Raw genomic sequence first — 115343 nt, 5'->3', positions numbered from 1 at the left:
GATGCCCAGCACAGTTTTCGTCGCCTGTTAAAGGCCATGAGCGAGCCGGGCGTGATTGTCGCCCTGCATCAGCTCAAACGCGGCTGGCAGCCGCTGAATATCGCCACCACCAGCGTGCTGCTGACGCTGGCCGATAACGACACGCCGGTGTGGCTTGCCGCGCCATTGAGCAACGATATCGTCAGCCAGAGCCTGCGTTTTCATACCAACGCGCCGCTGGTCAGCCAGCCGGAACAGGCGACCTTCGCGGTAACGGATGAGGCGATTTCCAGCGAACAGCTTAACGCCCTTTCCACCGGCACCGCCGTTGCGCCGGAAGCGGGCGCAACGCTGATTTTACAGGTCGCCAGCCTGAGCGGCGGGCGCATGCTGCGTCTCACCGGCGCGGGTATTGCCGAAGAACGAATGATCGCCCCGCAGCTGCCGGAGTGCATTCTGCACGAACTCACCGAGCGCCCGCACCCGTTCCCGCTCGGCATCGACCTGATCCTGACCTGCGGCGAGCGCCTGCTGGCTGTTCCGCGAACCACTCATGTGGAGGTGTGCTGATGTACGTTGCCGTGAAAGGGGGCGAGAAGGCGATCGACGCCGCCCACGCCCTGCAAGAGAGCCGACGCCGGGGCGATACCGATTTGCCTGAACTGAGCGTCGCCCAGATTGAACAGCAGCTTAACCTCGCAGTAGATCGCGTGATGACCGAAGGCGGCATTGCCGACCGCGAACTGGCGGCGCTGGCGCTGAAACAGGCCAGCGGCGATAACGTCGAAGCAATTTTCCTGCTGCGCGCCTACCGCACCACGCTGGCGAAGCTCGCGGTAAGCGAGCCGCTCGACACCACGGAGATGCGCCTCGAACGGCGTATTTCGGCGGTTTATAAAGACATTCCCGGCGGCCAGCTGCTTGGCCCAACCTACGACTACACCCATCGCCTGCTCGATTTCACCCTGCTGGCAAACGGCGAAGCGCCGACGCTGACCACCGCCGACAGCGAACAACAGCCGTCGCCGCACGTTTTCAGCCTGCTGGCGCGTCAGGGGCTGGCGAAGTTTGAAGAGGATAGCGGCGCACAGCCGGATGACATCACCCGCACGCCACCGGTTTACCCCTGCTCACGTTCTTCCCGCCTGCAACAGCTCATGCGCGGCGACGAAGGCTATTTGCTGGCGCTGGCCTACTCCACCCAACGCGGTTACGGGCGCAATCACCCGTTCGCGGGTGAAATCCGCAGTGGTTACATCGACGTGTCGATTGTGCCGGAAGAGCTGGGATTTGCGGTGAACGTCGGCGAACTGCTGATGACTGAGTGTGAAATGGTCAACGGTTTTATCGACCCACCGGATGAATCTCCGCACTTCACGCGCGGCTACGGGCTGGTGTTCGGCATGAGCGAGCGCAAAGCGATGGCGATGGCGCTGGTCGACCGCGCTCTGCAAGCCCCGGAGTACGGCGAGCACGCGACAGGCCCGGCGCAGGATGAAGAGTTCGTGCTGGCACATGCCGACAACGTCGAAGCCGCAGGCTTTGTCTCGCACCTCAAACTCCCGCACTACGTCGATTTCCAGGCCGAACTGGAGCTACTCAAACGTCTGCAACAGGAGCAGAACCATGGCTAATCTGAGCGGCTACAACTTTGCCTACCTCGACGAGCAGACCAAACGCATGATCCGCCGCGCCATCTTAAAAGCGGTGGCAATCCCCGGTTATCAGGTGCCGTTTGGCGGGCGCGAGATGCCAATGCCGTACGGCTGGGGAACCGGCGGCATACAGCTCACCGCCAGCGTGATTGGCGAAAGCGACGTGTTGAAGGTGATTGACCAGGGCGCGGATGACACCACCAACGCCGTGTCGATCCGCAACTTCTTTAAGCGCGTGACCGGGGTGAATACCACCGAACGCACGGATGATGCGACGGTTATCCAGACGCGTCACCGCATCCCCGAAACGCCGCTGACCGAAGATCAGATAATTATCTTCCAGGTGCCGATCCCCGAACCGCTGCGCTTTATCGAGCCGCGCGAAACGGAAACCCGCACCATGCACGCGCTGGAGGAGTACGGCGTGATGCAGGTGAAGCTGTATGAAGATATCGCCCGCTTCGGTCATATCGCCACCACCTACGCCTATCCGGTGAAGGTAAACGGGCGCTACGTAATGGACCCGTCGCCGATCCCGAAATTTGATAACCCGAAAATGGACATGATGCCCGCCCTGCAACTGTTCGGCGCAGGGCGCGAAAAGCGCATCTATGCGGTGCCGCCGTTTACCCGCGTGGAAAGTCTCGATTTCGACGATCACCCGTTCACCGTTCAGCAGTGGGATGAGCCATGCGCCATCTGCGGAACGACCCACAGCTATCTTGATGAAGTGGTGCTGGATGACGCCGGAAACCGCATGTTTGTCTGCTCCGATACCGATTATTGCCGCCAACAGAGCGAGGCAAAAAGCCAATGAATCAACCGTTACTTTCGGTCAATAACCTGACCCACCTTTACGCGCCGGGCAAAGGTTTTAGCGATGTCTCTTTTGATTTATGGCCGGGAGAAGTGCTGGGCATTGTCGGGGAATCCGGCTCCGGGAAGACCACGCTGCTGAAATCAATCTCCGCGCGTCTGACGCCGCAACTGGGGGAGATTCACTATGAAAACCGTTCCCTCTATGGCATGAGCGAGGCCGACCGCCGTCGCCTGCTGCGCACCGAATGGGGCGTAGTGCATCAGCATCCGCTCGACGGCCTGCGCCGCCAGGTGTCGGCAGGCGGCAATATCGGCGAGCGGCTGATGGCAACCGGGGCGCGTCATTACGGCGACATTCGCGCTACCGCGCAGAAGTGGCTGGAAGAGGTGGAAATTCCCGCCAACCGGATCGACGACCTGCCGACCACCTTTTCCGGCGGTATGCAGCAGCGTTTGCAGATTGCCCGCAACCTGGTGACGCATCCGAAGCTGGTGTTTATGGACGAGCCAACCGGTGGGCTGGATGTGTCGGTGCAGGCGCGCCTGCTCGATCTGCTGCGCGGCCTGGTGGTGGAGCTGAACCTGGCGGTGGTGATTGTCACCCACGATTTAGGCGTCGCCCGCCTGCTGGCGGACCGTTTGCTGGTGATGAAGCAGGGGCAAGTGGTGGAGAGTGGGTTAACCGACCGCGTGCTCGACGACCCGCATCATCCGTATACACAGCTGCTGGTGTCATCGGTTTTGCAGAATTGAGCCGGTGCCGGATGCGGCGTAAACGCCTTATCCGGCCTACAAATGCGCTCCCCGTAGGTCGGATAAGACGCGTCAGCGTCGCATCCGACACCCGAACCACGAGGCGAAAAATGATTAACGTACAAAACGTCAGTAAAACCTTCATCCTGCACCAGCAAAACGGCGTGCGCCTGCCCGTCCTCAACCGCGCCTCGCTCATCGTCAACGCGGGCGAATGCGTGGTGCTCCACGGCCATTCCGGCAGCGGAAAATCAACCCTGCTACGCTCGCTGTACGCCAACTATCTGCCCGACGAAGGGCAAATCCAGATCAAACACGGCGACGAATGGGTCGATCTGGTCACCGCGCCAGCGCGCAAAGTGGTGGAGATCCGCAAAACCACCGTCGGCTGGGTGAGCCAGTTTCTGCGCGTCATCCCGCGTATTTCAGCACTGGAAGTGGTGATGCAGCCGCTGCTCGATACCGGCGTACCGCGTGAAGCCTGCGCCGCTAAAGCCGCGCGTCTGCTCACCCGCCTGAACGTGCCGGAACGCCTGTGGCACCTGGCGCCATCGACCTTCTCCGGCGGCGAACAGCAGCGCGTCAACATCGCCCGCGGCTTTATCGTCGACTACCCCATTCTGCTGCTCGACGAACCTACCGCCTCGCTGGACGCTAAAAACAGCGCCGCCGTAGTGGAACTGATCCGCGAAGCAAAAGCCCGTGGCGCGGCCATCGTCGGCATTTTCCATGACGAAGCCGTACGCAATGACGTCGCCGACCGCCTGCACCCAATGGGAGCCTCTGCATGATTATCAATAACGTCAAACTGGTGCTGGAAAACGAAGTGGTAAACGGTTCGCTGGAGATGCAGGACGGCGAAATCCGCGCCTTTGCCGAAAGCCAGAGCCGCCTACCGGAGGCGATGGACGGCGAAGGCGGCTGGCTGCTGCCGGGGCTGATTGAGCTGCATACCGATAATCTGGATAAATTCTTCACCCCGCGCCCGAAAGTTGACTGGCCTGCCCACTCGGCGATGAGCAGCCACGACGCGCTGATGGTGGCGAGCGGCATCACCACCGTACTGGACGCCGTGGCAATTGGCGACGTGCGCGACGGCGGCGATCGGCTGGAGAATCTGGAGAAGATGATCAACGCCATCGAAGAGACGCAGAAACGCGGCGTCAACCGCGCCGAGCACCGTCTGCATCTGCGCTGCGAACTGCCGCATCACACCACGCTGCCGCTGTTTGAAAAACTGGTGCAGCGCGAGCCGGTGACGCTGGTGTCGCTGATGGACCACTCACCGGGCCAGCGCCAGTTCGCCAACCGCGAGAAGTATCGCGAATATTATCAGGGCAAATACTCGCTCACCGACGCGCAGATGCAGCAGTATGAAGAGGAACAGCTGGCGCTTGCTGCACGCTGGTCGCAGCCAAATCGCGAATCCATCGCCGCAATGTGCCGCGCGCGACACATTGCGCTCGCCAGCCACGATGACGCCACCCACGCCCATGTTGCCGAATCCCACCAGCTTGGCAGCGTGATCGCCGAATTTCCCACTACGTTCGAAGCGGCGGAAGCCTCGCGCAAGCATGGCATGAACGTGCTGATGGGCGCGCCGAATATTGTGCGCGGCGGTTCGCACTCCGGCAACGTGGCGGCCAGTGAACTGGCGCAGCTTGGCCTGCTGGATATCCTCTCTTCCGACTACTACCCCGCCAGCCTGCTGGATGCGGCGTTCCGCGTCGCCGATGACGAGAGCAACCGCTTTACGCTGCCGCAGGCGGTGAAGCTGGTGACTAAAAATCCAGCGCAGGCGCTTAATCTCCAGGATCGCGGGGTGATTGGCGAGGGCAAACGCGCCGACCTGGTGCTGGCGCATCGCAAGGGCAACCACATTCATATCGACCACGTCTGGCGTCAGGGTAAAAGGGTGTTCTGATGACGGGAAAACTGATTTGGTTAATGGGGCCGTCCGGCTCCGGGAAAGATAGCCTGCTGGCGGAACTCCGCCTGCGGGAACAAACTCAGTTACTGGTGGCGCATCGCTACATCACGCGCGACGCCAGCGCTGGAAGCGAAAACCATATCGCCCTGAGCGAGCAGGAGTTTTTTACCCGCGCGGGGCAAAACCTACTGGCCTTAAGCTGGCACGCTAACGGTCTGTATTATGGCGTCGGCGTCGAGATCGACCTCTGGCTGCACGCCGGATTCGACGTGCTGGTCAACGGCTCACGCGCCCATCTGCCGCAGGCGCGGGCGCGCTATGCATCGGCGCTGCTGCCCATCTGCTTACAGGTGTCGCCGGAGATCCTGCGCCAGCGCCTGGAAAACCGTGGTCGTGAAAACGCCAGTGAAATTAACGCCCGGCTGGCGCGCGCTGCCCGCTATACTCCACAGGATTGCCATACGCTCAATAATGACGGCAGCCTGCGCCAGTCGGTCGACACGCTGCTGACGCTGATTCATCAGAAGGAGAAACACCATGCCTGCTTGTGAGCTTCGCCCGGCCACGCAGTACGACACCGACGCGGTTTACGCGCTGATTTGTGAGCTAAAACAGGCGGAGTTTGACCATCACGCGTTTCGCGTGGGCTTTAACGCCAACCTGCGTGACCCAAACATGCGCTACCATCTGGCGCTGCTGGATGGCGAAGTTGTTGGCATGATCGGCCTGCATTTGCAGTTTCATCTGCATCATGTCAACTGGATCGGCGAAATTCAGGAGCTGGTGGTGATGCCGCAGGCGCGCGGTCTGAACGTCGGCAGTAAGTTACTGGCGTGGGCAGAAGAAGAAGCCCGCCAGGCCGGGGCCGAAATGACCGAGCTTTCCACCAACGTGAAGCGCCACGACGCGCACCGTTTCTATCTGCGCGAAGGCTACGAGCAGAGCCATTTCCGCTTCACCAAGGCGCTGTAACATGAGCCTGACCCTCACGCTCACGGGCACCGGCGGCGCACAGGGCGTTCCGGCATGGGGCTGCGAGTGCGCGGCCTGCGCACGAGCGCGACGCTCGCCGCAGTATCGCCGCCAGCCGTGCAGCGGCGTAGTGAAGTTTAACGAGGCTGTCACCCTGATCGACGCCGGGCTGCACGATCTCACCGATCGCTGGTCGCCAGGATCGTTCCAGCAGTTTTTGCTGACGCATTATCATATGGATCACGTTCAGGGACTGTTTCCGCTGCGCTGGGGCGTGGGCGATTCGATCCCGGTCTACGGCCCGCCGGATGAACAGGGCTGCGACGATCTGTTTAAACATCCGGGCCTGCTTGATTTCAGCCACACGGTGGAACCGTTTGTGGTGTTCGATTTGCAGGGGTTGCAGGTGACACCGCTGCCGCTAAACCACTCAAAACTGACCTTCGGTTATCTGCTGGAAACGGCACACAGCCGGGTGGCGTGGCTGTCTGACACCGCAGGCCTGCCGGAAAAAACGCTGAAATTTTTACACAATAATCAGCTACAGGTAATGGTGATTGATTGCAGCCACCCGCCGCGCGAGGATGCACCGCGTAATCACTGTGATTTAAATACCGTGCTTGCGCTGAATCAGGTTATCCGCTCGCCACGGGTGATTCTGACCCATATCAGCCACCAGTTTGATGCGTGGCTGATGGAGAACGCGCTGCCGTCAGGGTTTGAGGCGGGGTTTGATGGGATGGAGATTGGGGTGGCGTGATGGGGGAGAATGTGCGCGCTGATGCCCTCATCCCGGCCCTCTCCCACAGGGAGAGGGAGAAAATCACCCCGTGCACCATCGGTCCCCTCGCCCCTTTGGGGAGAGGGTTAGGGTGAGGGGCGATGCCAGCACCCGAGCCTACCTCACCGCCCATACTCATCTTCCATTCTCCGCTCTTCATCCTCCAGTTGCCGACGCTCCTGATCAAGCTGACGTTGGCGATCGTCCAGCTGCCTGCGGCGATCTTCAAACTGGCGGCGGCGGTCGTCATATTGTCTGCGCCGATCGTCGCTCACTTCACGCTGCCAGCCGTCGTCGCGCGAATCTTCATAATCTCGCCCACGGTCAGGGTTATAAGCATCGTTAATCGCCTGCTGAATATTGCCAATGGTGTCGTCGATAATATCGGCCTGGGCCGGTACGGTGGTCAGCGTGAGCAGGGTGAAAAAAAAGAGCGTGGAGTGGCGTTTCATAAACTCGGCCTCGCAACAAAGTTAATACAAGGTAGGCAAAGGTGCCTGTTACGAGTAGAGGAGGATTCTCAATTCTCTTGCCCCAGCGCCTGCGCCAACTGCGCACGGGTAAAGGGTTTGCGCAACAGCGCCACGTCTGGCAGCGCGGGGTTATGGCTGGGGCGTAAATCCTGACCGCTGATGAGTAGCAGCGTCAGGTGCGGGTAAAGTTTGCGGGCCGCATTGACCACTTCTGCGCCGCTCATGCCGCCGGGGAGCATTAAATCGCTGATAAAAATATCGATTTCTGCTGATGCCGCCAGCAGATCCAGCGCCTGTTCGCCGCTGCTTGCTTCCAGCGTCAAATAGCCCAGCAGGTGCAACTGTTCGCAGATGGTCTGGCGCACCGCGGCTTCATCTTCCAGCACTAACACCAGTTTATCGCCGCTGACAGAAGCCTGTTCTACTGCCGCTGGCGATAGGTTTTTCGCCGCCGTCAGCGCGCGGGGAAGCTGTAATCTGACCGTTGTCCCCTGCCCCGGCGCGCTTTCAATTTCAACGCGCCCACCGGACTGGCGCACAAAACCATAGACCATCGACAAACCCAGCCCGCTGCCGCTGCCCGTCTGTTTGGTGGTAAAGAATGGCTCAAATACCTGGCTTTTCACCGCCTGCGACATACCGCTGCCATGATCGATGACCTCCAGTGCCACCATGTCCTGACGCTGCCCACTGCTGCGAGTAACGCGCTGATTCCAGGTACGAATTTTGATGATTCCCGTCTGCCCTTCCATCGCGTCACGGGCGTTCATCACCAGGTTGATGATGGCATTTTCCAGTTGGCTGACGTCAATCCACGCGGGCCACGCCGGAGACTGCGCTTCAATCTCCAGCGCCAGCGTTGCCGGTAAGGAGTGGCGCATTAATTCGCTTAACTCTTCCAGCAATGTTTTCAGTTCAACGGCTTGCGGATGTAAGGACTGCTTGCGGGAAAACGCCAGCAGTCGTTGTGTCAGTAGCGCCCCACGTTCGGCAGCTTGCAGCGCCCGCTGTATTCGCGGCGCGTCTGGCGAGTCCGGATTCACCAGCTCCAGGCTGCCAATAATCACCGCCAGCAGATTATTAAAATCATGGGCCAGCCCGCCCGTCAGTTGCCCGACCGCTTTCAGTTTCTGGCTGTGTAATAGCGCCTCTTCCAACCCCTGCCGCTCAGTTTGGGCAATCTCCATCTGCGTGGTCTTCTCTTTTAGCAGCCGTGAGGTTCGTTCGAGTGACTCGGTATTGCGGGCAAAAACGTTAAAGGCGCGCGCCAGTTCACCCAACTCATCACGCCGCTGTAACGCCGGAAAAGTGACGTCCGCTTCGCCGTACGCCAGGCGGCTCATGGCGCGGGAAATCGCCGTCAGGTTAGTGCCGAGGTTGCGATAGATATACCAGCCGGCAAACGCGGTGATCACCACCGCTAACAGGGCGAAAATCATGATCACCCTCTCGCCGGAGCGCAAATCCTGGTAACTTTGCGCCACGCGCTGACCGGAGAGCGTCGCCACCTGTTCGGCGTAACGGTTGATGTCGCCATTGAGGATCGCCACCAGCGCTTTGATGTGAAACATATACCAGCTGATTGCCAGATCGCTTTGCTCCAGAGCGGCAGAAAGCGGCGCGAGTTTACGCATTTCATCATTGAAATCATTGAGTAACGTATTAACCAATGGCATATCGCTGTGGGTCGGCAACGCAGACATTACCCCGACCAGTTGATGAATAATCGCCTGCGGCGCGGGGGTGGCAATAGCGGCAACAATCAGTCGGTTCATCTCGTTAAGCAAAATATCATCTTGCGCGTGAGTGACTTTTTGCAGATGCCGCAGATAACTTAAGTTTTGATACAGCGAACTTAACAGCGCGTTGCGCTCCAGATGCCGCCTTTGCCCGCGCTCCAGCATACCGCCGACGCTGGTTTGCAGTTCGTTGCTACGCGTGATGATTCGCGTCACCAGCCCGGCTTCCTGCTGCGCTAAAGGCGCGTTCGCCAGTTGTGCAAGCGAGCTTTTTAATGCCCGCTGTGTCTCCTGCAACCGCTCGGCTTCGCCTTTATATTCCAGCGCTCCCACCACCTGCGACAATCGCACCGCCGCCGTTGCCACGTTTGCCGTGTCGCGCGCCAGATTCAGGCTGCCGGTCATATCATCCACCGTTTGCTGCTGCACCAGCTCCTGCATCTGGCTGGCATGACGAAAGCCCATTACCGCCACGCCGCTGACCATCAACGTCACCGCCACCACCAGCAAATTCAAAAGCAGCAATCGCCCGCGCGCGCTGGCAAAAAAATGACGTCCGGGGTGCGCCATATCACGCTCCGTGAAGAAAAATCGCAATATGACAAATATGAACGGCTTCTGACATTTTGCATTTACTTTCCTGTGATGGAGTGCTGATATCGACAACCTCGCAGGAGTCCACCATGAACAGCACGCCAGTTCTGGAGATGCGCAATATTGCCAAAGCCTTCGGCAAATTTTATGCACTCAAAGGGGTGGATTTGACGGTCTACCCTGGCGAGATCCATGCCCTGATGGGGGAAAACGGCGCGGGAAAAAGCACGCTGATGAAGGTGCTGGCGGGGGCGTATACCGCCACCAGCGGCGAGATCCTCATAGACGGCAAGCCCTTTCACATTCGCACGCCAAAAGATGCCTTAAGCGCCGGTATTACGCTGATTTATCAGGAGATGCAGCTGGCACCGAATCTGTCGGTGGCAGAAAATATTTTTCTCGGCAGCGAGCTTTCCCACGGCGGGCTGGTGCAGCGTAAAGAGATGCTAGTGCAGGCGCAAAAAGTGATCGACCGCCTCGGCGCGCAGTTTAACGCCAGCGATAAGGTCATGACGCTGACCATTGCCGAGCAACAGCAGGTCGAAATCGCCCGCGCACTACATCGCAACAGCCGCATTCTGGTGATGGACGAACCCACCGCTGCCCTCTCCTCCCGTGAAACTCACCGTCTGTTTGAACTGATTATGCGGCTGCGCGATGAAGGGATGGCGATTATCTACATCAGCCACCGTATGGCGGAAGTGTATGAGCTTTCCGATCGCGTCAGCGTGCTGCGCGACGGGCAATACGTTGGCAGCCTGACCCGCGATAACCTCAATGCCGGGGAGCTGGTGCGGATGATGGTCGGCAGGCCACTGAGCGATCTGTTCAATAAAGAGCGCGATATCCCGCTCGGTAAAGCCCGCCTGAATGTTCACCACCTGACCGACGGCGGCAAAGTCCAGCCGAGTAGCCTGCTGGTGCGTTCCGGCGAAATTGTTGGCCTCGCCGGACTGGTGGGTGCCGGACGTTCCGAACTGGCGCAGTTGATCTTCGGCGTGCGGAAAGCGACAGGCGGAATGATTGAAGTCGATGGTGAACCGGTGGTGATCCACTCCCCGCGCGAAGCCATCGATCTTGGCATTGGTTTTCTCACCGAAAACCGCAAAGAACAAGGCTTATTCCTTGAAATGGCAGCAGCCGAAAACATCACCATGGCAACCCTGGAGCGCGATGCCCGCTGGGGAATGCTCAATCGCAAAAAAGCGCAAACCATTTCCGATGACGCCATTAAGTTGCTCAACATTCGCGTGCCTCACGCCCAGGTACGCGCGGGCGGGCTTTCCGGCGGCAATCAGCAAAAACTGTTGATCTCCCGCTGGGTGGCGATTGGCCCGCGCATTTTACTGCTCGATGAACCCACCCGCGGCGTGGACGTTGGCGCCAAAAGCGAGATCTACCGGATCATGAACGAGATGGCGCGCAAGGGCGTGGCGATCCTGATGATCTCCAGCGAACTGCCGGAGATAGTGGGAATGAGCGATCGCGTCTATGTGATGCGCGAAGGCAGCATTGCCGGTGAGTTAAACGGCAAAAACATCACCCAGGAAAACATTATGACCTTAGCGACTGGCGTCAACGACGCCCATTCCCAGGCGGTAACCTCATGACGACCTCTGCAAAAACCTCTGCCAAAAAAATGCTGATGAGCGATCTGATGCAAACGGTCGGCATCTTGCCCATTTTGATTCTGATCGTGGCGGTATTTGGCTTTATCGCGCCAAACTTTTTTACCGAAAGCAACCTGCTGAATATTACCCGCCAGGCATCGATCAACATTGTTCTGGCGGCGGGGATGACCTTCATCATTTTGACCGGCGGGATCGATCTTTCCGTGGGTTCGATCCTCGGCACCACAGCGGTGGCGGCGATGGTCGTCTCCCTTAGCCCTGAGTTCGCCATGCTGTCGATCCCGGCAGCGCTGATGCTCGGCCTGCTGCTGGGGCTGTTCAACGGCGCGCTGGTGGCCTTTGCCGGATTGCCACCGTTTATCGTCACGCTTGGCACCTATACGGCGCTGCGCGGGGCGGCGTATCTGCTGGCGGACGGCACCACGGTTATCAACTCCAACATTAATTTCGAGTGGATAGGCAATAACTATCTCGGGCCGGTCCCGTGGCTGGTGGTGATTGCCCTCGCAGTGATTGTGCTGTGCTGGTTTATTCTGCGCCGCACCACGCTTGGCGTTCATATCTACGCCGTCGGCGGCAATATGCAGGCGGCGCGTCTTACCGGCATTAAGGTCTGGCTGGTGCTGCTGTTTGTTTATGGTATGAGCGGCCTGCTTTCTGGGCTTGGCGGGATTATGAGCGCCTCACGGCTGTACAGCGCCAACGGCAACTTAGGCATGGGTTACGAACTGGATGCCATTGCAGCGGTGATCCTCGGCGGCACCAGTTTTGTCGGCGGCATCGGCACCATCACCGGCACGCTGGTCGGCGCGCTAATTATCGCCACGCTCAACAATGGCATGACCTTAATGGGCGTCTCTTACTTCTGGCAACTGGTGATCAAAGGGGCGGTGATCATCATTGCGGTGCTGATCGACAAATACCGTACCCGACACCATCAAAGTGCATAAACACATGAGGAATACAGCATGAGATTGAAGCCCTTAGTGACCGCGCTCTATGCAGGCGCGCTGCTGACCGCAGCACCGTTCGCCCAGGCGAAAGAACTGAAATCGATAGGCGTAACGGTGGGCGATCTGGCGAACCCGTTCTTCGTGCAGATCACCAAAGGCGCGGAGCTGGAAGCACGCAAACTGGCAGGCGATAACGTCAAAGTGACGCTGGTTTCCAGCGGCTACGATCTGGGTCAGCAGGTGTCGCAGATAGACAACTTTATCGCCGCTAACGTCGATATGATTATCCTCAACGCTGCCGATTCAAAAGGGATCGGCCCAGCGGTGAAACGGGCGAAAGATGCCGGGATCGTAGTCGTCGCGGTTGACGTAGCGGCAGAAGGTGCTGATGCCACCATCACCTCCGATAACACCCAGGCGGGCGAAATGGCCTGTAAATACATCACCGATCGCCTGAAAGGCAAAGGCAATGTGGTGATCATCAACGGCCCGCCGGTATCCGCCGTGCAAAACCGCGTCGAAGGATGCCAGACTGAATTTAAACGCCATCCTGACATCAAAGTGCTCTCTGACAACCAGAACGCGAAAGGCAGTCGTGAAGGCGGGCTGGAGGTAATGACGGGACTGCTGGCGGCAAATCCGAAGATCGACGGCGTATTTGCGATTAACGATCCCACCGCAATCGGTGCCGATCTGGCAGCAAAACAGGCGCAACGTAACGAGTTCTTTATTGTTGGTGTGGACGGAAGCCCGGACGCCGAAGAGGCGCTCAAGCGTGAGAACTCGTTGTTTGTCGCTACTCCGGCGCAAGATCCCCAGGTGATGGCAGCGAAAGCGGTGGAAATTGGCTACGACATTTTGCAGGGCAAACCTGCGCCGAAAGAGCCGGTGCTGATCCCGGTGACGATGATCGATAAAAACAACGTCGGCAATTACAAAGGCTGGACGGTGAAATAAGTCCACACGCCGGGCGGCGCAGCTGCCCGGTCACCGCTAAGGAGAACGCTTTCGATGAAACGCTCCGCTATAAACGACATTCTCGGCCATACACGGCAATTCTTTTCGCAACATGACGTACATCTGCCGCCCTTTGCCAGTTTCTCGCCTGCTCAATGGCAGCAGCTCGACACCGCCGCGTGGGAGGAGGTTTTTGATCTTAAACTCGGCTGGGATGTTACCGCTTTTGGTCGCAACAACTTTGCAGCACACGGGCTGACGCTGTTTACCCTACGTAACGGCTCAGCAAAAGGAATGCCGTATGTGAAATGTTACGCCGAGAAGATCATGCATGTGCGCGATGCGCAGGTCACGCCAATGCATTTTCACTGGCGTAAGCGTGAGGACATTATCAATCGCGGCGGCGGTAATTTAATTGTTGAACTGTGGAATGCCGATAGTAACGAGCAAACGGCTGATAGTGACATTACGGTGGTGATCGACGGCTGCCGCCAGAAACATACTGCAGGCACTCAGTTGCGCCTGTCTCCCGGCGAAAGTATCTGCCTGCCGCCCGGCCTGTATCACAGCTTTTGGGCGGAAACCGGCTTTGGCGATGTTCTGGTTGGCGAAGTCTCTTCTGTCAATGACGACGACCACGATAACCACTTTTTACAGCCACTGGACCGCTACAACCTGATTGACGAAGACGAACCTGCACAGTTGGTATTGTGTAACGAATACCGCCAGTTCCGCTGAATAAGGATAACGTTATGCCATTGATTTCTCTCGCTGAAGGGCTGGCACATGCCCGCGAACATCACTATTCGTTAGGTGCGTTTAATGTGCTGGACTCGCACTTTTTACGCGCCTTGTTTGCTGCTGCCAGACAAGAACGTTCGCCCTTTATTATCAACATTGCCGAAGTACATTTTAAATATATCTCGCTGGATTCCCTGGTCGAGACAGTGAAATTTGAAGCGGCGCGTCATGCCATTCCGGTGGTGTTAAATCTCGATCACGGACTGCATTTTGAATCGGTGGTGCAAGCGTTGCGGCTGGGATTCAGCTCGGTAATGTTTGATGGCTCCACGCTGGGGTATGAAGAAAATGTCCGCCAGACGCGGGAAGTGGTGAAAATGTGCCATGCCGTTGGCGTATCGGTAGAAGCTGAACTGGGCGCGGTGGGTGGCGACGAAGGCGGTGCACTCTATGGCCATGCCGATGAATCCCTGTTTACCGATCCGCAACTGGCGCGTGATTTTGTCGACCGTACCGGCATTGACGCGTTGGCCGTGGCGATTGGCAATGCACACGGCAAATATCGCGGCGAACCGAAACTCGATTTCCCGCGCCTCGACGCTATCCGCCAGCAGGCTGCTATCCCGCTGGTATTACACGGCGGCTCAGGGATTAGCGATGCCGATTTCCGCCGCGCCATCGAACTGGGTATCCACAAAATCAATTTCTACACTGGCATGTCGCAAGCGGCGCTGGCTGCCGTTGAGGCCCGAATGGCGTACCGTCAGCCGATGTATGACGAGTTTGCCGAGTTACTGCTGGCAGTGGAAGCCGCCATCAGCGATACGGTTGCACAACAGATGCGTATTTTTGGCAGTGCGGGGCAGGCATGATGGAGCGTAAAGGAATTATCGCCGCAGGCAATATGTTGGTTGACCACGTCCATCAGATTATCCAGTGGCCAGAGCGCGGCTGGCTGGCGGAGATCACCCACAGCGAACGCTCCACCGGCGGTGCGCCGCTTAACGTCCTGCTGACGCTGGCGAAAATGCGCACCGGGCTGCCGTTACAGGCGGTTGGGCTAATCGGTCAGGACAGCGACGGCGATTACATCATGGCGATGCTTGAGCAATATCACGTCAATCGTCAGCATGTGCAGCGCACTACCTTTGCCCCGACGTCGATGTCGCAGGTGATGACAGACCCAAGCGGGCAGCGGACGTTTTTCCATTCGCCGGGTGCAAACAGACTTTTGGATCTTCCGGCGTTCGATCAGCTCGATAACACCATGAAGATTTTCCATCTCGGCTATTTACTGTTGCTCGACAGCCTGGATATGCCGGACGATGTTTACGGCACCCGTAGCGCACGCCTGCTGGCGCAAATGCGTGATACTGGCTTTGAAACCTCACTCGACCTGGTCTCCCGTAAGGGCGATCCGCGTTATCAGCCGCTGGTGCTGTCCGCGTTGCGCCATCTGGATTATCTGGTAATTAACGAACTGGAGGCCGGGGAGTTTAGCGGGCTGGAAATTCGGTTACCCAACGGCGAACCGCATATCGCGCATATTGCTGCCGCCGCGCGTGAACTGTTAGATGCGGGCGTGCGCCAGCGGGTGGTGATCCACTGCCCGGAAGGGGCGTGGGGAGAGACCCCAGAACAGGGCGGCGTGTGGATCCCTTCGCAAAAGTTAGAACAACGGGAAATTATCGGCAGCGTCGGCGCGGGCGATGCATTTTGTGCCGGATTTTTATATGGCTGCCATGAACGCTGGACGCTTACCGAGAGCATCAAACTGGCACACGCCTGCGCGCGGGCAAGCCTGTTATGCGCCAATGCCATCGACGGGGCGAAAACGCTGGAAGAGCTGCAAACAGAAATGTCGGATTAATGCACGTCGGCAGCGAAGACATACCCCAGACCGCGCAGAGTTTTAATCAACATCGGCTGATGCGGGTTGAGTTCGATTTTGCGTCGTAAGCGCATGATTAATACGTCGATGGTGCGATCAAACACCTCCACGCTGTCGCTGTGGGTGAACGCCAGCAACTGCTCGCGGCTCAATACCCGACGCGCGTTTTGCGCCAGAGCCAGTAACAAGCCATATTCGCCCTGAGTTAACTCGACATGTTGCTGAAGCGGATTGTGCAACTGGCAGCGCATGGTATCGAGATACCAGCCATTGAATGACAGCCCGGCGCTTTTCTCGTCATTAACCGCCAGCGCACCAACCCGTCGCAACACCGCTTTCAGTCGTGCGACCACCACCCGCGGGGTGAACGGTTTGCAGATGTAATCATCCGCGCCCATTTCCAGCCCGACCACCACATCAGACTCACTGCCCATGCCGGTCAACATCACCACCGGCAATGTCGGACGCAGTTTCTGGATTTGCTGCAATACCCTCAGGCCGTTGGTATCGGGTAGCATCATATCCAGCACCACCAGCGCAATGTCAGGATCGCCCTCAATACGCAATATGGCCTCCTGTCCGGTATGGCAGACTGAAACCGTAAAGACATGTTCACTTAACACGTCCTGCAACAGTGCGCAGATAGCCGTGTCATCATCCACCACCAGCACGACGGGTTTCATGGTTACACTCCGCATCATTCATCTGATTAATCATTGTGCGTACTTCTTGTCGAAGTGAAAGCTGAAAGTAATATAAATAATAAAAATATAAGTCAGGTCACATTATTGATGATAGTAATAAATATGCCGTACTTTTCCCTCTTCAGCACAAATGCCTAATAAAATGGATCGTTCCGCTCACACTTCCACTTATTAAAGTCGCAATTTCCCAATTATGATAACGCCAGCTTTAAATGACGTATTTTGCATGGATTACATATTTACGACATAAATGATAAATGGAGATTTATATGAATAACTCTCGGTTATTCCGTTTGAGCAGGATTGTTATTGCGTTAACCGCCGTCAGCGGCATGATGGTAAATACCGCTAACGCGAAAGAGGAAGCGAAAGCCGCCACTCAATATACCCAACAGGTTAATCAGAATTACGCCAAATCATTACCGTTTAGCGATCGTCAGGATTTTGACGATGCCCAGCGTGGATTTATCGCCCCGCTGCTGGATGAAGGTATTCTGCGTGATGCGAACGGTAAAGTTTACTACCGCGCAGACGATTACAAATTTGATATTAATGCCGCTGCGCCGGAAACCGTAAACCCCAGCCTGTGGCGTCAGTCGCAGATCAACGGCATATCTGGCCTGTTCAAAGTCACCGATAAAATGTATCAGGTGCGCGGCCAGGATATCTCTAACATTACGTTCGTTGAGGGCGAGAAAGGCATTATTGTCATCGACCCGCTGGTGACGCCGCCTGCCGCAAAAGCCGCACTTGACCTTTACTTCCAGCATCGTCCGCAAAAACCGATTGTTGCCGTTATTTACACTCACAGCCACACTGACCACTATGGTGGCGTGAAAGGTATTATCTCTGAAGCCGATGTTAAATCCGGCAAAGTTCAGGTGATTGCCCCTGCTGGCTTTATGGACGAAGCCATCAGCGAAAACGTGCTGGCGGGTAACATCATGAGCCGCCGTGCGCTCTACTCTTACGGTCTGTTACTGCCGCACAACGCGCAAGGCAACGTGGGTAATGGCCTTGGCGTGACGCTGGCAACCGGCGACCCGAGCATTATTGCGCCAACCAAAACTATCGTCAGAACTGGCGAGAAGATGATTATCGACGGCCTGGAGTTTGACTTCCTGATGACCCCAGGCAGCGAAGCCCCAGCCGAAATGCACTTCTATATTCCGGCCCTGAAAGCCCTGTGTACCGCCGAGAACGCCACGCATACCCTGCACAACTTCTACACTCTGCGCGGCGCGAAAACCCGCGATACCAGCAAGTGGACAGAGTACCTGAACGAAACGCTGGATATGTGGGGTAACGACGCGGAAGTACTGTTTATGCCGCACACCTGGCCGGTCTGGGGCAATAAGCATATCAATGATTATATTGGTAAATATCGCGATACCATCAAGTATATTCACGATCAAACCCTGCATCTGGCGAACCAGGGCTACACCATGAATGAAATCGGCGACATGATTAAGCTGCCGCCTGCGCTTGCCAATAACTGGGCCAGCCGCGGTTATTACGGTTCTGTCAGCCACAACGCCCGCGCGGTGTATAACTTCTATCTTGGCTATTACGACGGTAACCCGGCTAACCTGCATCCGTATGGTCAGGTAGAGATGGGCAAACGTTACGTGAAAGCGCTGGGCGGTTCTGCCCGTGTCATCAACCTGGCGCAAGAAGCGAACAAGCAAGGTGATTACCGCTGGTCGGCAGAACTGCTGAAACAGGTGATTGCCGCCAACCCGGGTGACCAGGTCGCGAAGAATCTGCAAGCGAATAACTTTGAACAGCTGGGCTATCAGGCCGAGTCCGCCACATGGCGCGGTTTCTACCTGACCGGCGCGAAAGAGCTGCGCGAAGGGGTGCATAAGTTCAGCCACGGCACCACCGGTTCCCCGGACACCATTCGCGGAATGTCGGTCGAAATGCTGTTCGACTTTATGTCCGTTCGCCTCGATAGCGAAAAAGCCGCGGGTAAAAATATCAGCCTGAACTTCAATATGAGCAACGGCGATAACCTCAACCTGACGCTGAACGATAGCGTGCTTAACTACCGTAAAACGCTGCAATCCCAAGCTGACGCCTCTTTCTACATCAGTCGTGAAGATCTGCACGCCGTGCTGACCGGACAAGCCAAAATGGCGGATCTGGTAAAAGCGAAGAAAGCCAAAATTATTGGCAATGGTGCGAAACTGGAAGAAATTATTGCCTGTCTGGATAATTTCGATTTGTGGGTAAATATCGTAACCCCAAATTAATGCCACTCACTTTTGGGGGCGCTTAAGCCCCCAAAAGCATTTACTTTAAAAATATATGCAGCCAATTAATAAATAAAACATATAAGTTATGAATGCGGTGGCTGAATAAAGCTATTTTTATTCATCAAGAAAATAGCCATACTGACGCCTTCAATGGATAGTGATATTCACTACAGATATTGTTCGCAGCAGACAGGATGTATTTAATATGCCAACAGTTCTCTCTCGCATGGCGATGCAACTCAAAAAAACAGCCTGGATAATTCCCGTCTTCATGGTTTCGGGATGTTCATTATCTCCGGCAATCCCGGTGATCGGCGCTTATTATCCCAGCTGGTTTTTCTGCGCCATTGCCAGCCTTATATTGACGCTCATCACGAGGCGAGTTATTCAGCGGGCAAATATCAAGCTGGCATTTGTCGGAATTATTTATACCGCCCTTTTTGCTCTCTACGCCATGCTGTTCTGGCTGGCATTTTTCTAATCTATTTGAGACGCGCTCATGGAAAGTATGCCGAAAAAAGCTCCTCGCAGTAAATTCCCTGCTCTGTTAGTGGTTGCGTTGGCGCTGGTTGCCCTTGTTTTCGTTATCTGGCGCGTAGACAGTGCGCCATCAACTAATGACGCTTACGCGTCAGCAGATACCATTGATGTGGTGCCGGAAGTCAGCGGTCGCATTGTAGAACTGGCGGTCACCGACAACCAAGCGGTGAAGCAGGGCGATTTGCTGTTCCGCATTGACCCGCGCCCGTACGAAGCCAATCTGGCGAAAGCCGAAGCCTCCCTCGCGGCACTGGATAAGCAAATTATGCTCACCCAGCGTAGCGTTGACGCGCAACAGTTTGGTGCCGACTCGGTTAACGCCACGGTAGAAAAAGCCCGTGCCGCCGCTAAACAGGCCACAGATACATTACGCCGCACCGAGCCATTACTGAAAGAAGGTTTTGTCTCAGCGGAAGACGTTGACCGTGCGAGGACCGCGCAGCGCGCTGCAGAAGCGGATCTTAATGCCGTATTGTTACAGGCGCAGTCAGCCGCCAGCGCCGTCAGCGGCGTCGATGCGCTGGTGGCGCAACGTGCGGCGGTCGAAGCGGATATTGCCCTGACCAAACTGCATCTGGAAATGGCGACCGTTCGCGCACCGTTTGATGGCCGGGTCATTTCCCTCAAAACCTCCGTCGGGCAATTTGCTTCTGCCATGCGCCCTATTTTTACCCTAATCGACACTCGTCACTGGTACGTGATCGCCAACTTCCGCGAAACCGATCTGAAAAATATTCGCTCAGGTACACCCGCAACGATTCGCCTGATGAGTGACAGCGGCAAAACTTTCGAGGGTAAAGTGGATTCGATTGGCTACGGCGTGCTACCGGATGACGGCGGCCTGGTGCTGGGCGGCCTGCCAAAAGTGTCTCGCTCTATTAACTGGGTCCGCGTTGCCCAGCGTTTTCCGGTCAAAATCATGGTCGATAAACCTGACCCGGAAATGTTCCGCATCGGCGCTTCGGCAGTCGCTAATCTTGAGCCGCAATAATGAGCGCGCTCAACTCCCTGCCATTACCGGTGGTCAGGCTGCTGGCGTTCTTTCATGAAGAGTTAAGCGAGCGGCGACCAGGTCGCGTGCCGCAGACCGTGCAACTCTGGGTAGGCTGCCTGCTGGTGATTCTGATCTCGATGACTTTTGAGATCCCTTTTGTGGCGTTATCGCTGGCAGTGCTGTTTTACGGTATTCAGTCGAACGCGTTTTACACCAAATTTGTCGCGATCTTGTTTGTGGTTGCCACGGTGCTGGAGATCGGCAGCCTGTTTTTGATCTACAAATGGTCATACGGCGAACCGTTGATCCGCTTGATCATCGCCGGACCGATCCTGATGGGCTGCATGTTTTTGATGCGCACCCATCGCTTGGGGCTGGTCTTTTTCGCCGTCGCCATTGTCGCTATTTACGGGCAAACCTTCCCCGCCATGCTCGACTATCCGGAAGTGGTCGTGCGCTTAACGCTGTGGTGTATCGTTGTTGGCCTCTATCCAACCTTGCTGATGACGTTAATCGGCGTGCTGTGGTTTCCCAGTCGTGCCATTTCGCAAATGCATCAGGTGCTTAATGATCGGCTTGATGATGCCATTAGCCACCTGACGGACAGCCTCGCACCGCTACCCGAAACGCGGATTGAAAGAGAGGCGCTGGCGCTGCAAAAACTCAATGTCTTTTGCCTCGCGGACGATGCCAACTGGCGAACCCAGAGTGCATGGTGGCAAAGCTGCGTGGCAACGGTAACCTACATTTACTCGACGCTGAATCGCTACGATCCCACCTCTTTTGCTGATTCTCAGGCAATTATTGAATTCCGACAAAAATTAGCTTCAGAAATCAACAAGCTGCAGCATGCCATTACCGAAGGTCAGTGCTGGCAAAGCGACTGGCGGATCAGTGAAAGTGAAGCGATGGCGGCACGGGAATGTAACCTGGAGAATATCTGCCAGACACTGTTACAGCTTGGTCAGATAGACCCGAATACGCCGCCAACGCCCGCAGCCAAACCGCCATCAATGGCCGCCGATGCTTTTACCAATCCAGACTATATGCGCTACGCGGTAAAAACGCTGCTCGCCTGTTTGATCTGTTACACCTTCTACAGCGGCGTGGACTGGGAAGGCATTCACACCTGTATGCTGACCTGCGTGATCGTCGCTAATCCGAATGTCGGTTCATCGTACCAGAAGATGGTGCTGCGTTTTGGCGGGGCCTTTTGCGGCGCGATTCTGGCGCTGTTATTCACGCTACTGGTCATGCCCTGGCTGGACAATATTGTCGAATTGCTGTTTGTGCTGGCACCGATTTTCCTGTTGGGCGCATGGATTGCCACCAGCTCTGAACGCTCTTCTTATATCGGCACACAGATGGTGGTTACCTTCGCGCTCGCCACGCTCGAAAACGTTTTTGGCCCGGTGTACGACCTGGTGGAAATTCGCGATCGCGCCCTGGGTATCATCATTGGTACCGTGGTGTCCGCGGTGATTTACACCTTTGTCTGGCCTGAAAGTGAAGCGCGCACGCTGCCGCAAAAACTGGCTGTCGCGCTGGGTATGTTAAGTAAAGTAATGCGGATCCCACGCCAGCAGGAAGTCACGGCTCTGCGCACTTATCTGCAAATTCGTATAGGTCTGCATGCGGCGTTTAATGCCTGTGAAGAGATGTGCCAACGCGTGGCGCTGGAGCGTCAACTGGACAGCGAAGAACGCGCCTTACTGATTGAACGTTCGCAAACGGTTATTCGTCAGGGCCGCGATCTTCTTCACGCCTGGGATGCCACCTGGAACTCGGCGCAGGCGCTGGATAACGCACTACAGCCGGACAGAGCAGGTCAGTTTGCCGACGCTCTGGAAAAATACGCTGCCGGTCTGGCAACCGCACTCAGCCGTTCTCCTCAAATAACGCTTGAAGAGACACCCGCCTCGCAGGCCATCCTGCCCACCTTATTAAAACAGGAGCAACACGTCTGCCAGCTTTTCGCCCGCTTGCCAGACTGGACAGCCCCGGCATTAACGCCCGCCACGGAACAGGCACAAGGAGCCACACAATGATCAATCGTCAACTTTCACGTCTGCTGTTGTGCAGCATTCTCGGCAGCACGACGCTGATTTCCGGCTGTGCCCTGGTACGCAAGGATTCTGCGCCTCATCAACAGCTCAAACCGGAACAAATCAAACTGGCCGATGATATTCATCTTGCCAGCTCCGGCTGGCCGCAGGCGCAGTGGTGGAAACAACTCAATGACCCGCAGCTGGATGCGCTGATCCAACGGACGCTAAGTGGTTCACACACCCTCGCCGAAGCGAAACTGCGGGAAGAAAAAGCGCAGTCCCAGGCCGATTTGTTAGATGCCGGTTCACAATTACAGGTCGCAGCGTTAGGGATGCTCAACCGCCAACGCGTCTCGGCGAACGGCTTTTTAAGCCCTTATGCGATGGATGCGCCAGCACTGGGTATGGACGGGCCGTACTATACGGAAGCCACAGTAGGTTTGTTTGCCGGACTGGATCTTGATTTGTGGGGTGTGCATCGCTCAGCGGTTGCCGCCGCCATTGGCGCGCATAATGCCGCGCTGGCAGAAACCGCAGCAGTAGAGCTATCGCTGACCACGGGCGTAGCGCAGCTTTATTACAGTATGCAGGCCAGCTATCAGATGCTCGATCTGTTAGAACAAACTCGCGATGTGATTGATTACGCGGTGAAAGCGCACCAGAGTAAAGTGGCGCAAGGTCTGGAAGCGCAAGTGCCTTTCCACGGCGCGCGGGCACAGATTCTGGCGGTCGATAAACAAATTGCTGCCGTCAAAGGGCAAATCACCGAAACGCGAGAATCTCTGCGTGCATTGATTGGCGCGGGAGCCAGCGATATGCCGGAGATCAAACCTGTAGCATTACCACGAGTTCAGACCGGCATTCCGGCGACACTCTCTTATGAGTTGCTCGCCAGACGCCCGGATCTGCAAGCCATGCGCTGGTATGTTCAGGCGTCATTAGATCAGGTGGATTCCGCGCGGGCGTTGTTCTACCCGAGCTTTGATATCAAAGCGTTTTTCGGCCTTGATGCCATCCACCTGGATACCTTATTCAAAAAAACCAGTCGCCAGTTCAACTTTATCCCGGGTCTGAAATTGCCGCTGTTTGACGGTGGACGGTTGAATGCCAATCTCGAAGGCACGCGCGCCACCAGCAACATGATGATTGAACGTTACAACCAGTCAGTACTGAACGCGGTGCGTGACGTTGCCGTCAACGGCACGCGTCTGCAAACGCTCAACGACGAGCGAGAAATGCAGGCTGAACGCGTGGAAGCCACGCGCTTCACCCAGCGCGCTGCCGAGGCCGCCTATCAGCGCGGCTTAACCAGCCGCTTACAGGCCACTGAAGCCCGGTTGCCAGTACTTGCCGAAGAGATGTCATTACTGATGCTGGACAGCCGCCGGGTGATCCAAAGCATTCAGTTGATGAAATCGCTGGGCGGCGGGTATCAGGCGGCTCCCGTCGTCGAGAAAAAATAAAATGTCTGCCGCGTGATGGCTGTCACGCGGTATTTCGTTTCGTCACGTCAAAACTGACGACAGCCTGTTTTTCGTCAGAGTTTTGAATAAATAGTGCCCGTAATATCAGGGAATGACCCCAAATAAAATGTGGCATAAAAGATGCATACTGTAGTCGAGAGCGCGTATGCGTGATTTGATTAACTGGAGCGAGACCGATGAAAAAAGTCGTCACGGTTTGCCCCTATTGCGCATCAGGTTGCAAAATCAACCTGGTCGTCGATAACGGCAAAATCGTCCGGGCGGAGGCAGCGCAGGGGAAAACCAACCAGGGTACCCTGTGTCTGAAGGGTTATTATGGCTGGGATTTCATTAACGATACCCAGATCCTGACCCCGCGCCTGAAAACCCCCATGATCCGTCGCCAGCGTGGCGGCAAACTCGAACCTGTTTCCTGGGATGAGGCACTGAATTACGTTGCCGAGCGCCTGAGCGCCATCAAAGAGAAGTACGGTCCGGATGCCATCCAGACGACCGGCTCCTCGCGTGGTACGGGTAACGAAACCAACTATGTAATGCAAAAATTTGCGCGCGCCGTTATTGGTACCAATAACGTTGACTGCTGCGCTCGTGTCTGACACGGCCCATCGGTTGCAGGTCTGCACCAATCGGTCGGTAATGGCGCAATGAGCAATGCTATTAACGAAATTGATAATACCGATTTAGTGTTCGTTTTCGGGTACAACCCGGCGGATTCCCACCCAATCGTGGCGAATCACGTAATTAACGCTAAACGTAACGGGGCGAAAATTATCGTCTGCGATCCGCGCAAAATTGAAACCGCGCGCATTGCTGACATGCACATTGCACTGAAAAACGGCTCGAACATCGCGCTGTTGAATGCGATGGGCCATGTCATTATTGAAGAAAATCTGTACGACAAAGCGTTCGTCGCTTCACGTACAGAAGGCTTTGAAGAGTATCGTAAAATCGTTGAAGGCTACACGCCGGAGTCGGTTGAAGATATCACCGGCGTCAGCGCCAGTGAGATTCGTCAGGCGGCACGGATGTATGCCCAGGCGAAAAGCGCCGCCATCCTGTGGGGCATGGGTGTAACCCAGTTCTACCAGGGCGTGGAAACCGTGCGTTCTCTGACCAGCCTCGCGATGCTGACCGGTAACCTCGGTAAGCCGCATGCGGGTGTAAACCCGGTTCGTGGTCAGAACAACGTGCAGGGTGCCTGCGATATGGGCGCGCTGCCGGATACGTATCCGGGATACCAGTACGTGAAAGATCCGGCTAACCGCGAGAAATTCGCCAAAGCCTGGGGTGTGGAAAGCCTGCCAGCGCATACCGGCTATCGCATCAGCGAGCTGCCGCACCGCGCAGCGCATGGCGAAGTGCGTGCCGCGTACATTATGGGCGAAGATCCGCTGCAAACTGACGCGGAGCTGTCGGCAGTACGTAAAGCCTTTGAAGATCTGGAACTGGTTATCGTTCAGGACATCTTTATGACCAAAACCGCGTCGGCGGCGGATGTTATTTTACCGTCAACGTCGTGGGGCGAGCATGAAGGCGTGTTTACTGCGGCTGACCGTGGCTTCCAGCGTTTCTTCAAAGCAGTTGAACCGAAATGGGATCTGAAAACGGACTGGCAAATCATCAGTGAAATCGCCACCCGTATGGGTTATCCGATGCACTACAACAACACCCAGGAGATCTGGGATGAGTTGCGTCATCTGTGCCCGGATTTCTACGGTGCGACTTACGAGAAAATGGGCGAACTGGGCTTCATTCAGTGGCCTTGCCGCGATACTTCAGATGCCGATCAGGGGACTTCTTATCTGTTTAAAGAGAAGTTTGATACCCCGAACGGTCTGGCGCAGTTCTTCACCTGCGACTGGGTAGCGCCAATCGACAAACTCACCGACGAGTACCCGATGGTACTGTCAACGGTGCGTGAAGTTGGTCACTACTCTTGCCGTTCGATGACCGGTAACTGTGCGGCACTGGCGGCGCTGGCGGATGAACCTGGCTACGCACAAATCAATACCGAAGACGCCAAACGTCTGGGTATTGAAGATGAGGCATTGGTTTGGGTGCACTCGCGTAAAGGCAAAATTATCACCCGTGCGCAGGTCAGCGATCGTCCGAACAAAGGGGCGATTTACATGACCTACCAGTGGTGGATTGGTGCCTGTAACGAGCTGGTTACCGAAAACTTAAGCCCGATTACGAAAACGCCGGAATACAAATACTGCGCCGTGCGCGTCGAGCCGATCGCCGATCAGCGCGCCGCCGAGCAGTACGTGATTGACGAGTACAACAAGTTGAAAACTCGCCTGCGCGAAGCGGCACTGGCGTAATACAGTCCTTTCTACAGCCTCCTTTCGGAGGCTGTTTTTTTATCCATTCGAACTCTTTATACTGGTTACTCCCTACCCAATCGTATTATCAAAATGAAAAAAATTATCGCATTGATGTTGTTTTTGACATTCTTTGCCCACGCCAACGACTCCGAGCCTGGCAGCCAGTATTTAAAGGCAGCAGAGGCCGGGGACCGACGCGCACAATATTTTCTTGCCGACAGCTGGTTTAGCTCCGGCGATTTGAGCAAAGCCGAATATTGGGCACAGAAAGCCGCCGACAGCGGTGATGCTGATGCCTGCGCGCTGTTGGCGCAGATCAAAATCACCAATCCGGTCAGTCTGGACTATCCACAAGCAAAAGTTCTTGCAGAGAAAGCGGCGCAAGCGGGCAGTAAAGAAGGTGAAGTAACGCTGGCGCATATTCTGGTAAATACTCAAGCGGGCAAACCGGATTATCCAAAGGCGATTTCGCTGTTAGAAAACGCCTCGGAAGATCTGGAGAACGACTCTGCCGTCGATGCCCAAATGCTGCTTGGTTTGATTTACGCCAACGGCGTGGGCATTAAGGCCGACGATGACAAGGCAACCTGGTATTTCAAACGCAGCTCTGCAATTTCCCGAACCGGTTATTCCGAGTACTGGGCGGGAATGATGTTCTTAAACGGTGAAGAAGGTTTTATCGAGAAGAATAAACAAAAGGCGCTGCACTGGTTGAACCTGAGCTGTATGGAAGGGTTTGATACCGGGTGTGAAGAGTTTGAAAAATTAACCAACGGTTAAGGTAGGCCTGATAAGACGCGTTAAGCGTCGCATCAGGCGTTGATGTCGGATGCGGCGTAAACGCCTTATCCGACCTACAAAATCACGCTAAATCAGGCTATTGCGCTGTCTGGCGTAGGCCTGATAAGACGCGGCAAGCGTCGCATCAGGCGTTGATGTCGGATGCGGCGTAAACGCCTTATCCGACCTACAAAATCACGCTAAATCAGGCTATTGCGCTGTCTGGCGTAGGCCTGATAAGACGCACCAGCGTCGCATCAGGCATCCACACATTGCCGGGGGATAACCCCGGCAATCTTCAATTATTGATCCGCAGTTTTATCAAATTTGCCCAGCACTTCACGCTCATAAGCCAGCGCCTTTTTGCGGTCAAATTTGTGTTCCCACTTGGCAATCACCAGCACCGCCAGCGCATTACCCACCACGTTCAGCGCAGTACGCGCCATGTCGAGGATACGGTCAACACCGGCAATAAACGCCAGACCTTCCAGCGGAATACCTACGCTACCCAGCGTTGCCAGCAACACCACAAACGACACGCCAGGCACGCCAGCAATCCCTTTCGAGGTCACCATCAGCGTCAGCACCAGAATGATTTCCTGCCAGATGGACAGGTCAATGCCATACAGCTGAGCGATGAAAATAGCGGCAATACTTTGGTACAGCGTCGAACCATCAAGGTTAAAAGAGTAACCGGTTGGCACCACGAAGCTGGTGATCGACGCCGGTGCTCCGTAGGCTTCCATCTTCTCAATAATTCGCGGCAGTACGCTTTCAGAGCTGGCAGTGGAGTACGCCAGAATCAGCTCATCTTTCAGAATACGAATCAGGATCCAGACGCTTAACCCGCACAGGTGCGCCACAATGCCCAGCACTACCAGCGCGAAGAACAGAATGGCGAAATGCACCAGCAGCACCAGTTTCGCCAGTGGCCACAGAGAAGAGAAACCAAAGTTAGCCACCGTCACCGCAATCAGCGCAAACACACCCACCGGCGCATAACGCATCACCATGTGAGTCACTTTAAACATGGTTTCAGAGATGGAGCGGAACACGGTCACCAGCGGTTCACGATGCGTCGCGGGCAGGGAAGAAAGCCCCAGACCAAACAGCACCGAGAAGAAGATGATCGGCAGCATTTCGCCTTTCGCCATCGACGCCACAATGTTCGTCGGCACCAGCGACAAAATCGTGCCCATAATGCCGTGGGAACTGCTTTGTACCGCTTCCGTAGTGCTCTGATATTTCGAGATATCGACGGTCGCCAGCTGCGACATATCCACCCCGGCACCGGGCTGGAAGACGTTCGCCAGAGTGATCCCCAAAATGATGGCGACGGTGGTGATCACCTCGAAGTAGATAATGGTTTTCGCGCCAATACGCCCGAGCTGTTTGGCATCACCAACACCCGCGATACCCACCACCAGCGTGGAGATCACAATCGGCACAACAATCATTTTGATCAAATGGATGAAGATATCACCCGCCGGAGAGAGCAAATTGACGACCAGCCAGTCGCGGCTGTCGCTATGGTAGTGCAGGTAGCTTCCCAGGAGAATGCCCAGCACCATAGCAAACAGAATCTGCCAGGCCAGGCTGAATTTTATATTTTTCATCAGAATAACTTCCTCAATGGAGCGCCGTTCCCCGTTCAGAAACGCGAGAACGTGACATACTGCCAGGGCATGAATTGTGTTGCGTTGGTTTGTAGATTTTTTTAACGCTTATGATCAGTATCATTTGCGCGGTATGTTGCGCAACCCTTTAACAACAGAGCTTTTCGCTGCATTAATGCATAATAACGCGAGTTTATGGCAGGATTAATGAATAACCATTTGTTATGGAAAGATTTTTATTTGTTTAATCTGCAATAATACTGATTAGTGATTATTTTTGACATATGTTCATTCGATTATTTTTTATGCAGCTCAATAACATAATCTTCATCACCAGATGATTAATCCGATCTCCGCTGCAACAGTTTCGCCATATTAATCGACTCGACCAGCTGTGTCCGGTTGATCCGGGGTGAGTTGAGATCCATCACTTTTTGCCATAGTTCGATGGCTTGCGCGTAATTCGCCTGCATAAACGCATCGGAAGCCAGCAGCATCAGAGCGGTGATTTCGTTAGAGTCCAGCGCGAGGGCTTTGTCGATCATTGCGCGAGTCTGGGCGGTCATATGCTGGCTGGCCTGGTAATAAAGCACCGTCGCCAGCGCCGCATACAGTTCAGCGTTCTCACCACGTAGTTGCAACGCCTGACGGTACGCCAGCAGCGAATTGCTGTAATCGTTTTGCCACAGATAGTACTCGCCCAGTAGCGCCCATTGTTCGCTGTTTTGTGGATTAGCGCGGATTTTATCCTGCAATGCCTGAAGCTGCGCTTCCGGGGTTTGCTGGCTGGCAAACTGATGTAGCGGATCGCGCTGACGCTGGTACTCCGCACGTATCGCCTGCCATTTTGGGCTTAACAGATAACTGCCGACACAGAGGAATACCATCAATATCGTGAGTGTTGTCAGCATTTTCACCGGTATTTGAGGCCGTTTCATCGCTTCGCCCTCACTCGCCAGAGGATCAGTGCCATCAGCAGTAACAACACCACTGGCAGCGCCCACAACACCAGCGTCTGACCCGTTAACGGTGGGTTATAGCGAACAAAATCTCCGTAGCGTTCGGTCATCCAGCCAATGATTTCGACTTCACTTTTCCCCTCCGCCACCATGCTGTAAACCTGATGGCGCATACTGACTGCCACCGGCGCGTTGGATTCCAGTAAGTTTTGATTCTGGCACTGCGGACAACGTAACTGGCTGGCAATATTTAACGCCTGTTGCTGTTGTTGCGGATTGGCGAATTGCCAGGTGTCTACAACCTGAGCGCGCGCAAAACAGGTAAATAACAGCAGTAGCGTGAGAAGTCCTTTATTCATCGCGCTTCCTCCCCCGCCATCCGCTTAACAATGCGCCCGCAATCATCAACAATCCTCCCCCCCAGATCCAGCGCACACCGCTTTGTACATACAAACGAAAAGCGTAACGATCCGGCCCAGTTTTCTCCCCCATGACCGCATACCAGTCATGGATGCCGTTCCAGCGAATTGACGGTTCCATCATTTGCTGACGGCGTGCTTCATAAAAACGCCGCTCCGGCGTCAGTTCACCAATACGTTGCTGATGGTCAAACAGTGCCACTATCGCTTTTTCGCTGGTGTAATTGCCTCTGGCTTGCAGATCGAGGCGCTCAAAACGGAAGGTGTATCCTGCCAGCGTCACCTGCTGACCCGGCTGTAAATTCAGGCTGATTTCCTGACGGCTGACGCTGGAAACCACGACCCCAGCGGCAAATAACAGCACGCCCGCATGAGCTACCAGCGCCGGAAGCTGCACGCGTTTGCCAGAGACAAACGTCGCCAGCACAATCACCACCAACATCAACAGACCAAACGGTAACGTCGCGCGGTTAAAATACGGTGCGCCAACGGAGAGGCGTCCCCAGCCCAGCAGGCCGTAAATCATCGGATAAAGCGTTCCCACCAGCACGATCAGTAGCACTGCGCAAAACAGCAACAGCGTAGCGAGGATTAACATTTCCCGCGATAACCCCGAAAAACGCACCGCCGGGCCACCGTCCCGCGCTCGCCAGCCATACAGAGCCAGAGACGCAAGGCTAATCAGTACAAACAGACTGAACAACGGCACGGCGCGGACGTTATCCAGCGCGAACGCATGAACCGAAACCAGAATGCCAGAACGGACAATTAAGGTGCCCAGCAGCGACAGCATCAGAGTAACTATCGCCAGTAACAGCGACCAGTGGCGAAAAATCCCCCGCTGGCGTGTCAGGGATAAACTGTGCAGCAGCGCAGTGGCAGAAAGCCAGGGTAATAAAGAGGCGTTTTCCACCGGATCCCAGAACCACCAGCCGCCCCAGCCCAGTTCGCAATAGGCCCACCAGGAACCGAGGATGATCCCCGCCGTTAATGCGCTCCAGCCAGGTAGTGCCCAACGCCAGCAAATTCGGGCGCAGGCCGCATCAAACTCGCCGCGCAGTAAACTCGCCAGCACCACGCTCGCCGCTACCATCAAACCGCCATAGCCAAGGTAAAGCAGCGGTGGATGAAAGATAAGACCGGGATGTTGCAGCATCGGATTGAGATCGCGGCCTTCGATTGCTGGTGGAAATATCCGCACGAAGGGATCGGACCACAGCACCACAAACAGTAGCAGTGCGGCGAGCATGAGAGATAAAACGGCTAACGTCAGCGGAAATAGCGGATCGGTTTGCTGCCGATAATGCCAGGCAAACAGCGCGCTCCAGGCGGAAAGCAGCAGCACCCAAAGCAGCAGCGAACCTTCATGGCCGCCCCACACCGCTGCCAGCTTGAGTTCCCACGACAGCAGGCTGTAGCTATGTTGCGCGACATAAATGACCGAGAAATCGCTGATGAGAAAACAATACGTCAGTACGCCAAAGGCGAGCAGCTGGAGCGCGAACTGCGCCAGAATGCCGACGCAAGTGAGTCGCATCATGGCAGGCCAGCGCAACCGCACTCCCGCAAAGGCCGTCAACGGGGTCAACACATTGACCCCGAGACTTAACAACAGCGCCAGAAAACCGACTTCAGGAAGGAATACGTCCAGAAACCACCTCTGTTCTGGCTTACGCCACCGTTAACTGCCCGGCGTAGAGAATGAAAAATCGCAACATCAACACGCCGACCAGACTGGCCCCACACGCCGCCAGCACGGCAGGAATGCCGGAACTGCGATTGACCCACGGTTTGAGCAACATTGGCACAATCAGCCCCAGCCCGGCGACACCAAGCCAGAACCACCACGTCCAGAAACCGCCGCCCAATGCCGCCACCAGCGCACGCACTTTACCGTCATCGCCCAGCGCCAGACCGACAAAAAACGCCACCAGCAGGAAGATTTCACCCCATACCACGGGGATTTCCATACGGTGTACAAACTGCGCTTCCGTGGAATGCGGGTTACTGCGTTGGCGTATCGCCATGGCGATCAGTGCCACCGCCGCACCGGACGAGATGCCGGAGAAGAGGAACAGCACCGGCAGGATCGGGTTATTAAGGAACGGATACGATTTCAGCGCCGACAGCAGAAAACCGGTATAAGCCCCCAACAACACCGCCAGCACCAGCATCAATGTTTCCAGTCCGCGATGAACGGGCGTCAGCAGGCTCAGAACCTTTTGCACGATCCCCAGCTTCGGCAACCAGCGTTGTTGCAGGGCAAGCAAATCATGTTCAAAGATTTTCGCCAGCCACAGCACCAGCACCACCATGTAAAGCTGAAACAGCATCACCCCCATCGACATCACCGAGGTAAAACTGTAGTGGAACATCAGCTTCCAGAAGGTCCACGGTCTTGTCAGGTGGAAGACGAGGATCAACAGACCGAGGATCACCGCGCCCGGCCCGACAATCAGCGTGGTGCGCAGCAACGTACTGTCTGCACCGCCCGCCTGCGGGTAGAAGCGACGTAACAGCACAGCCAGCGTCACCAAACCAGCAGAAATACCAATCAAAAACAGGTAGATGGCAATCGGCCAGTCCCACACCAGCGATTCAAAATGAAATGCGGAAGTCTGCGTCATTGGCTCACCTCCCCGTATTTAAACGGTACGCGGTACAGCTTCGGTTTGGTTCCCAGCGCCAGCTTGTAGCGGTAAGTAGGCTTCTGGCGCAGCAGTTGCGAAATCTCACTGTTAGGATCGTCCAGATTGCCAAACGTCAGCGCCTTCGTCGGGCAAGCCTCAACGCACGCGGGCAGCTTACCGGCCTGCAAATTGGTCTTACGGCAGAAATCGCATTTGTCCGCCGTCTTCGTGACCGGATGGATAAAGCGCACGCGGTACGGACAGGCGGCGATGCAGTACTGACAACCGACGCAGAGATCAGGATTAACATCGACAATCCCGCTAGCGGCATCACGAAAAGACGCACCGGTCGGGCAGACGTCAACGCACGGCGCATGATCACAGTGCTGGCAAGACTTACGGAAGAAGCGATATTTCACATCAGGAAATTCGCCCTGCGGCTCGCTACGAATAATCGTCAGGCGCGAGACGCCTTCCGGCACCTTGTTCACTTCCCGACAAGCATCCATACAGGCGGTACAGCCGATGCATAACGACTCGTCATGCACCATGCCGTAACGTACCCCATTGATATTCAACGTTTTCGCCACCACGCGTCCTGCGGTGCCGCTGACGGCTGCCAGCACGCCGACGCCGGTGAGAAACTGGCGACGAGACCAGGTCATGGCTGCTCCTTAAGCAACGGAACAGACGCCGGGTTAAAGTTCGGATTGGTGCGCTGATCGCTGTGGCAATCGACGCAAATCTTAATCCGTCCTTTGTCACTTAACGTCTGCATCGTATCTTGCTGTGGATGCAGGGAATGGCAGCTGGCGCACGCCACTTTGGTTACGTGGACATCGTGCGGCCAGAACGCTTTTTGCAACTGTTCCGGCAGATGGCAGGACATACAGACGCTGTTCTGCTCTCCAACCTTGTACATCGGCTCGTTAAAGCGCATCACATCTTTCACCCCTTCGCGGTGTTGCGGTGATGGCTGGCCGTGACAGTTGGTGCAGGTGACCGGCAGTTTGTTATTCGGGTTGATAACGGAAGCATGTTTGCCATGCATACCTTCGGTATCTGGCTTATGACAGTCCAGACAGGCGGCATCCGGGTTACGCTGCTGGGTAACTTCGTAGCGATCATCAGATGCCTGCGCCGCAGGGGTAGCGGTAATTCCGTTCAGGCTCCACAACAGGCCCGACGCCAGCACCCCGGCAGTTAATAACGAACGTAATACGCTCATATTCACTCCATTGTGTTTTCCGCCCCTTGCGAGGCGGAACGGGGTTATTGGCTTAACAAACCGTTTTTACGTGCCTGCTCTTCCCACTGCGGGATCACCGTTTTGATGAAGTCCTGCTTCTCGGCCTTGATTTGTTCCATGTTCAGGCCAATGGCCTGCTGGGCTTTCTCTTTGGTTGAGATATCCGGGATCTGGATTTCATGGGTGATGCCTTTGGTCGCCAGCAGGCGCGCCAGTTTGGTGCGTGCATCCGCCGCTTTATCCATCGCCGTACCGAGCATCCTCAGACCTTCTTCCGGTGCGTGCATATGAATGCCGTGGGAAGCGATCGCCAGATCCCAACGCCACTGGGCATGACGGATATCGTCCTGAATCGGCTTCATTTCGGCTTCCGTCGCGCCTGCATCCAGCGCTGCTTTCGCTTCGAAGTGAGCGTGAACCAGTTGATCTTCAACCTTGATTTTCAGGTCGTTAATCGACTGCTTACGTTCCGCGACCACTTTTTGCAAGGCAGCTTTATCCTGGGTATGGCAGTTCGCACAAGTCTGGGCGAAGTTATCAAACGGATTACCAATTTTATGGTCGGTGTAGAGTTTGCCTTCGGCGTTCTGCACTTTTGGCATATGGCAGTCGATACAGGTCACGTTGTTTTTACCGTGAATGCCCGCTGTCCAGGTTTCATATTCCGGGTGCTGCGCTTTCAGCATTGGCGTTTTCGACAGGGAGTTAGTCCAGTCAGAGAAGGCAATTTTGTCGTAATACTGCTCCATATTTTCGACTTTCATGCCGTCATCCCACGGGAATTTAACCGCTTTGTTTTTGCCGTCGAAGTAATACTCCACATGGCACTGACCGCAAACCATCGATTGCTGGTCGAAACGTCCGGCTTTCTCAAAAGGTTTACCAATGGCTTCCATCGCGCGAGCCGCATACGGACGGGAAAGGGTTAACTCCGGTTTGCCTTTGGCGAACTCTGGTGAGGCGGTGTTATGGCAGTCGGCACAACCTAAGTTGTTGACGATTTCCGGGCCGCCGCGCGCCCATTTACCGTGGAAGTAGCCATCTTCGCCGTCTTTCTGGATCAGACGCGCCACATCCGGGCTTTTACAACTCCAGCACGCCATCGGTAGCGGACCATCTTCAGCGTTTTTCGGCGCACCGGTACGCAGGGTTTCACGCACATCGGTCACAGCAAAGGCATGTCCACGCGGCTTGTTGTAATCGCGCGAGAAGGGATACCCCGCCCACAGGATCACCAGCCGTGGATCTTCCGCCAGGGCGTCAACACGCTCTGACTGTTCCGAGGTGGCTTTCCAGGAGAGATATTGATCGGGATGCTGCGGGGCAAAGGTTTCATTCTTCGCTTCCACAGTTACAGCTTTTGCGGGAGCAGCCGTTTGTTCAGCGTGAACAGAAGTGAAAAAGAAAAAAGGAATCAATAAGCTGAAGATACGGCGTGCGTTTATTTTTATCCTTGTCATAGGGGCTTCATCCGAATTGCGCCATTGTTGCAATGGCGGTTTTTATTGTTTTTCACGACAGTAACCGCACCTACACTGTCATGACATTGCTCGCCCCTATGTGTAACAAATAACCACACTGTGAATGTTGTCTTTAATCAATTGTAAGTGCATGTAAAATACCACTTTAGAGTTAGTCAGTATCTTCCTCTTTTTCAACAGCATGCATAACTGCATGTTCCTCAAAGAATTAATCAACTTTTGTTGCTGACCTTCAAAAATTACCCTGCCGTTTATTTGCACAATTCTACTTTTGCGTGATCTGTCGCCCAAATACTAAACAAAACTGCCAATACCCCTACATTTAACGCTTATGCCACATATTATTAACATTCTACAAGGAGAACAAAAGCATGAGTCAAATTCACAAACACACCATTCCTGCCAACATCGCAGACCGTTGCCTGATAAACCCTCAGCAGTACGAGGCGATGTATCAACAATCTATTAACGCACCTGATACCTTCTGGGGCGAACAGGGAAAAATTCTCGACTGGATCAAACCGTACCAGAAGGTGAAAAACACCTCCTTTGCCCCCGGTAATGTGTCCATTAAATGGTACGAGGACGGCACGCTGAATCTGGCGGCAAACTGCCTTGACCGCCATCTGCAAGAAAACGGCGATCGTACCGCCATCATCTGGGAAGGTGACGACGCCAGCCAGAGCAAACATATCAGCTATAAAGAGCTGCACCGCGACGTCTGCCGCTTCGCTAATACCCTGCTCGAGCTGGGCATTAAAAAAGGTGATGTGGTGGCGATTTATATGCCGATGGTGCCGGAAGCCGCGGTTGCGATGCTGGCCTGCGCCCGTATTGGCGCGGTGCATTCGGTAATTTTCGGCGGCTTCTCGCCGGAAGCCGTTGCCGGGCGCATTATCGATTCTAACTCACGACTGGTGATCACTTCCGACGAAGGTGTGCGTGCCGGGCGCAGTATTCCGCTGAAGAAAAACGTTGATGACGCACTAAAAAACCCGAACGTCACCAGCGTAGAGCATGTGGTGGTACTGAAGCGCACTGGCGGAAAAATCGACTGGCAGGAAGGGCGCGACCTGTGGTGGCATGACCTGGTTGAGCAAGCCAGCGATCAGCACCAGGCGGAAGAGATGAACGCCGAAGATCCGCTGTTTATTCTCTATACCTCCGGTTCTACCGGTAAGCCAAAAGGTGTGCTGCATACTACCGGCGGTTATCTGGTGTACGCGGCGCTGACCTTTAAATATGTCTTTGATTATCATCCGGGCGATATCTACTGGTGCACCGCCGATGTGGGCTGGGTGACCGGACACAGTTATTTGCTGTACGGCCCGCTGGCCTGCGGCGCGACCACGCTGATGTTTGAAGGCGTACCGAACTGGCCGACGCCTGCCCGTATGGCACAGGTGGTGGACAAGCATCAGGTCAATATTCTCTATACCGCGCCCACGGCGATTCGCGCGCTGATGGCGGAAGGCGATAAAGCGATCGAAGGCACCGACCGTTCGTCGCTGCGCATTCTCGGTTCCGTGGGCGAGCCAATTAACCCGGAAGCGTGGGAGTGGTACTGGAAAAAAATCGGCAACGAGAAATGTCCGGTGGTCGATACCTGGTGGCAGACCGAAACCGGCGGTTTCATGATCACCCCGCTGCCTGGCGCTACCGAGCTGAAAGCCGGTTCGGCAACACGTCCGTTCTTCGGCGTGCAACCGGCGCTGGTCGATAACGAAGGTAACCCGCTGGAAGGGGCCACCGAAGGCAGTCTGGTGATCACCGACTCCTGGCCGGGTCAGGCGCGTACGCTGTTTGGCGATCACGAACGTTTTGAGCAGACCTATTTTTCCACCTTCAAAAATATGTATTTCAGCGGCGACGGCGCGCGTCGCGATGAAGATGGCTATTACTGGATAACCGGGCGCGTGGACGACGTGCTGAACGTCTCCGGTCACCGTCTGGGGACGGCGGAGATTGAGTCGGCGCTGGTGGCGCATCCGAAGATTGCCGAAGCAGCCGTAGTAGGTATTCCGCACAATATTAAAGGTCAGGCGATCTACGCCTACGTCACGCTTAATCACGGGGAGGAACCGTCACCAGAACTGTACGCAGAAGTCCGCAACTGGGTGCGTAAAGAGATTGGCCCGCTGGCGACGCCAGACGTGCTGCACTGGACCGACTCCCTGCCTAAAACCCGCTCCGGCAAAATTATGCGCCGTATTCTGCGCAAAATTGCGGCGGGCGATACCAGCAACCTGGGCGATACCTCGACGCTTGCCGATCCTGGCGTAGTCGAGAAGCTGCTTGAAGAGAAGCAGGCTATCGCGATGCCATCGTAACCCACAATTGCCGGATGCGAGTCGGTAACGGTTTGTAGGCCTGATAAGACGCGACAGCGTCGCATCAGGCATTGATTGCCGGATGCGGCGTATAACGCCTTATCCGGCCTACATTCGGCAAGGGTTACCCGAGCGTTAACCTTCTCCCATAAGGGAGCGGGAATTAAAACAATCCCTACATTACCTCTGGAGAATCTGTGATGAATGGTACGATTTATCAGCGGATAGAAGACAATGCGCATTTCAGGGAGTTAGTCGAAAAACGGCAACGGTTTGCCACCATCCTGTCGATTATTATGCTGGCAGTTTATATCGGCTTTATTTTACTGATCGCCTTCGCGCCCGGCTGGCTGGGCACCCCGCTGAATCCGAACACCAGCGTCACACGCGGTATTCCGATTGGTGTTGGAGTGATTGTGATCTCCTTTGTTCTCACCGGTATCTACATCTGGCGGGCGAACGGCGAATTCGACCGTCTTAATAACGAAGTCCTGCATGAGGTACAAGCATCATGAAAAGAGTTCTGACGGCGCTTGCCGCCACACTCCCTTTCGCAGCTAACGCCGCGGATGCTATTAGCGGGGCCGTAGAGCGCCAGCCAACGAACTGGCAGGCGATTATTATGTTCCTGATTTTCGTCGTGTTTACGCTCGGCATTACTTACTGGGCATCAAAACGCGTACGTTCTCGTAGCGACTACTACACGGCAGGCGGCAATATCACAGGCTTCCAGAACGGGCTGGCGATTGCCGGTGACTATATGTCCGCCGCCTCATTTTTGGGGATCTCCGCGCTGGTGTTTACCTCCGGCTATGATGGCTTAATTTACTCGCTGGGCTTCCTGGTGGGCTGGCCGATCATTTTGTTCCTGATTGCCGAACGTCTGCGTAACCTGGGGCGTTACACCTTTGCCGATGTAGCCTCTTATCGTCTGAAACAAGGGCCGATTCGTATTCTTTCGGCCTGTGGTTCTCTGGTGGTGGTGGCGCTTTACCTTATCGCCCAGATGGTGGGCGCAGGTAAACTGATCGAGCTGCTGTTTGGCCTTAACTATCACATTGCGGTGGTGCTGGTCGGCGTGCTGATGATGATGTACGTCCTGTTCGGCGGCATGCTGGCGACCACCTGGGTGCAAATTATTAAAGCCGTGCTGTTGCTGTTCGGTGCCAGCTTTATGGCCTTTATGGTGATGAAACACGTCGGCTTTAGCTTCAATAATCTGTTCAGCGAAGCGATGGCGGTACACCCGAAAGGTGTCGACATCATGAAGCCGGGCGGGCTGGTGAAAGATCCGATCTCCGCGCTCTCTCTGGGGCTAGGACTGATGTTTGGTACGGCGGGCTTGCCGCACATTCTGATGCGCTTCTTTACAGTCAGCGATGCCCGCGAAGCGCGTAAGAGCGTGTTCTACGCCACCGGGTTTATGGGCTACTTCTATATTCTGACCTTTATTATTGGCTTCGGCGCGATCATGCTGGTTGGTGCAAATCCGGAATATAAAGACGCGGCGGGCCATCTGATTGGTGGTAACAACATGGCGGCCGTTCACCTGGCGAATGCAGTGGGCGGCAACCTGTTCCTCGGTTTTATTTCAGCGGTTGCTTTCGCCACTATCCTCGCGGTGGTTGCGGGTCTGACGCTGGCGGGCGCATCAGCGGTTTCGCATGACCTGTACGCTAACGTCTTCAAAAAAGGCGCGACCGAACGTGAAGAGCTGCGGGTATCGAAAATCACCGTCCTGATTTTGGGTGTGATTGCGATTATCCTCGGCGTGCTGTTTGAGAATCAGAACATCGCCTTTATGGTAGGCCTGGCATTTGCCATCGCGGCGAGCTGTAACTTCCCGATCATTCTGCTTTCTATGTACTGGTCGAAACTGACCACGCGTGGCGCGATGATGGGTGGCTGGCTGGGGCTGATTACCGCAGTGGTACTGATGATCCTCGGCCCGACGATTTGGGTACAGATCCTCGGTCACGAAAAGGCTATCTTCCCCTATGAATACCCGGCGCTGTTCTCTATCACCGTGGCATTCCTCGGCATCTGGTTCTTCTCGGCAACCGATAACTCAGCGGAAGGTGCGCGCGAGCGTGAACTGTTCCGTGCGCAGTTTATCCGCTCCCAGACCGGCTTTGGCGTTGAGCAAGGCCGCGCACATTAATATCTCCCCTTCCCCGGTCGCCTGACCGGGGAATACTCTTCCTCTCCCAAATGCATCACCTTTTCCCATAATATTAAACAAATAAACTCATTAAAAAATGAGCGATTTTTGACAGTCGTAGAAAATGATAATGCAGAGAATATGCCTTTTCTTTCTTGTTAATTATAAGGATATTTTATGCGCTATAATGGTTTAAATAATATGTTTTTCCCTCTTTGCCTGATTAACGATAACCACTCTGTCACAAGTCCATCACATACAAAGAAAACAAAATCAGATAATTACAGCAAACATCATAAAAACACGTTAATTGACAATAAAGCCCTCTCTCTTTTCAAAATGGATGATCATGAAAAAGTGATAGGCTTGATTCAGAAAATGAAAAGAATTTATGATAGTTTACCATCAGGAAAAATCACGAAAGAAACGGACAGGAAAATACATAAATATTTTATAGATATAGCTTCATATGCAAATAATAAATGTGACGATAGAATTACGAGAAGAGTTTACCTTAATAAAGATAAGGAAGTGTCAATTAAGGTGGTATATTTTATAAATAATGTCACCGTCCATAATAATACTATCGAAATCCCACAGACAGTAAATGGTGGTTACGATTTTTCACACCTTAGCCTGAAAGGTATCGTGATTAAAGATGAAGATTTATCCAATTCGAATTTTGCAGGTTGCAGACTACAAAACGCTATTTTCCAGGACTGTAATATGTATAAAACGAATTTTAATTTCGCCATAATGGAAAAAATACTTTTTGATAATTGTATTCTCGATGACTCAAATTTCGCTCAGATAAAAATGACTGACGGAACTCTAAATTCATGCTCCGCTATGCATGTTCAATTCTACAATGCAACAATGAATAGAGCCAATATTAAAAATACCTTCCTTGATTATTCAAATTTTTATATGGCATACATGGCTGAGGTAAATCTTTATAAAGTAATAGCGCCATATATTAATTTATTTAGAGCCGACCTTAGCTTCTCTAAACTTGATTTAATTAACTTTGAACATGCTGATCTGTCTCGTGTCAACCTGAATAAAGCAACCCTCCAGAATATAAACTTAATTGATAGCAAACTCTTTTTTACGCGGTTAACAAATACGTTCCTCGAAATGGTTATATGTACCGGCTCTAATATGGCTAATGTTAATTTTAATAATGCCAATTTAAGCAATTGCCATTTCAACTGTTCTGTTTTAACAAAATCCTGGATGTTTAATATCCGTCTCTATCGTGTTAATTTCGATGAGGCTAGCGTCCAGGGAATGGGTATTACCATTCTCCGTGGTGAGGAAAATATCTCCATTAATAGTGATATCCTGGTAACACTACAGAAATTCTTTGAAGAAGATTGTACCTCTCATACTGACATGTCACAAACTGAGGATAATATTCATGCAGTCGCTATGAAGATTACTGCAGATATTATGCAAGATGCAGATTGAGGTTAAGTCGAAGAACAGCCAATGAATTGACTTTAAAAGAGAGATAACTTATTTGTTTTAGAATCATGAATGTTAGCCCGAGCTAACCTGTTAAAGGTGCAAAAGATTGCACCTTTTTCAAATTACCTCGGGCCTGGTTACGTCGCTTTCGGCTTACTGATTTTCCTCAATCAACAACGCTTCAAGCAAATCGAGATCGTGCAGTAATTTTTGCAGCGTTTCGTTGCTGATCTCCCGCGTGGCGCGCAGGTGGTACAGTTCAGCACGTTCAGAACGCAATGCCGCCAGACGGAAGCGACGCTCAAGGTTCTCTTCCTGCACAGAACTTTCAACGTCGTTACGTCCATCGGCGCGACGACGCAGGTTACCAATGACGCGAGAACTGACCTCCGTAAGCAGCTGGTTATCGATATTCTCTTCGGTATCCGCCGCCAGACGCTCCTCCATTTTCTGGATCGCCACAATAGCCACTTCTGCCGTTGCCGCTCGCGCAATACGTTCCTCTTTCAATTGTTGCGAATGGTCCGCGACTTCAATGTGTTGTAGCAGAATAGGCAACATCACCACGCCGACAAACAGCGAGAAGAGAATGACACCAGCCGCCAGGAACACCAGCTCATAGCGCGCCGGGAAGACGTTACCATCCGGCAAGAGCAGCGGGATAGAGAGCACACCGGCCAGAGTGATCGCCCCACGCACCCCGGCGAAAGACGCGATCAGGATTTCTCGTGTGGTCCACGAACCAAACTCCATCGGCTTCTTCTTCAGGAAGCGGTTGCTGAACTTTTTCATCGTCCACAGCCAGCCGAAACGGACCAGCATCAGCGCCGCATATATCAGAATAATATCGGTAAACAGCATCCAGATTTCGACGTTAGGGTCGATTTCTGCCGCCATCAGCGACGTCTCCAGAATACCCGGCAGCTGCAGACCTAACAGCAGGAACACCATGCCGTTAAAGACAAATTCCAGCATCGCCCAGGTGCTGTTTGCACGCAGGCGCATTGCCAGCGGCGCACGGCGCATAACACCGGAGCGGGTGATGGTCATCCCGGCGGCAACCGCAGCGAGGATGCCGGAAACGCCAATATGTTCGGCAATCAGATAAGAAGCGAATGGCAGCAGGAACAGCAGGACGATCTGCGTCGCGGGTTCATCACCGCCCCAGCGGCTGAGGAATCGCAGCGAGCGACCGTACAGCCAGCTCACCACAAAACCGGCGAGAATACCGCCAATGGCTACTTTCATAAATTCGACCGTCGCACCGCCGACGGTGAAGATCATCGTCCCCATCGCCACTGCTACGGCAAACTTCAACGACACCAGACCGGAGGCGTCATTCATCAACGCTTCGCCCTGCAAAATGCCCATGATTTTTTTCGGGATGCGCCCTTCGCCAACAATCCCGGAGAGCGCCACAGCATCGGTCGGAGAAAGTACCGCCGCCAGCGCAAAGGCGGGGATCAGCGGAATGCCCGGCACCACCCAGTAAATAAGGAAGCCAATGCCGACCACGGTGACCACCACCAGCGCCAGTGCGAGGCCGAAAATCTCTCGACCATGTTCGAGAAATTCACGGGTCGGCGTTTTCCAGCCATCAGCGAACAGCAACGGCGGGATAAACAAGACTAAAAAGAGTTCAGGATCAAACTCCACATGCAAACCAAACGTCGGCCACGCCAGTAGCGCACCGATGGCGATTTGCATAAGCGGAAGCGGGATCTGAAAGGGCATGACACGAGTGACCACCCCGGACAGCGAGACCACGAGGGTCATTATCAGTATGGTGAAGAAGATTTCCATGCGTTCCCTGTTTGCGATGTTTTTTATGATCTGAGAAAGACGTTATGCCTGAATTCTCATTTTTTCAGAATATCGCAAAAGCTCACACAATGTGCGGAGAAAATAAAAACGGGCAGCCATTGCCACCCGTTTTCAGAATCCGATGAAAGATTAGATAGCCCAGCCACCCGCATAGAAGGTCACCAGCGCCACGGCGATAACGACCGTACCGATGTTCAACTTGCGCCATTCGCCGGAAACCAGACGACCAATCACCAGAGTCGCGAAGCCGATCATGATGCCTGTTACGATGTTACAGGTCAGCACGATGAATACCGCCGTAACCAGACCCGCCATCGCATCAACAAAATCAGCAAAGTCGATTTTCGCCACGTTGCTCAGCATCAGCAGGCCAACGTACATCAGCGCCGGAGCCGTTGCATACCCCGGAACGAGGTAAGAGAGCGGAGAGAGGAACAGAATCAGCAGGAACAGCACGCCAACGGTGATAGCCGTCAACCCGGTTTTACCGCCCGCCGCCGTACCCGCCGCAGACTCGATGTATACCGCTGCCGGAGCTGCACCCACCAGGCCAGAGAAAACGCTGCTCATGGAGTCAGTGGTCAGTGCTTTCCCGCCGTCGATGATCTGCCCATCTTTATCCAGCAGGTTCGCCTGGCCGGCGACGGCACGGATAGTTCCGGTGGCATCAAATACTGCCGTCATCACCAGCGCCAGAACGCTTGGCAGGACTACAGGATTCAGCGCGCCCATAATGTCCAGGCTGCCAATCAGTGAATTGCCGTTTTCATCGCTCAATGAAGGCATGGCGAAAACGCCGGAGAAATGGACGTTAGGATCGAAGATCAAACCGACAATTGAGATACCGATAATGGTCAGCAGAATGCCACCAGGGACTTTCAGTTTTTCCAGGCCGATGATCACCGCCAGACCTACCAGTGACATAATCACCGGGAAGGTCGCGAAATCACCCAGCGCAACGGGCAGACCATCAAGCGGGTTTTTAATCACCAGACCGACACCATTAGCGGCAATGAGCAGCAGGAACAGACCGATACCGATCCCCGTGCCGTGCGCCACACCGTGAGGCAAGTTGCGCAAAATCCAGCTACGGATACCCGTGGCAGAAATTACCGTAAACAGCACCCCCATCAGGAACACGGCACCCAGCGCGACAGGTACGCTAATATGTTGCCCCAGCACCAGGCTGAATGCGGTAAACGCCGTCAGGGAGATGGCGCAACCAATCGCCAACGGCAGATTAGCCCACAGACCCATCACGATAGAACCGAGTCCGGCAACCAGACAGGTCGCAACGAAAACTGCCGCAGGCGGGAAGCCCGCTTTACCCAACATGCCTGGAACGACGATAACCGAGTAGACCATCGCCAGAAACGTTGTTAACCCGGCAACCACTTCCTGACGGACAGTGCTTCCACGTTGTGAAATTTTAAACCAGGCGTCGAGTGAACCGCCGGTACGCGCTGATGGCGTAGACATAAGAGAACATCCCCTGAGAGTTTAATTTTCGTCAAGATGCGTGGCGGACAATCCCCTGCCAGCGAAACGTTATCTTCCTGCTCCAGGTTTGCGACAATTTGCTGCGTCGCAAAAAAGCAAACGTTTAGCTCCGCGCATACAAAACGGGTGGTAAAAAAAGCAAACGATTATCCGGCGATCATAGCGGCTTTTTCAACCGAAGTTTGCTGCTTTTTTCTCTTTTATTGTCTTGACGATGAAAAACCAGGCAATTGATGCGCAAACGTTATCGTCGGTGCGCAAGATTGCAGCGTTATCGAGCCGTATACCGTTCAGGATTGCGATAAAAAATCGTCTGAGATGACAAAAATATTGCGGTTAAAAAGTATACTTTTACACTGGCGAAGAAACGTCGGTGACATACAATTAAAGCATCAACACCAACCGGAACCTCCACCACGTGCTCGAATGAGGTGTGTTGACGTCGGGGGAAACCCTCCTGTGTACCAGCGGGATAGAGAGAAAGACAAAGACCGGAAAACAAACTAAAGCGCCCTTGTGGCGCTTTAGTTTTGTTCATCTTCCAGCAAGCGTGCGCCGGTACCTTCTTCTCCTAAGCGGTCGCCCGGGTTACGCAACGGGCAATCACTGCGCGAAAGGCAGCCACAACCAATACATCCGTCCAGTTCGTCACGCAGCGCTACTAAGGTATGAATGCGCCGATCCAACTCTTCTCGCCATTGGGACGAAAGCTGTTTCCACTCTTTCGCACTTAACGTATGCCCTTCGGGCAACACGCCAAACGCTTCACCAATGGTCGCGAGAGGAATGCCAATACGCTGAGCAATTTTGATAATTGCAACATATCGCAACACATCACGTTTATATCGCCGCTGATTGCCGCTGTTACGGATACTGGTAATCAACCCTTTACTTTCATAGAAATGCAGCGCCGATACCGCCACACCGCTGCGTTTCGCCACTTCGCCGGGGGTTAGCAGCGCTTTAATGCGGGGTAATTTCTTTTCCATAAATCGCTTTACCTCAAGTTAACTTGAGGAATTATACTCCCCAACAGATGAATTAACGAACTGAACACTGAAAAGAGGCAGATTTATGTCCCATCAGAAAATTATTCAGGATCTTATCGCATGGATTGACGAGCATATTGACCAGCCGCTTAACATTGATGTAGTCGCAAAAAAATCAGGCTATTCAAAGTGGTACTTGCAACGAATGTTCCGCACGGTGACGCATCAGACGCTTGGCGATTACATTCGCCAACGTCGCCTGTTACTGGCCGCCGTTGAGTTGCGCACCACCGAGCGTCCGATTTTTGATATCGCAATGGACCTGGGTTATGTCTCGCAGCAGACCTTCTCCCGCGTTTTCCGTCGGCAGTTTGATCGCACTCCCAGCGATTATCGCCACCGCCTGTAATTTTATTGCCCGCGCGTTAACTCCCGCGCGGGTAATTGCTCCATCCATTGCATAAACACCTGCGGCGGCATCGCCTTCGCAAAGAACCATCCCTGGCAATAGCGCACGCCGCGTTTGCGCAGCCAGTTAACCTGCTCCTCAGTTTCGACGCCTTCAGCGATCGTTTTTAACCCCAGGCTGTGCGCCAGCTCGATGATGTGTTCCGCAATCAAATGACTGGTTTTGTGGGTGGTCAGCGTTTCAACAAACGATTTGTCGATTTTCAAAATATCGACATTCAATGATTTAAGGTTATGCAAGTTAGAGTAGCCAATACCAAAATCATCAATTGCCACTTCGTAACCAGCCTGGCGGAAAGCCAGAATAATCGGCGTCATTTTTTCGACATCAAGAAATGCATGCTCAGTCACTTCAAATTTAATTTGCTGCGGACGCACCGCGTATTGCTCTGTTTTCTGATTGATTCGCGCTATCAACCGTGACGTATGAAAATCGGAGGCCGACAGGTTAATAGAAACATAGCGATCTGCATGTGTTGCCAGGTAATCGCCCAGATCGCGGAAGACATTATCAATAACATAATCAGTTATCTGTTCTATCATCCCCTCCTTTTCTGCCAGCGGAATAAACTCTGCCGGATTCATTATTTGCCCCTGCTCACCAAGCCAACGTAACAACGCTTCAGCGCCGATACATTTTTCTGTTTTGATATCGATTATTGGCTGGTAATAAAGACAAAGTTGATGTTTTTCGAGGGCGCGTTGCAATTTACGTTTGGGAGATAAATAGTTTTGTCGAATACGTAGCCAGAGTAATAGCAGAACAAGACTCCCCAAAATACCGGCGGGCAACGCAAAAATAAGATGATTATAAAAATGGGTTATAAGACGTTGATATGAAGTCGCAACAATGGCTGCAATTGGGCGTTTTGTCGAATAAACTGTCGCATATAAATAGCCATTTCTTTGTACGGTTAAATCCTTCAAATGAATCAGCGGAGAAAACGTTGCTGCCGAGGCCTCTTTGCTTAACGAGAAAAAGGTTTTCGTCACCGTATCATACACACCCCATTGCAATGTCGGATCATCAGACATCACTTCACTCCAGAAGAGAGGGTTGATAACCGCCACATAATTTCCCCGCTGCATATAGGTCATTTTATAGCCAGAGAAAAAAGGCGTATCGCGGTAATAATAGATAGAAACGTTAGGTTCACGCTTATAATCGGCCGGTGCAATCGTATAGCCGTTTACAGGCGCTATCAGCGATGAGCATAAAAAATGGTTATCACGGGCATAGATCAATTCATTAATATAAAGATAGCCACGAATAATATTCAACATTCGCTTTTGATGGGCTGGAGTGCAAACTTGCCCCTGATAGCGTTCAGCTGCATCGCTCACTAAATCTGCCTGGCGAATGACCAGCTCGGATTTATCCAGTGCCAGTTGAGCAAAGGTTCGGAGCTGATTATTCACTTCTGATTTTGCCCAAAGGAAGGCAATCCATAGCGAAAGAATGATGGGAAAGAGAACTAAAAAGATAATGCCCGGCAACGCCAGTAATTGGTGTCGTGCACGATGACTCATTGCTATCAATTTCCTGCCTGTTTATACCCGGCCATTGCAAGGTGAAAACCCTGGGTACCGACGTCTTTAGATAAATCTTACGGTATAAATAGCACTTTTGCCTGATTTGAAATTGATACCTTTCTAATCGTCACCTGGATGAAAATAATTCATTGATATTCAAAATTAATTTCCTACAGGAATGCAGAGGCGGCGGGAAGATATGCCCTTAATGCCACTGAAAAACCACATAATCTGTACAGCAATAAAAGTCACGGCCTAATATGGCTAACAAACAATCAATTGTGATATAGTTCACAAAATTAATGAAACAAACAGAGTGTTTCATTTTTGTGTTCTGCAAGCCCCGCGATAGCCAGAGTGTACCACGCCTCCCGTGAACAACGCCGCGCTGTCCAGGGCATCGGCTCTTTTCAGAGGAATTGTTTGATGGCTACCCTCACCACTGGCGTGGTTCTTCTTCGCTGGCAACTTCTTAGTGCCGTAATGATGTTTCTGGCCAGCACACTCAACATCCGTTTTCGTCGGTCTGATTATGTCGGGCTTGCGGTGATCAGCAGCGGTCTGGGCGTTGTTTCCGCCTGTTGGTTCGCAATGGGGTTGCTTGGCATCACAATGGCGGACATCACCGCTATCTGGCACAACATCGAGTCGGTGATGATAGAAGAGATGAATCAGACACCGCCACAATGGCCAATGATTTTGACCTGATACGTAGAAGCCTCCATAACGGAGGCTTCTTTTTTATGGCTGGCAGATGCTTTAATCATCCACCTTAAAACAATATAACCTATTGTTTTAATGACAAATCAGAACGGAATGTCATCATCAAAGTCCATCGGCGGCTCGTTAGACGGCGCTGCCGGAGCGGACTGCTGCGGGCGAGACTGCGCGCCGCCGCTGAACTGATTGCCACCCTGCGGCTGCTGTGGCTGACCCCAACCGCCCTGCGGCTGACCACCACCGATATTGCCACCTGCCGGAGCGCCACCACCCTGACGACCACCCAGCATCTGCATGGTGCCGCCAACGTTCACCACGACTTCTGTGGTGTAGCGATCCTGACCGGATTGATCGGTCCATTTACGGGTACGCAGCTGACCTTCGATATAAACCTGAGAACCTTTACGCAGATATTCGCTCGCCACTTCTGCCAGTTTGCCGAACAGCACAACGCGGTGCCATTCAGTCTGTTCTTTCATCTCGCCGGTCGCTTTATCACGCCAGGATTCGGAAGTAGCCAGCGTAATGTTGGCAACTGCGCCACCATTTGGCATGTAGCGTACTTCCGGGTCCTGACCCAGATTACCAACGAGAATAACCTTGTTTACGCCTCTGCTGGCCATGTTCGTGTCTCCTGAAAAAAATCGTTCTGAATAAGTGTAAACGCGCGATTGTACCATTACCAATAGCGCTTTTACTATGTTGTGACCTCGGTTCCGGGAAACAAACCTGGCCAGACATTGTTACACAACACTCCGGGTAATGCATTCCAATACTGTATATTCATTCAGGTCAATTTGTGTCATAATTAACCGTTTGTGATCGCCGGTAGCACCATGCCACCGGGCAAAAAAGCGTTTAATCCGGGAAAGGTGAATGGATAAGATCGAAGTTCGGGGCGCCCGCACCCATAATCTCAAAAACATCAACCTCGTTATCCCCCGCGACAAGCTCATTGTCGTGACCGGGCTTTCGGGTTCTGGCAAATCCTCGCTCGCTTTCGACACCTTATATGCCGAAGGGCAGCGCCGTTACGTTGAATCCCTTTCCGCCTACGCGCGGCAGTTTCTGTCACTGATGGAAAAGCCGGACGTCGATCATATTGAGGGGCTTTCTCCTGCCATCTCAATTGAGCAGAAATCGACGTCTCATAACCCGCGTTCTACGGTGGGGACAATCACCGAAATCCACGACTATTTGCGTTTGTTGTTCGCCCGCGTCGGCGAACCGCGCTGTCCGGACCACGACGTCCCGCTGGCGGCGCAAACCGTCAGCCAGATGGTGGATAACGTGCTGTCGCAGCCGGAAGGCAAGCGTCTGATGCTGCTCGCGCCAATCATTAAAGAGCGCAAAGGCGAACACACCAAAACGCTGGAGAACCTGGCAAGCCAGGGTTACATCCGTGCTCGTATTGATGGCGAAGTCTGCGATCTTTCCGATCCGCCGAAACTGGAACTGCAAAAGAAACACACTATTGAAGTGGTGGTTGATCGCTTCAAGGTGCGTGACGATCTTACCCAACGTCTTGCGGAGTCGTTTGAAACCGCGCTGGAGCTTTCCGGTGGTACAGCGGTAGTGGCGGATATGGACGACCCGAAAGCGGAAGAGCTGCTGTTCTCCGCCAACTTCGCCTGCCCAATTTGCGGCTACAGTATGCGTGAACTGGAGCCGCGACTGTTTTCGTTTAACAACCCGGCAGGTGCCTGCCCGACCTGTGACGGCCTTGGCGTACAGCAATATTTCGATCCTGACCGCGTGATCCAAAACCCCGAGCTGTCACTGGCTGGCGGTGCGATCCGTGGCTGGGATCGCCGCAACTTCTATTATTTCCAGATGCTGAAATCGCTGGCAGATCACTATAAGTTCGACGTCGAAGCGCCGTGGGGCAGCCTGAGCGCGAACGTGCATAAAGTGGTGTTGTACGGTTCTGGCAAAGAAAACATTGAATTCAAATACATGAACGATCGTGGCGATACCTCCATCCGTCGTCATCCGTTCGAAGGCGTGCTGCACAATATGGAGCGCCGTTATAAAGAGACAGAATCCAGTGCGGTACGTGAAGAATTAGCCAAGTTTATCAGCAATCGCCCATGCGCCAGCTGCGAAGGGACGCGTCTGCGTCGGGAAGCGCGCCACGTTTATGTCGAGAATACGCCGCTGCCTGCTATCTCCGACATGAGCATCGGTCATGCGATGGAATTCTTCAACAATCTCAAACTAGCTGGTCAGCGGGCGAAGATTGCAGAAAAAATCCTTAAAGAGATCGGCGATCGTCTGAAATTCCTCGTTAACGTCGGCCTGAATTACCTGACACTTTCCCGCTCGGCAGAAACACTTTCCGGCGGTGAAGCCCAGCGTATCCGTCTGGCGAGCCAGATTGGTGCGGGCCTGGTTGGCGTTATGTATGTACTGGACGAGCCGTCTATCGGCCTGCACCAGCGCGATAACGAGCGCCTGTTGGGTACGCTTATCCATCTGCGCGATCTCGGTAATACCGTGATTGTGGTGGAGCATGACGAAGACGCAATTCGCGCCGCTGACCATGTGATCGATATCGGTCCTGGTGCGGGTGTTCACGGCGGTGAAGTGGTCGCAGAAGGTCCGCTGGAAGCGATTATGGCAGTGCCTGAATCGTTGACCGGGCAGTACATGAGCGGTAAACGCAAGATTGAAGTGCCGAAGAAACGCGTTCCGGCGAATCCAGAAAAAGTGCTGAAGCTGACAGGTGCACGCGGCAACAACCTGAAGGACGTGACGCTCACGCTGCCAGTCGGTCTGTTTACCTGCATCACAGGGGTTTCAGGTTCCGGTAAATCGACGCTGATTAACGACACACTGTTCCCGATTGCCCAACGCCAGTTGAATGGTGCGACCATCGCCGAACCGGCACCGTATCGCGATATTCAGGGGCTGGAGCATTTCGATAAAGTGATCGATATCGACCAAAGCCCAATTGGTCGTACTCCACGTTCTAACCCGGCGACCTATACCGGCGTGTTTACACCTGTGCGCGAACTGTTTGCGGGCGTACCGGAATCCCGTGCGCGTGGTTATACGCCAGGACGTTTCAGCTTTAACGTCCGTGGCGGGCGCTGCGAAGCCTGTCAGGGCGACGGTGTGATCAAAGTGGAGATGCACTTCCTGCCGGATATCTACGTGCCGTGCGATCAGTGCAAAGGTAAACGCTATAACCGTGAAACGCTGGAAATTAAGTACAAAGGCAAAACCATCCACGAAGTGCTGGATATGACCATCGAAGAGGCGCGTGAGTTCTTTGATGCGGTGCCAGCTCTGGCGCGTAAGCTGCAAACGTTGATGGACGTTGGTCTGACGTACATTCGCCTGGGGCAGTCCGCAACCACACTTTCTGGTGGTGAAGCCCAGCGCGTGAAGCTGGCGCGTGAGCTGTCAAAACGCGGCACCGGGCAGACGCTGTATATTCTCGACGAGCCGACCACCGGTCTGCACTTCGCCGATATTCAGCAACTCCTCGACGTGCTGCATAAACTGCGCGATCAGGGCAATACCATTGTGGTGATTGAGCACAATCTCGACGTGATCAAAACCGCTGACTGGATTGTCGACCTGGGACCAGAAGGCGGCAGTGGCGGCGGCGAAATCCTCGTCTCCGGTACGCCAGAAACCGTCGCGGAGTGCGAAGCTTCGCATACGGCACGCTTCCTCAAGCCGATGCTGTAATCGTTAAGGCCGCTTTCTGAGCGGCCTTTTCCTTTCAGAGTTGTACCAGCAATTTACGCTTTTCTTCCGGTAGTAAATTCACTGCCTGCTGATAAGACGCATCCACCAGATAATAGATTTGCGAATCCGGCAGCGAACCGTCGAGATACACGGTGCTCCAGTGCGCTTTATTCAGATGGCGGCTAGGACGCACATCGCTGTGCTGCTGACGTAGCAGCTCCGCCAGCTCCGGGCTGGTTTTCAGCGAAACAGCTGGGCGATTTTCTACTTCTTTCACCATCGCAAACAGTACATCTTCCACTTTGATCTGCGTCGCTTTCCAGTCGTTATGCACGCTCTGTTCTGCGCCTGGTTTTGCCATGCAATATTGTAGCAACTCCGAAATGGTCATTTTTTACTCCCCTTGTAGTGTCGCGATGATGCGACGCGATCCGCCGTGGATGCGATGTTCCCCCAGCCAGATGCCTTGCCAGGTGCCGGTCTGAATACGCCCTTTATGTAACGGCAATACAAGCGATGTTCCCAGCATTGAGGATTTGATATGAGAAGGCATATCGTCTGCTCCCTCATAGTCATGCTCATAATTTCCGTTGTCGGGAACGGTGCGGAGGAAAAAACGCTCCATGTCGTGGCGTACGGTGGGATCGCAGTTCTCATTAAGTGTCAGAGAGGCGGAGGTATGTTGCAGCAACAGATGCAGTAAGCCGATGTTAACGCGCGGCATATCAGCCAGCTGATTCAGAATTTCATCCGTTACCAGATGAAACCCACGAGATTTGGCGCTAAGCGTGAGCGTCTTTTGATACCACATGTGCTGCTCCTTGATAAAACTCTCTTAATCAGTTTGCAGCAAGACAGCGAAAGGATAAAGGTGTGATTAAAAAAACAGCATTCGGGAGAGTGTCACGCTCTCCCGCTCTGTCAGTATTCTGAATTGACGATCACCTCTTCACCAAACGCACCCGCTTGTGGCAAGGGTTTGTAGGTAGAGTTGGAGGCACGCAGAATGCGGATACCACGAGCGCCGACATCGCGTGCGGCGGTAATATCGTTATCGGAATCGCCATAAAAAATTCGGATATTTTTATCCTGCAGCCATTGCGATTTTGTATTTTGCCCTGGTTTATCGCCCGCAAAGATCACCGGATTCATATTGGTGGCAGGAATATGAAAATTATCCGCCAGCGTTTTTGAAACCGTTTCTGTTTTCGTCGGGCTACGACCAGTCACAAAGAAGATCGCGTCACCGCGGCGTACATGCATATCAATCAGCTGGCGAGCGACCTCTTTTGGAATGCTGAATTCATCCCAGCCATTGTTCATTTTTTCCCAGAACACAGGATTTTTCAGATAATCTTCGCTTTCTGGCGAGAAGGTTTTTTTGCCGCGCCAGAAGCCCGGACTGGAAAAAAGTACCGTGTCATCGATATCAAACCCCACCGCCATTGGCGGACGCCCTGCGAGGCTATTTTCAATTTGTGCGACCGAAACCCAATGAATTGGTGCCTGTTCAGCAAGCCTGGCAACGTTAGTCCCAGGGTTAAGCGGTGAAGGAGATGAGGCCAGGGCAACAGCGGAACTGTTTAGAGCGAACAATAAGCAAACGGCACTGATTGCCTGTGTGATCTTGCGCATATTTTTCCCTAAATAGTCAGTATGTTGAAACTTTTTATTGTGAGATTTGTTGCAAAAACCATCTGACCATAACGCCAGCAGCCGGGGAAAGGAAGGATTATCTGCGGTTTTTGTGATGAAAAGCAGGATGATTATATTTAACCCAGTAAATACGTTCCTGTCTTTTTTTGTATAAAAAATGTTTATTACTCGATGTAAGGATACATTAATTTTACGTTTATTATGATGAATCCTCGGCAAATGAGCGAAATTTGATAGAACATTTATCTGCTGTACGATTTAATGAACTTAATGATACAGCATTACAAAAACAATCGAAGTTTATAAAATAACATTTTTATAAAGATGATTTCTGATTGACCAGAACCCTACCCTACAATGGTGACTAATTTTATTACTCCCGAAGGAGATGATGACATGAATATATCATATGTGAATAGCAACAAAACGACATCTTTACCTGTAGAGCTAGATACACTAAATAACAAAGATATCTCTTATGCCAAAGATTTCTCTTATGCCAAAGATCTCTTTTTATATATAGAAACACAGTTAAAAATTGCAAAAGATTTTTGTAGACCTGGAGAAGAAGCATCAAGTTCTATTGCAAGTACAGTTTTTCACGCATTTATTGATTTAGTTAACAAAATCAGGGGTAAGAAAGATTTTATGTATATTTGCACGCTTTGCTGTTTTGCCGAGGAGGTTAAAGGTGATTATTCTCATTACAGGACCTTTTTATTTGATATTGGTAATCAATATAAGGTTAAACTTACACAAAGCGGAAAAAAAGAGTTCTCTTTAACTTTAGAATTTAACGATACTATAATTGAATCTCAGAAAGTCACAGGCAATAAGGCAAAGCATATTCTTGAGGATATAGAAAAATTCTATCGTAACAAACCCGGCACTTATTATTAAATTTAATAATGGTTAGATGTGCAGAAATTATTACTCCACACGAAAAAAACAGGGAAAGGAATTCCAGATAATTGGGATAAACTTAACAATAAAAGAACTAACAACGTTTATTATCTCTCACGTAGAACGATGGCATCAAAAAAAATCATCTATAAAGAAAGAGTGAAAGCGACGACAGTTTAATTTCACTGCAGGCTGGGTAACTCCAGCCTGCTTTCCTGCATTACATCACCGCAGCAAACGCCTTTGCCACACGTTGTACATTTGCCGTATTTAACCCGGCGACACACATGCGACCGCTGGCGATGAGATAGACACCAAATTCTTCACGTAGTCGGTCAACCTGAGCGGCACTTAAACCGGTATAACTGAACATGCCGCGCTGATTAAGCAGATAATCGAAATTGCGTTCTGGCATCTCTGTGCTCAATACCTTCACCAGTTCCTGACGCATTGCCAGAATGCGAGTACGCATCTCTTCTACTTCCGCCAGCCAGCTGGCTTTCAATGCCTCGTCATTCAGCACCGCAGCCACCACCTGCGCACCAAAATTCGGCGGGCTGGAGTAGTTGCGGCGAACTGTTGCTTTCAATTGCCCCAGTACGCGGCCTGCAGCTTCGGCATCTTCACACAGAACAGAAAGTCCGCCAACGCGCTCGCCGTAAAGGGAGAAAATTTTCGAGAACGAATTGCTCACCAGAGCGGGTAATCCAGCGCTGGCAATGGCGCGAATGGCGTAGGCATCCTCTTCCATACCGGCACCAAATCCTTGATAGGCAATATCAAGGAATGGGATAAGCTCGCGGGCTTTGAGAATTTCAATCACCGCATCCCACTGGTCATTAGTGAGATCGGCACCCGTTGGGTTGTGGCAACATGGATGCAGCAACACAATACTGCGGGCAGGTAATGTTTTCAGCATCGCCAACAGGTCATTAAAGCGCACGCCGTTAGTCGCTTCGTCATACCAGGGGTAAGTACTTACTTCGAATCCAGCCCCGGCGAATATTGCTACGTGGTTTTCCCAGGTAGGATCGCTGACCCAGACGCCTGATTCCGGAAAGTAGCGTTTCAGGAAATCCGCGCCCACTTTCAATGCCCCTGAGCCGCCAAGGGTTTGAATGGTTGCTACGCGCTGTTGTTGCAGTACCGGATGGTCGGCACCAAACAGCAGCGGCGCAATGGCATGGCGATAGCTGTTAAGCCCTTCCATCGGTAAATAAAGCGAAGCGCCATGAGGCACCGCATTCAGGCGCGCTTCTGCATCAGCCACGGCTTTCAATTGTGGAATAATTCCGTCTTCGTTGTAGTACAGACCGATACTTAAATTCACTTTGTCGCTGCGAGGGTCTTCTTTAAAACGCTCCATAAGCGTAAGAATCGGGTCGCCAGCGTAGGCGTCAACTTTTTGAAACACGCGATGGTTCTCCAGGTTTACGGGCAGGTGGTTAAAACACAATAAACCGGAAGAAGGCGAAGATCGAGTGGATGTTCAGGGGCGAACGGCAATTAGCAACAGAGTGAGACTCATGACAAACGTACATCCGCCAGAGGTACGACCTTTATAAGAGCATGAAAGAATATCAACTTATTGAATTGGTAGGATTTTATTGGCCGGATAAGGCATTCACGCCGCATCCGGCACAGACAATCAAATATTACAGAACGATTAATCCACGTATTTCATCGCGACCCTTGAAGTCAGGCGCGTAATAAGTTCGTAAGCGCTTACTTTCGTCATTTCAGCGATACGTTCTACGGGCAAACCTTCACCCCACAAAATGACCGGGTCCCCGGCTTTATCCTGTGCCTGTGGACCTAAGTCTAAGCAGATCATATCCATCGCCACGCGCCCGACAATCGGCACTTCGCGACCGTTCACCAGCACTGGCGTACCGGACGGCGCGGCGCGCGGATAACCATCGCCATAGCCCATCGCGACTACGCCAAGGCGGGTATCACGTTCGCTTACCCAGGTTCCACCATAACCGACAGGCTCTCCGACTTTATGCTCACGCACGGCAATCAGGCTGGAGGTTAGTGACATCACTGGCTGACAGCCAAAATCGGCACCGGTGGAGCGATCTTCCAGCGGCGAGACGCCATAAAGAATGATGCCCGGGCGCACCCAGTCAAAATGCGACTGTGGCCACAGCAGAATGCCACCCGACGCGGCAATGGAACGTTGACCTGGTTTGCCTTCGCAAAAGGTATTAAAGATAGCGAGTTGTTTCTCGGTTGCGCCACATTTTGGTTCATCCGCGCGCGCAAAATGGCTGACGATATTCACCGGCTGACGAACGTTTTTGCACTGGGTCAGGCGATGATAAAACGCCTCAGCCTGTTCCGGCCTTACGCCCAGACGGTGCATACCGGTATCGAGTTTCATCCAGACGGTAACCGGCTCGTCCAGGCTAGCCTCTTCCAGCGCAGCCAGCTGTTCTTCGTTATGCACGGCGGTATGAAAATGTTGCGCAGAAATCGTCGGCAGATCTCTGGCATCAAAAAAGCCTTCGAGTAACAGTACAGGTTTGGTGATTCCCCCCGCACGCAGTCGCAGAGCTTCTTCGAGACGGGCTACGCCAAAGGCGTCAGCATCGGGGAGCGTTCGCGCGGTCTCAAGAAGACCGTGACCATAAGCGTTCGCTTTCACCACCGCAACCATTTTACTGGCAGGAGCCAGTTCACGAAGACGTTGCAGGTTGTGTCGCAGAGCGCGGCGGTTAATCACAACAGTTGCCGCTTGCATTTGTGTTCCTTGATAAGTGTTTGCTTTAATTACCTAATTCATAAAATAATTATTATTCGTCGTCGTACTGCGGCCCCGCATAGTTGTCGAAGCGCGACCATTGACCGTTAAAGGTCAGGCGTACCGTCCCGATTGGGCCGTTACGTTGTTTACCGATAATAATTTCCGCGATGCCTTTTAAATCACTGTTTTCGTGATACACCTCATCACGATAGATAAACATGATCAAGTCCGCATCCTGCTCGATAGAGCCAGATTCACGCAGGTCGGAGTTGACCGGGCGTTTGTCGGCACGTTGTTCCAGAGAACGGTTCAACTGGGACAGCGCCACCACCGGCACGTTCAGTTCTTTCGCCAGTGCTTTCAGCGAGCGGGAGATTTCTGCAATTTCCAGCGTACGGTTATCGGAAAGCGCCGGTACGCGCATCAGTTGCAGGTAGTCGATCATGATAAGCCCGATGCCGCCGTGTTCACGGGCAATACGGCGTGCGCGGGAACGCACTTCCGTTGGCGTCAGGCCGGAGGAGTCATCGATATAGATATTGCGTTTTTCGAGCAAAATACCCATGGTGCCGGAAATGCGCGCCCAGTCTTCGTCATCGAGCTGCCCGGTACGGATTTTAGTCTGGTCAACGCGCGACAGCGACGCCAGAGAACGCATCATGATCTGTTCTGATGGCATCTCCAGCGAGAAGATAAGTACCGGTTTATCCTGCAACATCGCCGCGTTTTCGACGAGGTTCATCGCAAATGTTGTTTTACCCATCGACGGACGCGCGGCGACGATGATCAAATCCGACGGCTGCAAGCCAGCGGTTTTTTTGTTGAGATCGTCATAACCGGTGTTTACCCCGGTAACGCCATCGTGTGGCTGCTGAAACAACTGCTCAATACGCGCCACGGTTGCGTCGAGCACATCGGCGATGTTCTTCGGCCCTTCGTCTTTGTTCGCACGACTTTCGGCAATTTTAAAGACGCGGGATTCAGCCAGATCCAGCAGATCTTCGCTGGTACGCCCCTGCGGATCAAAACCGGCTTCGGCAATCTCATTCGCAACCGAGATCATCTCACGGACAACGGCACGTTCACGCACGATGTCCGCATAGGCACTGATGTTCGCCGCACTTGGCGTATTTTTTGACAGCTCTGCCAGATAAGCAAAACCACCGACGCTATCGAGTTGCCCCTGGCGTTCCAGCGATTCCGCAAGAGTAATCAGATCGATAGGACTACCGCTTTCCTGCAAACGCGCCATTTCAGTAAAGATATGACGGTGTGGGCGGGTGTAAAAATCGTCTGCTACCACACGCTCGGCTACATCATCCCAGCGTTCGTTATCCAGCATTAAACCGCCCAACACCGACTGCTCCGCTTCGATCGAGTGCGGAGGCACTTTCAGCCCGGCAACTTGTGGATCGCGTTCGCGGGGTTCAGCCTGCTGTTTGTTGAAGGGTTTATTTCCTGCCATAGTGAATGGAGTTACCGAGATAAAGAATGGGTCGAAACTTTACCATATGAAGCAGACCCTGACGATACGTTCTGGAGGACACATGGCAACACGAATTGAATTTCACAAGCACGGTGGCCCGGAAGTACTTCAAGCCGTAGAGTTCACTCCTGCCGATCCGGCGGAGAATGAAATCCAGGTCGAAAATAAAGCCATCGGCATCAATTTTATCGACACATATATCCGCAGCGGCCTTTACCCGCCGCCATCGCTACCCAGCGGATTAGGTACCGAAGCGGCAGGCATCGTGAGTAAAGTCGGCAGTGGTGTAAAGCATATTAAGGCAGGCGATCGTGTAGTCTATGCGCAGTCGGCGTTAGGCGCTTACAGCTCTGTGCATAACATTATTGCGGATAAAGCGGCGATTCTGCCTGCGGCAATTTCTTTTGAGCAAGCTGCGGCATCCTTCCTGAAAGGCTTAACGGTTTATTATCTGCTGCGCAAAACCTATGAAATTAAACCCGATGAGCAGTTCCTGTTCCACGCAGCAGCTGGCGGCGTTGGCTTGATTGCCTGCCAGTGGGCAAAAGCCCTGGGCGCGAAACTTATCGGCACCGTAGGAACTGCGCAAAAAGCGCAGAGCGCGCTAAAAGCGGGCGCGTGGCAGGTTATTAACTATCGTGAAGAGAATCTGGTCGAGCGGTTAAAAGAGATCACCGGTGGTAAGAAAGTGCGCGTAGTGTACGATTCCGTGGGCAGAGACACCTGGGAACGGTCGCTGGATTGCCTGCAACGCCGCGGCTTAATGGTGAGTTTTGGCAACTCATCAGGTGCGGTTACCGGTGTGAACTTAGGCATTCTCAATCAGAAAGGCTCGTTGTATGTGACACGCCCTTCCCTGCAAGGCTATATCACCACGCGGGAGGAATTAACCGAGGCCAGTAATGAACTGTTCTCTTTGATTGCCAGCGGTGTGATTAAGGTCGATGTCGCCGAGCAGCAGAAATATCCGCTGAAGGATGCGCAGCGTGCGCATGAGGTTCTGGAAAGCCGGGCGACGCAAGGTTCCAGCCTGTTGATTCCATAAAAGAAATAGGGCTTCCACCTGGGAAGCCCTTTCTTTTTATAGTTCGGCTGTATGTAGGGTACAGCACGATGAATCTGTTAGAGGCGCAATAGTGACAGATTTGATTATCAATTCCTATTTTGTTCTAAGGATAAAACCTTAGGTTGTGATCATCCGCACAATCCCTTAGTAACGCCAGCGGTCATAACGCTGATATTTAGGCACTTTTGGTGCTTTAATCGCCTTAATAACCCACACCACCGCAATCGCCAGGAGTAACCACGGCAGCAACTTAATCATCAATGCCAGCATACCGCCGAGGAACATAATGGCCGTCGCCACAACCAGCGCGGCGATAATGCCCAGCAACGAAACGCCGGTGACCATCAGCATGACAAAAAAGCCAATCACAAAAAGTAGTTCCAGCATGATGCTCTCCCAAATATGAAATCTCTTGCAGGCATTACAAGAATCATGCCAAAAATAATCTATTGATTTAACAGCAAAACGCCCCGCGAATTTGCGCAGGGCGTGGTGAATTTGACTACTTTTTGGTGAAAAGTTAACGCTTATCCGCCACCAGTTTGAGCGCGTGTTCCAGCACGTTAATGTCAGCACCCGCTTTATGGGCATTTTCACTTAAATAACGCCGCCACTGCCGCGCGCCAGGAATACCCTGGAACAAGCCCAGCATATGCCGGGTAATATGACCGAGATACGTCCCCTGGCTGAGTTCACACTCAATGTACGGATACATGGCGCGCACTACCGCCACCGGATCGGCATCGGTATCCGAGGAACCAAAGATCTCCCGGTCTACCGCCGCCAGAATACCCGGATTCTGATACGCCTCGCGCCCGACCATCACGCCATCCATATGTTGCAAATGCGCTTTAGCTTCTTCCAGCGACTTGATGCCACCGTTAATGGACATTGTCAGATGCGGAAAGTCACGCTTCAGTTGATACACACGCGGATAATCGAGCGGCGGGATTTCACGGTTTTCTTTCGGGCTTAACCCCGAAAGCCAGGCTTTACGTGCATGGATGATGAACATCTCACACTCGCCTTTGCCGGAAACGGTGTTGATGAAATCGCAGAGAAATTCATAGCTGTCCTGGTCATCGATGCCAATACGCGTTTTCACCGTCACCGGAATCGACACCACATCGCGCATCGCTTTCACGCAGTCGGCAACCAGCTGCGCATTACCCATCAGACACGCACCAAACATGCCGTTCTGCACCCGGTCAGACGGGCAGCCGACATTCAGGTTGATCTCATCATATCCGCGCGCTTCTGCCAGCTTCGCACACTGTGCCAGCGCCGCCGGATCGCTACCGCCCAGTTGCAACGCTACCGGATGTTCTTCTTCACTGTACGCCAGATAATCACCTTTACCGTGAATAATCGCCCCTGTGGTCACCATTTCGGTATACAGCAACGTATTGCGGGAAAGCAGACGCAAGAAATAGCGGCAATGTCTGTCCGTCCAGTCGAGCATTGGTGCAACGCTAAACCGACCACTCCAGTGAACGTCAGTTTTTTCAGGCATTGCGCTGGTTTGGTTGATTTTTTGCATTTCAGAATTACCGTGCATTTTCAAATGTAGAGATTATTTTATCGATATATCATTGAGTTATGTTATTCAGCATCACTGTTCAGGAGGCTCAATAGCGGGGTACTATACCATAACAACAGGAAGCGCCTGTCTCATTGCAAAAGAAAATTGAGATCCTCTCAAGGCATGAAGCTCTCACGAAGTGATGGAAATAATCTTATTAGCCGTTAGCTTTGTTAAGGCCAATGATAAACAATCCAGGTTCGACGATAAATAAAAATCACACATTAAACTCCGGTGATATCTCTCCCTGCTAATAGCACTGATAGAGAAAAAAAGAACCCAATAAGCATTGGGGCCTTTTATATAATGCCTTCCATACTATCGAAGAACCTCACATATTATTTCCCCGATTTAACCCCGAATAAATCATAAATTAAATTAGAAGTATCTGTAAGTATTTTAATCTTTTCCTTTGAGTTTGGGTCAAACGACTTAGCAAAGTCAATTAATTTCGGTGCAGCATCTCGCATTTTGCTTAAAATATCAGGCTCGAGCTTTCCTTCATTCACCAGAAGTGACATCTTATCCAGATAGTCATCAAATTTCATCCCCCCCTCATCTGCCAGACTCTTCATCTCTCCCAGGTACTTCTTCATATCACGTTGAGATAATTTTTCAAACTGAGCTGTCAGATAGTTCTCATTATTATCATTAATATTCACTTTTTCTGCTCCTGCTAAATCTGTATAGGCACTAGAGTATGAAAGTGAAATTAACAGCGAAGCAAATAATTTTAAGCTGTTGTCATCATGTTCCTGGCAGGCATTAACAAACGTTAAAAAACCAGAACCTATTGCTTGAAAATGTATATTCGCTAAAGGTTCATTATCCTTAGATTCCTCATAAAATAGCTGAACCGTGGAGGGAAGGCCATTCTTAGTTTCTACATCAAAAGTACATCGTTCAATGGGAGTCGCATCTTTATTATCCCCAGGATTACATATACTATTAATCGCAAAATGAAAAATAGCCCGATCAACAACTGATGCAATAAATTCACGATCGTTTAATTCCTCATCAGTGCAATCTCCAATATACTTATTAACCCACTCTTTGAGATTAGTTATTTGCTCAATTAAAAACACATTTTTTTTACGTGCATGCCATAAATTATGAGTGATTCTTTGAATAAACAAATCTATTTTTGCAATAATTATATCCCGATGACGCAGCGCTGAATAATCAATAGACTTACCATATATATTATTTAATTTATCTTTGATTGTACCTCTATTATCTAATTTATCGTTGGTTGCATCTATATTATCTAATTTATCTTTGGTTGCATCTTTATTATCGAATTGATTTGAATTGAGTGTTTTATTAAAGTATCCAGTTGCACCGGGTATTATCTTCAACATGATTCATCTACCTTTTTTGTCGTACCGTGTCCTCCTTATAAGTGTTTTTGGAACCGGTCACTATCAAAAATCGCTCATAATTTTCTGAAATTCGAGTATACGATTAGCCACGGTTAAATAAATAGCGAGTTAACTTGAAGCAATTTATTTAAAAATGAATTATTAATTATTATCGTGTTGATAATGGTACTGCCAGGCAACACAACATCTTACCTACAAAACAGAAAAGCAACATTACGGCAACAATAAGGGTTCTCGGTGTTTTTCCTGGAACATGGTAAAGTAAGGACATTCTTAACCCCCACTTTGAGGTGCCCGATGGAAAAGACCACAACGCAGGAGTTATTAGCGCAGGCTGAAAAAATCTGCGCGCAGCGTAATGTGCGCCTGACCCCACAGCGCCTGGAAGTGTTGCGCCTGATGAGTCTGCAGGATGGCGCTATCAGCGCTTATGATCTGCTTGATTTGCTGCGCGAAGCTGAACCGCAAGCCAAGCCGCCAACGGTTTATCGCGCGCTGGATTTTCTGCTTGAGCAAGGTTTTGTGCATAAGGTGGAATCCACCAACAGTTATGTGCTCTGCCATCTGTTCGACCAGCCCACCCATACGTCAGCTATGTTTATTTGCGATCGCTGCGGCGCGGTGAAAGAAGAATGTGCAGAAGGCGTGGAAGACATCATGCATACGCTGGCGGCAAAAATGGGGTTTGCCCTGCGGCATAATGTGATTGAAGCACATGGGCTCTGTGCGGCATGCGTGGAAGTGGAAGCGTGTCGTCATCCTGAACAGTGCCAGCATGATCACTCTGTGCAGGTGAAAAAGAAACCGCGTTAAGAGGGCGTACATCCTTGTACACGTCGGGCAGGAGGGATTAATTACCAGCGATATTCATTGCGGGTTTCCCAATCCACGACCTCTTTTTCTGCCTGATCTTTCTGATAACCATAACGTTCCTGGATTTTACCGACCAGTTGATCACGTTTACCTTCAATGATCGTCATATCATCATCGGTCAGTTTGCCCCATTGCTCTTTCACTTTACCTTTAAACTGTTTCCAGTTACCGCCGGCTTCATCTTTATTCATAATCAAGACCTCATCGTTAGGTTGTGAATGAGAGTACGTTCACTTTTCTTCTGAACGTGAGATTAAGTGTAGTCAGCAATTTGGCTTAGGATTATTTATTCAGAATTTTTAACCGTCACGTTGCGGCAAACCAGGTACCGTTGCGCCAGTGACGCCGCCAGATAGCTGCCAGAGAAAGCCCGCGCAACGCCAGAAAGACGGTTAACGCCAACCACAAACCATGATTACCCAGCCACGGCAGCGTAAGGAGCGTCAGCGCAAAACCTGCGGCGGCCACCGCCATACTGTTACGCATTTCGGCGGCACGCGTTGCGCCTATAAACATGCCGTCCAGCAGATAACACCAGACGCCGACCAACGGCAAAATCACCTGCCAGATAAGATAGCGGTCGGCCAGCTGCTGAATCTGGGTTAACGACGTCAGCAACGCAATGATGTGTTCCCCTGCCAGCAAATAAACCACCGAAAACAGTAACGCTACGATCCCCGACTGGCGGCACGCTGCCCGCCAGACATCCAGCAACTGGCTACCGTCGCGCGCACCGTATGCCTGACCGGAATGTGCTTCAACCGCGTAGGCAAAACCATCCAGCGCATAGGCGGTAAAGGTGAGTAGCGTCATCAGAACCGCGTTAACAGCGATAATGTCACTCCCCAGTCGCGCACCAAGTACGGTGATCGCGCCGAAACAGAGTTGCAACAACAGCGAGCGCAGCATGATATCGCGGTTAAGCGCCAGCAAGCGACGGAAGTTTCCTCGCCAGGCAGCTTTCAGCATTTCGCCGGAGATTCCGCGTAGTTTGAGGATCTTACGCACCATTAGCAGACCAATCAGCAATGTTGCATATTCCGCAATAACCGTCGCCAGCGCCGCACCCTGCACGTTCATATGCAGCCCCATCACCAGCCAGACATCCAGCACAATGTTGAGGATATTGCCGACCACTAACAAAATTACTGGCGCACGGGCATATTGCACGCCGAGTAACCAACCGAGTAATACCAGATTCGCCAGCGACGCCGGAGCGCTTAACCAGCGGATTTCAAGAAAGCGCCGCGCCTGTTCCAGGACCGCTTCACTACCGCCAACAATATGCAGCGCCAGATCGATAATCGGCGTACGCAACAGCGCAATTAACGCCCCAGCCCCCAACGCCAACAGCAACGGTTGCACCAGCGCACGGGCTAATGCCTGAGGATTTTTGGCACCATAAGCCTGCGCAGTCAGCCCGGTGGTGCTCATGCGTAAAAACAGCAACAGCATAAAGAGAAAGCTGGTCGCCGTTGCACCAACCGCCACGCCGCCCAAATAAACCGGACTATCAAGATGACCAATAACCGCCGTATCGACCAGTCCCAGCAACGGAACGGTGATATTGGAGAAAATCATGGGTAAGGCGAGATGCCAAAGTGCTTTATCAGATGAAGTGAGGAATGCCATGCAGACAAGCCTGATGAAGAGAGATGAAAAACAAACCGCGACGCCAGGCGGCATCGCGGTCTCAGAGATATGTTACAGCCAGTCGCCGTTGCGAATAACTCCAACCGCCAGCCCTTCAATGGTGAAGCTCTGCTGACGAAGGTCAACGACAATTGGTTTAAACTCGCTATTTTCTGGCAACAGTTCGACTTTATTGCCCTGTTTTTTCAGGCGTTTAACGGTAACTTCGTCATCAATACGTGCGACAACGACCTGACCGTTACGTACATCCTGAGTTTTATGCACTGCCAGCAAGTCGCCATCCATAATGCCGATATCTTTCATCGACATCCCGCTGACGCGCAGCAGGAAATCAGCATTCGGCTTGAACAAGGAAGGATCGACCTGATAATGACCTTCAATATGCTGCTGCGCCAGAAGCGGTTCACCGGCAGCCACACGACCTACCAGCGGCAACCCTTCTTCCTCTTCCTGCAACAGACGAATCCCGCGTGATGCGCCGGAAACAATTTCAATAACGCCTTTGCGTGCCAGCGCCTTCAGATGTTCTTCAGCCGCGTTTGGGGAACGGAACCCCAAACGCTGCGCGATTTCCGCACGCGTCGGCGGCATACCTGTCTGGCTGATGTGATCACGGATGAGATCAAACACCTCTTGTTGCCTGGCCGTTAACGCTTTCATTCCGCCCCCTGGGTGTATATACAGTTATGCTGTGAGTATATACAGCAAAAGGCGATTTTGGAACCATAAACTGCACAATAAACCAGAGATTTATCGAATTCTGGAAGGGTTATCCAAAATGCGACCATAACAGAATGCACCAGGTAATCACGGCGACGATAATGGCAATCAGCACCGCGGCGGATCCCATATCTTTTGCGCGTCCGGAAAGCTCATGGTATTCAGAGCCAATTCGGTCAACCACTGCTTCGATGGCGCTATTGAGGATTTCCACAATCATCACCAGCATGACGGAGCTGATAAGCAGCACGCGGGTAATCGCGTCCACATCCAGCCAGCAGGCGATGACCACCGCCAACAATACCGCTACGCCTTCCTGACGGAATGCCGCTTCGTTGATCCATGCAGCGCGTAAACCTTTCCAGGAATAGCCAGCAGCTTTGATAATTCGGGTGAATCCAGTGGTATTATTGGCCATTGAAAGAACCTTTTTACATTATGAGCGTCAATATCAGTGTACCGTTAAATCCGATGATTCGGGTTTGCGTAACGCCGCGCGAAACATGAGCGGATACCACAGAATTTCCCATGACTTTCTGCTATCCTTGCCGCGCATTTGCATTATTAACCAGAGGCTTTACATCGTTTATGTCCGGCTGGCCACGAATTTACTACAAATTACTGAATTTACCATTAAGCATCCTGGTAAAAAGCAAGTCTATTCCGGCAGATCCTGCCCCGGAACTGGGGCTGGATACCTCTCGTCCAATTATGTACGTTTTACCGTACAACTCGAAAGCAGACTTGCTGACGTTGCGCGCCCAGTGTCTGGCACATGACCTGCCTGACCCGTTAGAGCCGCTGGAAATCGACGGCACGCTACTGCCGCGCTATGTGTTCATTCACGGCGGGCCGCGTGTATTCACCTATTACACGCCGAAAGAAGAGTCTATTAAGCTGTTCCACGACTATCTCGATTTGCACCGTAGCAACCCAAATCTGGATGTGCAGATGGTGCCAGTATCGGTGATGTTTGGTCGCGCGCCAGGGCGTGAAAAAGGCGAAGTGAACCCGCCGCTGCGTATGCTTAACGGCGTACAGAAATTTTTCGCTGTACTGTGGCTCGGTCGCGACAGTTTTGTGCGTTTCTCGCCGTCAGTTTCGCTGCGCCGTATGGCGGATGAACACGGCACGGATAAAACTATCGCGCAGAAACTGGCGCGCGTGGCGCGTATGCACTTTGCCCGTCAACGTCTGGCTGCCGTAGGACCACGTCTGCCTGCTCGTCAGGATCTGTTTAATAAGCTGCTCGCCTCCCGCGCCATTGCCAAAGCGGTAGAAGATGAAGCGCGCAGCAAAAAAATCTCCCATGAAAAAGCGCAGCAGAACGCGATTGCGCTGATGGAAGAGATTGCGGCGAATTTCTCTTACGAGATGATCCGCCTGACTGACCGTATTCTGGGCTTTACCTGGAACCGCCTTTACCAGGGCATCAACGTCCATAACGCCGAGCGCGTTCGCCAGCTGGCCCACGACGGTCATGAGCTGGTATATGTGCCTTGCCACCGCAGCCACATGGACTACCTGCTGCTTTCTTACGTGCTGTACCACCAGGGGCTGGTGCCGCCGCATATCGCCGCCGGGATCAACCTGAATTTCTGGCCTGCCGGGCCGATTTTCCGCCGTCTGGGGGCGTTCTTTATTCGCCGTACATTTAAAGGCAATAAGCTCTATTCCACCGTTTTCCGTGAGTATCTCGGCGAACTGTTCAGCCGTGGTTATTCCGTCGAGTACTTCGTGGAAGGCGGTCGTTCCCGTACGGGGCGTTTGCTGGATCCGAAAACCGGTACGCTGTCGATGACCATTCAGGCGATGCTGCGTGGCGGCACGCGTCCGATTACGCTGATTCCGATCTATATCGGTTATGAGCACGTCATGGAAGTGGGTACTTACGCCAAAGAACTGCGCGGCGCGACGAAAGAGAAAGAGAGCCTGCCGCAGATGCTGCGCGGTTTAAGCAAGCTGCGTAATCTCGGCCAGGGTTACGTCAATTTCGGTGAACCAATGCCGTTGATGACCTACCTTAACCAGCACGTACCAGACTGGCGTGAATCTATCGATCCCATCGAAGCGGTGCGTCCGGCATGGTTAACGCCGACGGTCAATAATATTGCTGCCGATCTGATGGTACGCATTAACAACGCAGGCGCGGCAAACGCCATGAACCTGTGTTGTACTGCGCTTCTGGCGTCACGTCAGCGCTCACTCACCCGCGAGCAGTTAACCGAGCAACTCAACTGCTACCTGGATCTGATGCGCAACGTGCCTTACTCCACGGACTCTACCGTTCCTTCAGCCAGCGCCAGCGAGCTTATCGATCACGCGCTGCAAATGAACAAGTTTGAAGTTGAGAAAGACACTATCGGCGACATCATCATTCTGCCGCGCGAGCAAGCGGTGCTGATGACCTACTATCGCAACAACATTGCGCATATGTTGGTGCTACCTTCGCTGATGGCGGCAATTGTCACCCAGCATCGCCACATCTCCCGCGACGTATTGATGGAGCACGTCAATGTGCTTTACCCAATGCTGAAAGCGGAGCTGTTCCTGCGCTGGGAACGCGACGAGTTGCCGGACGTTATTGATGCGCTGGCAAATGAGATGCAACGTCAGGGGCTGATTACCCTGCAAGATGATGAGTTGCATATCAACCCGGCGCATTCTCGCACGCTACAGCTGCTGGCCGCAGGCGCGCGCGAAACGCTGCAACGTTATGCCATCACCTTCTGGCTGTTGAGCGCCAACCCGTCGATCAACCGCGGTACGCTGGAGAAAGAGAGCCGCACCGTCGCGCAACGTCTCTCCGTGCTGCACGGCATCAACGCGCCGGAATTCTTCGACAAGGCGGTGTTCAGTTCTCTGGTGCTGACGCTGCGTGATGAAGGGTATATCAGCGATAGCGGCGATGCCGAACCGGCAGAAACGATGAAGGTTTATCAGTTGCTGGCGGAGTTGATTACATCAGACGTGCGTTTGACGATTGAGAGTGCGACGCAGGGCGAAGGGTAATCAGTGAGAATTGCCGGATGCGACGCAAACGCCTTATCCGGCCTTCCATGATCTGCAAATTCAATAAATTGCGATCTGTTGTGTAGGCCTGAGAAGCGCAGCGCATCAGGCAGCCCAGAAGAAAGCCGGATGATCATCCGGCTTTTTTACATCATCAGAAATGCCAGTAACTCATTGCCAGCCCTAAAAACAGTACCAGACCAACATAGTTATTATTCATAAATGCTTTAAAGCAGGCTTCGCGCTCGCGGTTGGCAATCAGTTTTTGTTGATAAACAAACAGCGCGCCAGCCACCAGAATTGACCAGTAATATCCCCAGCCTAAGCCATTTAACTCACCGATAATCGCCATCAGCGCCAGTACGCCAATCTGCAAAATACCAATAATCAATTTATCGTATTGGCCGAACAGGATTGCGGTGGATTTAATGCCAATCTTCACATCATCATCACGGTCAACCATCGCATACTGCGTGTCGTAAGCCACCGCCCAGAGAATATTGGCGAGGAACATTAACCAGCAACTCAATGGCACCGACTCACTCACAGCAGCAAAAGCCATTGGAATCGACCAGCCAAACGCCGCGCCCAGCACCACTTGCGGTAGATGGGTATACTGCTTCATAAACGGGTACACCCACGCCAGCGCTAGCGCGGCAATCGACAACAGAATGGTCATCGTATTCAGCGTCAGCACCAGTAAAAACGAAATCAGTACCAGCACTACAAACAGCGCGCGCGCCTCTTTCTCTGTTACCGCGCCGCTGGGAAGCGGTCGGTTCGCCGTGCGCTTAACATGACCATCAAACTTGCGGTCAGCATAATCATTCACCACACATCCGGCAGCGCGCATCAGCCAGACACCCGCGACAAACACCGCCAGGATCCAGAGCTGGGGAACGCCCGGTGTCGCCACCCACAACGCCCATAATGTTGGCCAGAGCAGCAGTAACGCGCCAATTGGCTTATCCGTACGCATTAAGCGATGAAACGCCAGCAGCTTATTCTGCGTCAGACTCCACTCCATATTTTTTTCCTCTTAGTACAACGGTGACGCCGGTAAAAACAGTTCTGTTAGCAACAGCGGTTTACCGCTTAATCGCAGGCGGGAACGTCGCCCCCACAGTCCGGCATCACGGCCTATCTCAATAAAGTCCCGGGTTAATGTCGATGATGTGAACAGATAGCGTCCTAACGGCGTTTTACCCAATTTTTGTAACGCCAGCTCCGGCCCGCTTAACGTTGACACAGGAACGACGGTACGACCGGCAAGCCACGGTTCACCATCGGCACATAACAAAATTTCACGTAACCAGTAACGAGACTCTTTCGGCAGCAGCGGCAGTTCTTCGGGGATTTCATTCTGCTCGACAAACCCTTCGCGGATCATCGTCACGCTCACCGTTTTTCCCTGCTGTTCAAAACGTTTTGTCATGGAATCTTCCAGCAACAGCCAGTCGAGCAGTTGCGGATCCAGGGCAGGGATCTCTGTAAAATAGCGCAGCGCACGCAGTTGCGTTAACGCGGGGTGTGACATGCCGAACTCTCCGTTACATAACGTAAAGGCATTGTATCGCAGAAAAGTGTTTACGGGAGATGTAAAGCAAATTAAGTGATCTAATGCGCAACAAAAACGCAACAATCGCATGAAGTGGTAAAACGCTGTTGAACCTTACGCTTTGCCGATGCCCGTGCTGGCGAGGGCAACCATAGGGGCATCACCGCCCATGATGCCAGGAACGGTGATGTTTTCCTTTACTTAAATACCTTTATTCTTTATGCGATTAGCTCGCCAACTCGCAGTAAAAATGGGGAAAAGCGCATGTTTATCCTGAGATTTGGAGCCGAAAAGTGTTTCCGGAGTAAGATTAACAGGCAATATCTCATGTCTGGATTTGTAGATATACGTGGAATTCCAATTGGTATCTTTTGTAGGATTCAACATATCATGTAAGCGCTGGGAGCTTACCACCATAACTGGCCCATCATCGACAGAGGAGAACAGGATAAAGATATTATCGTTTCGTGTTAATTCATTCGTGTTAAAGGTTCTTAAATTATCTTCAATTTCTATAAATAAAGGTGAAACATCATCACTACGAATCCACTCTTTATAAAGATGCCAGGCATTTTCTTTGATCGTATCATTCGTTGATCGTAGAGCCTGATCGATAAGTTGGATAAAAAAATTGTTATTTTGATTAATCAGCCATTTATTCATATTAAATCTGTTAATAAAATCGATCATCTGTTGGGTATCGAAATGCATCTTACTGAATCGATTTTGACGCATAAAATTATCGAACTTGTTATCTTCATCAGGATGGATATAACTACGTATAATGGGATCTTTTATATAAGGACCATGGCTAAATATTTTCTTCATATTCTCAATAAAGTTTTTATTAACAATATTAAGAATTTTTAATTGCATCACCAGTTTTACTGCCAGAACGGATTTCAATATCGCTGGATCATCTGGCAACGAATCAATCATTTTTATAATGTTATTGATATAACCATCGAGATATTCATTTCCAAATATATCTGAGTAATCAATAGATAATACCATTAGTTGTGTAACGCTGTCTTTAAAATTCCCTGTCGATATTCGCACATGATCAAACATAACAGCTGTTAAATTCGATTTAATAAATGATATTTCTTTGTCAGTAAGAAATTCTGCTCTTGTGAAGTGCGAAGCATAAAGATAACAATGATCGAAGTTTGAATTTCTAATCTGACATTCACAAAAATTACTATGAGTAAGTTGACTCTGCGAGAAGTCAACTGTATCAAGCATATTTTTGCTAAAATCGACATAATCACCACTCGCTTTGATAAAAATTACATTGTGTAAACGTCGACATTTAAATATGACATTATCAACTATTGCAGTAGTAAAATTGCAATCCCCAATTTCTTTACATTCGAATGTTACATGTTGTAGATTTGATGATATGAAAGACACCTTCGAAATAACGTCACCTTTAAAATGACAACTTGTTAAATCCAATTCAGACAGGTCGATATACCCCTGCGCATCTTTAGCCATCATAAAATCACAAGCGCATTCTATTTTTTCATTTCTATAAAATTTTACGCTTACAATATCACCACTGATTGAGACTTCACGAAACATATTTATTGAATGATTTTTTTCGTTCCGTTGTTTTATATTTAAAAAAATATTGCTGATATAAATAAAGTTTTCTCGATTTAACCCTAGCACCCCATTAAAATTACGTAGTAAATCAAAATCTACTATATTATTTCCTTGCACCACACCATGTTTTATCAAAGAGTTATTGCCGTCAAACTTTGAGATATGACCTAACATAAAACCTCTGCATTACAGAAATGAAATAACTGGAAAAAGTAGCCTGAGCGTCCAGACACTACCGGCGAAAGGAAAAGAATCTCTGATAATGCATTGAGATAATGGATATTCTTAGTGAAGAAGAAGTGAAGTACTATAAAAAATCGCTCATATCCCTGGAATGAAGCATAAAAAAAGGTGCGCCAGGAGACGCACCAGTTGTTGCAAAATCAGCACTGTGGGGCGTAATTACCCCTTGCCTTTTACACTGCTGATAAAGGTGGAACGGGCAGATGTCGATCCCAGGCGTTCAGCTTCATCAAGCAGTTTTAACGCCTTATCAACATCACCTTTCGCGACAGCGTTTTTGATCGCGGTATTAAAATAACTTTCCGTGTCGTTGAGCATCGGCTCGCTTTTCTTCACCGCCACCGGAGCGGGTGCAGCCACAGCTGGTGCCGCCGTGTTGCCTACCGTAACCGGAGCTGGAGCGGAAGAACCAAATAAAGGCCCGACCAACACGCTGGAGCTGGAGTTCGTTTTGACTTTCAGTTTCAGTAAGCCATCGCTGGTATGACGAGCAACCGGATCGGGAATATCCGGGATCGAGTTACCGACGCCTTTGGCATAGGCTTTAGCCGGGTCGAGCAGTTGGGTCGTCTGCTGGAGATCTTTTTCCGTGGTAAAGACCAGAACATAAAGTTTTTGCTGCCCCAACGCCGGTGTCAGGCGCATAACGCCTTCCAGACGATCTGCACTCATCACGCCTGGTTCCTGGTAGGTGAAATAACTGCTGGGGAAGAAGGCTGATGGGGTCATATTCTGATCAAGAATCAGCACGTTCGGCGCAAATACGCTGGTTTGTTTGTTCACTTCGCTGGTCAGCGTCAGGGTCAGTTCGCCAATGTTTGCCGGGACGCTGTACGCAGCAACCGGACCACTGATGCCGGGAACGTTCAGTTGTTGGCCGCCGGTCGCCAGTTGGGTGGTCTGGGTTTTAGATTGATCGACCGGTGTCCAGGTGAGTTGTTGCAGCGCGGCAGATGGAATGGCTGGCGCGTCGCTGGTGTTTTGCGGTACGTAGTTAACATCGGCAAGGCTGATTCCAGGCGCGCTTGCCAGCAACCCTGCTGATAAACAGAGGGCGATGAGACTTTTATTCATTTTCATTGTTTTCACCTCAAAATCTGGAGCTCAGCGGTAGCCAGGCAATAGCGCGCTAAACCCGATAATCAGAGGGGCTTGCGCCCCTTTCAGATAATGACAACCTGTTTTATGCCGGATGCGGCGTAAACGCCTTATCCAGCCTACATTTGACAGCCGTTGTAGGCCTGATAAGACGCGCAAGCGTCGCATCAGGCGTTGGATGCCGGATGCGGCGCAAGCACCTTATCCGGCCCAGGTTTTGCTATTACCACCAGATTTCCATCTGGGCACCGAAGGTCCACTCGTCGCTGTCGCCACGACCGAAGCTGCCGCCGTTGAAATCAGCAGGAACGGCTTTGCCGAAGTTAGTGTTGGTATTGGCGTTACCGGTGTAGTCGTAACCCCATTTCTCATCCCACTTGGCGTAGGTTGCGAAGACACGAATAGCCGGGCGTGACCAGATGCTGTCGCCAGCCTGCCATTGTTGTGCGAGGGTAATTTTGTACTGATTGTTCTTGTCGCCGGTGCGCTGGGATTCGACGTTGTCGTAGCCGATTTCCATCACGGTGCTCATGATTGGCGTCCACTTGTACATCGGGCGAATACCGACGGTCCACCACTTGGTGCCGTTGTCGTTATCCCAGTTGATATCCTGGTACATACCCACGTACATCATGTCCCAGTTGTCGCCCATGGAGATCGCACCGTGGTCGAGGATACGCAGCATGTGACCGTTGTTGTTGATATTGTAGGCAAATTTTTCGTTATCAAATGCAACGCCAGAACCCTGCGACAGACCTTTACCCTGCGAGGTCATCGAGTCAGTAGCGTACTGAACAACAAACTTGTTAAAGCCCTTCAGGACACTCTGAGTATGTTCAGCAGTGAATAACCAGCCGTCTTTCGATGCGCCATCAACCAGACGATAGTTATCACGCAGGTTGGCACGACCGTAGTCGACACCCAGTTCTAATGTGCCGCCCGGGTTGATTTCCATCTGCGCTAAACGCACGTCGAAAACGTCGTTCGCGGTTTCGTTGGTATAGTCATAAATATTGTTGCTGGCGAAAGAGGAAGAACCACCAGCTTCAGAGGAGCGGGTTGCTGCCAGAGAGAGTTTACCGAAGCCAACATCGATGTTTTCCAGACCGGCACCAGGACCAGAAATATCCCAGTAGTAGAAGTCGATCATATGAACGTCATGACGTTGGTAGAAGCGCTTACCTGCCCAGATGGTGGAGCCTGGCAGCCATTCGATCAGGTTCTTACCCTGCACGTTTGCTTCACGGAAGGCCGGGTCGGTAGCTTCCCAGTCATTCTGTTGCGCGACGGAATAGGCCACGTTAGTGTCGAAATAGAAGCTCTTATCGCCCTCTTTCCACACTTCCTGACCCAATTTTAATTCAGCATAAGTTTCACATTCGTTGCCAAGACGGTATTTACTTTGAGCACCGGTAGTCTGGAAACACTGTTGTTCACCGCCGCTACCTGTCCAGCCAATACCGGAACGTGCATAGCCGTGGAAATCAACAGCCATTGCCTGAGCAGACATTACGCCCGCTGCGACGGCAACCGCCAGAGGAAGTTTGCGCAGAGTAATCATCATTCTATCTCCTGAGTCATTGCTTTTCTTTTTTCACATCACCTGTGACAGGCTTTGTGTGTTTTGTGGGGTGCTTAAACGCCCGGCTCCTTATGCAGTCGACGACATGCAGTGCCATCCTCACGGAACAGATGGCAACGCTCTGGCGGCAGGCCGATAGCGAATGTGGCACCTTCTTCTACCAACACCACGTCGTTCTGGCGGTACACCAGGTTTTGACGAATGGAAGGGATCTGGATATGGATTTGGGTTTCGTTGCCGAGTTGCTCGACGACCTGAACTTCACCCTCAAGGATGACGTCAGCGATATCACTCGGCAGTAGATGTTCCGGGCGAATACCCAGCGACATATTGGCTCCAACCTGGACATCACGGCTTTCAACTGGCAACCAGACTTGCTGACGATTTGGCATCGGCAGCTCCACCTGCACTTGATCGATTGCGGTGGCGATCACTTTTACCGGCAGGAAGTTCATCTTTGGCGAACCGATAAATCCGGCGACAAAACGGTCTGCCGGATAGTGGTACAGCTCCAGCGGTTTCCCAACCTGCGCCACGCGACCGGCGTCCAGCACCACGATTTTGTCGGCCAGCGTCATCGCTTCGACCTGATCGTGGGTGACGTAAATCATTGTGCGGCCCAGGCGTTTATGCAGACGGGAGATTTCGATACGCATTTGCACACGCAGTGCAGCATCGAGGTTGGAGAGCGGTTCATCGAGCAAAAATACGCTTGGCTCGGCCACCAGCGTACGGCCAATCGCCACGCGCTGACGCTGACCACCGGAGAGCGCTTTCGGTTTGCGATCCAGCAAATGCGCCAGTTGCAGCACTTCCGCCACCTGGTTGACGCGTTGGTTAATCACCTCTTTTTTTGCGCCAGCCAGTTTCAGGCCAAATGACATGTTTTCTGCTACTGACAGGTGGGGATAGAGCGCGTAAGACTGAAACACCATACCAACGCCGCGTTCTGCTGGCGGAGTGTCATTCATCCGTTTCTCACCGATGAACAGGTCGCCGCTGGTGATCGTCTCAAGCCCGGCAATCATGCGCAGTAAAGTCGATTTACCGCAGCCAGACGGTCCGACAAACACCACGAATTCACCTTCATGGATATCGAGATTGATATCTTTCGATACCACGACCTCGCCCCAGGCTTTCGTTACATTTTGCAGCTGTACGCTCGCCATGCCCTTCTCCCTTTGTAACAACCTGTCATCGACAGCAACATTCATGATGGGCTGACTATGCGTCATCAGGAGATGGCTTAAATCCTCCACCCCCTGGCTTTTTTATGGGGGAGGAGGCGGGAGGATGAGAACGCGGCTTCTGTGAACTAAACCGAGGTCATGTAAGGAATTTCGTGATGTTGCTTGCAAAAATCGTGGCGATTTTATGTGCGCATCTCCACATTACTGCCAATTCTGTAACAGAGATCACACAAAGCAACGGTGGGGCGTAGGGGCAAGGAGGATGGAAAGAGGTTGCCGTATAAAGAAACTAGAGTCCGTTTAGGTGTTTTCACGAGCACTTCACCAACAAGGACCATAGATTATGAAAATAAAAACAGGTGCACGCATCCTCGCATTATCCGCATTAACGACGATGATGTTTTCCGCCTCGGCTCTCGCCAAAATCGAAGAAGGTAAACTGGTAATCTGGATTAACGGCGATAAAGGCTATAACGGTCTCGCTGAAGTCGGTAAGAAATTCGAGAAAGATACCGGAATTAAAGTCACCGTCGAGCATCCGGATAAACTGGAAGAGAAATTCCCTCAGGTTGCGGCAACTGGCGATGGCCCTGACATTATCTTCTGGGCGCACGACCGCTTTGGTGGCTACGCTCAATCTGGCCTGTTGGCTGAAATCACCCCGGACAAAGCGTTCCAGGACAAGCTGTATCCGTTTACCTGGGATGCCGTACGTTACAACGGCAAGCTGATTGCTTACCCGATCGCTGTTGAAGCGTTATCGCTGATTTATAACAAAGATCTGCTGCCGAACCCGCCAAAAACCTGGGAAGAGATCCCGGCGCTGGATAAAGAACTGAAAGCGAAAGGTAAGAGCGCGCTGATGTTCAACCTGCAAGAACCGTACTTCACCTGGCCGCTGATTGCTGCTGACGGGGGTTATGCGTTCAAGTATGAAAATGGCAAATACGACATTAAAGACGTGGGCGTGGATAACGCTGGCGCGAAAGCGGGTCTGACCTTCCTGGTTGATCTGATTAAAAACAAACACATGAATGCAGACACCGATTACTCCATCGCAGAAGCTGCCTTTAATAAAGGCGAAACAGCGATGACCATCAACGGCCCGTGGGCATGGTCCAACATCGACACCAGCAAAGTGAATTATGGTGTAACGGTACTGCCGACCTTCAAGGGTCAACCATCTAAACCGTTCGTTGGCGTGCTGAGCGCCGGTATTAACGCCGCCAGTCCGAACAAAGAGCTGGCGAAAGAGTTCCTCGAAAACTATCTGCTGACTGACGAAGGTCTGGAAGCGGTTAATAAAGACAAACCGCTGGGTGCGGTAGCGCTGAAGTCTTACGAGGAAGAGTTGGCGAAAGATCCACGTATTGCCGCCACCATGGAAAACGCCCAGAAAGGTGAAATCATGCCGAACATCCCGCAGATGTCCGCTTTCTGGTATGCCGTGCGTACTGCGGTGATCAACGCCGCCAGCGGTCGTCAGACTGTCGATGAAGCCCTGAAAGACGCGCAGACTCGTATCACCAAGTAATGCTGTGAAATGCCGGATGCGGCGTGAACGCCTTGTCCGGCCTACAAAACCGAAACGTATGTAGGCCTGATAAGACGCGTCAGCGTCGCATCAGGCAGTTGTTGTCGGATAAGGCGTGAAAGCCTTATCCGTCCTGGAATGAGGAAGAACCCCATGGATGTCATTAAAAAGAAACATTGGTGGCAAAGCGACGCGCTGAAATGGTCAGTGTTAGGTCTGCTCGGCCTGCTGGTGGGTTACCTTGTTGTTTTAATGTACGCACAAGGGGAATACCTGTTCGCCATTACCACGCTGATATTGAGTTCAGCGGGGCTGTATATTTTCGCCAATCGTAAAGCCTACGCCTGGCGCTATGTTTACCCGGGAATGGCTGGAATGGGATTATTCGTCCTCTTCCCTCTGGTCTGCACCATCGCCATTGCCTTCACCAACTACAGCAGCACTAACCAGCTGACTTTTGAACGTGCGCAGGAAGTGTTGCTAGATCGCTCCTGGCAAGCAGGCAAAACCTATAACTTTGGTCTTTACCCGGCGGGCGATGAGTGGCAACTGGCGCTCAGCGACGGCGAAACCGGCAAAAATTACCTCTCCGACGCTTTTAAATTTGGCGGCGAGCAAAAACTGCAACTGAAAGAAACGACCGCCCAGCCCGAAGGCGAACGCGCGAATCTGCGCGTGATTACCCAGAATCGTCAGGCGCTGAGTGACATTACCGCCATTCTGCCAGATGGCAACAAAGTGATGATGAGCTCCCTGCGCCAGTTTTCTGGCACGCAGCCGCTCTACACACTCGACGGTGACGGCACGTTGACGAATAATCAGAGCGGCGTGAAATATCGTCCGAATAACCAAATTGGCTTTTACCAGTCCATTACCGCCGACGGCAACTGGGGCGATGAAAAGCTAAGCCCCGGTTACACCGTGACTACCGGCTGGAAAAACTTTACCCGCGTCTTCACCGACGAAGGCATTCAGAAACCGTTCCTCGCCATTTTCGTCTGGACCGTGGTGTTCTCGCTGATCACTGTCTTTTTAACGGTGGCGGTCGGCATGGTTCTGGCGTGTCTGGTGCAGTGGGAAGCGTTGCGCGGCAAAGCGGTCTATCGCGTCCTGCTGATTCTGCCCTACGCGGTGCCATCGTTCATTTCAATCTTGATTTTCAAAGGGTTGTTTAACCAGAGCTTCGGTGAGATCAACATGATGTTGAGCGCGCTGTTTGGCGTGAAGCCCGCCTGGTTCAGCGATCCGATCACCGCCCGAACGATGCTGATTATCGTCAATACCTGGCTGGGTTATCCGTACATGATGATCCTCTGCATGGGCTTGCTGAAAGCGATTCCGGACGATTTGTATGAAGCCTCAGCAATGGATGGTGCAGGTCCGTTCCAGAACTTCTTTAAGATTACGCTGCCGCTGCTGATTAAACCGCTGACGCCGCTGATGATCGCCAGCTTCGCCTTTAACTTTAACAACTTCGTGCTGATTCAACTGTTAACCAACGGCGGCCCGGATCGTCTTGGCACGACCACGCCAGCCGGTTATACCGACCTGCTTGTTAACTACACCTACCGCATCGCTTTTGAAGGCGGCGGGGGTCAGGACTTCGGTCTGGCAGCAGCAATTGCCACGCTGATCTTCCTGCTGGTGGGTGCGCTGGCGATAGTGAACCTGAAAGCCACGCGAATGAAGTTTGATTAAGGGAGATAACAAAAATGGCAATGGTCCAACCGAAATCGCAAAAAGCACGTTTGTTTATTACTCACCTGCTACTGCTACTTTTTATCGCGGCGATTATGTTTCCGCTGCTGATGGTCGTCGCTATCTCACTGCGTCAGGGAAACTTCGCGACCGGTAGCCTGATCCCGGAGCAAATCTCCTGGGATCACTGGAAACTGGCGTTAGGTTTTAGCGTTGAACAGGCTGATGGTCGCATTACGCCACCGCCATTCCCGGTACTGCTGTGGCTGTGGAACTCGGTAAAGGTCGCCGGGATTTCCGCGATTGGCATTGTGGCGCTCTCCACCACCTGTGCCTACGCTTTCGCCCGTATGCGCTTTCCAGGCAAAGCGACGCTGCTGAAAGGAATGCTGATTTTCCAGATGTTCCCGGCAGTACTTTCACTGGTCGCGTTGTATGCGTTGTTTGATCGTCTGGGTGAGTACATTCCATTCATTGGCCTGAATACTCACGGCGGCGTAATTTTCGCGTATCTGGGTGGGATTGCGCTGCATGTCTGGACCATCAAAGGCTATTTCGAAACCATCGACAGTTCGCTGGAAGAAGCGGCGGCGCTGGATGGTGCGACACCGTGGCAGGCCTTCCGCCTTGTCCTGTTGCCGCTGTCAGTACCGATTCTGGCGGTGGTGTTCATCCTGTCGTTTATCGCTGCCATTACTGAAGTTCCGGTCGCATCGCTGTTACTGCGTGACGTAAACAGCTACACCCTGGCCGTGGGGATGCAGCAATACCTCAACCCGCAAAACTACCTGTGGGGTGACTTTGCCGCCGCTGCCGTGATGTCTGCATTACCGATCACCATCGTCTTCTTGCTGGCTCAACGCTGGCTGGTCAACGGCCTGACGGCAGGTGGTGTGAAAGGTTAAAGATGTTGTTCTGCCAATGTTATGCCGCTGCACCCTCAACTTACGTTATCCCAACTTGTGACTGTTATTCGGCGCTCCACGGAGCGCCTTTTTTTCTTTCGTCTGCAATCTGAATCGTTCGCCGGTTAATATTTCCATCATAGAGCTTATTATTTTTACGTTATTTGTTTTCCCACTTACGATAATTCTCTTTCGTGCTCTGAGTCACGGCAATAGTATTGTTTTTATCAATTTTGGATAATTATCACAATTAAGATCACAGAAAAGACATTACGTAAACGCATTGTAAAAAATGATAATTGCCTTAACTGCCTGACAATTCCAACATCAATGCACTGATAAAAGATCAGAATGGTCTAAGGCAGGTCTGAATGAATACCCAGTATAATTCCAGTTATATATTTTCGATTACCTTAGTCGCTACATTAGGTGGTTTATTATTTGGCTACGACACCGCCGTTATTTCCGGTACTGTTGAGTCACTCAATACCGTCTTTGTTGCTCCACAAAACTTAAGTGAATCCGCTGCCAACTCCCTGTTAGGGTTTTGCGTAGCCAGCGCTCTGATTGGGTGCATCATCGGTGGTGCCCTCGGTGGTTATTGCAGTAGCCGCTTCGGTCGTCGTGATTCACTTAAGATTGCTGCTGTCCTGTTTTTTATTTCTGGTGTAGGTTCTGCCTGGCCAGAACTTGGTTTTACCTCTATAAACCCGGACAACACAGTGCCTGTTTATCTGGCAGGTTATGTCCCGGAATTTGTTATTTATCGCATTATTGGCGGTATTGGCGTTGGTTTAGCCTCAATGCTTTCACCAATGTATATTGCGGAACTTGCTCCTGCTCATATTCGCGGGAAACTGGTCTCTTTTAACCAGTTTGCGATTATTTTCGGGCAACTTTTAGTTTACTGCGTGAACTATTTTATTGCGCGTTCCGGTGATGCCAGCTGGCTGAATACTGACGGCTGGCGTTATATGTTTGCCTCGGAATGTATCCCTGCACTACTCTTCTTAATGCTGTTGTATACCGTGCCAGAAAGTCCTCGCTGGCTGATGTCGCGCGGCAAGCAAGAACAGGCGGAAGGTATCCTGCGCAAAATTATGGGCAACACGCTTGCAACTCAGGCAGTACAGGAAATTAAACACTCCCTGGATCATGGCCGCAAAACCGGTGGTCGTCTGCTGATGTTTGGCGTGGGCGTGATTGTCATCGGCGTTATGCTCTCCATCTTCCAGCAATTTGTCGGCATCAATGTGGTGCTGTACTACGCGCCGGAAGTGTTCAAAACGCTGGGGGCCAGCACGGATATCGCGCTGTTGCAGACCATTATTGTCGGAGTTATCAACCTCACCTTCACCGTTCTGGCAATTATGACGGTGGATAAATTTGGTCGTAAGCCACTGCAAATTATCGGCGCGCTCGGAATGGCAATCGGTATGTTTAGCCTCGGTACCGCGTTTTACACTCAGGCACCGGGTATTGTGGCGCTACTGTCGATGCTGTTCTATGTTGCCGCCTTTGCCATGTCCTGGGGTCCGGTATGCTGGGTTCTGCTGTCGGAAATCTTCCCGAATGCCATTCGTGGTAAAGCGCTGGCAATCGCGGTGGCGGCCCAGTGGCTGGCGAACTACTTCGTCTCCTGGACCTTCCCGATGATGGACAAAAACTCCTGGCTGGTGGCCCATTTCCACAACGGTTTCTCCTACTGGATTTACGGTTGTATGGGCGTTCTGGCAGCACTGTTTATGTGGAAATTTGTCCCGGAAACCAAAGGTAAAACCCTTGAGGAGCTGGAAGCCCTCTGGGAACCGGAAACGAAGAAAACACAACAAACTGCTACGCTGTAATCTTCCTGTCCAGCACGCCGCGCCAGTTCGGCGTGCTGTCTTTTTACTCCCGCTTCAGCCGTTTCGAATTACACAGCCACAGGGTGATCACCAGTAACAGGATCGCAGCCGAGTAGATCAACACATCCAGTGGCGATTTATGATCGACGATGATCAAGCGCACAATGGCGGTGATCCCAATATAGACAAAGTAACGTAGCGGGAAGTGAAAACCGGACTGAAAGTACTTCACAATCAGCGCGATAAATTCGAAATAGAGAAAGTAAACCACCAGTCCTTCTACCAGCTCATATTTGCTGGTTTGTTCTGGCGCGAACAGCACATCAGCCAGATGCACCGTTTCTTTGCCGAGGAAGACAACCAAAATCAGGCCGAGGCACAGCAGGCCAAGATTGAGTACGGTCTGCAAAATGGTGGAGATAAACTCCACGCGCGGACGAGAGAGTGACGTCATAGCAGTACCTCCTTCACAGTGGCGAGCTTCCTGTATAACGCAAAAATGTGACGGAGATCTATATTTTTTGTGTATGTTTTGTTCAACCTGGATTTGGAGCGCGCCTCCACCAAAGCCGGATATACCTACCCGTAGGCCGGATAAGCCGCGCCTGGCGGCGCATCCGGCAAGACAAACCGCACCAAAGCCGGTAATTCAAAAATCACCCATTCAGGTGATTCCCAGCCACCAGCAATGCGCGAAAAATCGACAATGTTCCTCTGGAACAAATGAAACATAACCTGATAAAGGTGGTAAAAATGAAGCCTTATTTTGCTGCTTTGATGTTATCAGTCTCTGTTCTTCCTGCTTATGCTGGTCCGCTCGGTACTGCTGATAAAGCCGACCTACCGCAAAGCAATGTCTCCAGCCCAATGATGGCCCAGTCGCTCAGGCAACCAGACCTGCAACCGATATCGACGGACAGGAAGACAGAATGTTTTCGCCTTTACACACCAGATCGCAAACCGGGGGTGAACTGCGTTCCTGATGGCTCAACAGGCCATTAAGAATGAGGGTGCCAGTGATTGCGAAAACTGGCACCTTTCCCATGACTTAGCGGAAATTGACGCTACGGTCGCTGGTCATGTCATACAACTGGAACTTACGCCCAAGTTGCTGACCACCGTCACGCGTCAGCGGCGTCCAGCCAATCGCCGCACGGCTGCGTGTCGGGCCAGACGAGAAGAGATCCAACGGTACCGAGACATACACGCCCTTGGTGAAGTCCCCTTCGCCGTACTCCTCTTTCGAAACGTTGGTGATCGTGGCATAGCCGCCCACCACCACGCCGCTGTCAAAGCGTTTAGCGATCTCCAGCGTGCCGCCTTTATCCCCTGCCAGATACTGCCCGACGCTGGCTTTAACTAACACATCCTGAGCGAAAGATGGCGTCCAGTAGGCGGTCAGATGTCCGGTTTTCACGCTGTAGTCGGTGAATTTCATCATATCCTTTGCACTACGCCAGTCGCGCTGTTTAACGTAGTTGGCATCCAGACCAAACGCCCAGTTGCTGTCCAGCGGGCGATACAACACTTCTGCCCCCGCACCGCCAAACATGGTTTCGAGATAACCTCCGTAGACCTGACCGTAGAAGCCGTTGCCCAGATGCTGGAAGTAGTTGGCTTGCAGGTTATTCACATAGACATCGTTCTGCACATACTCGCGCACATGGGTACGAACGCGCGGTAAGTGCGAGTCCTGCGGCGGATTGGTGTAGTTAAACTTGTCGTAGTTGTTGGCAAGATTTGCAAACAGGCTGCCGGTGGTGAGCAGATGGTCCGTCAGCCACAAATCTGCCGTTCCCATCACGCCCAGCTGATACATGTAAAAGTTTTCCGGGCCACCGACCGACTGGTTCAGCACCGGATCGATATGGAAATCAAAGCGCGATTTGTCGATATACCAGCCCTGCTCGGTGGACTGCGGAACCACTGGCTCGACGCGTTTTTGCGCCAGCTTCGTTTCGTGGCCCAACGGCTCTCCGGCGAGATGATTTTTCAGGCTGGCGACATCCGTTTCCGTGGTCACCTGCGGCATGTTAAGGCGATTTTCCGTAACGCGGATCGTCTTGATCCCATCCGGCAGATCATTCATCACGATCCGATTAGCACGGATGATCCCTTCGCGCGAATCACGATATTTCACCTGCTCGCCGGTAACATACAGCGTATCGCCTTTCGCCTGGATCTGTGGATCGGCAAGTCCGGCATTGTATTTCAACAGCGTTAACTGATTCGCTACCACCGAATGCTGCAAAATGGCATCCTGCGGCTGCGGTTGATATTGCGGGCGGGCGTTATCGTTGTAAGGCGGGCGCAGATCGTTAAAGTTGGTGCGCAACGTAACGCCAAACATAAAGGTGTTGCCACGTTCATAGCTAAGGTTAACGTCGGCCCAATCGGTAACGCGATAAATCGCACCGACGTTAAACTTACTTTTTTGCTCCAGCTTCCCGGCAAAATCCTGCTGATAATTATTGCCTTCATACTCCAGTTTCAGGCGCAGCGGTTGCCAGGGCGTCTGGTATTCCACGCCGCCAAACAGTGAGGCAGGACCGTGGAACATCTGGCTACCGTCGATAGATCCCGCCTGTTTGTAGCTGTTATCGCGATAGCAATATTTATCACTGGCTGAACAGAGCGGATTTTTCACATTACCGCTGGTGCCCAGATATCCCCAGCCCAGGCCGAGCGTAAAATCGAACGGCCCCCAGGCTTTGCTGGCAACAAGATATTCCGCATCAAACAGCCCCGTACCGCCGATATCCCGCGCACCAACCGCCACTTGCGGCAGCCAATAACTCTCTTCCCACAAACGCAGTTTGAGATCGAAGGCTTTATCTTTATACGTTTGATCGCCAGAGAACGCTTCGACGCTGCTGTACTGCCGGGTGCGCACGTCGGTGTAGCGCAGCGTTGTTTCCAGCCACGGGAAGAGTTGCACTGAAGCTGAGTAATAACGGTACTGATCGTTATCGCGATAGTTCAGACTCAACTCCCCTTCCCGTGCCATACGCGCGGTGGGCGTTTGTAATAATCCTACGCCACCGAAATCCGACTGCGACGGACCAATGGGCGCAGGATATGTTTCGCCGTAGCAAGCTGTGCTAATGCCCAGCGCCAGTAAGCTAAGCAGATGTCTTTTTTTCATTATTGAGGTATCCGCTGCGTCAGAGTCTGAAGAATGTCGGCGTTAAGGGCATCAGGCGTCTCACTCCAGACGGAGTCCGCGAGGCCAACATAAATAATGCTGCCGGGCATCGGCTCTACGTGACGCTTGTTCCAGTAAGCCACCGGCGCTTTTTGCGTGCGTCCGTCCGGGTAAACCACCCACGCGTAGCTGCGATCCGCACCGCTGAGCAGGCTCTGGTCAGAGAGATAGCTCGCCACGTCGCGACCTGGAGTGAATGGCTGCTTGCCAGGACGGCTGATAAGCCCGAACAACGTGACCGTGGACGGCGGTGGTCCGACCCACAGCGTGTAGTTGCCCTGCAACGGCGGGTTACCGCGTTCGGCAACGCGGACGATATCGGGATCAAGATTGATTTTTTGCCTGCCCGTCACTTTCAACGCCTGAATTTGCTGGCGTAAGGCGTTAATCGCAGCGGCATCGTCGGCGCTGGAATCTGCGCCCTGTTCTGCCAGCTGTGTCAGCAACGCCTGCTGCTGACGCAATGCTGCCGCCGTTGCCAGCTCTTCGCTAATCACCGCACCAGGCCACCAGCTGTTTGCCAGCCGTGGTTGGCCTACCAGATCGATTAAATGCTCTGCACCCGTCAGCGTTTTGGCCTCACTGCTGCCATTGCTGAATACCTTGACGGTTCCTGCCGCGAAGACCGATGACGCCCCCACACTCAAAATCAATGCGACAATAGTTTGTTTAATCATTGTTTTGCCGCCTTGATGAGAGTGGTTTTCACCGGGAAATAATCTGCGCCGAGATACTGTTCCGACTGGCGAATTTGCCCTTCGCTGTCGATCCAATAGCGGTTATGCCAGCGCGCCTGGTCGGTGGAGACTTCTTCGTCCAGCACGCGAACCGCGGTTTCATCGCTGCCGACCTTAACGGTACCGGTGCCATCCCATTTGAAGACTGAGCGTGCGGTGGCGTAGCGTACCTGCTGGTACTCGGTCCAGCCCATCGTGCGCATCCAGGTTGCGCCATCAATGATTTGTGCGGGTTTAATCAGCGGGTCGGCGGCAAGGTTATTCACTTCAATCAGGTTGTCGCCGCCAAGCAAAGTCTTCACCAGACGACCATGTTGTGTGACGAGAGTAGCCTGATCCTGAGTGACCCATTTTTGTTGTCCGTCTTCAGCGAAGGCCAGCACCACAAATAACTGCGGCCCGCCATTAAGCTGCATGTACTGGCTGGCGTAGGGCATATTTTGAATATCATCATCCGTCAGCTGTACGCCTGGCGTACCGAACAGACTGTCCCACAGTGAATTGCCCAGCTCTTTCGTCGTGGCTGAACAGGCCTGTAATAGCAGGCAGATAAGAATGAATGCAGGTCGCTTCACGACTCTTCTCCAGAGGGGCAGAATAACCACACCGGAGTGTGGTTATGGTAAATCCCTTCATACTTCTAGCCACAGATGCAATGACTCGAATTATTTTGGGGATACATACTTTATTACTGGGTACTGGTGGTTGTGGTTGTTGTGGTCCCGGTATTAGAACCATCACCGCCACCGGTTGCCGCGAGCGCGACACCCACCGCCGAGCTTACGGTGCTGACGCTGGTCGCGGAGGAACTCCCCGCCGAAACCGACGTTGCTGCCGACCCTGCCGCTTCGCCCACCTGTACAGGTGCAGCCCACGCAGAAGTCGCCGCAAGCGCAGATATGGCAAAAATGCCATACAGAACTTTTTTCATAACAATTTCCCTTCATTGAATGAATGGAGATTTACCCAAAAACATTTCGGGCGGGATCGAGTATACACAACTAAAGCATACGAATTACGGCGCGGGGAATTAGCGATGGCGTTTTAGGATAATTGGAATGAATATCAAATATAAGTTTCAACTTATATTTAAATAACAATAAAAATCATAAACTTAAAATAAAAACAAAAGTAATTAATCTGCGTATTTTCCGAAATAAACAACGATTAAAAATCTATTTTAGGATTAACCTCACGGTATGATTTCCGTTAAATCACAGACAAGGGGATTTATCTGATAAAACAATGCCGACATAACGTCGGCATTGTTATTAAGGTTATTTAATCAATCGTGCTATGCATTAATTGCCGAATACGATGTACATATCGGCATCGACCTGTAGGCCTGATAAGACGCGTAAAGCGTCGCATCAGGCACCAGTTGCCGGATGCGGCGTAAACGCCTTATCCGGCCTACATAGCGGCATCAGGCATGAACGATGATTAACCGCGCCACGCTTTATAGCGGTTAATCAGACCATTGGTCGAGCTATCGTGGCTGCTGATTTCTTTATCATCTTTCAGCTCTGGCAGAATACGGTTCGCCAGCTGTTTACCCAGTTCCACGCCCCACTGGTCGAAGGTGAAGATGTTCAGGATCACGCCCTGAGTAAAGATTTTGTGCTCATACAGCGCAATCAACGCACCCAGGCTGAACGGAGTGATTTCACGCAGCAGGATGGAGTTGGTCGGGCGGTTACCTTCGAACACTTTGAACGGCACCACGTAGTCAAGCGTTGCCGGATCTTTACCCTGATCGCGATATTCCTGCTCAACCACTTCGCGGGATTTACCAAACGCCAGCGCTTCGGTCTGGGCAAAGAAGTTAGACAGCAGTTTCTGGTGATGATCAGAGAGCGGGTTATGGGTGATAGCCGGGGCGATGAAATCGCACGGTACCATTTTAGTTCCCTGGTGGATCAGCTGGTAGAACGCGTGCTGACCGTTAGTACCTGGTTCCCCCCAGATAATCGGGCCAGTCTGGTAATCCACAACATTACCGTTACGGTCAACATACTTACCGTTGGATTCCATATTGCCCTGCTGGAAGTACGCCGCGAAACGGTGCATATACTGGTCATACGGCAGAATCGCTTCAGTTTCCGCACCAAAGAAATTGTTGTACCAGATGCCAATCAGCGCCAGCAAGACAGGCAGGTTTTTCTCGGCAGGCGTGGTGGAGAAATGCTTGTCCATCGCGTGTGCGCCAGAAAGCAGTTCAACGAAGTTATCAAAGCCGATGGAGAGAACAATCGACAGGCCAATCGCTGACCACAAAGAGTAACGGCCGCCGACCCAGTCCCAGAACTCGAACATGTTGGCAGTATCAATACCAAACTCGCCAACGGCTTTGGCATTGGTTGAGAGCGCCGCAAAGTGTTTCGCAACGTGTTTTTCATCACCTGCCGCTTTCAGGAACCAGTCACGCGCGCTATGGGCGTTGGTCATGGTTTCCTGAGTGGTGAAGGTTTTAGATGCTACCAGGAACAGCGTGGTTTCCGGGTTTACTTTTTTCAGCACTTCCGCGATGTGAGTCCCATCGACGTTAGAAACAAAGTGCATGTTCAGGTGATTTTTGTACGGACGCAGTGCTTCGGTCACCATGTACGGGCCGAGGTCAGAACCACCGATCCCGATGTTCACTACGTCAGTGATTGCTTTGCCGGTATAACCCTTCCACTCACCGGAGATAATCGCTTCCGAGAAGGCTTTCATCTTCTCCAGCACCGCGTTGACTTCCGGCATTACGTCTTTGCCATCAACCAGAATCGGGGTATTGCTACGGTTACGCAGCGCTACGTGCAGCACGGCGCGGTTTTCAGTGCGGTTGATCTTCTCGCCAGAGAACATCGACTTAATCGCGCCCGCCAGATCGCACTCTTTCGCCAGATCTTGTAATTTCGCCAGCGTCTCTTCAGTGATGCGGTTTTTGGAGTAATCCACCAGCATCTGATCGTCGAAGGTTGCGGAGAACTTAGAAAAACGATCGCCGTCTTTAGCAAAAAGATCGGCGATCGTAACGTCTTTCATTTCATCGAAGTGTTTCTGTAGTGCCTGCCAGGCAGCGGTCTGCGTTGGATTGATGTTTTTCATTAGCAATACTCTTCTGATTTTGAGAATTGTGACTTTGGAAGATTGTAGCGCCAGTCACAGAAAAATGTGATGGTTTTAGTGCCGTTAGCGTAATGTTGAGTGTAAACCCTTAGCGCAGTGAAGCATTTATTAGCTGAACTACTGACCGCCAGGAGTGGATGAAAAATCCGCATGACCCCGTCGTTGACAACCGCCCCGCTCACCCTTTATTTATAAATGTACTACCTGCGCTAGCGCAGGCCAGAAGAGGCGCGTTGCCCAAGTAACGGTGTTGGAGGAGCCAGTCCTGTGATAACACCTGAGGGGGTGCATCGCCGAGGTGATTGAACGGCTGGCCACGTTCATCATCGGCTACAGGGGCTGAATCCCCTGGGTTGTCACCAGAAGCGTTCGCAGTCGGGCGTTTCGCAAGTGGTGGAGCACTTCTGGGTGAAAATAGTAGCGAAGTATCGCTCTGCGCCCACCCGTCTTCCGCTCTTCCCTTGTGCCAAGGCTGAAAATGGATCCCCTGACACGAGGTAGTTATGTCTGAAATTGTTGTCTCCAAATTTGGCGGTACCAGCGTAGCTGATTTTGACGCCATGAACCGCAGCGCTGATATTGTGCTTTCTGATGCCAACGTGCGTTTAGTAGTCCTCTCGGCTTCTGCTGGTATCACTAATCTGCTGGTCGCTTTAGCGGAAGGGCTGGAACCTGGCGAGCGATTCGAAAAACTCGACGCTATTCGCAACATCCAGTTTGCCATTCTGGAACGTCTGCGTTACCCGAACGTTATCCGTGAAGAGATTGAACGTCTGCTGGAGAACATTACTGTTCTGGCAGAAGCGGCGGCGCTGGCAACGTCTCCGGCGCTGACAGATGAACTGGTCAGCCACGGCGAGCTGATGTCGACCCTGCTGTTTGTTGAGATCCTGCGCGAACGCGATGTTCAGGCACAGTGGTTTGATGTACGTAAAGTGATGCGTACCAACGACCGATTTGGTCGTGCAGAGCCAGATGTAGCCGCGCTGGCGGAACTGGCCGCGCTGCAGCTGCTCCCACGCCTCAATGAAGGCTTAGTGATCACCCAGGGATTTATCGGTAGCGAAAATAAAGGTCGAACAACGACGCTTGGCCGTGGAGGCAGCGATTATACGGCAGCCTTGCTGGCGGAGGCTTTACACGCATCTCGTGTTGATATCTGGACCGACGTCCCGGGCATCTACACCACCGATCCACGCGTGGTTTCCGCAGCAAAACGCATTGATGAAATCGCGTTTGCCGAAGCGGCAGAGATGGCAACTTTTGGTGCAAAAGTACTGCATCCGGCAACGTTGCTACCCGCAGTACGCAGCGATATCCCGGTCTTTGTCGGCTCCAGCAAAGACCCACGCGCAGGTGGTACGCTGGTGTGCAATAAAACTGAAAATCCGCCGCTGTTCCGCGCGCTGGCGCTTCGTCGCAATCAGACTCTGCTCACTTTGCACAGCCTGAATATGCTGCATTCTCGCGGTTTCCTCGCGGAAGTTTTCGGCATCCTCGCGCGGCATAATATTTCGGTAGACTTAATCACCACGTCAGAAGTGAGCGTGGCATTAACCCTTGATACCACCGGTTCAACCTCCACTGGCGATACGTTGCTGACGCAATCTCTGCTGATGGAGCTTTCCGCACTGTGCCGGGTGGAGGTGGAAGAAGGTCTGGCGCTGGTCGCGTTGATTGGCAATGACCTGTCAAAAGCCTGCGGCGTTGGCAAAGAGGTATTCGGCGTACTGGAACCGTTCAACATTCGCATGATTTGTTACGGCGCATCCAGCCATAACCTGTGCTTCCTGGTGCCCGGCGAAGATGCCGAGCAGGTGGTGCAGAAGCTGCATTTTAATTTGTTTGAGTAAATACTGTATGGCCTGGAAGCTATATTTCGGGCCGTATTGATTTTCTTGTCACTATGCTCATCAATAAACGAGCCTGTACTCTGTTAACCAGCGTCTTTATCGGAGAATAATTGCCTTTAATTTTTTTATCTGCATCTCTAATTAATTATCGAAAGAGATAAATAGTTAAGAGAAGGCAAAATGAATATTATCAGTTCTGCTCGCAAACGAATTCCCGTACACTGAACTCTCTGGCTCACTGAGGGCACCATCATGGCACTCCCCCGTATTACCCAAAAAGAGATGACTGAGCGCGAGCAGCGTGAACTTAAAACACTGCTGGATCGGGCGCGGATTGCGCATGGTCGCGTACTGACCAACTCCGAAACCAACAGCATTAAGAAAGAGTACATCGATAAATTAATGGTCGAGCGTGAGGCTGAAGCGAAAAAAGCCCGCCAGTTAAAGAAAAAGCAGGCTTATAAACCGGATCCTGAAGCGTCATTTAGCTGGTCAGCAAATACGTCGACGCGCGGCAGGCGCTAATGAACAATCAACGCCTGAGATTTTCACTCGTCTGTGTGGACACAATCTTCCCCTCAACCTAACCCTCTCCCCGAAGGGGCGAGGGGACTGTCCGAGCACTTTTTGGACGTTTTCATCAGTCTGAGGCGTTAATCAGCGTCCCTTCTTTTTACGCCCCGGCGAGGTAAAACGCTTACCGTTGGACGCCGGGCGACCGCCTTTTTCCGCCGTTTTTTCCATCTTAACGACTGGACGTTTGATGCCCGCCGTTTTCGGTTTAGCCTTCGCTTTAGGTTTTGCCTCGGAAGAGGAATTTTCAATGAGCTTAAAGAGGTCGATTAACTCATCGTCGGTTAAATCGCGCCACTCCCCCAGTGGAATGCCGCTTAAGCTGACGTTCATAATGCGCGTACGTTCCAGCTTTTTCACTTCGTAACCAAAGTGCTCACACATGCGACGGATCTGACGGTTCAACCCCTGCACCAGGGTAATGCGGAAGACAAACGGTGCTTCTTTTTTGATTTTGCACTTTTTCGTCACCGTCCCGAGGATCGGCACTCCCGCCCCCATACCACGAATAAATTCATCGGTAATCGGTTTATCGACCGTTACCAAATACTCTTTTTCATGATCATTGCCAGCACGCAGGATCTTATTCACCAGATCGCCGTGATTGGTGAGGAAAATCAGCCCCTGGGAGTCTTTATCCAGGCGGCCAATCGGGAACACGCGTTTGCTGTGGTTAACGAAATCGACAATGTTATCGCGCTCGCCATCTTCGGTGGTGCTGACAATACCGACGGGCTTGTTCAGGGCGATAAGTACCAAATCTTCGGCTTCCCGAGGCTCAATCAACTGACCGTTTACTTTCACAACGTCGCCGGGTTTCACCTGATCGCCAATGGTGGCTCGCTTGCCATTAAGGAACACATTGCCTTGCTCGATATAGCGATCCGCTTCGCGGCGTGAGCAAATTCCGCTTTCGCTGATGTATTTATTTAAACGGACTGATGAGTCGGGCAGCATAAATTCTCCTGTAAAACGCGGAATATACCGTACCTCTTAGCAGGGAAAAACAGAGTTATGCGGCAACGTCGAAATTAAATGTGATCTGCCGCGCCTTTTATCACAAAAGTGTCTCCGGAAGTACAATGCAAATTTGCGTGGCAAAATAAGGATAATCAACATATTACGAATCGCTGCACACCTGTGCTGATAACTACTACGCAGAGAAACAAATGTGCAAGAGAAAGCGCTATTTCTCCCCATGCAAAGAGTGAAAAATCGCTTTGAAAGGCCATCATGATGGGGTTATATCAGATCAAGCGGTGAGAAAGCGTATTTGCACAAATGTGCAGAACCAGGAGGCGGCAATGGAAAACAGTGACGATATCCGTTTGATTGTGAAGATTGCCCAACTCTATTACGAACAGGATATGACGCAGGCGCAAATCGCGCGCGAACTGGGTATTTACCGCACCACCATCAGCCGCTTGCTTAAACGAGGCCGCGATCAGGGAATTGTCACCATCGCCATCAACTATGACTACAACGAAAATCTCTGGCTGGAGCAGCAACTGAAGCAAAAGTTTGGCCTGAAAGACGTTGTGGTGGTGTCGGGAAATGATGAGGATGAAGAGACTCAACTGGCGATGATGGGGTTACACGGCGCGCAACTGCTGGATCGCTTGCTGGAGCCTGGCGATATTGTCGGTTTTTCCTGGGGTCGCGCGGTGAGCGCACTGGTTGAAAACTTGCCGCAGGCGGGGCAATCGCGGCAGTTAATCTGCGTACCAATTATTGGCGGACCGTCCGGTAAACTCGAAAGCCGCTATCACGTAAACACATTAACCTACAGCGCGGCAGCGAAGCTGAAAGGGGAATCGCATCTCGCGGATTTTCCGGCTCTACTGGATAACCCATTAATTCGTAATGGGATCATGCAGTCTCAGCACTTTAAAACCATCTCTGCCTACTGGGATAATCTGGATGTCGCCCTGGTGGGAATTGGCTCACCGGCCATTCGCGACGGCGCTAACTGGCATGCGTTTTATGGTGGTGAAGAGAGTGACGACCTGAATGCCCGCCAGGTTGCTGGCGATATTTGCTCGCGCTTTTTTGATATTCACGGCGCAATGGTTGAAACGAATATGAGCGAAAAAACACTCTCTATCGAAATGAATAAATTAAAGCAGGCGCGGTATTCCATTGGCATTGCCATGAGTGCAGAAAAATACAGCGGAATTGTTGGTGCACTGCGTGGAAAATATATTAATTGTCTGGTAACGAATAGCAGCACAGCTGAACTATTACTGAAATAAAAATCTTCCCGATGTTTACCGTAATAAAAATTACGGCGGGTCCCTATTATCTAAAATCAGGAGTCTGTTATGCAAACGTGGTTAAATTTGCAGGATAAAATCATTATCGTCACCGGCGGCGCATCCGGTATTGGTCTGGCGATTGTAGAGGAATTATTAGCACAAGGCGCAAACGTACAGATGGTAGATATTCACGGTGGCGATGGTCAATATGAAGGTCATAAAGGCTATCAGTTTTGGCCGACCGATATTTCCAGCGCCAAAGAGGTAAATCATACGGTAGCGGAAATTATCCAGCGTTTTGGTCGCATCGACGGTCTGGTCAATAACGCCGGGGTCAATTTCCCGCGTCTGCTGGTCGATGAGAAAGCGCCTGCCGGGAAGTATGAACTCAACGAAGCTGCATTCGAAAAAATGGTCAATATCAACCAGAAAGGCGTTTTTCTGATGTCGCAGGCGGTGGCGCGACAGATGGTCAAACAACATGATGGCGTGATTGTGAATGTTTCCTCAGAAAGTGGACTGGAAGGCTCAGAAGGACAAAGCTGTTACGCCGCTACCAAAGCCGCGCTCAATAGCTTCACGCGCTCCTGGTCGAAAGAGCTGGGTAAACACGGTATCCGTGTGGTCGGTATCGCGCCGGGGATTCTGGAAAAAACAGGACTGCGCACGCCGGAATATGAAGAAGCGCTGGCGTGGACGCGCAATATCACCGTCGAGCAGCTGCGTGAAGGCTATACCAAAAACGCCATTCCTATTGGGCGCGCCGGAAGATTAGCAGAAGTCGCTGATTTTGTTTGTTATCTGCTGTCTGAACGCGCCAGCTACATCACCGGAGTAACCACTAACATTGCGGGCGGCAAAACGCGCGGATAAGGAGGCTTTATGGTCAACGCCATTTTTTGTGCCCACGGCAAATTAGCTTGCGCCATGCTGGAATCGGTTCAGATGGTTTACGGCAACACCAATGTTGAAGCCGTTGAATTTGTGCCCGGTGAAAACGCCGGAGACATCGTAGCAAAGCTGAAAAAGTTAGTAAGCATTCACAATCAAGATGAGTGGCTGATTGCCGTGGATTTACAGTGCGGCAGCCCGTGGAATGCGGCAGCGATGCTTGCGATGCGCAATCCTCGTCTGCGGGTAATCAGCGGACTTTCTCTGCCGCTGGCGCTCGAACTGGTTGATAACCAGGACAGCATGAATGTTGATGAACTGTGTGAACACCTGACGCAAATCGCAAAGCAAACCTGCGTTGTCTGGAAACAACTGGCAACGACAGAGGAGGATTTCTGATGAACATTACGCTCGCCCGCATTGATGACCGCCTGATCCATGGTCAGGTCACTACCGTCTGGTCGAAAGTGGCTAACGCCCAGCGCATTATTATCTGCAATGACGAAGTTTATAACGATGAAGTTCGCCGGACATTATTGCGTCAGGCTGCGCCACCGGGAATGAAGGTTAACGTGGTCAATATTGAAAAAGCCATCGCGGTTTATCACAACCCGCAATATCAGGACGAAACCGTTTTTTATCTTTTCACTCGCCCACAGGATGCCTTAGCGATGGTTCGCCAGGGGGTAAAAATAGGCACCCTGAATATTGGCGGCATGGCCTGGCGGCCCGGTAAAAAACAGTTAACCAAAGCGGTTTCATTAGATGATGATGATATTAACGCATTTCATGAGTTAAATAATCTTGGCGTCATATTGGATTTACGCGTCGTAGCGTCAGATCCCTCAATCAATATTATCGACAAAATAAACGAACAGTTAATCGCAAATTAAATAATAGCGCCTGTGTACATATGCTTTAACAGGCAGGGATGACGACACTTAAAAGGTGACAAATCATGGAAATAAGTACCCTACAAATTATTGCTATATTTCTTTTTTCCTGTATTGCCGGAATGGGCAGCGTGCTGGATGAATTTCAGACTCATCGCCCGTTAATTGCCTGTACGGTGATTGGTTTAATTCTCGGTGATTTAAAAACCGGAATAATACTCGGTGGTACGCTGGAATTGATAGCTCTCGGCTGGATGAACGTCGGCGCGGCGCAATCTCCGGACTCTGCACTCGCCAGCATAATCTCCGCCATTCTGGTTATCGTTGGTCAGCAAAGCATCGCCACCGGAATCGCCATCGCGTTGCCTGTGGCTGCGGCAGGCCAGGTGCTGACGGTGTTTGCCCGTACCATCACCGTAGTGTTCCAGCACGCGGCGGATAAAGCAGCGGAAGAGGCGCAGTTTCGCACTCTCGATATTCTGCATGTCTCCGCGCTTGGCGTGCAGGCGCTGCGCGTTGCTATTCCGGCACTGATTGTCTCGCTGTTCGTCAGCGCCGATATGGTGAGCAATATGTTAAACGCCATTCCCGAATTTGTGACCCGAGGACTACAGATTGCTGGCGGTTTTATCGTGGTGGTCGGTTACGCCATGGTGCTACGTATGATGGGCGTGAAATATTTGATGCCTTTCTTTTTCCTCGGTTTCCTCGCAGGTGGCTACCTCGATCTCAGTCTGCTGGCGTTCGGTGGCGTCGGCGTGATCATGGCCCTGGTCTACATCCAGCTAAATCCACAGTGGCGTAAAGCTGAACCTCAACTCCAGGCCACCGCCTCCACCGCCCTTGACCAACTTGACGATTAACGGAGCCATCATGGAACAGAGAAAAATTACACGCAGCGATCTGGTGAGCATGTTTCTGCGCTCCAACCTGCAACAGGCGTCCTTTAACTTTGAACGTATTCACGGGCTGGGTTTTTGCTACGACATGATCCCCGCCATCAAGCGACTTTACCCATTAAAAGAGGATCAGGTTGCGGCGCTCAGGCGACACCTGGTGTTCTTCAATACCACGCCAGCCGTATGTGGCCCGGTCATCGGCGTCACTGCCGCCATGGAAGAGGCGCGGGCCAACGGCGCGGAAATTGATGACGGTACCATTAACGGCATCAAAGTCGGTCTGATGGGACCATTGGCAGGAGTTGGCGATCCACTGGTCTGGGGAACGCTGCGCCCGATTACCGCCGCGCTCGGCGCATCTCTGGCACTTTCGGGCAACATTCTCGGCCCGCTGCTGTTCTTCTTTATTTTCAATGCGGTGCGTCTGGCGATGAAGTGGTATGGCCTACAGCTCGGCTTTCGCAAAGGGGTGAATATCGTCAGCGATATGGGCGGGAATGTGCTGCAAAAACTCACCGAAGGCGCGTCGATTCTCGGACTGTTTGTGATGGGCGTGCTGGTCACCAAATGGACGTCAATCAACGTACCGTTGGTGGTTTCACAAACGCATGCCGCCGATGGCTCCACCGTCACCATGACCGTGCAGAACATTCTCGACCAACTTTGCCCTGGTTTGCTGGCGCTCGGTCTGACGCTACTAATGGTTCGTCTGCTCAACAAAAAAATTAACCCGGTATGGCTGATTTTCGCCCTGTTTGGCTTAGGGATTATCGGCAATGCGCTGGGCTTCCTGTCCTGATTCTTCGCCCCGGCACGACTGCCGGGGCCATCGCTCAACATAAGGTGGTTTATGAAAACAACAGCTCTGCGTCTTTATGGTAAACGTGATTTACGCCTGGAAACCTTTGATCTTCCTGAAATGCAGGAGGATGAAATCCTCGCGACGGTGGTCACTGACAGCCTGTGCCTCTCTTCCTGGAAAGAGGCCAACCTGGGTGAAAACCATAAAAAAGTACCCGACGATGTGGCGACCAACCCAATCATCATCGGCCACGAGTTTTGCGGCGATATTCTGGCCGTGGGTAAAAAGTGGCAGCACAAATTCCAGCCGGGTCAACGTTATGTAATACAGGCCAACCTGCAACTCCCCGACCGCCCGGACTGCCCCGGCTACTCCTTCCCGTGGGTGGGTGGTGAAGCCACACATGTGGTTATCCCAAATGAGGTTATGGAACAAGATTGCCTGCTGGCATACGAAGGCGAAACCTACTTTGAAGGCTCGCTGGTTGAACCGCTTTCCTGCGTGATTGGCGCGTTCAACGCCAACTATCATCTTCAGGAAGGTAGTTATAACCACACGATGGGGATTCGCCCGCAAGGGCGCACGCTGATCCTCGGCGGCACCGGACCAATGGGACTGTTGGCGATTGATTATGCGCTACATGGACCCGTTAACCCGTCGCTGCTCGTCATTACCGATACCGACAACGATAAATTGAGTTATGCGCGCAAGCACTATCCATCAGAACCGCAAACACTGATTCATTATCTCAATGCCACCGATGCAGCATTTGATACGCTAATGGCGCTGAGTGGCGGTCACGGCTTCGATGATATTTTCGTCTTTGTGCCTAATGAAGGACTGGTGACTCTCGCCTCTTCCTTGCTGGCGACAGATGGTTGCCTGAATTTCTTCGCCGGACCGCAGGATAAACATTTCAGCGCGCCAATTAATTTCTACGATGTGCATTATGCATTTACCCACTACGTGGGCACGTCAGGCGGCAATACCGACGACATGCGCGCAGCGGTCAAATTGATTGAAGAGAAAAAAGTGCAGGCCGCAAAAGTGGTAACACATATTCTTGGGCTGAATGCCGCGGGCGAAACCACGCTTGAATTACCTGCCGTCGGCGGCGGCAAAAAGCTGGTGTATACCGGGAAATACCTGCCGCTGACGTCACTCACGCAGATTCAGGATCAAGCACTGGCGGCGATTCTGACGCGTCATCAGGGGATCTGGTCCGGTGAGGCGGAGCAATATCTGCTCACTCATGCAGAGGCAATTTCCCATGATTAATCGCGTTACTCAACTCTGCATGTCGCTGGCTGGTCGCACCAGCAACTTCGCGACCGGATGTGCTGCTGATTGCTGAAGCAGCACAATTTGCACGAGAAGCATAAAAAATATCAGCGCCTTAAGGGGCGCTCAAATTGGTGGCAAAGTGCACATTGTTTATGCCGGATGCGGAATGAAGCCTTATTCGGTCTACATAATTTTGAAAATTCAATATATTGCAGTTATCTGGTAGGCCAGGTAAGCGTAGCGCATCAGGCAATGCTGTGTTTGTCATCAGTCTCAGCGCCTGTGCAATACGTGACATCGTGAGCCATGTCAGTAAGTGGTTAAATTCGCAGTGGTAGCATTCCTTCCGTGATTTCTTACTAACCGGAGAAGTAATGGAACTGCTTTTATTGAGTAACTCGACGCTGCCGGGTAAAGCCTGGCTGGAACATGCACTGCCGCTAATTGCTGAACAGTTGCAGGGTCGCCGCTCAGCGGTGTTTATCCCTTTCGCTGGCGTAACGCAGACCTGGGATGATTACACAGCGAAAACGGCTGCGGTTCTCGCTCCGCTGGGTGTTTCTGTCACCGGTATTCATAGCGTTGTCGATCCCGTTGCCGCGATTGAAAATGCTGAGATCGTGATTGTCGGGGGCGGGAATACTTTCCAGTTGCTGAAACAGTGCCGCGAGCGCGGGCTGCTGGCACCAATTACTGACGTGGTTAAACGTGGTGCGCTGTATATTGGCTGGAGCGCAGGCGCTAACCTTGCTTGCCCAACCATTCGTACCACCAACGATATGCCGATTGTCGATCCGCAAGGTTTCGATGCGCTAAATCTGTTCCCGCTGCAAATCAACCCGCACTTCACCAACGCGCTGCCGGAAGGCCATAAAGGTGAAACCCGTGAGCAGCGTATTCGCGAACTGCTGGTCGTCGCGCCAGAACTGACGATTATTGGTCTACCGGAAGGTAACTGGATCACAGTGAGTAAAGGTCACGCTACGCTGGGTGGCCCGAACACCACTTATGTGTTTAAGGCTGGTGAAGAAGCGGTGCCGCTAGAAGCTGGTCACCGTTTTTAAGTGAATTGCCGGATGCATGATCCGGCATCTTGTTCATAGTGCCTGATGCGACGCTTGACGCGTCTTATCAGGCCTACAGGATTCACAATATTAATACTCGTCCCGTCCTTCATCTTCATCCGGCTGTTCCAGCACACTGTAAGCCACCGAACAAAACAGCGAGTTCAGGCGCTGCATATCTCCCAGTAAGCCTAAATGTAGCGAACTGGTTTCAATGCTCTGCACGTTTTGCTGATGCAGGCGATCGACGTGGGCGTGGGAATAGCGGCGATTAAGAATGCGAAAACGATGTTTGCTGCGACGCAAACGACGAGCGCTGGTGACATCGCCAGAGAAGAACACCGACATTGCCAGTTTTAAATTACTGAGCAATTGCTCATAGAGCGCATCCAGTTCCTTCAAGCCATCAAGCGAAAATGCCCGCCGTGCTGCCAGCGATTTATCGGCAATTTCGCTGCCCATGCGCTCGACGATATCGGAGGCCTGTTCAAGGTTGAGCGACATTTCGATGATCTCCGCCCAGCGGCGCGACTCTTCCTCCGCCAACTCTTCTTTTGGCATCCGCGCCAGATACAGCTTAATGGCGGTGTAGAGAACGTTGATATCATCTGCCAGCTTACGCAGCTCTTTCTCCTGCCGTGGCTCGCCGTGCATCACTTTATTTAGCCCTTCCATCATCTGTTCCATGGCGTCGCCAATGCGCAGGGTTTCGCGCGCGGCGTTCGCCAGAGCAAGCGTGGGCGTATCCAGCGCGCTGACATCCAGATGTTTGGGCCGTAGCTGGGTATCCAGTTCCGGTTCATCGCGAATAATCGTTTTGCAAAACCGTGCCATCGGGTCAACAAATGGCAGCATGACCAGGCAACGTACAAGGTTGTAGAAGACGTGGAAATAGATCACCAGTTCCGCTTTTGGCAATGACAACTTCCCCATTGTCTCTGCCAGCAAATGGACAAACGGCAGGATAATCAGGCTACCCACCAGCTTAAACAGCAGACTACCCAGCGCGACACGGCGGGCTGCGGCATTGGCGGCACTGTTGTTGAGCATCGCCAGCAGACCGGAACCGAGGTTAGCACCAATCACCAGACAGAGCGCCACGGGGAAGGAGATAATGCCTGCGGCGGTCAGAGTCGCGGTCAGCAGTACAGCAGCAAGGCTGGAGTAGCTGATAATGGCGAACATCGCGCCAATCAGCGCATCCAGCAGAATATCGCCGGTCAGCGAGGCAAAGATCACCTGAACGCCGTTTGCCTGGGTGATCGGCGTTACGGCCTGCACAATCAACTCCAGCGCCAGCAAAATCAGCCCAAGACCAATACCGACGCGGCCCAGTTGCCCGGCGCGTGACTGTTTGCGTCCGAGGAAAAAAATCACGCCGATAAAAAGAAGTAACGGTGACAGCCAGGATAAGTCGAAGGTGAGAATACGCGCCATTAGCGCCGTCCCGACATCTGCACCCAGCACAATGACCAGAGCCGGTGCGAGGGCTACCAGATCCTGAGCGACAAACGAGGTCACCAGCATGGTGGTGGCATTACTGCTCTGTACCAGTGCGGTAACGCCGATCCCCGCGCAAAAGGCGAGCGGCTTTTTTTCGACGCTCCGGCTAAGGACAGTACGCAAACGCGCGCCGAAGACGCGCATTACGCCGGTTCGAACAATATGAGTCCCCCAGACCAGCAGGGCGACGGCAGAAAGCAGGTGAAGCAGCGTTAACACGAGTTCAGGTTCTCCTTATCGTTATATGTTCCTGAAGCAATTGAATGACCAAAGGACCGGAAACACGCTGACTGGCATCTTTACTGTGCCTTTTGACATTCGTTTTTCCGGCTAAGATTATTCCAGCCTGTTTCCAGTATAAGTGTTTCATATTAATAAAGAGACAGGGCACTCATTGAGCGCCCTGTTTGTTGTAAGGAAAAGTGACAGATTTGTGAATCAGTCCGCGTCATACCCCAGATTCGGTGCCAGCCAGCGCTCAACATCTGAGACGCTCATACCTTTACGGCGGGCATAGTCTTCAACCTGATCGCGCTGAATTTGCGCTACCGCGTAGTACTTGCTGTCCGGGTGGCTGAAATACCAACCCGAAACCGATGCACCGGGCCACATGGCGAAAGATTCTGTGAGTTTCATGCCGGTATGTTTTTCCACTTCCAGCAGCTCCCAGATGGTGGCTTTTTCCGTATGTTCCGGGCAGGCCGGGTAGCCCGGTGCCGGACGGATGCCCTGGTAGTTTTCGCGGATCAGTTCTTCGTTGCTGAGGTTCTCGTTCGGCGCATAGCCCCAGTAGACTTTACGCACACGCTCATGGAGATACTCCGCAAAGGCTTCGGCTAAACGGTCGGCAAGCGCTTTCACCATGATTTTGTTGTAATCATCGTGCTGCGCTTCAAAGGCATCAGCCAGTGCGTCCTCTTCCAGCCCGCCAGTCACGGCAAATGCGCCGATGTAATCTGCTTTACCAGAAAGCTTCGGCGCAACGAAGTCAGCGAGACAGTAGTTAGCGAATCCCGTTTTTTCGGTCTGTTGACGCAGATGGTGGCTGACGTTGATCACATGGGTGCGCGTTTCGTCACGGTAGATTTCAATGTCATCGCCCACACGGTTTGCCGGGAACAGGCCCACCACGCCACGCGGATTCAGCGTTTTCTCGGCGCTTAATTTATCCAGCATGTCGTTGGCGTCTTTAAACAGCCGCTGCGCCTCAACGCCCACCACTTCATCTTCCAGAATGCGCGGATACTTCCCGGCCAGCGACCAGGTCATAAAGAACGGTGTCCAGTCGATGTAATTACGCAGAGTTTCGATGCTGGCTTCAACTTCCTGCACGCCGAGACGGTGCGCCACCGGCGGCGTGTAAGCCTGCCAGTCAAAAGCGAAATCGTTATCGCGCGCCGCTTCCAGCGTGACCGGTGGTGTGCGCGGTTTCTTACGCCCGTGCTGAATACGTACGGTTTCGTACTCCTTGCGGGTACGAGCGACAAAATCATCACGCTGAGTATCGGAAAGCAGCGCCGCCACCACACCAACGGTGCGCGATGCGTTCTGTACATACACCGTCGGGCCGCTGTAGTTCTGCTCAATTTTCACCGCCGTGTGCGCTTTTGAGGTCGTCGCGCCGCCAATCAATAGCGGGATGGTGAAGCCCTGACGCTCCATCTCTTTCGCCACGTTAACCATCTCGTCCAGCGACGGCGTGATAAGCCCCGAAAGTCCAATCAGATCAGCATTCACTTCTTTAGCGGTACGGAGAATTTTTTCCGCAGGCACCATAACGCCGAGATCGACAATTTCGTAGTTGTTACATTGCAGCACCACGCCAACGATATTTTTACCGATGTCGTGGACATCGCCTTTCACGGTGGCGATCACCATCTTGCCGTTGGTTTTACCCTGCTCTTTGCTGGCTTCAATAAACGGTTCGAGATACGCCACTGCCTGTTTCATGACGCGCGCCGATTTGACCACCTGTGGCAGGAACATTTTCCCTTCGCCAAACAGATCGCCGACCACGTTCATGCCGTCCATCAACGGGCCTTCAATCACTTCAATCGGGCGCGTAGCCTGCTGGCGGGCTTCTTCGGTATCCTGCTCGATAAACTCGGTAATGCCTTTGACCAGCGAGTATTCCAGACGTTTATTCACTTCCCACGAGCGCCACTCCGCCTGCTGGGCGTTAGCGGTGTCGTCGGTTTTGCTGCCGCGATATTTCTCGGCAAGCTCCAGTAAACGCTCAGTGCCATCATCGCGACGATTAAGAATCACATCTTCCACCGCGTCGCGCAGTTCAGCGGGCAGGTCGTCGTAAATCGCCAGCTGCCCGGCATTGACGATCCCCATATCCATGCCATTGCGAATAGCGTAGTAGAGGAACACTGCGTGAATGGCTTCGCGCACCGGATCGTTGCCACGGAACGAGAAAGAAACGTTAGATACGCCGCCGGAAATTAGCGCGTGCGGCAGTTCGCGTTTGATGTCTTCACACGCGCCGATAAAGTCCTGCGCGTAGTTGTTGTGCTCTTCAATGCCGGTGGCAACCGCGAAGATGTTCGGGTCGAAGATGATATCTTCTGGCGGGAAGCCAACCTCTTCGGTGAGGATTTTGTACGCCCGACGGCAAATCTCGATTTTCCGTGCGCGGGTATCGGCCTGTCCCTGTTCGTCAAAGGCCATTACCACCACTGCCGCACCGTAACGACGCAAGAGCTTCGCGTGATGGATAAAGGCGTCGACGCCCTCTTTCATCGAGATAGAGTTAACAATGCCTTTGCCCTGGATACACTTCAGACCTTTTTCAATGACATCCCATTTTGAGGAGTCGATCATAATCGGCACGCGAGCGATATCCGGTTCACCGGCAATCAGATTGAGAAAACGCACCATCGCCGCTTCGGCGTCGAGCATCCCTTCATCCATGTTGATATCGATAATCTGCGCACCGTTTTCCACCTGCTGGCGGGCCACATCCAGTGCCTCGCTGTATTTCTCTTCTTTGATCAGGCGCTTGAACTTAGCGGAACCGGTGACGTTGGTGCGTTCACCCACGTTCACAAACAGGCTATCTTCGCCAATGTTCAGCGGCTCCAGGCCGGACAAACGGCAGGCTACGGGGATTTCCGGCAGTTTGCGCGGCGCTAATCCTTCTACTGCACGACTCATCGCTGCAATATGTTGTGGCGTGGTGCCACAGCAGCCGCCGACGATATTGAGAAAACCCGCTTGCGCCCATTCACGTATCTGTTTTGCCATCGTGTCGGCGTCGAGATCGTACTCACCAAAGGCGTTGGGTAGCCCGGCGTTCGGGTGCGCGGTGACGTAGCATTCCGCAATCCGTGACAGCTCCTGCACGTACTGGCGCAGTTCATCGGGCCCCAGCGCACAGTTCAGGCCAAAGGTCAGAGCTTCGGCGTGGCGCAATGAGTTGTAAAATGCTTCGGTGGTCTGCCCGGAGAGCGTGCGCCCGGAGGCGTCGGTGATGGTGCCGGAGATCATAATCGGCAGCTCAACGCCCAGCGCTTCAAACTCCGTTTTCACCGCAAAAACCGCCGCTTTGGCGTTAAGGGTGTCGAAAACGGTTTCAATCAGGATCAGATCCGCACCACCTTCCACCAGCGCTTTGGTGGATTCGCGATAGGCCGCCACCAGCTGGTCAAAAGTGATGTTGCGGAATGCCGGATCGTTGACGTCCGGAGAAATAGACGCCGTGCGGTTGGTTGGGCCGAGAACACCGGCAACGTAGCGCGGTTTCTCCGGCGTGCGCGCGGTCCACTCGTCAGCACAGGCGCGCGCCAGTTTCGCCGCCGCAAAGTTGATTTCCGCCGACAGGGATTCCATCTGGTAATCCGCCATCGCAATGGTCGTGGAGTTAAAGGTGTTGGTTTCGATGATATCCGCGCCCGCTTCAAAGTAGGCGTTGTGGATAGCGGCGATCACTTCCGGTTTGCTGAGCACCAGCAGGTCGTTGTTGCCTTTGAGATCGCATGGCCAGTCGGCAAAGCGTTCACCACGAAAATCGGCTTCGTTCAGTCGATAGCTCTGGATCATGGTGCCCATACCGCCGTCCAGCACCAGAATACGTTCATTTAACTGCGCACGCAGTTGTTCCACTTTGCTGCTCACACTTGCTCCCGACACGCTCAACCCAGATTTAATAAAAATTCAACAAACCATACTGGCATAAACGCATCTGTGGTAAAAGCGACCACCACGCAACATGAGATTTGTTCAACATTAACTCATCGGATCAGTGCAGCAACTATTGCATTAGCTAACAATAAAAATGAAAATGATTTCCACGATACAGAAAAAGGAGGCTGTCATGGTCGCACCCATTCCCGCGAAACGCGGCAGAAAACCCGCCGTTGCCACCGCACCAGCGACTGGACAGGTTCAGTCTTTAACGCGTGGCCTGAAATTACTGGAGTGGATTGCCGAATCCAATGGCAGTGTGGCACTCACAGAGCTGGCGCAACAAGCCGGGTTACCCAATTCCACGACCCACCGCCTGCTAACCACGATGCAACAGCAGGGTTTCGTGCGTCAGGTCGGCGAACTGGGACATTGGGCAATCGGCGCACATGCCTTTATGGTCGGCAGCAGCTTTCTCCAGAGCCGTAATTTGTTAGCGATTGTTCACCCTATCCTGCGCAATTTAATGGAAGAGTCTGGCGAAACGGTCAATATGGCGGTGCTTGATCAAAGCGATCACGAAGCGATTATTATCGACCAGGTACAGTGTACGCATCTGATGCGAATGTCCGCGCCTATCGGCGGTAAATTGCCGATGCACGCTTCCGGTGCGGGTAAAGCCTTTTTAGCCCAACTGAGCGAAGAACAGGTGACGAAGCTGCTGCACCGCAAAGGGTTACATGCCTATACCCACGCAACGCTGGTGTCTCCTGTGCATTTAAAAGAAGATCTCGCCCAAACGCGCAAACGGGGTTATTCATTTGACGATGAGGAACATGCACTGGGGCTACGTTGCCTTGCAGCGTGTATTTTCGATGAGCACCGCGAACCGTTTGCCGCAATTTCAATTTCCGGACCGATTTCACGCATTACCGATGACCGCGTGACCGAGTTTGGCGCGATGGTGATTAAAGCGGCGAAGGAAGTGACGCTGGCGTACGGTGGAATGCGCTGACTTTTTCTGGCGGGCAGAGGCAATATTCTGCCCATCATACCTGAGTGGCAATAGAATAAGGGTGTCTGTTAATCGCATTGACGCCAAAATAACTTAATGTCATACACTTCACACACTTTTATTAACTCAGCATTATTTTTAAACATCAAACCACTTAATCATTAACAAAATCGCAAGATCTCATTCCACCGAAACTTTTACGGCTGCATTATGAGATTGAGCGATTTATGATATTTCTTTACTTGTAATCATATTAAATTTTTTCACTGTTCTGATAGTTAAAATTCAAGACATCAATAAACAATGAGATATTTAAATGATTACTCGTATCCCTCGTAGTTCTTTCTCTGCAAATATTAATAATACAGCCCAGACAAATGAACACCAAACCCTGAGTGAATTGTTTTATAAAGAACTCGAGGATAAATTTTCTGGCAAGGAGCTGGCGACGCCTCTATTAAAAAGCTTCTCAGAGAACTGTAGACAAAATGGTCGTCATATCTTTAGCAACAAGGATTTTGTCATTAAATTTTCCACGTCCGTCTTACAAGCTGATAAGAAAGAAATTACGATAATTAATAAAAATGAAAACACGACACTCACTCAAACCATTGCTCCAATATTTGAAGAATACCTAATGGAAATTTTACCTCAACGCTCAGACACTCTTGATAAACAAGAATTAAACCTAAACTCAGTTAGAAAAGAAAAAGAATTCCCAAGAGTTAAACTTAATGATCAATGTTATTTTCCGGGGCGCCCCCAAAACCGTATAGTATGCCGACACATTGCTGCACAATATATTAATGATATTTATCAGAATGTTGATTACAAACCCCATCAAGATGATTACTCTTCAGCTGAAAAATTTCTCACGCACTTCAACAAAAAATGCAAAAACCAGACTTTGGCGTTGGTTTCCAGCCGTCCTGAGGGGCGTTGCGTTGCTGCCTGCGGTGATTTCGGGCTAGTTATGAAAGCATATTTTGACAAGATGGAATCAAATGGCATCAGTGTTATGGCAGCCATATTACTGGTGGATAACCATGCTTTGACGGTCCGGCTAAGAATAAAGAACACAACTGAAGGATGTACCCATTACGTGGTTTCGGTTTATGATCCTAATGTCACTAACGATAAAATAAGAATTATGAGCGAAAGCAAAGAGGATATTAAACACTATTCTCTGATGGATTTTATGAATGTAGATTATAGCCTCCTGAAATGGTCAAATGATCATATTATTAACCAATCTGTTGCAATAATTCCAGCACTTCCGAAAGAACAGCTATTGATGTTAAAAGGATCTGTGGATGAAATAACCCCTCCATTATCACCTGCAACGATGAATTTGCTAATGGCAATTGGTCAGAATCACCAACTTACGCAACTGATGATTCAACTCCAGAAAATGCCAGAACTACATAGAACAGAAATGTTGACTGCCTATAATAGTGGACATATGAACGTTATTAATACTATTTTTAACGCATTACCCACTCTTTTTAATACGTTTAAATTCGATAAAAAAATATGAAGCCCCTCCTCCTGGCAAATAATTCTAATGAATATCCCGGTTTGTTTTCAGCGATACAGCATAAACAACAAAACGTTGTAGAGACGGTTTATCTTGCTTTATCTGACCATGCACGCCTGTTTGGATTTACCGCTGAAGATATTATGGATTTTTGGCAACACAAAGCGCCACAAAAATACTCTGCCTTTGAGTTGGCTTTTGAATTTGGTCACCGGGTTATTGCTGAATTAATCCTTAATACATTAAATAAGATGGCTGAAAGCTTTGGCTTTACGGATAACCCTCGATACATTGCGGAGAAAAATTATATGGAAGCTTTACTCAAAAAAGCATCTCCCCATACCGTACGCTAAATCTTTGCCTGCGCCGATACGCATAAACATCTTCCACATGCCCTTCACGTATGCGGTTTTGTAGTGCGCGCCAGTAATCAGCGCGGAACAGGTCGGCGTGCATCTCTTCAAACAGCGGACCAATACGCGGGTCGGCGCATAGCCAGTGGCGAAACTCTTCCGGGAAAACATCGCCCGGCGAGACGCTGTACCACGGTTCGCTGGCAAGTTCGTCTTCCGGATAGCGCGGCGGCGGGATGTCGCGGAAATTCACTTCCGTCATGTAGCAAATTTCATCGTAATCATAAAAAACCACACGCCCGTGACGGGTGACACCGAAGTTTTTAAACAGCATGTCGCCAGGAAAAATGTTAGCAGCGGCAAGCTGGCGAATAGCGTTACCGTATTCTTCAATGGCGTCGCGCAACTGCTGACCTTCCACTTGTTCCAGCCAGATATTGAGCGGCACCATCCGCCGCTCGATATAGAGATGGCGAATTACAATCTGCTCACCAAGATCGGTGATTTTTTCCGCTGCTTCCTGAAGCAGTAATTCCATTAATGCCGGGGAAATATGCCGCTTCTCCAGCACAAAGTTTTCAAACTCCTGGGTGTCCGCCATTCGGCCCACACGGTCGTGCTCTTTCACCAGTTGATAGCAGGCACGAACGTGAGCGGCAGACATCTCTTTCTGCGGCGCGAACTTGTCTTTGATGACTTTGAATACCCGATCAAAGCCCGGCAGCGTAAACACCAACATCACCATTCCACGAATACCCGGCGCTTCAATGAACTGCTCATTACAGCCCTGTAGATAAACGAGATATTCGCGGTAGCTTTCGGTTTTGGCGTGCTTCTGGCAGCCGATAGCCATATACAATTCAGCAGTGGTTTTACCTGGCAGAATTTCCCGTAGCCACTCGACCAGCGCTGCGGGCAGCGGTGCATAAACCATAAAATAAGAACGCGCAAAGCCAAAAACAATGCTCGCTTCGGCGGTCGTCGTCAGGCAGGTATCAATAAATAACTCGCCGTCGTCCGTCTGGTGGATCGGCAGTAAGAAGGGCAACGTGCCGGAAGGCGTGATCAGTTTGCCCACCAGCCAGGCGGCTTTATTGCGGTAAAACAGTTCGTTCGCCACCTGTAAATGACTTTCCGCGAGGTTGTCTGTCCCCAGCGTTTCCGTCAGATGGCGAATGATGTAATGAATGTCACGGCTTTTATTCTGCCAGCGCAGGCGCAGCGGCAGGTCGCTGATAACGCGCATCAGTAGAGATTCCCAGCCGTGATCGGGGTGAAAGTCTTTCGCCAGCGGGCGGGGAATGGTACGAAAGCGGCGCTCTGGCTGAGAGCTAAAGATAAAAAGCCGCTCGGGAGTAAGCGAGCGGTGGTCAAATAACCGACAGTACACGGAGTTAAAAAAGCTCTCCGCAATCTCGAAGCGCGGGTAATCCGGCAACAGCCGCGTGTAATGCTCTTTAACGCGCAGTAAAAATGCCGCGTCCGTACTTTGGCCGTTAGTAATGCAGCGCAGTTGCTCCACGACCAGACCAACGTGATGATCGTAAAGATGGATACGGTTTTTCATCGCCTGCTGGACAGCATGCCAGTCGGCCTGTTCGAAACGCTGCTGCGCCCCGGAAGTCACTTCGAGGAATCGACCATACTGAGCGTCGAAGCCTTGCAAAATGGTTTGAGCAATCAGTAATTCCAGGCCACGCGGCATTTAGCGCCCTCATCAGGAGCAGAGAATTGCCGGATGCGGCGTAAACGCCTTATCCAGCCTACGTTCGGCAACGGTTGTAGGCATGATAAGACGCGCAAGCGTCGCATCAGGCATCGTGCACCGATTGCCGGATGCGGCGTAAATGCCTTATCCGGCCTACAGTCAGCAACGGTTGTTGTTGCTTAGAACTGCGATTCTTCAGTGGAGCCGGTCAGCGCGGTGACTGAAGACGTGCCGCCCTGAATAATAGTCGTCACTTTATCGAAGTAACCTGTACCCACTTCCTGCTGGTGAGATACGAAGGTATAGCCATCTTTCGCGGCGGCAAATTCCGGCTGCTGCACTTTCTCAACGTAGTGCTTCATACCCTCGCCCTGGGCATAGGCGTTTGCCAGGTCAAACATGTTGAACCACATGCTGTGGATACCTGCCAGGGTGATGAACTGGAACTTGTAGCCCATATCCGACAGCTGCTGCTGGAAGCTGGCAATAGTTTTGTCGTCGAGGTTTTTCTGCCAGTTGAACGACGGCGAGCAGTTATAAGCCAGCAGTTTGCCCGGATATTTCGCGTGGATAGCTTGTGCAAAGCGACGCGCCAGTTCCAGATCCGGCGTGGAGGTTTCACACCAGACCAGGTCAGCATATGGCGCATACGCCAGGCCACGGCTGATCGCTTGCTCAATGCCCGCATGAGTACGGAAGAAGCCTTCACTGGTACGCTCGCCAGTAATAAATTCACTGTCATACGGGTCGCAATCGGAGGTAATCAGATCCGCCGCATCGGCATCGGTACGAGCAACCAGCAGGGTTGGAACGCCCGTCACGTCAGCTGCAAGACGCGCCGCGACCAGTTTCTGAATAGCTTCCTGAGTTGGCACCAAAACTTTGCCGCCCATGTGACCGCATTTCTTCACTGACGCCAGCTGATCTTCGAAGTGAACTGCCGCTGCACCGGCTTCAATCATCGCTTTCATCAGTTCAAAGGCATTCAGGACACCGCCAAAACCGGCTTCCGCATCGGCAACGATCGGCAGGAAGTAATCGACATAGCGCGGATCGCCCGGCTCAATGCCTGCGGACCATTGGATCTGATCGGCACGACGGAAGGTGTTGTTGATCCGCTCCACCACAGCTGGCACCGAGTTTGCCGGATAGAGCGACTGATCCGGATACATGCTGGCCGCCAGGTTAGCGTCCGCCGCTACCTGCCATCCCGACAGATAGACTGCTTCAATACCCGCTTTCGCCTGTTGCAGCGCCTGACCGCCAGTCAGTGCACCGAGGCTGTTGATGTAGCCTTTTTTCGACTCGCCATGCAGCAGACGCCACATTTTCGCCGCGCCCAGTTGCGCCAGGGTGCATTCAGGATTGACTGAACCGCGTAATTTCACCACATCTTCCGCGCTGTATGGGCGAGTAATGCCTTCCCAACGCGGTTGAGTCCACTCTTTCTGTAATTCTTCAATTTGTTGTGTACGGGTTTTCATGTGCAGATGCTCCATAGTTATGTGGTGGTTTACGCTAACAGGCGGTAGCCTGGCAGGGTCAGGAAATCAATTAACTCATCGGAAGTGGTGATCTGTTCCATCAAGCGTGCGGCATCGTCAAAACGCCCCTGGGAGAAACGTTCTTCGCCCAGTTCGCTGGCAATGACTTTCATCTCTTCACCCAGCATCTGGCGGAACAAGGCTTTGGTCACCGGTTTGCCATTGCTCAACGTTTTTTGATGATGGATCCACTGCCAGATTGAGGTACGGGAAATTTCAGCCGTCGCCGCATCTTCCATCAGGCCATAAATCGGCACGCAGCCGTTGCCGGAGATCCATGCTTCGATGTACTGCACTGCCACGCGAATGTTGGCGCGCATACCTTCTTCGGTGCGTTCACCATCACAAGGTGCCAGCAGCTGATCGGCAGTAATCGGCGCGTCTTGTTCGCGCATCACTTCAAGCTGATTTTTACGGGAGCCGAGAATGTCGTTGAATACCGCCATTGCCGTATCCGCAAGGCCTGGGTGAGCAATCCATGTGCCATCGTGACCGTTATTGGCTTCCAGCGCTTTATCCGCTTTTACTTTGTTGAGCACCTGGTTATTGCGCTCTTCATCTTTGCTCGGAATAAACGCTGCCATGCCGCCCATCGCAAAAGCACCGCGTTTATGGCAGGTTTTAATCAACAGGCGTGAGTAAGCATTCAGGAATGGTTTATCCATCGTCACTGCCTGTCTGTCTGGCAGGACGCGATCGGGATAGTTTTTCAACGTTTTGATATAGCTGAAGATGTAATCCCAACGACCGCAGTTCAGACCAACAATATGGTCACGCAGCGCGTGAAGGATTTCATCCATCTGGAACACGGCGGGCAGCGTTTCAATCAGCAACGTCGCCTTGATGGTGCCGCGCGGCAGATTAAAGCGATCTTCTGCATAGCTGAAGACTTCGCTCCACCAGGCCGCTTCCTGCCAGGACTGGGTTTTCGGCAGATAGAAATAGGGACCGCTGCCCTTTGCCAACAGTGCCTGATAGTTGTGGAAGAAATAGAGCGCAAAATCAAACAGGCTACCGGGGATTGCCTCACCACGCCAGGTGACATGTTTTTCCGGCAAGTGCAGACCGCGTACCCGACAAATCAAAACCGCTGGATTGGGCTTGAGCTGATAAATTTTGCCTGCTTCATTGGTATAGCTGATGGTGCCGTTAACCGCATCGCGCAGGTTAATTTGCCCGTCGATCACTTTGTTCCAGTCTGGTGCCAGTGAATCTTCGAAATCGGCCATAAAGACTTTCACATTGGCGTTCAGTGCGTTGATCACCATCTTGCGCTCAACCGGGCCAGTTATCTCGACTCGACGATCTTGTAAGTCCGCGGGAATACCACGAATTTTCCAGTCCGTATCGCGAATGGAAGCTGTTTCCGAAATAAAATCAGGCAACGTTCCGTTATCAATATCTTGCTGCTGCTGAATGCGCGCTGCCAGAAGTTTATTGCGTTGTGGCGTAAAATGCGTCACCAGCTCAGTCAGAAATTCTACCGCTTCGGCAGTAAGAATTTGCTTCTCCTGCTCGCCATACGGCCTTATGAAAGCCAGTTCATCGGTTGTTGTTGCCTGTTCAGTCATCGTGCAGCTCCTCGTCATGGATCCGAAAACTTCCCCACTGTGAACGAAGGATCGTTGTGCGCTTTTCGTTCAGCACAACTAAGACTACTCATTTAAAATGCAAAATCAAAAACAATTTCCATTTTAATTAAAAATACTTGATAACTTATTGATAACAATATGAATAAAATTTATTCACCTCCTGAGGTGCGTTTCGGAAATAAAAAAGGCACCCGAAGGTGCCTGAGGTAAGGTGCTGAATCGCTTAACGATCGACTATCACAGAAGATTAATCCAGCGTTGGATTCATGTGCCGTAGATCGTATGGCGTGATCTGATAGACGTAATAGTTGAGCCAGTTGGTAAACAGCAAATTACCGTGACTACGCCAGCTCGCTCGCGGTGTATTTTGCGGATCATTGTGCGGGAAATAGTTATACGGTACTTCCGGGCCTAGTCCGGCTTCCACATCGCGGAAATATTCCTGCGCCAGCGTTTGCGCATCATATTCGGGATGGCCCGTCACAAAGGCAATGCGCTTATCTTTGCTGGCAAACAGATATGCATCCCCTTCTTCCGTCTCTGCCAGAATTTCCAGATCGGTGTAATCACGAATCAACGCTGCCGGAAAGTCAGCATAGCGCGAATGTGGTGCCAGGAATGAATCATCAAAGCCACGCGTCAGAAGCGCATGAGGATGGAGAATATGATGCTCGTAAACGCCAGAGAGTTTGTCGGTGCGAGTTTGCTTAGGAATGCCGTAGAGGATATTGAGCGCGGCCTGTACCGCCCAGCAGACAAACAGCGTCGAGGTGACGTGATCTTTCGACCACTCCAGCACCTGTTTGATCTGCGGCCAGTAAGCGACATCATTAAACTCCACCAGGCCCAGCGGCGCACCGGTTACAATCAGACCGTCAAAGTTCTGTTCCTGAATATCTTCAAAGTTACAGTAGAAGTTGTTCAGATGCTCTGCGGGCGTGTTGCGCGATTCACGGGAATCGATGCGCAACAGCTGAATATCGACCTGCAAAGGTGAGTTTGAAAGCAGGCGCAGAAACTGATTTTCAGTTTCAATCTTCTTCGGCATCAGGTTAAGGATCAGAACCTTAAGTGGACGAATTTCCTGACCAGACGCACGAGAAGTTGTCATCACAAAGACGTTTTCTTCACGCAAGAAATTGACGGCGGGTAGCTCGTCCGGCACACGAATAGGCATAACCTGATTACCTCACTACATACGCTTATACGTTTAGACATCCAGATAGCTGAAGATAACCAGAAAATTTGCCAATGTCGAGCCTGCATGTTGAAGGTGAGAAAGTTTCAAGGAAAAGGCTACGTTAGAATATAAGAATGACGAAAAGGAGAGAAAATGGTTATTAGTATTCGCCGCTCACAGCATGAGGAAGGGGAGGAACTCGTTGCGATTTGGTGTCGATCTGTCGATGCCACCCACGATTTTTTATCAGCAGAGTATCGGGCCGAGCTGGAAGAGCTGGTTCGTTCCTTTCTGCCGGAAGCACCGTTGTGGGTCGCGGTTAATGAACGGGATCAGCCGGTTGGGTTTATGTTGTTAAGTGGGCAGCATATGGATGCGCTGTTTATCGATCCTGATGTGCGCGGCTGCGGCGTGGGTCGGATGCTGGTGGAGCATGCGCTCTCGATGGCACCGGAACTGACAACCAACGTTAATGAGCAAAATGAGCAGGCGGTTGGGTTCTATAAGAAGGTGGGTTTTAAGGTTACGGGACGCTCTGAGGTGGACGATTTGGGGAAACCGTATCCGTTGCTGAATCTGGCGTATGTGGGGGAATAAGCCGCCCCTGCCGTGCCTGCCCAGGCTGGAGAAGACGCGCCAGCGTCGCACCCGGCATTTTTTTCACCAACGCAAAAAGGCCATCGTGACTGATGGCCTTTCGCTTAATTTGATGCCTGGCAGTTCCCTACTCTCGCATGGGGAGACCCCACACTACCATCGGCGCTACGGCGTTTCACTTCTGAGTTCGGCATGGGGTCAGGTGGGACCACCGCGC

At 52.0% G+C, this 115343-nt stretch carries 99 protein-coding genes, 1 rRNA gene, 2 pseudogenes and 1 riboswitch (1 of these 103 running past the window's edge); of the genes and pseudogenes, 52 read left to right on the top strand and 50 right to left on the bottom strand.

From position 1 onward, the window contains the following. The 9 genes from phnH to phnP form a co-directional block, all read left to right on the top strand. Window positions 1-549, top strand: partial view of a phosphonate C-P lyase system protein PhnH gene (phnH, locus tag ACJHW7_RS18080; RefSeq protein ID WP_000171604.1) — the 3' portion only. It extends 36 nt beyond the left edge of the window; only the last 549 of its 585 coding nucleotides appear in the window; its start codon lies beyond the left edge, outside the window; its stop codon occupies window positions 547-549. Further along, window positions 549-1613, top strand: coding sequence for an alpha-D-ribose 1-methylphosphonate 5-triphosphate synthase subunit PhnI (gene phnI, locus ACJHW7_RS18075; protein ID WP_001301782.1), 1065 nt, complete (start codon window positions 549-551; stop codon window positions 1611-1613). The genes phnH and phnI overlap by 1 nt, the downstream gene beginning before the upstream one ends. Then, a complete protein-coding gene (gene phnJ / locus ACJHW7_RS18070; RefSeq protein WP_021557447.1) occupies window positions 1606-2451 on the top strand; it encodes an alpha-D-ribose 1-methylphosphonate 5-phosphate C-P-lyase PhnJ in 846 nt (281 codons plus the stop codon). The genes phnI and phnJ overlap by 8 nt, the downstream gene beginning before the upstream one ends. Continuing rightward, complete coding sequence (gene phnK / locus ACJHW7_RS18065; protein ID WP_001075512.1) at window positions 2448-3206, top strand: phosphonate C-P lyase system protein PhnK; 759 nt, start codon at window positions 2448-2450, stop codon at window positions 3204-3206. The genes phnJ and phnK overlap by 4 nt, the downstream gene beginning before the upstream one ends. Before the next feature lie 110 nt (window positions 3207-3316). Then, a complete protein-coding gene (gene phnL / locus ACJHW7_RS18060; protein WP_021557446.1) occupies window positions 3317-3997 on the top strand; it encodes a phosphonate C-P lyase system protein PhnL in 681 nt (226 codons plus the stop codon). Beyond that, the gene (gene phnM / locus ACJHW7_RS18055) at window positions 3994-5130 is read left to right on the top strand and encodes an alpha-D-ribose 1-methylphosphonate 5-triphosphate diphosphatase (RefSeq protein WP_021557445.1); all 1137 of its coding nucleotides are present in this window, start codon (window positions 3994-3996) and stop codon (window positions 5128-5130) included. Before phnL ends, phnM begins: the two co-directional genes overlap by 4 nt. Next, window positions 5130-5687: a ribose 1,5-bisphosphokinase gene (gene phnN / locus ACJHW7_RS18050; RefSeq protein WP_001626495.1), complete on the top strand. Its 558-nt coding sequence runs from the start codon at window positions 5130-5132 to the stop codon at window positions 5685-5687. The genes phnM and phnN overlap by 1 nt, the downstream gene beginning before the upstream one ends. Then, window positions 5674-6108, top strand: a complete 435-nt coding sequence (gene phnO, locus ACJHW7_RS18045; protein WP_001110490.1) for an aminoalkylphosphonate N-acetyltransferase — start codon at window positions 5674-5676, stop codon at window positions 6106-6108. Before phnN ends, phnO begins: the two co-directional genes overlap by 14 nt. A gap of 1 nt (window position 6109) precedes the next feature. Beyond that, a complete protein-coding gene (gene phnP, locus ACJHW7_RS18040) occupies window positions 6110-6868 on the top strand; it encodes a phosphonate metabolism protein PhnP (RefSeq protein ID WP_021557444.1) in 759 nt (252 codons plus the stop codon). Window positions 6869-7011: 143 nt separating this feature from the next. Here the strand turns inward: phnP and yjdP are convergent, their stop codons facing one another. Both yjdP and ACJHW7_RS18030 read right to left on the bottom strand, forming a co-directional pair. Then, window positions 7012-7341: a DDRRRQL repeat protein YjdP gene (gene yjdP / locus ACJHW7_RS18035; protein ID WP_001612194.1), complete on the bottom strand. Its 330-nt coding sequence runs from the start codon at window positions 7339-7341 to the stop codon at window positions 7012-7014. Window positions 7342-7409: 68 nt separating this feature from the next. Next, on the bottom strand, window positions 7410-9671 hold the full coding sequence (locus tag ACJHW7_RS18030; RefSeq protein WP_021557442.1) for a hybrid sensor histidine kinase/response regulator: 2262 nt from the start codon (window positions 9669-9671) through the stop codon (window positions 7410-7412). 113 nt (window positions 9672-9784) lie between these two features. Between ACJHW7_RS18030 and ACJHW7_RS18025 the strand changes: the two genes are divergently transcribed. From ACJHW7_RS18025 to ACJHW7_RS18000, 6 genes are read left to right on the top strand one after another with little or no spacing between them, the layout of a single operon-like run. Further along, window positions 9785-11305 carry a sugar ABC transporter ATP-binding protein gene (locus tag ACJHW7_RS18025; RefSeq protein WP_001089390.1) on the top strand — a complete coding sequence of 507 codons (1521 nt, stop codon included), beginning with the start codon at window positions 9785-9787 and terminating at the stop codon, window positions 11303-11305. Further along, window positions 11302-12276 (top strand): ABC transporter permease subunit, encoded by a 975-nt coding sequence (locus tag ACJHW7_RS18020; RefSeq protein WP_021557441.1) that lies wholly within the window; start codon window positions 11302-11304, stop codon window positions 12274-12276. The genes ACJHW7_RS18025 and ACJHW7_RS18020 overlap by 4 nt, the downstream gene beginning before the upstream one ends. A gap of 18 nt (window positions 12277-12294) precedes the next feature. Then, the gene (locus ACJHW7_RS18015; protein ID WP_001237478.1) at window positions 12295-13236 is read left to right on the top strand and encodes an ABC transporter substrate-binding protein; all 942 of its coding nucleotides are present in this window, start codon (window positions 12295-12297) and stop codon (window positions 13234-13236) included. Window positions 13237-13290: 54 nt separating this feature from the next. Next, complete coding sequence (locus ACJHW7_RS18010; RefSeq protein WP_000830338.1) at window positions 13291-13974, top strand: D-lyxose/D-mannose family sugar isomerase; 684 nt, start codon at window positions 13291-13293, stop codon at window positions 13972-13974. Window positions 13975-13988: 14 nt separating this feature from the next. Beyond that, window positions 13989-14849: a ketose 1,6-bisphosphate aldolase gene (locus tag ACJHW7_RS18005; protein WP_072847830.1), complete on the top strand. Its 861-nt coding sequence runs from the start codon at window positions 13989-13991 to the stop codon at window positions 14847-14849. After that, window positions 14846-15847, top strand: coding sequence for a carbohydrate kinase family protein (locus ACJHW7_RS18000; RefSeq protein WP_072847831.1), 1002 nt, complete (start codon window positions 14846-14848; stop codon window positions 15845-15847). Before ACJHW7_RS18005 ends, ACJHW7_RS18000 begins: the two co-directional genes overlap by 4 nt. On the opposite strand, the gene ACJHW7_RS17995 is transcribed toward ACJHW7_RS18000, so the two are convergent. Beyond that, window positions 15844-16551, bottom strand: coding sequence for a response regulator transcription factor (locus ACJHW7_RS17995; RefSeq protein ID WP_000805929.1), 708 nt, complete (start codon window positions 16549-16551; stop codon window positions 15844-15846). The two genes, ACJHW7_RS18000 and ACJHW7_RS17995, sit on opposite strands and share 4 nt — an antisense overlap. Window positions 16552-16841: 290 nt before the next feature. Between ACJHW7_RS17995 and yjcS the strand changes: the two genes are divergently transcribed. From yjcS to yjcO, 7 genes are all read left to right on the top strand, one after another. Further along, complete coding sequence (gene yjcS, locus ACJHW7_RS17990; protein ID WP_021557440.1) at window positions 16842-18827, top strand: alkyl sulfatase YjcS; 1986 nt, start codon at window positions 16842-16844, stop codon at window positions 18825-18827. Between the two features lie 208 nt (window positions 18828-19035). Next, window positions 19036-19311 carry a YtcA family lipoprotein gene (locus ACJHW7_RS17985; RefSeq protein ID WP_001301712.1) on the top strand — a complete coding sequence of 92 codons (276 nt, stop codon included), beginning with the start codon at window positions 19036-19038 and terminating at the stop codon, window positions 19309-19311. Between the two features lie 18 nt (window positions 19312-19329). Further along, the gene (gene mdtN, locus ACJHW7_RS17980; protein ID WP_021557439.1) at window positions 19330-20361 is read left to right on the top strand and encodes a multidrug efflux transporter periplasmic adaptor subunit MdtN; all 1032 of its coding nucleotides are present in this window, start codon (window positions 19330-19332) and stop codon (window positions 20359-20361) included. Next, window positions 20361-22412 (top strand): multidrug efflux transporter permease subunit MdtO, encoded by a 2052-nt coding sequence (gene mdtO, locus ACJHW7_RS17975; RefSeq protein WP_021557438.1) that lies wholly within the window; start codon window positions 20361-20363, stop codon window positions 22410-22412. The genes mdtN and mdtO overlap by 1 nt, the downstream gene beginning before the upstream one ends. Then, window positions 22409-23875, top strand: coding sequence for a multidrug efflux transporter outer membrane subunit MdtP (mdtP, locus tag ACJHW7_RS17970; RefSeq protein ID WP_021557437.1), 1467 nt, complete (start codon window positions 22409-22411; stop codon window positions 23873-23875). The genes mdtO and mdtP overlap by 4 nt, the downstream gene beginning before the upstream one ends. 197 nt (window positions 23876-24072) lie before the next feature. Next, window positions 24073-26220: a formate dehydrogenase subunit alpha gene (fdhF, locus tag ACJHW7_RS17965; RefSeq protein ID WP_001300547.1), complete on the top strand. Its 2148-nt coding sequence runs from the start codon at window positions 24073-24075 to the stop codon at window positions 26218-26220. 93 nt (window positions 26221-26313) lie between these two features. Next, window positions 26314-27003 carry a Sel1 family TPR-like repeat protein YjcO gene (gene yjcO / locus ACJHW7_RS17960; protein WP_000719886.1) on the top strand — a complete coding sequence of 230 codons (690 nt, stop codon included), beginning with the start codon at window positions 26314-26316 and terminating at the stop codon, window positions 27001-27003. A gap of 302 nt (window positions 27004-27305) precedes the next feature. On the opposite strand, the gene gltP is transcribed toward yjcO, so the two are convergent. From gltP to nrfA, 8 genes are all read right to left on the bottom strand, one after another. Beyond that, the gene (gene gltP / locus ACJHW7_RS17955) at window positions 27306-28619 is read right to left on the bottom strand and encodes a glutamate/aspartate:proton symporter GltP (RefSeq protein ID WP_021557436.1); all 1314 of its coding nucleotides are present in this window, start codon (window positions 28617-28619) and stop codon (window positions 27306-27308) included. A 341-nt stretch (window positions 28620-28960) separates the two neighbouring features. Beyond that, complete coding sequence (gene nrfG, locus ACJHW7_RS17950; RefSeq protein WP_410233569.1) at window positions 28961-29557, bottom strand: heme lyase NrfEFG subunit NrfG; 597 nt, start codon at window positions 29555-29557, stop codon at window positions 28961-28963. Beyond that, a complete protein-coding gene (nrfF, locus tag ACJHW7_RS17945) occupies window positions 29554-29937 on the bottom strand; it encodes a heme lyase NrfEFG subunit NrfF (RefSeq protein WP_001412060.1) in 384 nt (127 codons plus the stop codon). The genes nrfG and nrfF overlap by 4 nt, the downstream gene beginning before the upstream one ends. Then, window positions 29930-31648, bottom strand: a complete 1719-nt coding sequence (locus ACJHW7_RS17940) for a heme lyase CcmF/NrfE family subunit (protein ID WP_071781290.1) — start codon at window positions 31646-31648, stop codon at window positions 29930-29932. Before ACJHW7_RS17940 ends, nrfF begins: the two co-directional genes overlap by 8 nt. Before the next feature lie 19 nt (window positions 31649-31667). Continuing rightward, on the bottom strand, window positions 31668-32624 hold the full coding sequence (gene nrfD, locus ACJHW7_RS17935; RefSeq protein WP_000195171.1) for a cytochrome c nitrite reductase subunit NrfD: 957 nt from the start codon (window positions 32622-32624) through the stop codon (window positions 31668-31670). Next, window positions 32621-33292 (bottom strand): cytochrome c nitrite reductase Fe-S protein, encoded by a 672-nt coding sequence (gene nrfC / locus ACJHW7_RS17930; RefSeq protein ID WP_000220281.1) that lies wholly within the window; start codon window positions 33290-33292, stop codon window positions 32621-32623. The genes nrfD and nrfC overlap by 4 nt, the downstream gene beginning before the upstream one ends. Then, window positions 33289-33855 (bottom strand): cytochrome c nitrite reductase pentaheme subunit, encoded by a 567-nt coding sequence (gene nrfB, locus ACJHW7_RS17925; protein WP_001295391.1) that lies wholly within the window; start codon window positions 33853-33855, stop codon window positions 33289-33291. Before nrfB ends, nrfC begins: the two co-directional genes overlap by 4 nt. A 44-nt stretch (window positions 33856-33899) precedes the next feature. Then, on the bottom strand, window positions 33900-35336 hold the full coding sequence (nrfA, locus tag ACJHW7_RS17920; protein WP_021557433.1) for an ammonia-forming nitrite reductase cytochrome c552 subunit: 1437 nt from the start codon (window positions 35334-35336) through the stop codon (window positions 33900-33902). A gap of 392 nt (window positions 35337-35728) precedes the next feature. Between nrfA and acs the strand changes: the two genes are divergently transcribed. From acs to espX5, 4 genes are all read left to right on the top strand, one after another. Then, on the top strand, window positions 35729-37687 hold the full coding sequence (gene acs, locus ACJHW7_RS17915) for an acetate--CoA ligase (protein ID WP_000078209.1): 1959 nt from the start codon (window positions 35729-35731) through the stop codon (window positions 37685-37687). A gap of 200 nt (window positions 37688-37887) precedes the next feature. Then, complete coding sequence (locus tag ACJHW7_RS17910; RefSeq protein ID WP_001014565.1) at window positions 37888-38202, top strand: DUF485 domain-containing protein; 315 nt, start codon at window positions 37888-37890, stop codon at window positions 38200-38202. Further along, the gene (gene actP / locus ACJHW7_RS17905) at window positions 38199-39848 is read left to right on the top strand and encodes a cation/acetate symporter ActP (RefSeq protein WP_000832573.1); all 1650 of its coding nucleotides are present in this window, start codon (window positions 38199-38201) and stop codon (window positions 39846-39848) included. Before ACJHW7_RS17910 ends, actP begins: the two co-directional genes overlap by 4 nt. Before the next feature lie 177 nt (window positions 39849-40025). After that, on the top strand, window positions 40026-41318 hold the full coding sequence (espX5, locus tag ACJHW7_RS17900; protein WP_001626470.1) for a T3SS effector pentapeptide repeat protein EspX5: 1293 nt from the start codon (window positions 40026-40028) through the stop codon (window positions 41316-41318). A 153-nt stretch (window positions 41319-41471) separates the two neighbouring features. Here espX5 and ACJHW7_RS17895 read toward each other — a convergent pair whose 3' ends face one another. From ACJHW7_RS17895 to soxR, 3 genes are all read right to left on the bottom strand, one after another. After that, a complete protein-coding gene (locus ACJHW7_RS17895; RefSeq protein WP_000402207.1) occupies window positions 41472-43121 on the bottom strand; it encodes a Na+/H+ antiporter in 1650 nt (549 codons plus the stop codon). A 150-nt stretch (window positions 43122-43271) separates the two neighbouring features. Continuing rightward, complete coding sequence (gene ghxP / locus ACJHW7_RS17890) at window positions 43272-44621, bottom strand: guanine/hypoxanthine transporter GhxP (protein WP_000106882.1); 1350 nt, start codon at window positions 44619-44621, stop codon at window positions 43272-43274. Window positions 44622-45166: 545 nt separating this feature from the next. Further along, on the bottom strand, window positions 45167-45631 hold the full coding sequence (gene soxR / locus ACJHW7_RS17885; protein WP_000412428.1) for a redox-sensitive transcriptional activator SoxR: 465 nt from the start codon (window positions 45629-45631) through the stop codon (window positions 45167-45169). 85 nt (window positions 45632-45716) lie between these two features. Between soxR and soxS the strand changes: the two genes are divergently transcribed. Beyond that, the gene (soxS, locus tag ACJHW7_RS17880; RefSeq protein ID WP_000019358.1) at window positions 45717-46040 is read left to right on the top strand and encodes a superoxide response transcriptional regulator SoxS; all 324 of its coding nucleotides are present in this window, start codon (window positions 45717-45719) and stop codon (window positions 46038-46040) included. Window positions 46041-46042: 2 nt separating this feature from the next. Here soxS and pdeC read toward each other — a convergent pair whose 3' ends face one another. After that, window positions 46043-47629 (bottom strand): c-di-GMP phosphodiesterase PdeC, encoded by a 1587-nt coding sequence (gene pdeC / locus ACJHW7_RS17875; RefSeq protein WP_000019536.1) that lies wholly within the window; start codon window positions 47627-47629, stop codon window positions 46043-46045. A gap of 429 nt (window positions 47630-48058) precedes the next feature. Here pdeC and ACJHW7_RS17870 point away from each other — a divergent pair, with 429 nt between their 5' ends. Then, window positions 48059-48340 (top strand): YjcB family protein, encoded by a 282-nt coding sequence (locus ACJHW7_RS17870; protein WP_001295689.1) that lies wholly within the window; start codon window positions 48059-48061, stop codon window positions 48338-48340. Between the two features lie 98 nt (window positions 48341-48438). On the opposite strand, the gene ssb1 is transcribed toward ACJHW7_RS17870, so the two are convergent. Further along, complete coding sequence (gene ssb1, locus ACJHW7_RS17865) at window positions 48439-48975, bottom strand: single-stranded DNA-binding protein SSB1 (RefSeq protein ID WP_000168305.1); 537 nt, start codon at window positions 48973-48975, stop codon at window positions 48439-48441. A gap of 253 nt (window positions 48976-49228) precedes the next feature. Between ssb1 and uvrA the strand changes: the two genes are divergently transcribed. Beyond that, the gene (gene uvrA / locus ACJHW7_RS17860) at window positions 49229-52051 is read left to right on the top strand and encodes an excinuclease ABC subunit UvrA (protein ID WP_000357740.1); all 2823 of its coding nucleotides are present in this window, start codon (window positions 49229-49231) and stop codon (window positions 52049-52051) included. A gap of 34 nt (window positions 52052-52085) precedes the next feature. Here uvrA and ACJHW7_RS17855 read toward each other — a convergent pair whose 3' ends face one another. From ACJHW7_RS17855 to aphA, 3 genes are all read right to left on the bottom strand, one after another. Next, complete coding sequence (locus tag ACJHW7_RS17855) at window positions 52086-52442, bottom strand: MmcQ/YjbR family DNA-binding protein (RefSeq protein WP_000155657.1); 357 nt, start codon at window positions 52440-52442, stop codon at window positions 52086-52088. A 3-nt stretch (window positions 52443-52445) separates the two neighbouring features. Next, window positions 52446-52862 (bottom strand): secondary thiamine-phosphate synthase enzyme YjbQ, encoded by a 417-nt coding sequence (locus ACJHW7_RS17850; RefSeq protein WP_000270372.1) that lies wholly within the window; start codon window positions 52860-52862, stop codon window positions 52446-52448. Between the two features lie 110 nt (window positions 52863-52972). Next, window positions 52973-53686: an acid phosphatase AphA gene (gene aphA, locus ACJHW7_RS17845; protein ID WP_001226928.1), complete on the bottom strand. Its 714-nt coding sequence runs from the start codon at window positions 53684-53686 to the stop codon at window positions 52973-52975. 417 nt (window positions 53687-54103) lie between these two features. Here aphA and ACJHW7_RS17840 point away from each other — a divergent pair. Both ACJHW7_RS17840 and ACJHW7_RS17835 read left to right on the top strand, forming a co-directional pair. Then, window positions 54104-54326 (top strand): annotated as a pseudogene (locus ACJHW7_RS17840) (hypothetical protein). 29 nt (window positions 54327-54355) lie between these two features. Then, entirely contained in the window at window positions 54356-54607 is a 252-nt protein-coding gene (locus ACJHW7_RS17835; protein ID WP_122986486.1) for a hypothetical protein, read from the top strand. 223 nt (window positions 54608-54830) lie between these two features. Here ACJHW7_RS17835 and tyrB read toward each other — a convergent pair whose 3' ends face one another. The 3 genes from tyrB to dnaB form a co-directional block, all read right to left on the bottom strand. Further along, the gene (gene tyrB / locus ACJHW7_RS17830) at window positions 54831-56024 is read right to left on the bottom strand and encodes an aromatic amino acid transaminase (protein WP_000486960.1); all 1194 of its coding nucleotides are present in this window, start codon (window positions 56022-56024) and stop codon (window positions 54831-54833) included. A 252-nt stretch (window positions 56025-56276) separates the two neighbouring features. Further along, window positions 56277-57356, bottom strand: a complete 1080-nt coding sequence (gene alr, locus ACJHW7_RS17825) for an alanine racemase (RefSeq protein WP_021557431.1) — start codon at window positions 57354-57356, stop codon at window positions 56277-56279. Window positions 57357-57408: 52 nt separating this feature from the next. Then, a complete protein-coding gene (dnaB, locus tag ACJHW7_RS17820) occupies window positions 57409-58824 on the bottom strand; it encodes a replicative DNA helicase (RefSeq protein ID WP_000918363.1) in 1416 nt (471 codons plus the stop codon). 82 nt (window positions 58825-58906) lie between these two features. Here dnaB and ACJHW7_RS17815 point away from each other — a divergent pair, with 82 nt between their 5' ends. After that, the gene (locus tag ACJHW7_RS17815; RefSeq protein ID WP_021557430.1) at window positions 58907-59890 is read left to right on the top strand and encodes a quinone oxidoreductase; all 984 of its coding nucleotides are present in this window, start codon (window positions 58907-58909) and stop codon (window positions 59888-59890) included. 165 nt (window positions 59891-60055) lie between these two features. Here ACJHW7_RS17815 and pspG read toward each other — a convergent pair whose 3' ends face one another. The 3 genes from pspG to ACJHW7_RS17800 all read right to left on the bottom strand — a co-directional run bounded on the left by pspG (window position 60056) and on the right by ACJHW7_RS17800 (window position 62854). After that, the gene (gene pspG / locus ACJHW7_RS17810) at window positions 60056-60298 is read right to left on the bottom strand and encodes an envelope stress response protein PspG (protein ID WP_000891404.1); all 243 of its coding nucleotides are present in this window, start codon (window positions 60296-60298) and stop codon (window positions 60056-60058) included. 133 nt (window positions 60299-60431) lie between these two features. Beyond that, complete coding sequence (dusA, locus tag ACJHW7_RS17805; protein ID WP_072847832.1) at window positions 60432-61469, bottom strand: tRNA dihydrouridine(20/20a) synthase DusA; 1038 nt, start codon at window positions 61467-61469, stop codon at window positions 60432-60434. 362 nt (window positions 61470-61831) lie between these two features. Continuing rightward, entirely contained in the window at window positions 61832-62854 is a 1023-nt protein-coding gene (locus tag ACJHW7_RS17800) for a DUF2713 family protein (protein WP_021557424.1), read from the bottom strand. Between the two features lie 318 nt (window positions 62855-63172). Here ACJHW7_RS17800 and zur point away from each other — a divergent pair, with 318 nt between their 5' ends. Continuing rightward, window positions 63173-63688, top strand: a complete 516-nt coding sequence (gene zur / locus ACJHW7_RS17795) for a zinc uptake transcriptional repressor Zur (protein ID WP_001295691.1) — start codon at window positions 63173-63175, stop codon at window positions 63686-63688. 41 nt (window positions 63689-63729) lie between these two features. On the opposite strand, the gene ACJHW7_RS17790 is transcribed toward zur, so the two are convergent. From ACJHW7_RS17790 to dgkA, 4 genes are all read right to left on the bottom strand, one after another. Next, a complete protein-coding gene (locus tag ACJHW7_RS17790) occupies window positions 63730-63939 on the bottom strand; it encodes a CsbD family protein (RefSeq protein ID WP_001030593.1) in 210 nt (69 codons plus the stop codon). Between the two features lie 115 nt (window positions 63940-64054). Beyond that, window positions 64055-65380, bottom strand: a complete 1326-nt coding sequence (gene dinF, locus ACJHW7_RS17785) for an MATE family efflux transporter DinF (RefSeq protein ID WP_001351388.1) — start codon at window positions 65378-65380, stop codon at window positions 64055-64057. 72 nt (window positions 65381-65452) lie between these two features. Continuing rightward, window positions 65453-66061 (bottom strand): transcriptional repressor LexA, encoded by a 609-nt coding sequence (lexA, locus tag ACJHW7_RS17780; protein WP_000646078.1) that lies wholly within the window; start codon window positions 66059-66061, stop codon window positions 65453-65455. Between the two features lie 109 nt (window positions 66062-66170). Further along, on the bottom strand, window positions 66171-66539 hold the full coding sequence (gene dgkA / locus ACJHW7_RS17775) for a diacylglycerol kinase (protein ID WP_000002907.1): 369 nt from the start codon (window positions 66537-66539) through the stop codon (window positions 66171-66173). A gap of 170 nt (window positions 66540-66709) precedes the next feature. Between dgkA and plsB the strand changes: the two genes are divergently transcribed. Then, window positions 66710-69133 carry a glycerol-3-phosphate 1-O-acyltransferase PlsB gene (plsB, locus tag ACJHW7_RS17770; protein WP_021557423.1) on the top strand — a complete coding sequence of 808 codons (2424 nt, stop codon included), beginning with the start codon at window positions 66710-66712 and terminating at the stop codon, window positions 69131-69133. Between the two features lie 154 nt (window positions 69134-69287). On the opposite strand, the gene ubiA is transcribed toward plsB, so the two are convergent. The 6 genes from ubiA to malK all read right to left on the bottom strand — a co-directional run bounded on the left by ubiA (window position 69288) and on the right by malK (window position 76391). Beyond that, complete coding sequence (ubiA, locus tag ACJHW7_RS17765) at window positions 69288-70160, bottom strand: 4-hydroxybenzoate octaprenyltransferase (protein WP_410233568.1); 873 nt, start codon at window positions 70158-70160, stop codon at window positions 69288-69290. Between the two features lie 12 nt (window positions 70161-70172). Beyond that, the gene (gene ubiC, locus ACJHW7_RS17760) at window positions 70173-70670 is read right to left on the bottom strand and encodes a chorismate lyase (RefSeq protein ID WP_001308201.1); all 498 of its coding nucleotides are present in this window, start codon (window positions 70668-70670) and stop codon (window positions 70173-70175) included. Window positions 70671-70892: 222 nt separating this feature from the next. After that, window positions 70893-72473 carry a SopA family protein gene (locus ACJHW7_RS17755; RefSeq protein WP_072847833.1) on the bottom strand — a complete coding sequence of 527 codons (1581 nt, stop codon included), beginning with the start codon at window positions 72471-72473 and terminating at the stop codon, window positions 70893-70895. A gap of 228 nt (window positions 72474-72701) precedes the next feature. Then, window positions 72702-73622, bottom strand: a complete 921-nt coding sequence (malM, locus tag ACJHW7_RS17750; protein ID WP_021557421.1) for a maltose operon protein MalM — start codon at window positions 73620-73622, stop codon at window positions 72702-72704. Between the two features lie 241 nt (window positions 73623-73863). Beyond that, a complete protein-coding gene (gene lamB, locus ACJHW7_RS17745; protein ID WP_000973665.1) occupies window positions 73864-75204 on the bottom strand; it encodes a maltoporin LamB in 1341 nt (446 codons plus the stop codon). Between the two features lie 71 nt (window positions 75205-75275). Continuing rightward, window positions 75276-76391, bottom strand: coding sequence for a maltose/maltodextrin ABC transporter ATP-binding protein MalK (gene malK, locus ACJHW7_RS17740; protein WP_021557420.1), 1116 nt, complete (start codon window positions 76389-76391; stop codon window positions 75276-75278). A 364-nt stretch (window positions 76392-76755) separates the two neighbouring features. On the opposite strand from malK, the gene malE reads away from it, so the two are divergent. The 4 genes from malE (at window position 76756) to xylE (ending at window position 82396) form a co-directional block, all read left to right on the top strand. Further along, the gene (gene malE / locus ACJHW7_RS17735) at window positions 76756-77946 is read left to right on the top strand and encodes a maltose/maltodextrin ABC transporter substrate-binding protein MalE (protein WP_000695387.1); all 1191 of its coding nucleotides are present in this window, start codon (window positions 76756-76758) and stop codon (window positions 77944-77946) included. Window positions 77947-78099: 153 nt separating this feature from the next. Then, entirely contained in the window at window positions 78100-79644 is a 1545-nt protein-coding gene (gene malF / locus ACJHW7_RS17730; protein WP_021557419.1) for a maltose ABC transporter permease MalF, read from the top strand. A 14-nt stretch (window positions 79645-79658) separates the two neighbouring features. Further along, window positions 79659-80549 carry a maltose ABC transporter permease MalG gene (gene malG, locus ACJHW7_RS17725; protein WP_001252058.1) on the top strand — a complete coding sequence of 297 codons (891 nt, stop codon included), beginning with the start codon at window positions 79659-79661 and terminating at the stop codon, window positions 80547-80549. Between the two features lie 371 nt (window positions 80550-80920). Further along, window positions 80921-82396: a D-xylose transporter XylE gene (gene xylE / locus ACJHW7_RS17720; protein WP_001097289.1), complete on the top strand. Its 1476-nt coding sequence runs from the start codon at window positions 80921-80923 to the stop codon at window positions 82394-82396. Window positions 82397-82439: 43 nt separating this feature from the next. On the opposite strand, the gene psiE is transcribed toward xylE, so the two are convergent. Both psiE and ACJHW7_RS17710 read right to left on the bottom strand, forming a co-directional pair. Beyond that, entirely contained in the window at window positions 82440-82850 is a 411-nt protein-coding gene (psiE, locus tag ACJHW7_RS17715; RefSeq protein ID WP_000202902.1) for a phosphate-starvation-inducible protein PsiE, read from the bottom strand. A gap of 125 nt (window positions 82851-82975) precedes the next feature. Next, on the bottom strand, window positions 82976-83119 hold the full coding sequence (locus tag ACJHW7_RS17710; protein ID WP_000487766.1) for a hypothetical protein: 144 nt from the start codon (window positions 83117-83119) through the stop codon (window positions 82976-82978). Here ACJHW7_RS17710 and ACJHW7_RS17705 point away from each other — a divergent pair, their 5' ends adjacent. Next, complete coding sequence (locus ACJHW7_RS17705; RefSeq protein WP_023637013.1) at window positions 83120-83398, top strand: hypothetical protein; 279 nt, start codon at window positions 83120-83122, stop codon at window positions 83396-83398. It abuts the gene before it with no gap. Window positions 83399-83444: 46 nt separating this feature from the next. Here the strand turns inward: ACJHW7_RS17705 and ACJHW7_RS17700 are convergent, their stop codons facing one another. The 5 genes from ACJHW7_RS17700 to pgi form a co-directional block, all read right to left on the bottom strand. Further along, window positions 83445-85541, bottom strand: coding sequence for a YjbH domain-containing protein (locus ACJHW7_RS17700; protein WP_021557418.1), 2097 nt, complete (start codon window positions 85539-85541; stop codon window positions 83445-83447). After that, the gene (locus ACJHW7_RS17695; protein WP_021557417.1) at window positions 85541-86278 is read right to left on the bottom strand and encodes a capsule biosynthesis GfcC family protein; all 738 of its coding nucleotides are present in this window, start codon (window positions 86276-86278) and stop codon (window positions 85541-85543) included. Before ACJHW7_RS17695 ends, ACJHW7_RS17700 begins: the two co-directional genes overlap by 1 nt. Further along, a complete protein-coding gene (locus ACJHW7_RS17690) occupies window positions 86275-86913 on the bottom strand; it encodes a YjbF family lipoprotein (protein WP_021557416.1) in 639 nt (212 codons plus the stop codon). The genes ACJHW7_RS17695 and ACJHW7_RS17690 overlap by 4 nt, the downstream gene beginning before the upstream one ends. A 113-nt stretch (window positions 86914-87026) precedes the next feature. Further along, window positions 87027-87269, bottom strand: a complete 243-nt coding sequence (gene yjbE, locus ACJHW7_RS17685; RefSeq protein WP_000757333.1) for an exopolysaccharide production protein YjbE — start codon at window positions 87267-87269, stop codon at window positions 87027-87029. Between the two features lie 512 nt (window positions 87270-87781). Then, a complete protein-coding gene (gene pgi, locus ACJHW7_RS17680; protein WP_021557415.1) occupies window positions 87782-89431 on the bottom strand; it encodes a glucose-6-phosphate isomerase in 1650 nt (549 codons plus the stop codon). A gap of 236 nt (window positions 89432-89667) precedes the next feature. Then, window positions 89668-89864: riboswitch (Lysine riboswitch) on the top strand. Between the two features lie 91 nt (window positions 89865-89955). Here pgi and lysC point away from each other — a divergent pair. Both lysC and ACJHW7_RS17670 read left to right on the top strand, forming a co-directional pair. Further along, window positions 89956-91305: a lysine-sensitive aspartokinase 3 gene (gene lysC, locus ACJHW7_RS17675; protein WP_001290321.1), complete on the top strand. Its 1350-nt coding sequence runs from the start codon at window positions 89956-89958 to the stop codon at window positions 91303-91305. A gap of 252 nt (window positions 91306-91557) precedes the next feature. Next, window positions 91558-91830 (top strand): DUF3811 domain-containing protein, encoded by a 273-nt coding sequence (locus ACJHW7_RS17670; protein WP_001207638.1) that lies wholly within the window; start codon window positions 91558-91560, stop codon window positions 91828-91830. A 132-nt stretch (window positions 91831-91962) separates the two neighbouring features. Here the strand turns inward: ACJHW7_RS17670 and rluF are convergent, their stop codons facing one another. Beyond that, window positions 91963-92835 (bottom strand): 23S rRNA pseudouridine(2604) synthase RluF, encoded by an 873-nt coding sequence (gene rluF, locus ACJHW7_RS17665; RefSeq protein ID WP_021557414.1) that lies wholly within the window; start codon window positions 92833-92835, stop codon window positions 91963-91965. 347 nt (window positions 92836-93182) lie between these two features. On the opposite strand from rluF, the gene ACJHW7_RS17660 reads away from it, so the two are divergent. The 8 genes from ACJHW7_RS17660 to pepE all read left to right on the top strand — a co-directional run bounded on the left by ACJHW7_RS17660 (window position 93183) and on the right by pepE (window position 99966). Then, window positions 93183-94130 carry a sugar-binding transcriptional regulator gene (locus tag ACJHW7_RS17660; RefSeq protein WP_021557413.1) on the top strand — a complete coding sequence of 316 codons (948 nt, stop codon included), beginning with the start codon at window positions 93183-93185 and terminating at the stop codon, window positions 94128-94130. Window positions 94131-94199: 69 nt separating this feature from the next. After that, window positions 94200-95006 carry an SDR family oxidoreductase gene (locus ACJHW7_RS17655; RefSeq protein ID WP_001195416.1) on the top strand — a complete coding sequence of 269 codons (807 nt, stop codon included), beginning with the start codon at window positions 94200-94202 and terminating at the stop codon, window positions 95004-95006. Window positions 95007-95015: 9 nt separating this feature from the next. After that, window positions 95016-95423 carry a mannose/fructose/sorbose PTS transporter subunit IIA gene (locus tag ACJHW7_RS17650; RefSeq protein ID WP_000245654.1) on the top strand — a complete coding sequence of 136 codons (408 nt, stop codon included), beginning with the start codon at window positions 95016-95018 and terminating at the stop codon, window positions 95421-95423. Then, window positions 95423-95917 carry a PTS system mannose/fructose/N-acetylgalactosamine-transporter subunit IIB gene (locus tag ACJHW7_RS17645; RefSeq protein WP_001027844.1) on the top strand — a complete coding sequence of 165 codons (495 nt, stop codon included), beginning with the start codon at window positions 95423-95425 and terminating at the stop codon, window positions 95915-95917. Before ACJHW7_RS17650 ends, ACJHW7_RS17645 begins: the two co-directional genes overlap by 1 nt. Before the next feature lie 65 nt (window positions 95918-95982). Continuing rightward, on the top strand, window positions 95983-96780 hold the full coding sequence (locus ACJHW7_RS17640; protein ID WP_040235150.1) for a PTS mannose/fructose/sorbose transporter subunit IIC: 798 nt from the start codon (window positions 95983-95985) through the stop codon (window positions 96778-96780). A gap of 10 nt (window positions 96781-96790) precedes the next feature. Continuing rightward, window positions 96791-97615, top strand: a complete 825-nt coding sequence (locus ACJHW7_RS17635; RefSeq protein WP_000437902.1) for a PTS system mannose/fructose/sorbose family transporter subunit IID — start codon at window positions 96791-96793, stop codon at window positions 97613-97615. Window positions 97616-97666: 51 nt separating this feature from the next. Then, window positions 97667-98896, top strand: coding sequence for an L-sorbose 1-phosphate reductase (gene sorE / locus ACJHW7_RS17630; protein ID WP_021557412.1), 1230 nt, complete (start codon window positions 97667-97669; stop codon window positions 98894-98896). Between the two features lie 380 nt (window positions 98897-99276). Beyond that, window positions 99277-99966, top strand: coding sequence for a dipeptidase PepE (gene pepE / locus ACJHW7_RS17625; RefSeq protein WP_000421763.1), 690 nt, complete (start codon window positions 99277-99279; stop codon window positions 99964-99966). A gap of 90 nt (window positions 99967-100056) precedes the next feature. Here pepE and ACJHW7_RS17620 read toward each other — a convergent pair whose 3' ends face one another. Together ACJHW7_RS17620 and metH are read right to left on the bottom strand one after the other, a co-directional pair. After that, window positions 100057-101688, bottom strand: a complete 1632-nt coding sequence (locus ACJHW7_RS17620) for a Na/Pi cotransporter family protein (RefSeq protein WP_040235148.1) — start codon at window positions 101686-101688, stop codon at window positions 100057-100059. A 219-nt stretch (window positions 101689-101907) separates the two neighbouring features. Further along, on the bottom strand, window positions 101908-105591 hold the full coding sequence (gene metH / locus ACJHW7_RS17615; RefSeq protein ID WP_000096053.1) for a methionine synthase: 3684 nt from the start codon (window positions 105589-105591) through the stop codon (window positions 101908-101910). Window positions 105592-105790: 199 nt separating this feature from the next. Between metH and iclR the strand changes: the two genes are divergently transcribed. Together iclR and ACJHW7_RS17605 are read left to right on the top strand one after the other, a co-directional pair. Further along, the gene (gene iclR / locus ACJHW7_RS17610) at window positions 105791-106615 is read left to right on the top strand and encodes a glyoxylate bypass operon transcriptional repressor IclR (RefSeq protein WP_000226403.1); all 825 of its coding nucleotides are present in this window, start codon (window positions 105791-105793) and stop codon (window positions 106613-106615) included. A gap of 316 nt (window positions 106616-106931) precedes the next feature. Beyond that, window positions 106932-108505: pseudogene (locus ACJHW7_RS17605) on the top strand (ShET2/EspL2 family type III secretion system effector toxin). Here the strand turns inward: ACJHW7_RS17605 and aceK are convergent. From aceK to metA, 4 genes are all read right to left on the bottom strand, one after another. After that, window positions 108474-110210: a bifunctional isocitrate dehydrogenase kinase/phosphatase gene (gene aceK, locus ACJHW7_RS17600; RefSeq protein WP_001137214.1), complete on the bottom strand. Its 1737-nt coding sequence runs from the start codon at window positions 110208-110210 to the stop codon at window positions 108474-108476. The pseudogene ACJHW7_RS17605 and the gene aceK overlap by 32 nt on opposite strands. Before the next feature lie 182 nt (window positions 110211-110392). Then, a complete protein-coding gene (gene aceA / locus ACJHW7_RS17595; protein ID WP_000857856.1) occupies window positions 110393-111697 on the bottom strand; it encodes an isocitrate lyase in 1305 nt (434 codons plus the stop codon). Window positions 111698-111726: 29 nt separating this feature from the next. After that, the gene (gene aceB, locus ACJHW7_RS17590) at window positions 111727-113328 is read right to left on the bottom strand and encodes a malate synthase A (RefSeq protein WP_000138878.1); all 1602 of its coding nucleotides are present in this window, start codon (window positions 113326-113328) and stop codon (window positions 111727-111729) included. A 268-nt stretch (window positions 113329-113596) separates the two neighbouring features. Beyond that, a complete protein-coding gene (metA, locus tag ACJHW7_RS17585; RefSeq protein ID WP_001122789.1) occupies window positions 113597-114526 on the bottom strand; it encodes a homoserine O-succinyltransferase in 930 nt (309 codons plus the stop codon). Between the two features lie 156 nt (window positions 114527-114682). On the opposite strand from metA, the gene ACJHW7_RS17580 reads away from it, so the two are divergent. Further along, window positions 114683-115126 carry an acetyltransferase gene (locus tag ACJHW7_RS17580; RefSeq protein ID WP_000236960.1) on the top strand — a complete coding sequence of 148 codons (444 nt, stop codon included), beginning with the start codon at window positions 114683-114685 and terminating at the stop codon, window positions 115124-115126. 114 nt (window positions 115127-115240) lie between these two features. On the opposite strand, the gene rrf is transcribed toward ACJHW7_RS17580, so the two are convergent. Next, window positions 115241-115343 (bottom strand): 5S ribosomal RNA (gene rrf, locus ACJHW7_RS17575); the annotation flags it as partial.

Source organism: Escherichia sp. WS1152 (assembly GCF_046487665.1).
GTDB lineage: Bacteria > Pseudomonadota > Gammaproteobacteria > Enterobacterales > Enterobacteriaceae > Escherichia > Escherichia coli.
Note: the sequence above shows the minus strand (reverse complement) of the source record. Positions and strands in the feature narration are given on the sequence as shown.

What these genes read in the sequence shown, in the direction of transcription:
- phnI (WP_001301782.1), top strand. Translation starts at nt 549, where the DNA reads ATGTACGTTGCCGTGAAAGGGGGCGAGAAGGCGATCGACGCCGCCCAC.
- phnJ (WP_021557447.1), top strand. Translation starts at nt 1,606, where the DNA reads ATGGCTAATCTGAGCGGCTACAACTTTGCCTACCTCGACGAGCAGACC.
- phnK (WP_001075512.1), top strand. Translation starts at nt 2,448, where the DNA reads ATGAATCAACCGTTACTTTCGGTCAATAACCTGACCCACCTTTACGCG.
- phnL (WP_021557446.1), top strand. Translation starts at nt 3,317, where the DNA reads ATGATTAACGTACAAAACGTCAGTAAAACCTTCATCCTGCACCAGCAA.
- phnM (WP_021557445.1), top strand. Translation starts at nt 3,994, where the DNA reads ATGATTATCAATAACGTCAAACTGGTGCTGGAAAACGAAGTGGTAAAC.
- phnN (WP_001626495.1), top strand. Translation starts at nt 5,130, where the DNA reads ATGACGGGAAAACTGATTTGGTTAATGGGGCCGTCCGGCTCCGGGAAA.
- phnO (WP_001110490.1), top strand. Translation starts at nt 5,674, where the DNA reads ATGCCTGCTTGTGAGCTTCGCCCGGCCACGCAGTACGACACCGACGCG.
- phnP (WP_021557444.1), top strand. Translation starts at nt 6,110, where the DNA reads ATGAGCCTGACCCTCACGCTCACGGGCACCGGCGGCGCACAGGGCGTT.
- yjdP (WP_001612194.1), bottom strand. Translation starts at nt 7,341, where the DNA reads ATGAAACGCCACTCCACGCTCTTTTTTTTCACCCTGCTCACGCTGACC.
- ACJHW7_RS18030 (WP_021557442.1), bottom strand. Translation starts at nt 9,671, where the DNA reads ATGGCGCACCCCGGACGTCATTTTTTTGCCAGCGCGCGCGGGCGATTG.
- ACJHW7_RS18025 (WP_001089390.1), top strand. Translation starts at nt 9,785, where the DNA reads ATGAACAGCACGCCAGTTCTGGAGATGCGCAATATTGCCAAAGCCTTC.
- ACJHW7_RS18020 (WP_021557441.1), top strand. Translation starts at nt 11,302, where the DNA reads ATGACGACCTCTGCAAAAACCTCTGCCAAAAAAATGCTGATGAGCGAT.
- ACJHW7_RS18015 (WP_001237478.1), top strand. Translation starts at nt 12,295, where the DNA reads ATGAGATTGAAGCCCTTAGTGACCGCGCTCTATGCAGGCGCGCTGCTG.
- ACJHW7_RS18010 (WP_000830338.1), top strand. Translation starts at nt 13,291, where the DNA reads ATGAAACGCTCCGCTATAAACGACATTCTCGGCCATACACGGCAATTC.
- ACJHW7_RS18005 (WP_072847830.1), top strand. Translation starts at nt 13,989, where the DNA reads ATGCCATTGATTTCTCTCGCTGAAGGGCTGGCACATGCCCGCGAACAT.
- ACJHW7_RS18000 (WP_072847831.1), top strand. Translation starts at nt 14,846, where the DNA reads ATGATGGAGCGTAAAGGAATTATCGCCGCAGGCAATATGTTGGTTGAC.
- ACJHW7_RS17995 (WP_000805929.1), bottom strand. Translation starts at nt 16,551, where the DNA reads ATGAAACCCGTCGTGCTGGTGGTGGATGATGACACGGCTATCTGCGCA.
- yjcS (WP_021557440.1), top strand. Translation starts at nt 16,842, where the DNA reads ATGAATAACTCTCGGTTATTCCGTTTGAGCAGGATTGTTATTGCGTTA.
- ACJHW7_RS17985 (WP_001301712.1), top strand. Translation starts at nt 19,036, where the DNA reads ATGCCAACAGTTCTCTCTCGCATGGCGATGCAACTCAAAAAAACAGCC.
- mdtN (WP_021557439.1), top strand. Translation starts at nt 19,330, where the DNA reads ATGGAAAGTATGCCGAAAAAAGCTCCTCGCAGTAAATTCCCTGCTCTG.
- mdtO (WP_021557438.1), top strand. Translation starts at nt 20,361, where the DNA reads ATGAGCGCGCTCAACTCCCTGCCATTACCGGTGGTCAGGCTGCTGGCG.
- mdtP (WP_021557437.1), top strand. Translation starts at nt 22,409, where the DNA reads ATGATCAATCGTCAACTTTCACGTCTGCTGTTGTGCAGCATTCTCGGC.
- yjcO (WP_000719886.1), top strand. Translation starts at nt 26,314, where the DNA reads ATGAAAAAAATTATCGCATTGATGTTGTTTTTGACATTCTTTGCCCAC.
- gltP (WP_021557436.1), bottom strand. Translation starts at nt 28,619, where the DNA reads ATGAAAAATATAAAATTCAGCCTGGCCTGGCAGATTCTGTTTGCTATG.
- nrfG (WP_410233569.1), bottom strand. Translation starts at nt 29,557, where the DNA reads ATGAAACGGCCTCAAATACCGGTGAAAATGCTGACAACACTCACGATA.
- nrfF (WP_001412060.1), bottom strand. Translation starts at nt 29,937, where the DNA reads ATGAATAAAGGACTTCTCACGCTACTGCTGTTATTTACCTGTTTTGCG.
- nrfD (WP_000195171.1), bottom strand. Translation starts at nt 32,624, where the DNA reads ATGACGCAGACTTCCGCATTTCATTTTGAATCGCTGGTGTGGGACTGG.
- nrfC (WP_000220281.1), bottom strand. Translation starts at nt 33,292, where the DNA reads ATGACCTGGTCTCGTCGCCAGTTTCTCACCGGCGTCGGCGTGCTGGCA.
- nrfB (WP_001295391.1), bottom strand. Translation starts at nt 33,855, where the DNA reads ATGAGCGTATTACGTTCGTTATTAACTGCCGGGGTGCTGGCGTCGGGC.
- nrfA (WP_021557433.1), bottom strand. Translation starts at nt 35,336, where the DNA reads ATGACAAGGATAAAAATAAACGCACGCCGTATCTTCAGCTTATTGATT.
- acs (WP_000078209.1), top strand. Translation starts at nt 35,729, where the DNA reads ATGAGTCAAATTCACAAACACACCATTCCTGCCAACATCGCAGACCGT.
- ACJHW7_RS17910 (WP_001014565.1), top strand. Translation starts at nt 37,888, where the DNA reads ATGAATGGTACGATTTATCAGCGGATAGAAGACAATGCGCATTTCAGG.
- actP (WP_000832573.1), top strand. Translation starts at nt 38,199, where the DNA reads ATGAAAAGAGTTCTGACGGCGCTTGCCGCCACACTCCCTTTCGCAGCT.
- espX5 (WP_001626470.1), top strand. Translation starts at nt 40,026, where the DNA reads ATGCGCTATAATGGTTTAAATAATATGTTTTTCCCTCTTTGCCTGATT.
- ACJHW7_RS17895 (WP_000402207.1), bottom strand. Translation starts at nt 43,121, where the DNA reads ATGGAAATCTTCTTCACCATACTGATAATGACCCTCGTGGTCTCGCTG.
- ghxP (WP_000106882.1), bottom strand. Translation starts at nt 44,621, where the DNA reads ATGTCTACGCCATCAGCGCGTACCGGCGGTTCACTCGACGCCTGGTTT.
- soxR (WP_000412428.1), bottom strand. Translation starts at nt 45,631, where the DNA reads ATGGAAAAGAAATTACCCCGCATTAAAGCGCTGCTAACCCCCGGCGAA.
- soxS (WP_000019358.1), top strand. Translation starts at nt 45,717, where the DNA reads ATGTCCCATCAGAAAATTATTCAGGATCTTATCGCATGGATTGACGAG.
- pdeC (WP_000019536.1), bottom strand. Translation starts at nt 47,629, where the DNA reads ATGAGTCATCGTGCACGACACCAATTACTGGCGTTGCCGGGCATTATC.
- ACJHW7_RS17870 (WP_001295689.1), top strand. Translation starts at nt 48,059, where the DNA reads ATGGCTACCCTCACCACTGGCGTGGTTCTTCTTCGCTGGCAACTTCTT.
- ssb1 (WP_000168305.1), bottom strand. Translation starts at nt 48,975, where the DNA reads ATGGCCAGCAGAGGCGTAAACAAGGTTATTCTCGTTGGTAATCTGGGT.
- uvrA (WP_000357740.1), top strand. Translation starts at nt 49,229, where the DNA reads ATGGATAAGATCGAAGTTCGGGGCGCCCGCACCCATAATCTCAAAAAC.
- ACJHW7_RS17855 (WP_000155657.1), bottom strand. Translation starts at nt 52,442, where the DNA reads ATGACCATTTCGGAGTTGCTACAATATTGCATGGCAAAACCAGGCGCA.
- ACJHW7_RS17850 (WP_000270372.1), bottom strand. Translation starts at nt 52,862, where the DNA reads ATGTGGTATCAAAAGACGCTCACGCTTAGCGCCAAATCTCGTGGGTTT.
- aphA (WP_001226928.1), bottom strand. Translation starts at nt 53,686, where the DNA reads ATGCGCAAGATCACACAGGCAATCAGTGCCGTTTGCTTATTGTTCGCT.
- ACJHW7_RS17835 (WP_122986486.1), top strand. Translation starts at nt 54,356, where the DNA reads ATGTATATTTGCACGCTTTGCTGTTTTGCCGAGGAGGTTAAAGGTGAT.
- alr (WP_021557431.1), bottom strand. Translation starts at nt 57,356, where the DNA reads ATGCAAGCGGCAACTGTTGTGATTAACCGCCGCGCTCTGCGACACAAC.
- dnaB (WP_000918363.1), bottom strand. Translation starts at nt 58,824, where the DNA reads ATGGCAGGAAATAAACCCTTCAACAAACAGCAGGCTGAACCCCGCGAA.
- ACJHW7_RS17815 (WP_021557430.1), top strand. Translation starts at nt 58,907, where the DNA reads ATGGCAACACGAATTGAATTTCACAAGCACGGTGGCCCGGAAGTACTT.
- pspG (WP_000891404.1), bottom strand. Translation starts at nt 60,298, where the DNA reads ATGCTGGAACTACTTTTTGTGATTGGCTTTTTTGTCATGCTGATGGTC.
- dusA (WP_072847832.1), bottom strand. Translation starts at nt 61,469, where the DNA reads ATGCACGGTAATTCTGAAATGCAAAAAATCAACCAAACCAGCGCAATG.
- ACJHW7_RS17800 (WP_021557424.1), bottom strand. Translation starts at nt 62,854, where the DNA reads ATGTTGAAGATAATACCCGGTGCAACTGGATACTTTAATAAAACACTC.
- zur (WP_001295691.1), top strand. Translation starts at nt 63,173, where the DNA reads ATGGAAAAGACCACAACGCAGGAGTTATTAGCGCAGGCTGAAAAAATC.
- ACJHW7_RS17790 (WP_001030593.1), bottom strand. Translation starts at nt 63,939, where the DNA reads ATGAATAAAGATGAAGCCGGCGGTAACTGGAAACAGTTTAAAGGTAAA.
- dinF (WP_001351388.1), bottom strand. Translation starts at nt 65,380, where the DNA reads ATGGCATTCCTCACTTCATCTGATAAAGCACTTTGGCATCTCGCCTTA.
- lexA (WP_000646078.1), bottom strand. Translation starts at nt 66,061, where the DNA reads ATGAAAGCGTTAACGGCCAGGCAACAAGAGGTGTTTGATCTCATCCGT.
- dgkA (WP_000002907.1), bottom strand. Translation starts at nt 66,539, where the DNA reads ATGGCCAATAATACCACTGGATTCACCCGAATTATCAAAGCTGCTGGC.
- plsB (WP_021557423.1), top strand. Translation starts at nt 66,710, where the DNA reads ATGTCCGGCTGGCCACGAATTTACTACAAATTACTGAATTTACCATTA.
- ubiA (WP_410233568.1), bottom strand. Translation starts at nt 70,160, where the DNA reads ATGGAGTGGAGTCTGACGCAGAATAAGCTGCTGGCGTTTCATCGCTTA.
- ubiC (WP_001308201.1), bottom strand. Translation starts at nt 70,670, where the DNA reads ATGTCACACCCCGCGTTAACGCAACTGCGTGCGCTGCGCTATTTTACA.
- ACJHW7_RS17755 (WP_072847833.1), bottom strand. Translation starts at nt 72,473, where the DNA reads ATGTTAGGTCATATCTCAAAGTTTGACGGCAATAACTCTTTGATAAAA.
- malM (WP_021557421.1), bottom strand. Translation starts at nt 73,622, where the DNA reads ATGAAAATGAATAAAAGTCTCATCGCCCTCTGTTTATCAGCAGGGTTG.
- lamB (WP_000973665.1), bottom strand. Translation starts at nt 75,204, where the DNA reads ATGATGATTACTCTGCGCAAACTTCCTCTGGCGGTTGCCGTCGCAGCG.
- malK (WP_021557420.1), bottom strand. Translation starts at nt 76,391, where the DNA reads ATGGCGAGCGTACAGCTGCAAAATGTAACGAAAGCCTGGGGCGAGGTC.
- malE (WP_000695387.1), top strand. Translation starts at nt 76,756, where the DNA reads ATGAAAATAAAAACAGGTGCACGCATCCTCGCATTATCCGCATTAACG.
- malF (WP_021557419.1), top strand. Translation starts at nt 78,100, where the DNA reads ATGGATGTCATTAAAAAGAAACATTGGTGGCAAAGCGACGCGCTGAAA.
- malG (WP_001252058.1), top strand. Translation starts at nt 79,659, where the DNA reads ATGGCAATGGTCCAACCGAAATCGCAAAAAGCACGTTTGTTTATTACT.
- xylE (WP_001097289.1), top strand. Translation starts at nt 80,921, where the DNA reads ATGAATACCCAGTATAATTCCAGTTATATATTTTCGATTACCTTAGTC.
- psiE (WP_000202902.1), bottom strand. Translation starts at nt 82,850, where the DNA reads ATGACGTCACTCTCTCGTCCGCGCGTGGAGTTTATCTCCACCATTTTG.
- ACJHW7_RS17705 (WP_023637013.1), top strand. Translation starts at nt 83,120, where the DNA reads ATGAAACATAACCTGATAAAGGTGGTAAAAATGAAGCCTTATTTTGCT.
- ACJHW7_RS17700 (WP_021557418.1), bottom strand. Translation starts at nt 85,541, where the DNA reads ATGAAAAAAAGACATCTGCTTAGCTTACTGGCGCTGGGCATTAGCACA.
- ACJHW7_RS17695 (WP_021557417.1), bottom strand. Translation starts at nt 86,278, where the DNA reads ATGATTAAACAAACTATTGTCGCATTGATTTTGAGTGTGGGGGCGTCA.
- yjbE (WP_000757333.1), bottom strand. Translation starts at nt 87,269, where the DNA reads ATGAAAAAAGTTCTGTATGGCATTTTTGCCATATCTGCGCTTGCGGCG.
- pgi (WP_021557415.1), bottom strand. Translation starts at nt 89,431, where the DNA reads ATGAAAAACATCAATCCAACGCAGACCGCTGCCTGGCAGGCACTACAG.
- lysC (WP_001290321.1), top strand. Translation starts at nt 89,956, where the DNA reads ATGTCTGAAATTGTTGTCTCCAAATTTGGCGGTACCAGCGTAGCTGAT.
- ACJHW7_RS17670 (WP_001207638.1), top strand. Translation starts at nt 91,558, where the DNA reads ATGGCACTCCCCCGTATTACCCAAAAAGAGATGACTGAGCGCGAGCAG.
- rluF (WP_021557414.1), bottom strand. Translation starts at nt 92,835, where the DNA reads ATGCTGCCCGACTCATCAGTCCGTTTAAATAAATACATCAGCGAAAGC.
- ACJHW7_RS17660 (WP_021557413.1), top strand. Translation starts at nt 93,183, where the DNA reads ATGGAAAACAGTGACGATATCCGTTTGATTGTGAAGATTGCCCAACTC.
- ACJHW7_RS17655 (WP_001195416.1), top strand. Translation starts at nt 94,200, where the DNA reads ATGCAAACGTGGTTAAATTTGCAGGATAAAATCATTATCGTCACCGGC.
- ACJHW7_RS17650 (WP_000245654.1), top strand. Translation starts at nt 95,016, where the DNA reads ATGGTCAACGCCATTTTTTGTGCCCACGGCAAATTAGCTTGCGCCATG.
- ACJHW7_RS17645 (WP_001027844.1), top strand. Translation starts at nt 95,423, where the DNA reads ATGAACATTACGCTCGCCCGCATTGATGACCGCCTGATCCATGGTCAG.
- ACJHW7_RS17640 (WP_040235150.1), top strand. Translation starts at nt 95,983, where the DNA reads ATGGAAATAAGTACCCTACAAATTATTGCTATATTTCTTTTTTCCTGT.
- ACJHW7_RS17635 (WP_000437902.1), top strand. Translation starts at nt 96,791, where the DNA reads ATGGAACAGAGAAAAATTACACGCAGCGATCTGGTGAGCATGTTTCTG.
- sorE (WP_021557412.1), top strand. Translation starts at nt 97,667, where the DNA reads ATGAAAACAACAGCTCTGCGTCTTTATGGTAAACGTGATTTACGCCTG.
- pepE (WP_000421763.1), top strand. Translation starts at nt 99,277, where the DNA reads ATGGAACTGCTTTTATTGAGTAACTCGACGCTGCCGGGTAAAGCCTGG.
- iclR (WP_000226403.1), top strand. Translation starts at nt 105,791, where the DNA reads ATGGTCGCACCCATTCCCGCGAAACGCGGCAGAAAACCCGCCGTTGCC.
- aceK (WP_001137214.1), bottom strand. Translation starts at nt 110,210, where the DNA reads ATGCCGCGTGGCCTGGAATTACTGATTGCTCAAACCATTTTGCAAGGC.
- aceA (WP_000857856.1), bottom strand. Translation starts at nt 111,697, where the DNA reads ATGAAAACCCGTACACAACAAATTGAAGAATTACAGAAAGAGTGGACT.
- aceB (WP_000138878.1), bottom strand. Translation starts at nt 113,328, where the DNA reads ATGACTGAACAGGCAACAACAACCGATGAACTGGCTTTCATAAGGCCG.
- metA (WP_001122789.1), bottom strand. Translation starts at nt 114,526, where the DNA reads ATGCCTATTCGTGTGCCGGACGAGCTACCCGCCGTCAATTTCTTGCGT.
- ACJHW7_RS17580 (WP_000236960.1), top strand. Translation starts at nt 114,683, where the DNA reads ATGGTTATTAGTATTCGCCGCTCACAGCATGAGGAAGGGGAGGAACTC.